Source organism: Caballeronia jiangsuensis, assembly GCF_046030135.1.
GTDB lineage: Bacteria > Pseudomonadota > Gammaproteobacteria > Burkholderiales > Burkholderiaceae > Caballeronia > Caballeronia jiangsuensis.
The window spans coordinates 1-113,042 of sequence record NZ_JAQQDB010000007.1; the positions used below are offsets into that span (position 1 = coordinate 1).

105 protein-coding genes (1 of these 105 running past the window's edge) are annotated in these 113,042 nt (G+C 64.0%); 51 read left to right on the top strand and 54 right to left on the bottom strand.

Going from position 1 to position 113,042, the window contains the following annotated elements; all coding sequences use genetic code 11:
• Positions 1-31: 31 nt before the first annotated feature.
• On the bottom strand, positions 32-1,456 hold the full coding sequence (locus PQR08_RS09105) for an MmgE/PrpD family protein (RefSeq protein ID WP_250487256.1): 1,425 nt from the start codon (positions 1,454-1,456) through the stop codon (positions 32-34).
• A 63-nt stretch (positions 1,457-1,519) separates the two neighbouring features.
• Positions 1,520-2,893 (bottom strand): MmgE/PrpD family protein, encoded by a 1,374-nt coding sequence (locus PQR08_RS09110; RefSeq protein ID WP_250487257.1) that lies wholly within the window; start codon positions 2,891-2,893, stop codon positions 1,520-1,522.
• Between the two features lie 396 nt (positions 2,894-3,289).
• Between PQR08_RS09110 and acnB the strand changes: the two genes are divergently transcribed.
• The gene (gene acnB, locus PQR08_RS09115; protein WP_238211595.1) at positions 3,290-5,875 is read left to right on the top strand and encodes a bifunctional aconitate hydratase 2/2-methylisocitrate dehydratase; all 2,586 of its coding nucleotides are present in this window, start codon (positions 3,290-3,292) and stop codon (positions 5,873-5,875) included.
• 89 nt (positions 5,876-5,964) lie between these two features.
• Here acnB and bfr read toward each other — a convergent pair whose 3' ends face one another.
• The gene (gene bfr, locus PQR08_RS09120) at positions 5,965-6,429 is read right to left on the bottom strand and encodes a bacterioferritin (protein ID WP_238211596.1); all 465 of its coding nucleotides are present in this window, start codon (positions 6,427-6,429) and stop codon (positions 5,965-5,967) included.
• A gap of 152 nt (positions 6,430-6,581) precedes the next feature.
• On the opposite strand from bfr, the gene cobF reads away from it, so the two are divergent.
• A complete protein-coding gene (gene cobF / locus PQR08_RS09125; RefSeq protein ID WP_250487258.1) occupies positions 6,582-7,352 on the top strand; it encodes a precorrin-6A synthase (deacetylating) in 771 nt (256 codons plus the stop codon).
• 53 nt (positions 7,353-7,405) lie between these two features.
• Here cobF and metE read toward each other — a convergent pair whose 3' ends face one another.
• Positions 7,406-9,697: a 5-methyltetrahydropteroyltriglutamate--homocysteine S-methyltransferase gene (gene metE / locus PQR08_RS09130; RefSeq protein ID WP_250487259.1), complete on the bottom strand. Its 2,292-nt coding sequence runs from the start codon at positions 9,695-9,697 to the stop codon at positions 7,406-7,408.
• 111 nt (positions 9,698-9,808) lie between these two features.
• Between metE and PQR08_RS09135 the strand changes: the two genes are divergently transcribed.
• Positions 9,809-10,717: a LysR family transcriptional regulator gene (locus PQR08_RS09135; RefSeq protein ID WP_250487418.1), complete on the top strand. Its 909-nt coding sequence runs from the start codon at positions 9,809-9,811 to the stop codon at positions 10,715-10,717.
• 27 nt (positions 10,718-10,744) lie between these two features.
• Here PQR08_RS09135 and PQR08_RS09140 read toward each other — a convergent pair whose 3' ends face one another.
• Positions 10,745-11,398, bottom strand: a complete 654-nt coding sequence (locus PQR08_RS09140) for a cysteine hydrolase family protein (RefSeq protein WP_238289416.1) — start codon at positions 11,396-11,398, stop codon at positions 10,745-10,747.
• Positions 11,399-11,571: 173 nt separating this feature from the next.
• Here PQR08_RS09140 and PQR08_RS09145 point away from each other — a divergent pair, with 173 nt between their 5' ends.
• A complete protein-coding gene (locus PQR08_RS09145; protein WP_250487260.1) occupies positions 11,572-12,432 on the top strand; it encodes a class I SAM-dependent methyltransferase in 861 nt (286 codons plus the stop codon).
• A gap of 13 nt (positions 12,433-12,445) precedes the next feature.
• Here PQR08_RS09145 and PQR08_RS09150 read toward each other — a convergent pair whose 3' ends face one another.
• The 6 genes from PQR08_RS09150 to PQR08_RS09175 all read right to left on the bottom strand — a co-directional run bounded on the left by PQR08_RS09150 (position 12,446) and on the right by PQR08_RS09175 (position 17,528).
• Positions 12,446-12,757, bottom strand: a complete 312-nt coding sequence (locus tag PQR08_RS09150) for a Rieske (2Fe-2S) protein (RefSeq protein WP_187603637.1) — start codon at positions 12,755-12,757, stop codon at positions 12,446-12,448.
• 21 nt (positions 12,758-12,778) lie between these two features.
• Positions 12,779-12,967: a hypothetical protein gene (locus PQR08_RS09155; protein ID WP_035499036.1), complete on the bottom strand. Its 189-nt coding sequence runs from the start codon at positions 12,965-12,967 to the stop codon at positions 12,779-12,781.
• 92 nt (positions 12,968-13,059) lie between these two features.
• A complete protein-coding gene (locus tag PQR08_RS09160) occupies positions 13,060-14,409 on the bottom strand; it encodes an MFS transporter (RefSeq protein ID WP_284509218.1) in 1,350 nt (449 codons plus the stop codon).
• Positions 14,410-14,571: 162 nt separating this feature from the next.
• A complete protein-coding gene (locus PQR08_RS09165; RefSeq protein ID WP_035499034.1) occupies positions 14,572-15,627 on the bottom strand; it encodes a beta-keto acid cleavage family enzyme in 1,056 nt (351 codons plus the stop codon).
• Between the two features lie 60 nt (positions 15,628-15,687).
• Entirely contained in the window at positions 15,688-16,536 is an 849-nt protein-coding gene (locus tag PQR08_RS09170) for a TauD/TfdA dioxygenase family protein (protein ID WP_035499033.1), read from the bottom strand.
• Between the two features lie 11 nt (positions 16,537-16,547).
• Positions 16,548-17,528: a quinone oxidoreductase family protein gene (locus PQR08_RS09175; RefSeq protein WP_238289409.1), complete on the bottom strand. Its 981-nt coding sequence runs from the start codon at positions 17,526-17,528 to the stop codon at positions 16,548-16,550.
• Between the two features lie 511 nt (positions 17,529-18,039).
• On the opposite strand from PQR08_RS09175, the gene PQR08_RS09180 reads away from it, so the two are divergent.
• The 6 genes from PQR08_RS09180 (at position 18,040) to phaZ (ending at position 24,422) form a co-directional block, all read left to right on the top strand.
• The gene (locus PQR08_RS09180; RefSeq protein ID WP_250487261.1) at positions 18,040-19,185 is read left to right on the top strand and encodes a porin; all 1,146 of its coding nucleotides are present in this window, start codon (positions 18,040-18,042) and stop codon (positions 19,183-19,185) included.
• Positions 19,186-19,235: 50 nt separating this feature from the next.
• Positions 19,236-19,607 (top strand): BON domain-containing protein, encoded by a 372-nt coding sequence (locus PQR08_RS09185; RefSeq protein WP_187603632.1) that lies wholly within the window; start codon positions 19,236-19,238, stop codon positions 19,605-19,607.
• Between the two features lie 49 nt (positions 19,608-19,656).
• Positions 19,657-21,294 carry a fatty acid--CoA ligase gene (locus PQR08_RS09190; protein ID WP_250487262.1) on the top strand — a complete coding sequence of 546 codons (1,638 nt, stop codon included), beginning with the start codon at positions 19,657-19,659 and terminating at the stop codon, positions 21,292-21,294.
• A gap of 22 nt (positions 21,295-21,316) precedes the next feature.
• Entirely contained in the window at positions 21,317-21,781 is a 465-nt protein-coding gene (locus PQR08_RS09195; protein WP_035499029.1) for a MaoC family dehydratase, read from the top strand.
• Positions 21,782-21,814: 33 nt separating this feature from the next.
• Positions 21,815-23,506: an alpha/beta fold hydrolase gene (locus PQR08_RS09200; RefSeq protein WP_250487263.1), complete on the top strand. Its 1,692-nt coding sequence runs from the start codon at positions 21,815-21,817 to the stop codon at positions 23,504-23,506.
• Between the two features lie 100 nt (positions 23,507-23,606).
• Positions 23,607-24,422, top strand: coding sequence for a poly(3-hydroxyalkanoate) depolymerase (gene phaZ, locus PQR08_RS09205; RefSeq protein WP_035499028.1), 816 nt, complete (start codon positions 23,607-23,609; stop codon positions 24,420-24,422).
• 55 nt (positions 24,423-24,477) lie between these two features.
• Here the strand turns inward: phaZ and PQR08_RS09210 are convergent, their stop codons facing one another.
• The 3 genes from PQR08_RS09210 to PQR08_RS09220 form a co-directional block, all read right to left on the bottom strand.
• Positions 24,478-26,268, bottom strand: coding sequence for an acyl-CoA dehydrogenase (locus tag PQR08_RS09210; RefSeq protein WP_250487264.1), 1,791 nt, complete (start codon positions 26,266-26,268; stop codon positions 24,478-24,480).
• A gap of 200 nt (positions 26,269-26,468) precedes the next feature.
• Entirely contained in the window at positions 26,469-26,834 is a 366-nt protein-coding gene (locus PQR08_RS09215; protein ID WP_187603627.1) for an NUDIX hydrolase, read from the bottom strand.
• Positions 26,835-27,074: 240 nt separating this feature from the next.
• Positions 27,075-27,905, bottom strand: a complete 831-nt coding sequence (locus PQR08_RS09220; RefSeq protein WP_408161263.1) for a CHAD domain-containing protein — start codon at positions 27,903-27,905, stop codon at positions 27,075-27,077.
• Between the two features lie 198 nt (positions 27,906-28,103).
• Between PQR08_RS09220 and PQR08_RS09225 the strand changes: the two genes are divergently transcribed.
• Genes PQR08_RS09225 through PQR08_RS09235 form a run of 3 tightly spaced genes read left to right on the top strand, consistent with a single transcriptional unit; the run spans position 28,104 to position 32,019 of the window.
• Positions 28,104-28,466, top strand: coding sequence for a HigA family addiction module antitoxin (locus PQR08_RS09225; RefSeq protein ID WP_238289395.1), 363 nt, complete (start codon positions 28,104-28,106; stop codon positions 28,464-28,466).
• Positions 28,456-29,955 (top strand): ATPase domain-containing protein, encoded by a 1,500-nt coding sequence (locus PQR08_RS09230; protein ID WP_250487266.1) that lies wholly within the window; start codon positions 28,456-28,458, stop codon positions 29,953-29,955. Before PQR08_RS09225 ends, PQR08_RS09230 begins: the two co-directional genes overlap by 11 nt.
• A gap of 6 nt (positions 29,956-29,961) precedes the next feature.
• Positions 29,962-32,019 carry an ATP-binding protein gene (locus tag PQR08_RS09235; protein WP_250487267.1) on the top strand — a complete coding sequence of 686 codons (2,058 nt, stop codon included), beginning with the start codon at positions 29,962-29,964 and terminating at the stop codon, positions 32,017-32,019.
• Positions 32,020-32,060: 41 nt separating this feature from the next.
• On the opposite strand, the gene PQR08_RS09240 is transcribed toward PQR08_RS09235, so the two are convergent.
• Positions 32,061-32,585 carry a phasin family protein gene (locus PQR08_RS09240; protein ID WP_250487268.1) on the bottom strand — a complete coding sequence of 175 codons (525 nt, stop codon included), beginning with the start codon at positions 32,583-32,585 and terminating at the stop codon, positions 32,061-32,063.
• A 371-nt stretch (positions 32,586-32,956) separates the two neighbouring features.
• Between PQR08_RS09240 and PQR08_RS09245 the strand changes: the two genes are divergently transcribed.
• Positions 32,957-33,460 carry a GNAT family N-acetyltransferase gene (locus PQR08_RS09245; RefSeq protein ID WP_250487269.1) on the top strand — a complete coding sequence of 168 codons (504 nt, stop codon included), beginning with the start codon at positions 32,957-32,959 and terminating at the stop codon, positions 33,458-33,460.
• A 17-nt stretch (positions 33,461-33,477) separates the two neighbouring features.
• On the opposite strand, the gene PQR08_RS09250 is transcribed toward PQR08_RS09245, so the two are convergent.
• From PQR08_RS09250 to PQR08_RS09260, 3 genes are read right to left on the bottom strand one after another with little or no spacing between them, the layout of a single operon-like run.
• Positions 33,478-34,221 carry a hypothetical protein gene (locus PQR08_RS09250; protein ID WP_250487270.1) on the bottom strand — a complete coding sequence of 248 codons (744 nt, stop codon included), beginning with the start codon at positions 34,219-34,221 and terminating at the stop codon, positions 33,478-33,480.
• A gap of 39 nt (positions 34,222-34,260) precedes the next feature.
• Positions 34,261-35,757: a GMC family oxidoreductase gene (locus tag PQR08_RS09255; protein ID WP_250487271.1), complete on the bottom strand. Its 1,497-nt coding sequence runs from the start codon at positions 35,755-35,757 to the stop codon at positions 34,261-34,263.
• Entirely contained in the window at positions 35,754-36,347 is a 594-nt protein-coding gene (locus tag PQR08_RS09260) for an isochorismatase family protein (protein ID WP_250487272.1), read from the bottom strand. The genes PQR08_RS09255 and PQR08_RS09260 overlap by 4 nt, the downstream gene beginning before the upstream one ends.
• A 238-nt stretch (positions 36,348-36,585) precedes the next feature.
• Here PQR08_RS09260 and PQR08_RS09265 point away from each other — a divergent pair, with 238 nt between their 5' ends.
• Positions 36,586-37,494, top strand: a complete 909-nt coding sequence (locus PQR08_RS09265; RefSeq protein WP_250487273.1) for a LysR substrate-binding domain-containing protein — start codon at positions 36,586-36,588, stop codon at positions 37,492-37,494.
• A 43-nt stretch (positions 37,495-37,537) separates the two neighbouring features.
• Here PQR08_RS09265 and PQR08_RS09270 read toward each other — a convergent pair whose 3' ends face one another.
• The gene (locus PQR08_RS09270; RefSeq protein WP_250487274.1) at positions 37,538-38,638 is read right to left on the bottom strand and encodes an NAD(P)-dependent alcohol dehydrogenase; all 1,101 of its coding nucleotides are present in this window, start codon (positions 38,636-38,638) and stop codon (positions 37,538-37,540) included.
• A gap of 284 nt (positions 38,639-38,922) precedes the next feature.
• Between PQR08_RS09270 and PQR08_RS09275 the strand changes: the two genes are divergently transcribed.
• The 5 genes from PQR08_RS09275 (at position 38,923) to PQR08_RS09295 (ending at position 44,225) form a co-directional block, all read left to right on the top strand.
• Entirely contained in the window at positions 38,923-40,395 is a 1,473-nt protein-coding gene (locus tag PQR08_RS09275; RefSeq protein WP_238289605.1) for a mechanosensitive ion channel family protein, read from the top strand.
• A gap of 89 nt (positions 40,396-40,484) precedes the next feature.
• Positions 40,485-40,994 (top strand): NUDIX domain-containing protein, encoded by a 510-nt coding sequence (locus PQR08_RS09280; protein ID WP_408161264.1) that lies wholly within the window; start codon positions 40,485-40,487, stop codon positions 40,992-40,994.
• 64 nt (positions 40,995-41,058) lie between these two features.
• On the top strand, positions 41,059-42,480 hold the full coding sequence (locus PQR08_RS09285) for an MFS transporter (RefSeq protein ID WP_250487276.1): 1,422 nt from the start codon (positions 41,059-41,061) through the stop codon (positions 42,478-42,480).
• A 105-nt stretch (positions 42,481-42,585) separates the two neighbouring features.
• On the top strand, positions 42,586-42,957 hold the full coding sequence (locus PQR08_RS09290; protein ID WP_250487277.1) for a YciI family protein: 372 nt from the start codon (positions 42,586-42,588) through the stop codon (positions 42,955-42,957).
• The gene (locus PQR08_RS09295; protein WP_250487278.1) at positions 42,954-44,225 is read left to right on the top strand and encodes an RNA polymerase sigma factor; all 1,272 of its coding nucleotides are present in this window, start codon (positions 42,954-42,956) and stop codon (positions 44,223-44,225) included. The genes PQR08_RS09290 and PQR08_RS09295 overlap by 4 nt, the downstream gene beginning before the upstream one ends.
• A 19-nt stretch (positions 44,226-44,244) precedes the next feature.
• Here the strand turns inward: PQR08_RS09295 and PQR08_RS09300 are convergent, their stop codons facing one another.
• Positions 44,245-44,418 (bottom strand): hypothetical protein, encoded by a 174-nt coding sequence (locus PQR08_RS09300; protein WP_250487279.1) that lies wholly within the window; start codon positions 44,416-44,418, stop codon positions 44,245-44,247.
• Here PQR08_RS09300 and PQR08_RS09305 point away from each other — a divergent pair.
• A complete protein-coding gene (locus tag PQR08_RS09305; RefSeq protein WP_250487280.1) occupies positions 44,418-45,548 on the top strand; it encodes an FAD-dependent monooxygenase in 1,131 nt (376 codons plus the stop codon). The genes PQR08_RS09300 and PQR08_RS09305 overlap by 1 nt on opposite strands.
• 4 nt (positions 45,549-45,552) lie before the next feature.
• On the opposite strand, the gene PQR08_RS09310 is transcribed toward PQR08_RS09305, so the two are convergent.
• The 8 genes from PQR08_RS09310 to PQR08_RS09345 form a co-directional block, all read right to left on the bottom strand.
• The gene (locus tag PQR08_RS09310) at positions 45,553-46,293 is read right to left on the bottom strand and encodes a hypothetical protein (protein WP_250487420.1); all 741 of its coding nucleotides are present in this window, start codon (positions 46,291-46,293) and stop codon (positions 45,553-45,555) included.
• Between the two features lie 8 nt (positions 46,294-46,301).
• Positions 46,302-46,505 carry a hypothetical protein gene (locus PQR08_RS09315; RefSeq protein ID WP_250487281.1) on the bottom strand — a complete coding sequence of 68 codons (204 nt, stop codon included), beginning with the start codon at positions 46,503-46,505 and terminating at the stop codon, positions 46,302-46,304.
• Between the two features lie 125 nt (positions 46,506-46,630).
• Positions 46,631-47,368 (bottom strand): SDR family NAD(P)-dependent oxidoreductase, encoded by a 738-nt coding sequence (locus PQR08_RS09320; protein WP_250487282.1) that lies wholly within the window; start codon positions 47,366-47,368, stop codon positions 46,631-46,633.
• Positions 47,369-47,419: 51 nt separating this feature from the next.
• On the bottom strand, positions 47,420-48,217 hold the full coding sequence (locus tag PQR08_RS09325) for an isocitrate lyase/PEP mutase family protein (RefSeq protein WP_250487283.1): 798 nt from the start codon (positions 48,215-48,217) through the stop codon (positions 47,420-47,422).
• A gap of 50 nt (positions 48,218-48,267) precedes the next feature.
• Positions 48,268-49,440, bottom strand: coding sequence for an MFS transporter (locus tag PQR08_RS09330; RefSeq protein ID WP_250487284.1), 1,173 nt, complete (start codon positions 49,438-49,440; stop codon positions 48,268-48,270).
• A gap of 158 nt (positions 49,441-49,598) precedes the next feature.
• Positions 49,599-51,077, bottom strand: coding sequence for an efflux transporter outer membrane subunit (locus PQR08_RS09335; protein ID WP_250487285.1), 1,479 nt, complete (start codon positions 51,075-51,077; stop codon positions 49,599-49,601).
• Complete coding sequence (locus PQR08_RS09340; RefSeq protein WP_250487286.1) at positions 51,074-54,265, bottom strand: efflux RND transporter permease subunit; 3,192 nt, start codon at positions 54,263-54,265, stop codon at positions 51,074-51,076. The genes PQR08_RS09335 and PQR08_RS09340 overlap by 4 nt, the downstream gene beginning before the upstream one ends.
• Complete coding sequence (locus PQR08_RS09345) at positions 54,262-55,512, bottom strand: efflux RND transporter periplasmic adaptor subunit (RefSeq protein ID WP_250487287.1); 1,251 nt, start codon at positions 55,510-55,512, stop codon at positions 54,262-54,264. Before PQR08_RS09345 ends, PQR08_RS09340 begins: the two co-directional genes overlap by 4 nt.
• 237 nt (positions 55,513-55,749) lie before the next feature.
• On the opposite strand from PQR08_RS09345, the gene PQR08_RS09350 reads away from it, so the two are divergent.
• The gene (locus PQR08_RS09350) at positions 55,750-56,268 is read left to right on the top strand and encodes a winged helix-turn-helix transcriptional regulator (protein ID WP_250487288.1); all 519 of its coding nucleotides are present in this window, start codon (positions 55,750-55,752) and stop codon (positions 56,266-56,268) included.
• Between the two features lie 17 nt (positions 56,269-56,285).
• On the opposite strand, the gene PQR08_RS09355 is transcribed toward PQR08_RS09350, so the two are convergent.
• Positions 56,286-57,188, bottom strand: coding sequence for a LysR family transcriptional regulator (locus PQR08_RS09355; RefSeq protein WP_250487289.1), 903 nt, complete (start codon positions 57,186-57,188; stop codon positions 56,286-56,288).
• A gap of 111 nt (positions 57,189-57,299) precedes the next feature.
• Here PQR08_RS09355 and PQR08_RS09360 point away from each other — a divergent pair, with 111 nt between their 5' ends.
• Positions 57,300-57,803, top strand: a complete 504-nt coding sequence (locus tag PQR08_RS09360; protein ID WP_250487290.1) for a DUF1993 domain-containing protein — start codon at positions 57,300-57,302, stop codon at positions 57,801-57,803.
• Between the two features lie 46 nt (positions 57,804-57,849).
• Here the strand turns inward: PQR08_RS09360 and PQR08_RS09365 are convergent, their stop codons facing one another.
• Positions 57,850-58,749 carry a LysR family transcriptional regulator gene (locus tag PQR08_RS09365; protein ID WP_238211637.1) on the bottom strand — a complete coding sequence of 300 codons (900 nt, stop codon included), beginning with the start codon at positions 58,747-58,749 and terminating at the stop codon, positions 57,850-57,852.
• 103 nt (positions 58,750-58,852) lie between these two features.
• Between PQR08_RS09365 and PQR08_RS09370 the strand changes: the two genes are divergently transcribed.
• The 5 genes from PQR08_RS09370 to PQR08_RS09390 are packed head-to-tail and all read left to right on the top strand — an operon-like array spanning position 58,853 to position 65,334.
• Positions 58,853-60,955 carry an acetate--CoA ligase family protein gene (locus tag PQR08_RS09370; protein WP_250487291.1) on the top strand — a complete coding sequence of 701 codons (2,103 nt, stop codon included), beginning with the start codon at positions 58,853-58,855 and terminating at the stop codon, positions 60,953-60,955.
• A complete protein-coding gene (locus tag PQR08_RS09375; RefSeq protein WP_250487292.1) occupies positions 60,952-61,710 on the top strand; it encodes an enoyl-CoA hydratase/isomerase family protein in 759 nt (252 codons plus the stop codon). The genes PQR08_RS09370 and PQR08_RS09375 overlap by 4 nt, the downstream gene beginning before the upstream one ends.
• Entirely contained in the window at positions 61,707-63,125 is a 1,419-nt protein-coding gene (locus tag PQR08_RS09380; RefSeq protein WP_408161265.1) for an aldehyde dehydrogenase family protein, read from the top strand. Before PQR08_RS09375 ends, PQR08_RS09380 begins: the two co-directional genes overlap by 4 nt.
• A gap of 22 nt (positions 63,126-63,147) precedes the next feature.
• Positions 63,148-63,966 (top strand): enoyl-CoA hydratase, encoded by an 819-nt coding sequence (locus tag PQR08_RS09385; protein ID WP_250487294.1) that lies wholly within the window; start codon positions 63,148-63,150, stop codon positions 63,964-63,966.
• A 54-nt stretch (positions 63,967-64,020) separates the two neighbouring features.
• Positions 64,021-65,334 carry an MFS transporter gene (locus PQR08_RS09390; RefSeq protein ID WP_250487295.1) on the top strand — a complete coding sequence of 438 codons (1,314 nt, stop codon included), beginning with the start codon at positions 64,021-64,023 and terminating at the stop codon, positions 65,332-65,334.
• A 14-nt stretch (positions 65,335-65,348) separates the two neighbouring features.
• On the opposite strand, the gene PQR08_RS09395 is transcribed toward PQR08_RS09390, so the two are convergent.
• The gene (locus tag PQR08_RS09395) at positions 65,349-65,987 is read right to left on the bottom strand and encodes a hypothetical protein (RefSeq protein ID WP_313761218.1); all 639 of its coding nucleotides are present in this window, start codon (positions 65,985-65,987) and stop codon (positions 65,349-65,351) included.
• Positions 65,988-66,010: 23 nt separating this feature from the next.
• On the opposite strand from PQR08_RS09395, the gene PQR08_RS09400 reads away from it, so the two are divergent.
• Positions 66,011-66,553 (top strand): MarR family winged helix-turn-helix transcriptional regulator, encoded by a 543-nt coding sequence (locus PQR08_RS09400; RefSeq protein WP_187603593.1) that lies wholly within the window; start codon positions 66,011-66,013, stop codon positions 66,551-66,553.
• Between the two features lie 20 nt (positions 66,554-66,573).
• On the opposite strand, the gene PQR08_RS09405 is transcribed toward PQR08_RS09400, so the two are convergent.
• Entirely contained in the window at positions 66,574-67,785 is a 1,212-nt protein-coding gene (locus tag PQR08_RS09405; RefSeq protein ID WP_250487296.1) for an IscS subfamily cysteine desulfurase, read from the bottom strand.
• A gap of 241 nt (positions 67,786-68,026) precedes the next feature.
• Between PQR08_RS09405 and PQR08_RS09410 the strand changes: the two genes are divergently transcribed.
• Genes PQR08_RS09410 through PQR08_RS09455 form a run of 10 tightly spaced genes read left to right on the top strand, consistent with a single transcriptional unit; the run spans position 68,027 to position 77,260 of the window.
• Positions 68,027-68,557 carry a flavin reductase family protein gene (locus PQR08_RS09410; protein WP_250487297.1) on the top strand — a complete coding sequence of 177 codons (531 nt, stop codon included), beginning with the start codon at positions 68,027-68,029 and terminating at the stop codon, positions 68,555-68,557.
• 32 nt (positions 68,558-68,589) lie between these two features.
• Positions 68,590-70,071: a 4-hydroxyphenylacetate 3-hydroxylase family protein gene (locus PQR08_RS09415; RefSeq protein WP_035498998.1), complete on the top strand. Its 1,482-nt coding sequence runs from the start codon at positions 68,590-68,592 to the stop codon at positions 70,069-70,071.
• 42 nt (positions 70,072-70,113) lie between these two features.
• Positions 70,114-70,500 carry a hypothetical protein gene (locus PQR08_RS09420; protein WP_035498997.1) on the top strand — a complete coding sequence of 129 codons (387 nt, stop codon included), beginning with the start codon at positions 70,114-70,116 and terminating at the stop codon, positions 70,498-70,500.
• A gap of 2 nt (positions 70,501-70,502) precedes the next feature.
• Entirely contained in the window at positions 70,503-71,846 is a 1,344-nt protein-coding gene (locus tag PQR08_RS09425) for an amidase (protein ID WP_250487298.1), read from the top strand.
• 37 nt (positions 71,847-71,883) lie between these two features.
• A complete protein-coding gene (locus tag PQR08_RS09430) occupies positions 71,884-73,110 on the top strand; it encodes an ABC transporter substrate-binding protein (protein ID WP_250487299.1) in 1,227 nt (408 codons plus the stop codon).
• A 12-nt stretch (positions 73,111-73,122) separates the two neighbouring features.
• Positions 73,123-73,812, top strand: coding sequence for a DUF2848 domain-containing protein (locus PQR08_RS09435; RefSeq protein WP_250487300.1), 690 nt, complete (start codon positions 73,123-73,125; stop codon positions 73,810-73,812).
• A gap of 10 nt (positions 73,813-73,822) precedes the next feature.
• Positions 73,823-74,593, top strand: a complete 771-nt coding sequence (locus PQR08_RS09440) for an ABC transporter ATP-binding protein (protein WP_250487301.1) — start codon at positions 73,823-73,825, stop codon at positions 74,591-74,593.
• Positions 74,574-75,338, top strand: a complete 765-nt coding sequence (locus PQR08_RS09445) for an ABC transporter ATP-binding protein (RefSeq protein ID WP_250487302.1) — start codon at positions 74,574-74,576, stop codon at positions 75,336-75,338. The genes PQR08_RS09440 and PQR08_RS09445 overlap by 20 nt, the downstream gene beginning before the upstream one ends.
• A 15-nt stretch (positions 75,339-75,353) precedes the next feature.
• Positions 75,354-76,238, top strand: a complete 885-nt coding sequence (locus tag PQR08_RS09450) for a branched-chain amino acid ABC transporter permease (protein WP_035498991.1) — start codon at positions 75,354-75,356, stop codon at positions 76,236-76,238.
• 8 nt (positions 76,239-76,246) lie between these two features.
• A complete protein-coding gene (locus tag PQR08_RS09455) occupies positions 76,247-77,260 on the top strand; it encodes a branched-chain amino acid ABC transporter permease (RefSeq protein ID WP_250487303.1) in 1,014 nt (337 codons plus the stop codon).
• 7 nt (positions 77,261-77,267) lie between these two features.
• On the opposite strand, the gene PQR08_RS09460 is transcribed toward PQR08_RS09455, so the two are convergent.
• From PQR08_RS09460 to PQR08_RS09470, 3 genes are all read right to left on the bottom strand, one after another.
• Entirely contained in the window at positions 77,268-77,726 is a 459-nt protein-coding gene (locus PQR08_RS09460) for a DUF4437 domain-containing protein (protein WP_250487304.1), read from the bottom strand.
• Positions 77,727-77,809: 83 nt separating this feature from the next.
• Positions 77,810-78,514: a glutathione binding-like protein gene (locus tag PQR08_RS09465; protein ID WP_250487305.1), complete on the bottom strand. Its 705-nt coding sequence runs from the start codon at positions 78,512-78,514 to the stop codon at positions 77,810-77,812.
• A gap of 145 nt (positions 78,515-78,659) precedes the next feature.
• Positions 78,660-79,565 (bottom strand): LysR family transcriptional regulator, encoded by a 906-nt coding sequence (locus PQR08_RS09470; RefSeq protein WP_187603582.1) that lies wholly within the window; start codon positions 79,563-79,565, stop codon positions 78,660-78,662.
• A gap of 208 nt (positions 79,566-79,773) precedes the next feature.
• On the opposite strand from PQR08_RS09470, the gene PQR08_RS09475 reads away from it, so the two are divergent.
• A complete protein-coding gene (locus PQR08_RS09475; protein WP_035498987.1) occupies positions 79,774-80,688 on the top strand; it encodes a LysR family transcriptional regulator in 915 nt (304 codons plus the stop codon).
• A gap of 4 nt (positions 80,689-80,692) precedes the next feature.
• On the opposite strand, the gene mdcH is transcribed toward PQR08_RS09475, so the two are convergent.
• The 12 genes from mdcH to speB all read right to left on the bottom strand — a co-directional run bounded on the left by mdcH (position 80,693) and on the right by speB (position 93,522).
• Positions 80,693-81,622: a malonate decarboxylase subunit epsilon gene (gene mdcH, locus PQR08_RS09480; protein ID WP_250487306.1), complete on the bottom strand. Its 930-nt coding sequence runs from the start codon at positions 81,620-81,622 to the stop codon at positions 80,693-80,695.
• Between the two features lie 22 nt (positions 81,623-81,644).
• On the bottom strand, positions 81,645-82,412 hold the full coding sequence (gene madM, locus PQR08_RS09485) for a malonate transporter subunit MadM (protein WP_187603580.1): 768 nt from the start codon (positions 82,410-82,412) through the stop codon (positions 81,645-81,647).
• Between the two features lie 14 nt (positions 82,413-82,426).
• Positions 82,427-82,822 (bottom strand): malonate transporter subunit MadL, encoded by a 396-nt coding sequence (madL, locus tag PQR08_RS09490; RefSeq protein ID WP_035498984.1) that lies wholly within the window; start codon positions 82,820-82,822, stop codon positions 82,427-82,429.
• Between the two features lie 58 nt (positions 82,823-82,880).
• Complete coding sequence (gene mdcE / locus PQR08_RS09495; protein WP_250487307.1) at positions 82,881-83,696, bottom strand: biotin-independent malonate decarboxylase subunit gamma; 816 nt, start codon at positions 83,694-83,696, stop codon at positions 82,881-82,883.
• The gene (locus PQR08_RS09500) at positions 83,693-84,544 is read right to left on the bottom strand and encodes a biotin-independent malonate decarboxylase subunit beta (RefSeq protein WP_250487308.1); all 852 of its coding nucleotides are present in this window, start codon (positions 84,542-84,544) and stop codon (positions 83,693-83,695) included. Before PQR08_RS09500 ends, mdcE begins: the two co-directional genes overlap by 4 nt.
• 5 nt (positions 84,545-84,549) lie before the next feature.
• A complete protein-coding gene (locus PQR08_RS09505; protein ID WP_035498982.1) occupies positions 84,550-84,858 on the bottom strand; it encodes a malonate decarboxylase subunit delta in 309 nt (102 codons plus the stop codon).
• Between the two features lie 8 nt (positions 84,859-84,866).
• Complete coding sequence (locus PQR08_RS09510) at positions 84,867-85,757, bottom strand: triphosphoribosyl-dephospho-CoA synthase (protein WP_250487309.1); 891 nt, start codon at positions 85,755-85,757, stop codon at positions 84,867-84,869.
• Positions 85,757-87,418 carry a malonate decarboxylase subunit alpha gene (gene mdcA, locus PQR08_RS09515; protein ID WP_250487310.1) on the bottom strand — a complete coding sequence of 554 codons (1,662 nt, stop codon included), beginning with the start codon at positions 87,416-87,418 and terminating at the stop codon, positions 85,757-85,759. The genes PQR08_RS09510 and mdcA overlap by 1 nt, the downstream gene beginning before the upstream one ends.
• 254 nt (positions 87,419-87,672) lie before the next feature.
• On the bottom strand, positions 87,673-89,364 hold the full coding sequence (betA, locus tag PQR08_RS09520; protein ID WP_408161266.1) for a choline dehydrogenase: 1,692 nt from the start codon (positions 89,362-89,364) through the stop codon (positions 87,673-87,675).
• Between the two features lie 26 nt (positions 89,365-89,390).
• A complete protein-coding gene (locus PQR08_RS09525; protein ID WP_250487312.1) occupies positions 89,391-90,911 on the bottom strand; it encodes a purine-cytosine permease family protein in 1,521 nt (506 codons plus the stop codon).
• 46 nt (positions 90,912-90,957) lie between these two features.
• The gene (locus PQR08_RS09530) at positions 90,958-92,466 is read right to left on the bottom strand and encodes an aldehyde dehydrogenase family protein (protein WP_250487313.1); all 1,509 of its coding nucleotides are present in this window, start codon (positions 92,464-92,466) and stop codon (positions 90,958-90,960) included.
• 81 nt (positions 92,467-92,547) lie between these two features.
• Entirely contained in the window at positions 92,548-93,522 is a 975-nt protein-coding gene (gene speB / locus PQR08_RS09535) for an agmatinase (protein WP_250487314.1), read from the bottom strand.
• 151 nt (positions 93,523-93,673) lie between these two features.
• Between speB and PQR08_RS09540 the strand changes: the two genes are divergently transcribed.
• Positions 93,674-94,609, top strand: coding sequence for a LysR family transcriptional regulator (locus PQR08_RS09540; protein WP_238211700.1), 936 nt, complete (start codon positions 93,674-93,676; stop codon positions 94,607-94,609).
• A gap of 15 nt (positions 94,610-94,624) precedes the next feature.
• Here PQR08_RS09540 and PQR08_RS09545 read toward each other — a convergent pair whose 3' ends face one another.
• The 5 genes from PQR08_RS09545 to PQR08_RS09565 all read right to left on the bottom strand — a co-directional run bounded on the left by PQR08_RS09545 (position 94,625) and on the right by PQR08_RS09565 (position 100,610).
• Positions 94,625-96,031 carry an MFS transporter gene (locus tag PQR08_RS09545; RefSeq protein ID WP_408161267.1) on the bottom strand — a complete coding sequence of 469 codons (1,407 nt, stop codon included), beginning with the start codon at positions 96,029-96,031 and terminating at the stop codon, positions 94,625-94,627.
• Positions 95,934-97,034 (bottom strand): porin, encoded by a 1,101-nt coding sequence (locus tag PQR08_RS09550; protein WP_250487316.1) that lies wholly within the window; start codon positions 97,032-97,034, stop codon positions 95,934-95,936. The genes PQR08_RS09545 and PQR08_RS09550 overlap by 98 nt, the downstream gene beginning before the upstream one ends.
• 24 nt (positions 97,035-97,058) lie before the next feature.
• The gene (gene mhpA / locus PQR08_RS09555; protein WP_250487317.1) at positions 97,059-98,675 is read right to left on the bottom strand and encodes a bifunctional 3-(3-hydroxy-phenyl)propionate/3-hydroxycinnamic acid hydroxylase MhpA; all 1,617 of its coding nucleotides are present in this window, start codon (positions 98,673-98,675) and stop codon (positions 97,059-97,061) included.
• 89 nt (positions 98,676-98,764) lie between these two features.
• The gene (locus PQR08_RS09560) at positions 98,765-99,703 is read right to left on the bottom strand and encodes a VOC family protein (RefSeq protein WP_250487318.1); all 939 of its coding nucleotides are present in this window, start codon (positions 99,701-99,703) and stop codon (positions 98,765-98,767) included.
• A gap of 58 nt (positions 99,704-99,761) precedes the next feature.
• Entirely contained in the window at positions 99,762-100,610 is an 849-nt protein-coding gene (locus PQR08_RS09565; protein WP_250487319.1) for a fumarylacetoacetate hydrolase family protein, read from the bottom strand.
• Between the two features lie 175 nt (positions 100,611-100,785).
• Here PQR08_RS09565 and PQR08_RS09570 point away from each other — a divergent pair, with 175 nt between their 5' ends.
• The gene (locus PQR08_RS09570) at positions 100,786-101,505 is read left to right on the top strand and encodes a TetR/AcrR family transcriptional regulator (RefSeq protein WP_250487320.1); all 720 of its coding nucleotides are present in this window, start codon (positions 100,786-100,788) and stop codon (positions 101,503-101,505) included.
• A 36-nt stretch (positions 101,506-101,541) separates the two neighbouring features.
• Here PQR08_RS09570 and PQR08_RS09575 read toward each other — a convergent pair whose 3' ends face one another.
• Entirely contained in the window at positions 101,542-102,372 is an 831-nt protein-coding gene (locus PQR08_RS09575) for an anti-sigma factor family protein (protein ID WP_250487321.1), read from the bottom strand.
• A complete protein-coding gene (locus tag PQR08_RS09580) occupies positions 102,356-102,901 on the bottom strand; it encodes an RNA polymerase sigma factor (protein ID WP_250487422.1) in 546 nt (181 codons plus the stop codon). The genes PQR08_RS09575 and PQR08_RS09580 overlap by 17 nt, the downstream gene beginning before the upstream one ends.
• A gap of 168 nt (positions 102,902-103,069) precedes the next feature.
• Between PQR08_RS09580 and PQR08_RS09585 the strand changes: the two genes are divergently transcribed.
• The 9 genes from PQR08_RS09585 to tssH all read left to right on the top strand — a co-directional run.
• Complete coding sequence (locus PQR08_RS09585; protein ID WP_250487322.1) at positions 103,070-103,306, top strand: hypothetical protein; 237 nt, start codon at positions 103,070-103,072, stop codon at positions 103,304-103,306.
• A 174-nt stretch (positions 103,307-103,480) separates the two neighbouring features.
• Entirely contained in the window at positions 103,481-103,966 is a 486-nt protein-coding gene (locus PQR08_RS09590) for an Hcp family type VI secretion system effector (RefSeq protein WP_035498968.1), read from the top strand.
• A 44-nt stretch (positions 103,967-104,010) separates the two neighbouring features.
• Positions 104,011-105,060, top strand: coding sequence for a type VI secretion system protein TssA (gene tssA / locus PQR08_RS09595; RefSeq protein ID WP_250487323.1), 1,050 nt, complete (start codon positions 104,011-104,013; stop codon positions 105,058-105,060).
• A gap of 34 nt (positions 105,061-105,094) precedes the next feature.
• Positions 105,095-105,622, top strand: a complete 528-nt coding sequence (tssB, locus tag PQR08_RS09600; protein ID WP_035498966.1) for a type VI secretion system contractile sheath small subunit — start codon at positions 105,095-105,097, stop codon at positions 105,620-105,622.
• 4 nt (positions 105,623-105,626) lie between these two features.
• Positions 105,627-107,126, top strand: a complete 1,500-nt coding sequence (gene tssC / locus PQR08_RS09605; protein WP_408161268.1) for a type VI secretion system contractile sheath large subunit — start codon at positions 105,627-105,629, stop codon at positions 107,124-107,126.
• Between the two features lie 50 nt (positions 107,127-107,176).
• The gene (gene tssE / locus PQR08_RS09610) at positions 107,177-107,734 is read left to right on the top strand and encodes a type VI secretion system baseplate subunit TssE (protein ID WP_250487325.1); all 558 of its coding nucleotides are present in this window, start codon (positions 107,177-107,179) and stop codon (positions 107,732-107,734) included.
• Complete coding sequence (gene tssF / locus PQR08_RS09615; RefSeq protein ID WP_250487326.1) at positions 107,731-109,626, top strand: type VI secretion system baseplate subunit TssF; 1,896 nt, start codon at positions 107,731-107,733, stop codon at positions 109,624-109,626. Before tssE ends, tssF begins: the two co-directional genes overlap by 4 nt.
• The gene (tssG, locus tag PQR08_RS09620) at positions 109,611-110,654 is read left to right on the top strand and encodes a type VI secretion system baseplate subunit TssG (RefSeq protein ID WP_250487327.1); all 1,044 of its coding nucleotides are present in this window, start codon (positions 109,611-109,613) and stop codon (positions 110,652-110,654) included. The genes tssF and tssG overlap by 16 nt, the downstream gene beginning before the upstream one ends.
• On the top strand, positions 110,651-113,042 hold the 5' portion of the coding sequence (gene tssH / locus PQR08_RS09625) for a type VI secretion system ATPase TssH (RefSeq protein WP_250487328.1). Its footprint extends 203 nt past the window's final position; the window shows 2,392 of its 2,595 coding nt (coding positions 1-2,392); it begins with the start codon at positions 110,651-110,653; the stop codon falls past the right edge of the window. Before tssG ends, tssH begins: the two co-directional genes overlap by 4 nt.

Here is a 113,042-nt window from a genome sequence, read left to right on the forward strand (position 1 = left end):
CGCCCCCCCCCAGGCCGCGCGCGGGCCCTTCTCAACGCTCCGTGGCGCACAGGCTCATCAGCTCCGCGGCCTTCATGCGCGGGTCCATCGCACGCAATGCAGCGAGCAGTTTCCCGGCTCGATCCGCACCCAGCACATCGACGGTGAGTTCCATGAACTTCGCGTCCTGCTCCTGCTCGGGCATCGGATTCTTGTCGGTGCCGATCGGGTCTTCCACGAATACATGCTCGGAAGCGCCGTTCCTGAAAGTGACCGTCACATCGGCGACGAACTTGCCCGGATAATCTCGCTCCAGCGCCGGTTCCTGGGTGATGCGGATGCTGCGCGCCATGTCGATCACGGGCGTCATGTCGACCTTCCCGGCGAGGTAGTCGCGATGGACCGGATAGCCATTGCCATTGCCGAGCAGCGTGAAGGCAGCTTGAATCGGCAGGCTGAACTGCACATGCTCGATGTTCCTCGGCTCGTACGCATTGGCGTTGGCCGTGCCGACGACGACATTGAAATGAGGCGAGATCTTCAGATGCACGTCGGCAATCTCGTCACGATGGGCTGAAAACGGACGCAACGCGTCGATGTAGGCATGCGTGCAGTAACACGCACAGTAGGCCTTGAGCCAGACGGTAGCGATCTCGAAAGGCCGATCCGAAGCGAAGCGCACTTCGGAGCCATCGCCCGCCGGACGTTGCAGGAAGGTGCGGAAAAAGCCCTTGTTTCCGCTGAGGAACGCGCGCGGTCCTGTGATGCCGGCCTGGGCCATGTCGGCGGCGACGATGCCGTTGCGCGTGCCGATGCCGGCGTGGATGCGCTTGATGGAGCCGCCGGTGGAGGTGTATTCGGTCGTGCCGGAGACATGGCTCAGCGCGATCGCCAGCGCTTGCAGCGTCGTTTCGGCATCGAAGCCGCGGAGTTTGGCGGCGACCGCCGCGGCGCCGAAGTTCGACAGCGTGCCGTGCGGATGAAAGCCGCGCTGCAGCAGATCCGGCGAAGCCAGCAAGCCGATGCGCGCGTAGACTTCGTAGCCCGCGACCATCGCGGTGATCACTTCCTCCAGCGACGAACCGAGTTCCTCGCCGATGGCCAACGCAGCCGGGATCACGCAACTGCCCGGATGGCTGTAGCTGGGACCGTGGGCGTCGTCGTATTCGAATCCATGTCCGTAGGAACCGTTGACAAAGGCGGCGTCCATGGCGCTCATCGTCAACGTTGAGGCGCTCACGCGGCTCGTGCCCGGTCGCTGCTGGCTCGTCGCGTACTTCAGCAATTGTCCGGACCACGGCATCTTCGAAATGCCGATCTGTACCGCGAGCTGGTCGCGCATCAGCCGGTTGATGCCGGCGTGTGCGTGCGCGTCGATGTGCTCGTATCTCAGGTCCTGGATGAACTGCACCACCGCCTGTTCCAGCGGAGGGCAATTGGATGGCACCGAGGATTGTGCTTGCTGTGTTGCGGTCATGGCAGTGTCTCCTTGGAAGTTATGAAAGCAGGTTCGAGCCGGCCGTGCAGGTGCCGGTCGAAGTCAGGTCTGGTTCGGTGCCAGCGGGTCGAGAAGAACTTTGACCACGTCGTCCACTTCGTCGAATTGCAGAATGTCGCGGATCATGTTGTCCACGGTTCGCCGGGCAAGCGGTATCGCCGAATAAGGCACGCATAGCCTGAATTTGGCGATGAAATCTTCTGCGGTGAAGGGATTTCTGGGATGTCCCTTCACGTAGATGCATTCTTTCATCAGCTCGCGCCCGTCGCGCAGCCTGATGGTCAGACGTGCACCCCAATCGGACACGTCGGGGTTCTCTTCGGCGGTGATGCGCGTCATCAACTCGCGCACCTCGGGCCGGGAACGTGCCTCGTCGCTGTACGACTCGAGGAACACCTTGTCGTCGAATGCGGCTATGGCGACGACATAGGGCAGGCTGAACTGGCACTCGGGCACCGTGACCGGATTCCATTTCTTCTCCTGCGGCTCGCACACGGCGCGCCAGCCCGGCGTGGAAGTCTCGATGTGAATGCTCGCAATATCGCTCGCGCCGAACTCGCTTTCCTTCATCGCCTCGCGGATGGCGTCGATGGACGAATGCGAGAAATAGCACGCGCTATAGCCCTTGGTGATGATGTTTTCCATCTCCCAATGTTCGCCCAGATCCTTGAGGATGAAGTCGGGATCGGTCTCCCAGCGCGCCGTGGAGAGATAGCCCTTGGGACCGAGCAGCACCTCGGCACGCGGCCCGGTGATGCCGCGTCGAGCCAACTGGCAACAGGTAATCGCTGCCTGGCTCACGAGCCCGTGATGCATGCGCACCATCAGCGTGGCGGGCGAGTAGATGCCCATGGTGTTGGGTTGCGTCATGGTGCGTGCGATGCCCTGCGCGTTTTCCAGTTCCTCCTGCGTCAGCCCTATGAGTTTGCCGACCGCGGCCACGGCGCCAAAGATGTAGTGACCGCCGCATTCGTGGTGCCTGATCGCGCGATTGATGACCTTATAGGCCGTGCCCAGCCGCACGAGCGTTTCCTGACCGACGGCCATCGCAGCCAAAAACGCCTTGCCCGACACCGGGCCGCAAAGACCGGTCGCGGCAAGCAGCGTCGGCACCACGTATTCGGTGATGTGGCCGGCCTCTTCGTGCAGATCGCCGCAGTCCATCGCGCGCGGCATCGGGCCCATCGCCAGTGCGGCTTCGCTGGCCGGCACGCGGCCACCGTAGAAGGGCAGCGGCGTTTGCGGATTGCCGCCGCGCTCCTTCACGAGCGACACGACAGCGGGGATGCCCTCCATCGCGGATCCACCGATGGTCACGCCCATCGCATCGAGCAGGGTGTGCTTGACGTGACGGATCACGTCGGCCGGCAGGTCGGCGTACTGCGTCTCCAGCGCCATCCGGCACAGCGTGGCCATCGGGTCCTCGACTCCCTGCGGCGTGAATCTGGTCATATCGAAGTCTCCATTCTTTTGCTTTGTGTGATTTGCGGCTTCGGCGTTGTCTCTATTAACTACGATTAGTTAGGCGAAGGCGTGTGAATTGTCGCGGCGTGATTCCGGATTCGATTTGTCACGATGTATAACGCGTGGACGCGCGACGGGGCAATGCAACTGGCGTGGACGTTCCGTACTCTGACAAGGCATCTACCGACATATCGCAGACCCGTGCGGCTAAGTCTTGTATAAGACATAAGACATAAGACATTTGACGAGGTAATCCGTCTCGATTACAATGGCGATAAAAGCAGCGCCCGGAACAGCCTCGGTGTGGCTGAAAAGCCTTTCCCTGAAACGCAATACCAACGGTCCCCCATGCTTGAAAATTTTCGTGCTCACGTAGCCGCACGCGCCTCGCTCGGCATTCCTCCCCTGCCGCTGACGGCTCAGCAGACCGCCGAACTGGTCGAATTGCTGACGAATCCGCCCGCCGGCGAAGAGCAGATCCTGCTCGACCTGATCACCCATCGCGTGCCCGCCGGCGTGGACGAAGCCGCCCGTGTGAAGGCGGGCTTCCTGGCCGCCGTCGCGAAAGGCGAGACCGCCTGCGCGCTGATCTCGCGCGCCCGCGCCACCGAACTGCTCGGCACGATGCTGGGCGGCTATAACATCGAGCCGCTGATCGAACTGCTGTCCGACGCTGAAGTCGGCACCGTCGCCGCCGATGCGCTGAAGAAAACCCTCCTGATGTTCGATCAGTTCCACGACGTCAAGGAACTGGCCGACAAGGGCAACGCGAACGCGCGCGCCGTGATTCAAAGCTGGGCCGACGCCGAGTGGTTCACGAGCCGCCCGGAAGTGCCGCAAAGCCTGACCATCACCGTGTTCAAGGTGACGGGCGAAACCAATACCGACGACCTCTCGCCTGCTCCGGACGCGACCACCCGCCCGGACATTCCCATGCACGCGCTCGCGATGCTGAAGAACGCGCGTCCCGGCATCACCCCGGAAGAAGACGGCAAGCGTGGGCCGGTCAAGTTCATCGAGTCGCTGAAGGAAAAGGGTCATCTGGTCGCGTATGTGGGCGACGTGGTCGGCACCGGTTCCTCGCGCAAGTCGGCCACCAATTCGGTGCTGTGGTTCACGGGTGAGGACATCCCCTTCGTTCCCAACAAGCGCTTCGGCGGCGTGTGCCTCGGCGGCAAGATCGCGCCGATCTTCTACAACACGATGGAAGACGCCGGCGCGTTGCCGATCGAACTCGACGTGTCGAAGATGGAAATGGGCGACGTGGTCGAACTGCGCCCGTACGAAGGCCGTGCGCTGAAGAACGGCGAAGTGATCGCCGAGTTTCAGGTCAAGTCCGACGTCCTGTTCGATGAAGTGCGCGCCGGCGGCCGCATTCCGCTGATCATCGGTCGCGGACTGACCGCCAAGGCACGCGAAGCGCTGGGCCTGCCCGCATCGACGCTGTTCCGCCTGCCGCAGCAGCCGGCCGACAGCGGCAAGGGCTTCTCGCTGGCCCAGAAGATGGTCGGCCGCGCCTGCGGGCTGCCGGAAGGCCAGGGCGTGCGCCCGGGCACCTACTGCGAACCGAAGATGACCTCGGTCGGCTCGCAGGACACCACGGGCCCCATGACCCGCGACGAACTGAAGGACCTGGCGTGCCTCGGCTTCTCGGCCGATCTCGTGATGCAGTCGTTCTGCCACACGGCGGCGTATCCGAAGCCGGTGGACGTCAAGACGCACCAGACCCTGCCGAACTTCATCAGCACCCGTGGCGGCATCGCGCTGCGCCCCGGCGACGGCGTGATCCACTCGTGGCTGAACCGCATGCTCTTGCCCGACACCGTCGGCACCGGCGGCGACTCGCATACGCGTTTCCCGATCGGCATCAGCTTCCCGGCCGGCTCGGGCCTCGTCGCCTTTGCCGCGGCTACCGGCACGATGCCGCTGGACATGCCGGAATCGGTGCTGGTCCGCTTCAAGGGCAAGATGCAGCCGGGCGTGACCCTGCGCGATCTGGTCAACGCGATCCCGCTCTACGCCATCAAGCAAGGCATGCTGACGGTCGCGAAGCAGGGCAAGAAGAACATTTTCTCGGGACGCATCCTTGAAATCGAAGGTCTGCCCGAGTTGAAGGTCGAGCAGGCGTTCGAGTTGTCGGATGCTTCCGCCGAGCGCTCTGCCGCCGGGTGCACGGTGCACCTGAACAAGGAACCGATCATCGAATACCTCAACAGCAACATCACGCTGCTGAAGTGGATGATCGCCCAGGGCTACCAGGACCCGCGCAGCCTCCAGCGCCGTATCACGGGCATGGAGCAGTGGCTCGCCGACCCGCAATTGCTGTCGCCGGATGCGGACGCCGAGTACGCAGCCGTCATCGAGATCGATCTCGCCGACATCCACGAGCCGATCGTGGCGTGCCCGAACGATCCGGACGACGTGAAGACGCTGTCCGACGTGGCCGGCGCCAAGATCGACGAAGTGTTCATCGGCTCATGCATGACGAACATCGGCCACTTCCGTGCCGCGTCGAAGCTGCTGGAAGGCAAGCGCGACATCCCGGTCAAGCTGTGGGTAGCCCCGCCGACCAAGATGGACCAGAAGCAGCTGACCGAGGAAGGCCATTACGGCGTGTTCGGTACAGCCGGCGCTCGTACCGAAATGCCGGGCTGCTCGCTGTGCATGGGTAATCAGGCACAGGTGCGCGAAGGTGCGACGGTCATGTCGACCTCGACTCGCAACTTCCCGAATCGTCTCGGCAAGAATACGAACGTGTACCTCGGCTCGGCGGAATTGGCCGCGATCTGCTCGCGTCTGGGCAAGATTCCGAGCAAGGCGGAGTACATGGCCGACATGGGCGTGCTGGAAGCTGACGGCGACAAGATCTACAAGTACATGAACTTCGATCAGATCGAAGACTTCAGGGAAGTGGCCGACACAGTGAAGATGTAAGCGCTATTGAGCTACGGCGTGTTGTTCTCGTCGTAGTGAAGGGCAAGGGCGCCGCGGGCATTCAGCCTGCGGCGCCTTTTTTGTTGTGGCTACATTGCCGATTGCTGGTAATTTGCGATTCCGACCTTATCGACGAGGCCGATCTGAATCTCGAGCCAGTCGATATGCTCTTCAGTGTCGTCCAGAATATCGACAAAAATCTCTCGCGACACGAAGTCCTTTACCGATTCGCAATAGACGATCGCCTCCCGGCACTTCGCCTGCGCCGATTGCTCCAGTTTCAGGTCGCATTGAAGCACTTCCAGTACATCTTCGCCAATGAGCAGCTTGTCGAGATCCTGCAAATTCGGCAATCCGTCGAGCATGAAAATTCGCTCGATCAGCTTGTCCGCGTGCTTCATCTCCTCGATCGACTCGTCGTATTCGTGCTTACCGAGTCCTTCGAAACCCCAGTGCTTGTAGAGCCGCGCATGCAGGAAGTATTGATTGATGGCGGTCAATTCGTTCTTCAATTCGGCATTCAGATATTGAATAACCTTCGGGTCGGATTGCATGGCGCCTCCTTCCTCGTTGCACGATTAGATGAAGGATAGACGACGGCTGCGAATACGCCGCGAATGCAAGCCGTTCCGAACGGCTCCTTTTTTTCATCTCATCGCGACGTGAGGATAGTATCTTGCGGATACACGGCAATCTGGAGCAATCAGTGAAGAAAATCCTCATCATCGGGATCGGCGCGGGCAATCCGGAATACGTCACCGTTCAGGCGATCAACGCGATGAACCAGGTCGACGTTTTCTTCGTGATGGACAAGGGCGCATCGAAAGCGAAGCTCGTCGAGTTGCGCAAGGAGATCGTCGAGCGATACGTGAAGGACCGCGATTATCGGATCGTCGAGGCAACGAGTCCGGAGCGTCGTCGAGACGTCGCGAGCTATCTCGATGCAGTCGAAACGCTGAATCACGAGAAGCAGGCCGTGTTCGAGCGTCTGATCGAGGAAGAACTGCGTGACGGCGAATGCGGCGCATTTCTCGTGTGGGGCGATCCGTCGCTCTACGACAGCACGATGCGCATCATCGAAGCCATCGACCAGAGCGGGCGGCACGAGTTCGAGTATGAAGTGATTCCCGGCATCAGCAGCGTTCAGGCGCTCGCGGCGAAACATCGGGTCGCACTCAACACGATCGGGCGCGCCGTCGAGATCACGAACGGCAGAGGCATCGCGGAAGGTTTTCCGAAGAACGTGGACAGCGTCGTCGTGATGCTCGACGCGCAGAATGCGTTTCGGCAGGTCGCGGATGAGGATGTCGATATATTCTGGGGCGCCTATGTGGGCACCGACGACGAAATCCTTATGGCCGGCAAGCTGCGTGAAGTGATGGACGATATCGAGCGGGTACGCGCCGAAGCACGCGAGCGCAACGGCTGGATCATGGACACGTATCTCCTCAAGCGCCGCACGCAGCCGAAAGACTGAAAACGAAAACTGCCACCCGAAGATGGCAGTGAAGCTCGACCCGCGTCCGGCGATCAGGCCAGTTGCCGGAGCGTCCGTGCCGCCGCGACCATGTTCTTCAGCGCCGGGATGACCTCATCCCATTGACGCGTCTTCAGGCCGCAATCAGGATTCACCCAAAGCCGCTCGGCGGGAATGCGCTCCGCCGCTTTCTTCATCAGATTGACGATGTGCTCCTGGCTCGGGATGTTCGGCGAGTGAATGTCGTACACGCCCGGCCCGATCTGGTTCGGATAGTCGAAGTCATCGAATGCGTCGAGCAGTTCCATGTCGGAGCGTGACGTTTCGATGGTGATGACATCGGCATCCATATCCGCGATCGACGCGATGATGTCGTTGAACTCCGAATAGCACATGTGCGTGTGGATCTGCGTTTCGTCACGCACCCCGTTGGCCGTGATGCGGAACGATTCGACCGCCCAGCGCAGATACGCCTTCCACTGCGAGCGGCGCAGCGGCAGGCCTTCGCGCAGCGCCGCTTCGTCGATCTGAATCACGCGCACGCCGGCTTTTTCCAGATCGAGCACTTCCTCGCGGATCGCGAGTGCGAGCTGATGGCACGACACCGAACGCGGTTGATCGTCGCGCACGAACGACCAGTTCAGGATCGTCACCGGACCCGTGAGCATGCCCTTCATGGGCTTGTCCGTTTGCGATGCGGCGTACCTGGTCCACTCGACCGTCATCGCCTCGGGACGGCTGATGTCGCCGAAAAGAATCGGCGGCTTCACGCAGCGCGAACCGTACGACTGCACCCAGCCGAAACGGCTGAACGCATAACCATCGAGTTGTTCGCCGAAATATTCGACCATGTCGTTGCGTTCGGCCTCGCCATGCACGAGCACGTCGAGACCGAGCGCTTCCTGCTCCTTCACGGCGCGCGTGATCTCACGTTCCATCGCGGCCTTGTAGCCGGCGTGATCGAGCGCGCCGGCCTTGAACTGGCTGCGTGCGTGACGGATTTCGCCCGTCTGCGGGAACGAACCGATGGTCGTCGTCGGGAAGGCGGGCAGACCGAGAATCGCGGCCTGCTTCTTCGCGCGTTGCTCGTAGGCGCTCTGACGCTTGCCGAGCGCCGCGTCGATCTTCGCGATGGCGGCCTTGACCGTGGGATTGTTCACGCGCGGCGACCGGCGGCGGCTTTCGATCGCGGCGGCGTTCGCGGCGAGCGCATCGGCGACCACGGCGCGACCTTTGCTCAACGCGCCCGCCAGCACGTTAAGTTCGTCGAGCTTTTGCAGCGCGAACGCGAGCCATGACTTGATTTCGGCATCGAGCTCGGTTTCGCTGTTCAGATCGACCGGAACATGCAGCAGGGAGCAGGACGGCGCGATCCAGAGACGATCTCCGAGTCGCCGATGCAGCGGCTCCAGCCATTCGAGCGTCGCGCCGAGATCGCTCTTCCAGATGTTGCGCCCGTTGATCGCACCCACGGACACGACCGCGGTTTCCGGCAATTGGGCGACGGCATCTTCGATTTCGTCACGCGCGTTGATCGCATCGATATGCAGGCCGTCGACCGGCAGCCCGCATGCGAGCGCGAGGTTGTCCTGCAACGGCCCGAAGTAGGTTGCGAGCAGCAGGCGCACGCGGCGCGCCGACAGCGCATCGTAGGCGGTGACGAATGCATCGCGCCATGCCGGATCGAGTTCGGTGACGAGCGCAGGTTCGTCGATCTGCACCCAGTCCACGCCCAGTGCCGCGAAATGGTCGAGAAGCGCCGCATACACCGGCAGAAGGCGCGGCAGCAGCGCGAGCCTGTCGGAGTCGTCCTTCGCCTTGCCGAGCCATAGATACGTCACCGGACCGATGATGACGGGCTTCGCGTTCACGCCCTGAGCGCGCGCTTCGCCGAGTTGTTCGATGAGACGCGAAGCATCGAGCCTGAACTGCGTGTCCGCTTCGAACTCCGGCACGATGTAGTGGTAGTTCGTATCGAACCACTTCGTCATTTCGCCGGCCGCGACGCCGCCGCAGCACGCGGCGTGATCTTCCGCGCCCTGCGCCGAACGGCCACGCGCGACGCGGAAATAGTTGTCCAGCGCATCGCCGTGAAAACCGCGCACGCGCTCGGGCAGGTTGCCGAGCGTGAAGCTCATGTCGAGCCCCTGGTCATAGAACGCGAAGTCGCCGACGGGCACATAGTCCAGATGCGCCTGCTCTTGCCAGTGGCGCGCGCGAAGCCCGGCGCCGGTCGCCTTCAGCGCGTCGCGTGACGATTCGCCCTTCCAGTATTTTTCGAGCGCGAATTTCAGCTCACGCTTCGCGCCGATGCGCGGGAATCCGAGGTTGTGTGCCGTAGCCATCGTGCGGTGTCGTCCGTAGAGAATAAATCATGGACGATGATAGAATTTTTGATGCATGAATAAAAATGGATTGTTTTCATGCATCGATTAACTTTTTTCATGGAGCGGGCGATGCTGGAACGCAGTCATCTGATGGTCGTGCGGGAAGTCGAAAAGCAGGGCTCGCTGACCGCCGCCGCCGACGTGCTGAATCTCACGCAGTCCGCCCTGAGTCATACGGTCAGGAAGCTGGAGCAGCAACTGGGGACGCCGGTCTGGACGCGCGAGGGACGCAGCATGCGGCTCACGCAGGCCGGGCATTATCTGCTTGGCCTCGCGAACCGCATGTTGCCGCAGTTCGAGCAGGCGGAAGTGCGCATGAAGCAGTACGCGCAGGGCGAGCGCGGCACCTTGCGCATCGGTATGGAGTGCCATCCGTGTTACCAGTGGCTGCTGAAGGTCGTGTCGCCTTATCTCGCACGCTGGCCGGACGTCGATGTGGACGTGAAGCAGCGGTTCCAGTTCGGCGGCATCGGCGCGCTTTTCGGCTTCGACATCGACGTGCTCGTCACGCCCGATCCGCTCAGGAAGGACGGACTGCGATTCGAACCCGTGTTCGATTACGAGCAGGTGCTGGTCGTCGCCGAAAACCATGCGCTGGCTTCCGCGGCCTATGTCACGCCCGAGCAGCTTGCGTCCGAAGTGCTCATCACCTATCCGGTCGAGACGGACCGGCTGGACATCTACACGCGGTTTCTGACGCCGGCGAACGTGGTGCCGAGACGTCACAAGGTGATCGAAACCACGGACATCATGATGCAGATGGTCGCGAGCGGGCGCGGCGTGGCCGCGTTGCCGCGCTGGCTCGCGGAAGAATACGCGGACCGTATGCCCATCACGCCGGTCAAGCTTGGCAAGAAGGGCATCGCGAAGAAGATTTACCTCGGCGTGCGCGAGGCCGACCGGTCGATCGATTACCTTGCGGCGTTCATCGCGCTGGCGCGTGAGGCGGACTGGGCGCAGGCGCGCATCCGGGCGTGACGGCGAAGCAAGCCTCCGCTGTCGCGGCTATCGCTGCGTCATCGCCCCGACTACGTCCTGGGTCTTGACGACGGCATGCGCGAGAAACGCGTAGTTGACCATCGCGGCCTTGTAGCCGTCGCCCCAGGTCGGATGACGCGGCCCCGCCGTGGCATCGGCGACAACGTACACTTCGAAGCCCTGCTCGATCAGGTCGCGCAAGTGCGACTCGACACACATGTTGGCGAGCATGCCGCCCAGCACGACCTTGCGCACATTGCGCTTTCGCAGTTGCAGCGTCAGGTCATTCGTCTGAGGACCGAATACCTTGTGCGGACTTACGACGACGGTATCGCCGTCCTCGATGTACGGCTTGAATTCGTCGAGCCAGTCAGCGCCGGATTTCTCGAATCCGCTCAGATTCAGCGCTCCCGCGCGAGCGAACGTGCCGCTTGCGAACTCGTCCGCTTCGAGCGGGCCATTGAACTTCCATGCACGATCGGTCGGATAAAAATAATGCGGCGAAATGAAAACGGCGAACTGCGCCGCTTTCGCGGCCTTGAAGATTTGCAGCATGTTCTCGACGGTTCGGTTCTCCGTCACGCTGGCGCCAACTGCGCCCCAGTTTTTCCCGAGCGGGCTGAGCACGTCGATTTGCGGATCGATAAACACGACGGCCGTGTCGGCCGGATCATATTTCATGGTTCGAGCTCCTTACGGTGTAGTTCGCGCGATATCGCCCCGGCGAATTCAACACAGTTTAGGCAACGTGCCGAATCATTCAACAGGAAATCGGCGCCGCCTGGCCTCGGCTCACTCCGCAGAAAATGGAAGAAACGCGTATCGTGTCGCGTATCCACGACTTCATTCGTTCCATGAACCCTATCCGCCTCGACCCGTTGCGCGCGATCATGATCGCCGCCACCGTTTTCACACTCACGCTGACCGGGTGCGCGTCCTCGTCGCTGAGCTCGCAATCGCAGGCAGCGAATTCCAGTTCGCTCGACGCCGCCATCGCTGGATCGCAACGCACCGACAAGGCCCGCGCGCGCGACATCTATCGTCACCCAAAGGAGACGTTGCAGTTCTTCGACCTCGGTCCAACCCAGGCGGTGCTGGAGATCGCTCCCGGAGGCGGATGGTACACGGACATTCTCGCGCCCTATCTGCACGACGCAGGCCAGCTTTATGAGGCGCAGTATCTCAGCACGTCCGCCGATCTCGCCGCCGAGGACAGCGATACCGATGCCGCCTATCGGCGCAAGCTCGCGGCCGCTCCGGCGGTGTATGGCAACGTCGTTGTCGGTACGTTGCACGCAGGCCGGTTCATCGGCTTCGACGCGCATGAGCGGTTCGACCGCGTGCTCACGTTTCGCAACATCCACAACTGGATCAAGGACGGACAATTCGATGCCAACCTGCGCGCGTTCCATGACGCGCTGAAGCAGGGCGGTGTGCTGGGTGTGGAAGAGCATCGCGCGCGCCCCGGCACGACCGTGCAGCAAATGATCGACACCGGCTACGTGACCGAGGCGTACGTCATAGAGCACGCACAGGCGGCCGGTTTCCTGCTGGTCGCGCGCAGCGAGATCAATGCGAACCCGAAGGATACGAAGGACTATCCGCACGGCGTGTGGTCGCTGCCGCCCACCTACAGGGGTGGCGACGTCGACCGTTCGCGCTATGCCGCGATCGGAGAGTCGGATCGCATGACGCTCAGATTCGTCAAGCCGTAGCGATGAACGGCGATCAATCGCCGGTTCGCATCATCAGTTCTCCGTCGATCGTTTCGACGGGGAGCTTCGTCAGACACAGACCCTTCGCGCCGACCATGCAGCCCGACCTGATATCGAAGCGCAGGCCGTGCGCGGGGCATTGCAGGACATGACCGTCGAGACGGCCGTTCGCGAGCGAGGCGCCGCTGTGCGGACATGAATTGTCGATTGCGTGAACGACGCCTTCGACGTTGAAGAGCACGACGCTACGTCCTTCGACGAATGCGAGCATGCGCGAGCCGGGCGCGAGGTCGGTGCCGCCGGCAATCGATATGTTGTGCGTCATGTGTGTCGTGCTCAGTCGTGCTCAACGCCACGCGCTCAGATCGTCGCAGGGCGTGTGCGCATCCATCCAGTCGTAGGGTTCGTGCTGTCGTCCCCACGACCAGTTGTGCGCGCAAGCCTGGCGTCGCGCGGGCTTCGCGTCCAGATCCGATTTCGATTCGACGGAAGCGGGGCCATTCATCGGCGAAGCGTTTTGTACATCGACGGACATGCTTGAATCTCCTTCAAAGTAATGCCCGAATGCGGACAAAGGTTCGATCGCACGGTCCTGAACGATCAAGACCGCGAAAGCGAGAGCAGAGGCTATGCAAGCGGCTTCTGCGCAGGTTCGTTGGGCGACGCCTGCTCACGCAGAGCATCGATGCGGCTCAGGTCACGCGCATATCTCGACCGGCCGATGGCGAACGCGATCATCGCCGCGACGCTCACGAGCGGAATCAACTGCAGCGCGCCCAGAAGACCGATGCGGTCGGCGATCGCGCCGGTGACGAGCGGACCCGGCGCGAGACCGATCAGATTGTTCGCGAGCGTCAGCGTCGCGAATGCCGAAGCATGGATCGACGCCGGAGTCAGGTTCGCCACCATCGCGCCCGCCGGGCCGGACGTGCCCGCCACGACGAGAATCCCCACGCCGAGCAGGACGAGTTGCAGCGGGCCGGCATCGAGCCTGAAGCCGATGGACAGGCACACGAGCGAGAGCAGGCAGTAGACGACCGCGGTGATCCATTTGCGCGAGGGCGCATTCCTGCAGATTCGGTCCGTGACGACGCCGCACGTGACCATACCGACGCCGCCCAGCAGCACGAATACCGCTGCGCCTGCTGCTGCCTTGTCGGCGGGCAGCGCATAGTAGCGATTCAGGAAGCTGGGCATCCACGCGATCACGGCGCCCATGATGAAGAGCTGCAAGCCGCTGCCGATATACGCGCAGACCACCGAAACCGTCGAGAAAAGGCCCGCCAGAAGGGTGCGCAGGCTCGTGCGCACACCGTCTTTCTGCCGTTTCGCAGCCGGGACATCGGGATACCGCGCGGCGATGCGCTTGTCCGATACGACCAGCCGGTAGGCGATCACGAGCAGCAGGCCGAAGCCGGCCATCGCGCCGAAAGACGCCCGCCAGCCGAAGTGCACGGCGACGAATCCGCCCAGCGCCATGCCGAGCACCGAGCCGAACGCGCCGCCGGCCATGAAGGCGCCGGTGAGCGTGGAGCGCAGGTGCGACGGGAAAATGCTGAGGATGAGCGCAATCCCCACGCTGCCGTACGCCGCTTCGCCGAGACCGACGAAGGCGCGGGCGATCAGCATCTCGCCGTAGTTCGTGGCGACGGCGCAGCCGAGCGTCGCGACGCTCCAGAGCGCTGCCATCAGCACGAGGCTGCGCACGCGGCCCCAGCGGTCCGCGAGGACGGAAAGGGGGAAGGTCAGAAGGCCGACCATCAGCGCGACGACGCCGCTGAGCGAGCCCAGTTGCGTGTCGGAGAGGCCCCAGGTCTGCTTCAGCAGAGGGAATACCGCGTTGAGGACCTGTCGGGACATGTAGTCCGACAACAGTAGTCCGAATGTGAGCGCGAATACGATCCACGCGTATTTGCGCGATACGGCCTTGCCGGCGTTGATGTCGCGCGCGGCGGGCTCGATGCAGTCGATGTCCAAGATTGTCTCCTCCGATGTACGGCGTGGGCCTCGTCGTGCGCGTGTTCGCGCAGCGTGCCGTCGATTTTTCTGACCGGGAAGTCGGGCTTCCCGGCCTGCGCCGTGGAGTTTCAGGTTAGAAGTATGGGCGCGGCGACCATCGCCGCGCCTTCATGCCGTGCTTCAGGCTGCGCGCAGCGGAACGTTGACCTGGCCCGGCTTGCGGTTCGGCGCCATGCCGTTCGCTGCAAGCGTCTCGTCCGCGGTCTCGTACTGCACGCCGATACGGTAGATCTCGCGCGCTTCCTTGCCGCTCGCGATCTCGCGTCCCAGTTCGCGGGCCACGCGCACGCACTGCTCGATCTGCTGTACCGACGTGAAGCGGTTGCCGTGCTGATCGATGATCGTATCTTCGATGCCGCAGCGCGGATGCAGACCCATCGACATCGCCATCATGTTGAACGGCAGGACGTTCTTCAGCAGCGACTCGGCCGTGAGCGTGCAGCCATCCGGCGCGCGGTGGACGAAGTTGAAGAAGTTGAACGGGTTCGGGCCGTCGAAGCCGCCGCCGATACCGATCCACGTCAGATTCAGCGGACCCTTGTAGACGCCCTTGCGCACGAGGCGTTCGAGCGTTTCGAGCGCATGGATGCCGGTGAGCTGGAAGTGCGGCTGAATGCCCGAAGCCTGCAGGCGGCGCAGATGCTCCTCGACCCATGCGGGGCCGGCGGGCACGGTCATTTCGCTATAGGCGGCCATGAACGCGGGATTCGACAGCGACGTGCCTTCCAGATACTCCGGATACAGCAGCTCCATGATGTTCATCTGCGTCGTGTTGATCGCGACGGTCACCTGATCGGGCTTCGGATCGAGTTCGGCGAGCATGTGGCGCGTGTCGTCGGAGAGCCACTTGGCTGCCTGGCCGTCGTCTTCCGGCGCGAACGAGATCGAGCCGCCGACCTGGATGATCATGTCGGGAACGGCGGCGCGCACGCCCGCGATCAGCTCGTTGAACTTCGACAGGCGCTTGGAGCCCTTGCCGTCCAGCTCGCGCACGTGCAGATGCAGAACGGTGGCGCCGGCGTTATAGCAGTCGACCGCCTTCTGGACCTGTTCGTCCATCGTCACCGGAATATCTTCCGGGAAGTCGGCGGGGGCCCATTCCGGACCGTACGGCGCGACCGTGATGACAACCTTGTCCTGGTTTTCGGGGTGAAGCGAATCGTCGAGGAATTGCATGTCTGGCTCCTGCTGAAAATGAATTCGATGTGAGGTGTACTGCGCTGCGCCGCGCAAATATCAATAAGGCACGTCGCCGATGATTCCGGCACGCTCCATCTTTCGATGGCAAGGCGGATAGTCCATGACCGCGTAGTGCTGCGTGCTGCGGTTGTCCCAGATCGCGATGCTGTTCTTTTTCCAGCGCCAGCGGACCTGGTATTCGGGGATATACGCCTGGCTGATCAGATAGCTCAGCAATTGACCCGCGCCCGGATTGGCGTCCTGGCCGAAGCGCACACGCGCGGGCGTGTGATAGTTCGTGAAGTGCGTAGTGAAGGCGTTGACGAAGAGGGTCGCTTCCTTCGTCTCCGGATGCGTGCGCACGACGGGGTGTTCCGCGTCCGGAAACTGGGCTTTCAGCGCGAGCCGCTTTTCGATCGGCATCGCGGCCCCGAAGCTGGCTTCGATGCTGTGGCGGGCCCGCAGGTCGGCGATTTGCGCCTTGACGTGCTCGGGCAGGTTCTCGTAGGCGAGAACCATATTGGCCCAGATCGTGTCGCCGCCGACGGGCGGCGTTTCGACGCAGCGAAGCACGCAGCCGAACGGCGGCGCGGCGCGCCAGGTGGCGTCCGTGTGCCAGGCGTTCTCGTAGCGATCGTTGGGCTGGTCGGGATTCTTGTAGATTCGCACCAGACCCGGATGCTCCGGATCGCTGCCGGCGACCGGATGATCTTCCAGCTCGCCGAAACGGCGGGCGAACGCGACGTGCTCGGCGCGGGTGATGTCCTGATCGCGCAGGAACACCACGCGATGCTTGAGCAGCGTTGCGCGGATTTCCGCGAACAGGCCGTCATCGTGCACCGCATCGGCGATGCTGACGCCGGTCAGTTCCGCTCCGATTGCGCAGGTAATTTGTTCGACGCGCATTATGTGTCTCCTCACACGACGAAAATGGATGAACCGGTGGTCTTGCGCGATTCGAGATCGCGATGCGCCTGTGCCGCATCCTGCAGCGCATAGCGCTGGTTGATCTCGATGCGAATGCGCCCGCTCGCGACGTGCCCGAAGAGTTCGCTTGCGAGCTCGCTCTTTTCGGCCGGATCGGCGATGTAGTCGGCGAGCGCGGGGCGCGTCAGATAGAGCGAGCCTTTCATCGCCAGCAACTGCGGATTGAACGGCGGAATCGGACCGGACGCGGTGCCGACGCAGACCATCAGACCACGGCGGCGCAGCGAGTCGAGCGACGATTCGAACGTGTCCTTTCCGACGCTATCGAACACGACATTCACGCCCACGCCGTCCGTCAGTTCCCGCACGCGCTTCGCGACATCCTCGTGGCTGTAGTTGATGACGTGCGTGCAACCGTGGGCACGGGCGATTTCCGCCTTTTCGTCGCTCGACACCGTGCCGATGACCGTCACGCCCAAAAGGCGCGCCCACTGCGACACGATCAGCCCGACACCGCCCGCCGCGGCGTGCAGCAGGATCGAATCGCCCGGCTTGAACGCATGGATGCGGCGCATCAGATACGAGGCGGTCAGGCCGCGCATGGTCATCGCGGCGGCGGTCGCGCATTCGATGCCCTCCGGCAGGCGGATGAGCGCTGCCGCGGGCGCGAGGCGCTCGGTGCTGTATGCGCCGAGCGTGTTGATGAAACCGGTGTAGGTCACCCGGTCGCCCTCGCGCACCTGATCGACGCCCGCACCGACGGCTTCCACGACGCCCGCCGCTTCCACGCCCATGCCAGCAGGCAGGGGAACCGGATACAGGCCGCTGCGGAAGTAGGTATCGGCGAAATTCAGGCCGACGGCCTCGTGACGCAGCCTGACCTGCCCGGGGCCGGGCATGCCGACCGGAACCTCTTCCCAGCGCAGGACTTCGGGGCCGCCCGTCTCGTGAAAGCGAATCGCATGTGCCATTAGTTTCTCCATTCATGCGCCCGAGCGGTCAGGCTCGCAGCGTGTACAGTGGTTTTTCGCAGCCGGGAACCCGGTCGCAGCGCCGGCCGCTTCGATGCGGGCCGGCAGATGCTGTTTCCTGGCGCTTTTACGCCGGATCGGCTGGTGTGTGAACTCATACGCATCGTAGTCCCGGATGGGCTTGCGCGACCCTCTCGCGTAGGGAGGGGTCCGCCTCCCGCCCGTCGCCCCCCTCCCGGCGCGGTGCGGGGACTTTTACAAGCGGTTTTCACGCGCGCCCGGTCTCATTGCTTCGCCCCTCCCACCGGGAGAGGGGCTGGAATCCCGTTCCTTTCGTATTCTTGCTACAAGCCTTCACACGCTGTCGCGATGCCGCCGGGTTGCGCCCGGTTCGCCGCCTCGGCGGCCATTCGACCGACGGGCCTGTGAAGCGCCCACCCACCGATTGCCCGGCCCTGACCACATACTTGTGCATCGGGATGCGTGCAAACCAACAAGATACGGAGACCTTATGAAGCGAAGCCTAACCAGCGCGGCGGTACTGCTGGCCTTTTCCGGAGCCGCACACGCGCAAAGCTCGATAACGCTGTACGGCGTAGTCGATTCCGGGCTGTTCTATCAGAGCACGGCAGCGGCGTCGTTCGCTCCGAACGCGCCCAATCTCGGCAAGGTCTATCGCTTCAAGGACGGCGGCATCTATTCGAGCGGCTGGGGTCTCAAGGGCACGGAGGACATCGGTGGCGGTTATCACATCAACTTCAAGCTGCAAAGCTCGTTCGACAGCGGCACGGGCAGAGCCGGCCTGAGCGACACGCCGGGCGTCACCGCCCAGTTCAACCAGTATGCGACGCTCGGCGTTTCGGGGCCGTTCGGCAAGTTGGACGCGGGCCGCCAGATCGTCCCGATGATCTGGGCGATGTACGACACCGACGTGCGCGGCGCGCAGTACTTCGGCAGCATCCTGACCGCGTGGCTCGGCATGAACCAGGCTGCGGGCTGGCCGGGCACGAACACGAACGGCGCGATCGGCGCGCTGTACGACAGCAACGCGCTCGTGTACGAATCGCCGAAGTTCTACGGCGCATCGTTCGCGCTGGAGTACGCGCCCGGCGGCGTCCCCGGACATTTTCAGGGCGGCACGCGCGAGTCGGCCGTGCTCAAGTATTCGAACTACGGCCTGAACCTCGCCGCAGCGTACTACAACGGGCATGACGCCAATCCGTTTCCCGCGACCTATCCCGCCACCCCGGCGATTCCGGCGACAGGGCAAGCCAACAACCGATTTTTCTACGCTGGCGCCCAGTACACGTTTTACGGTTTCTCGGTGTCCGGTTCATACGGCCATGGCAAGAACCCGGCAAACAGCAATCGTGCCGATATCGATATGTATTCAGCTGGTCTCGGCTATCGATTCACCCCCGCTTTGAAGGTGACGTCCGGTTTCTATTACCTGAAGGACAACAACAACTCGACGAATCATTCGAGCGAGTTCGCGGTGGGCGCGGAGTACAGCCTGTCCAAGCGCACGCTCGCCTATGCGCAGGTCGGCTATGTCGATAACCACGGAACGATGAACCAGACGATCGTGTACGGGCAGCCTGTCGCGCCCGGAACGTCGACGACGGCTGCGATGGTCGGCGTCCGCCACAACTTCTGACGCGCGGCCGCGCGACACGAAAATCCCGTGAACAATAAATGGAACAGTCCATGAAGAGCATCAAGCCATTCGGATCAGGTTTTGCGGCGTTGATCGTCCTGGCGTCGATCGGAGCCGCTTCTTATGCCGGCGACACCATCGCGGCCGCGAGCGCGCCTTCGGTTGCGTCGAGCGCGAGCGCGCCGGTCGCCACGCGCAAGGAAAATCGCGCGCTGCGCAAGCTCGTCTACGCCGAGTTCGCGAAGGACAAGAGCATCGACGCCGGCGATATCGGCGTCGGCGTGAAGAGCGGCGCGGTGACGCTGACCGGCACGGTGATCGACGCCGCGCAGATCGAGAAGGTCGGCGCCCTGGCGAAAGGCGTCCCCGGCGTCGTGTCGGTGACGAACAAACTGGCTATCAGGCGCAATTTCGCGCAGTAGTCCACGCGGCGCGCGGCCCTGCATCAAGGAAAATCAAGTGAATCACGACATGTTCGAACCCACCCAGTCGGCGTATGCGTACCCGCTGCTCATCAAGCATCTTTTGCACACACCGCTCGCGCACGCGCCCGATCAGGAGATCGTGTATCGCGGCGAGACGCGCCTCACTTACCGCGCGATGCGCGAGCGCATAGGGCGCCTCGCCAACGGTCTCGAGCGGCACGGCGCGATCATGGGCAGCACCGTCGCGGTGATGGACTGGGACAGCCATCGCTACCTCGAATGCTACTTCGCCATTCCGATGATGGGCGCCGTGCTGCAGACGGTCAACGTGCGGCTCTCGCCGGCGGAGATCGCCTACACGATCAACCACGCGGGCGCGCAGATCCTGCTCGTCCACGCGGACTTCCTGCCGGTCATCGAATCGATCCGCGATCAGCTCGAATCGGTGCGCACCTTCATCCTGATCGAAGACGAAGGCAGCGCCGCCGACGCGCACGCGATCCCGTTCGCGGACGAATACGAGAGCATGCTCGCCGCGAGCGAGGCCGCCTACGACTTCCCGGACTTCGACGAGAACACGCGCGCCACCACGTTCTATACGACGGGCACGACCGGTCTGCCCAAGGGCGTCTACTTTTCGCACCGCCAGCTCGTGCTGCACACCATCACGGGGATGGCCGCGCTCGCGAGCCCGGTATCGGGACAGCGCTTTCATCGCGGCGACGTGTACATGCCGATCACGCCGATGTTCCACGTCCACGCATGGGGCATGCCGTACATCGCGACCGTGCTGGGCGTGAAGCAGGTCTATCCCGGCCGCTACGTGCCCGAGCGGCTCGTCGCCCTGGTGCGCGATGAAGGCGTCACGTTCTCGCATTGCGTCGGCACCATCATGCACATGCTGCTCAATTGCGGCGAAGCGAAGAGCGTCGATCTCAGCGGATGGAAAGTGGTCATCGGCGGGGGCGCGCTGCCGCAGGGCCTCGCGCGCGCGGCGCTCGATCGCGGCATCGATATCTTCGCGGGCTATGGCATGTCCGAGAGCTGTCCCCTGATGAGTCTCGCGCAGCTAAAGCCCGGCAGCGAGACGCTCGGCCTCGACGAGCAGGTGCCCTTGCGCTGCAAGACGGGTCTGCCGCTGCCGCTCGTCGATCTGCGCATCGTGAACGAGGAAGGCGCCGACGTCGCACACGACGGTCGTGCGAGCGGCGAGGTCGTCGTGCGCGCGCCGTGGCTCACGCAAGGCTATCTGAAGGATGCCGACGCGTCGGAAAAGCTCTGGGAAGGCGGCTATCTGCATACGCAGGACATCGCGAACATCGATACGAACGGGTATCTGCAGATCACCGACCGCATCAAGGACGTGATCAAGTCCGGCGGCGAGTGGGTTTCGTCGCTGGAGATCGAGAACCTGATCTCGCTGCATCCGGGCGTCTCCGAAGTGGCCGTGATCGGCGTGAAGGACGAGAAGTGGGGCGAACGGCCCGTGGCGCTGATCGTGCGCAAGCCGCAGTTCACGCCGCCCGTGTCGGAAGAGGACATCCGGAATCACGTGCTCGGGTTCAGCGAATCCGGACGAATTTCGAAGTACGCCGTGCCGCAGGTCGTGAGGATCGTCGATCAGCTCGAAAAGACGAGCGTCGGCAAATTGAACAAGAAGCGGTTGCGCGAACAGTTCGCGTGATCGCTCGAAGGAAAGTTAAAGCATGAGCAAGACTGGATACAGCATGGCGACGATCGATGAGTTCGTCGGCCGTGAACTGGGTGTGTCGGAATGGGTCGTCGTCGACCAGGCACGCATCGACGCATTCGCGCATTGCACCGGCGATACGCAGTGGATACACATGAACGAGGAGCGCGCGAAGCGCGAGGGTCCGTTCGGCGGCACGATCGCGCACGGCTACCTGACGCTTTCGCTGCTGGCGACGCTCGCGATCGAAGTGGGCATCATCCCGGCGGATGCGTCGGCGGCCCTGAACTACGGGCTCGACAAGGTGCGCTTCATGGCGCCGGTCCGATCCGGCTCCCGCGTCAGAAGCCGCGTGATGCTGACGGATGTCGAAAGGAAGGGCGGCGGGCGGATCATCGTCAGGGCGGACAACGCGTTGCAGGTGGAAGGCGAGGAAAAGCCCGCGCTGATCGCCCAGACGCTCGTGATGATTCTGGCGTGACGGGTGAGCAAGGATGAAAGTTCGGAGATCGAGATGGCAGCAAACATGAACAGCGGCAACGACGACATCACGGCTGGCGCAACCGACGGCATGCTCGGGCCCAACCCGTTCGTCGGGCTGCGCGCCATCGACATGCTCGCCGCCGCCCGGCAGATCGGCACGCAGGCGATGCTGCATCCCGCGCTGCTGCTGGACCAGACCGCGGCGCTCGCGCGCGATCTGACGTCGGCGGTGAGCGGCAAGGAAACGTCCACGCCGGAACGGAGCGACAAACGTTTCGCCGATCCGGCATGGCGCGATCAGCCGCTGTATCGCACGACATTGCAGGGCTATCTCGCCTGGCGCGATGCGCTCGCCGGATTCGTCGAGCGCTCGGCGCTGGACGACCGGAACAAGGAGCGCGCGCAATTCGTGATGTCGCTCGTGACGGACGCGCTCGCGCCGACCAACACGCTGGCGGGCAATCCCGTGGCGCTTCGCAAGGCCGTGGAGTCGGGCGGCGCGAGCGTCGTCGCCGGCATGAGAAACATGCTCGCCGATACGCTCGGCAACAAGGGCATGCCGTCCCAGGTCGACAAGCGCGCGTTTCGGGTCGGCGGCAATCTCGCCACGACCCCGGGTGCGGTCGTGTTTCGCAACGAAGTGCTCGAACTCATTCAGTACACGCCGGCGACGCCGAACGTCTACGCGCGTGCGCAACTGATCGTGCCGCCGCAGATCAACAAGTACTACGTTTTCGATCTGTCGGCGAACAAGAGCATCGTCGAGTATCTGGTGAAGAGCGAGTTTCAGGTATTCGCCGTGAGCTGGCGCAATCCGGGCGAGGAACATCGCGACTGGGACATCGACACGTATGTCGCCGCGCTCATCGAAGCGATTCAGGCCGTGCGCGACATCACCGGCAACCCGGACGTGAACCTGCACGGCGCGTGCTCCGGCGCGATGACGATCTCGGCGCTGCTCGGCCATCTGGCCAGCCGCGGCGACAAGTCCGTCAATGCGGCCACGCTGATGGTGGCGGTGCTGGACAGCACCTCGCCGTCGCAGCTCGGGCTTTTCACCACGCCCGAGACCGTCGAGATCGCCAAGCGCAACAGCCAGGCCAAGGGCGTGCTGGCCGGCGAGGAAATGGGCCGCGTGTTCGCGTGGATGCGACCCAACGATCTGGTGTGGAACTTCTGGATCAACAACTATCTGCTCGGCGAAGCGCCGCCCGCCTTCGACGTCCTTTACTGGAACAACGACGCGACGCGTCTGCCGGCGAAGCTGCACGGCCAGTTGCTCGACATCTTCACGGGCAATCTGCTGAGCACGCCGCGGGGGCTGAAGGTCCTCGGCACGCCGGTCGATCTGTCCGCGGTCACTTGCGACACCTACGTCATGGCGGGCATGACCGATCACATCACGCCGTGGAAAGGCGTCTACAACACCGCGCGCGCATTCGGCGGAAAAACGCGCTACGTGCTGAGTTCGAGCGGCCATATCCAGAGCCTGATCAATCCGCCGGGCAATCCGAAGGCGAAGTTCTTCCGCAACGACGAATTGCCTGAAGACGCCGACGCTTGGCTCGCCGGCGCGAAGCCCGAAGCGGGATCGTGGTGGAGCGACTGGCGCGAGTGGCTCGCCGCTCGTTCCGGCGAACTGCGCGCGGCGCCGAAGTCGCTCGGCAACAGACGGCACAAGCGGCTCGCCGACGCACCCGGAACCTATGTTCTGGAGGCTTGATTAGCGGTTTCAGGCCCGCAGTCGACAGCCGACAAGCGCATCGAAAAAAAACGCCGCGCGCCCGCGCGGCGTTCCGTTTATATCCACATGGAAAAGAACGATGAAAACTGTGCGCACGATGGACATTCAGACCGTCACGATGGACGGTCAACTGCTTCGCGTCGGCATCTGGCGAGGCAGCGATGCTTCGCCGCCGCTTGTGATCTTCAATGGCATCGGCGCCAATCTCGAACTGGTACAGCCGTTTGTCGATGCACTCGGCGACGTGGAAGTCGTGATTTTCGATATTCCGGGCGTGGGAGGCTCTCCCGCGCCGCTCGTGCCGTATCGCTTTTCCACGCTGGCGGTGCTCACCGACAAGCTGCTCTCGCATCTCGGCTATGACGGGCAAGTGGATGTGCTCGGGGTATCGTGGGGCGGCGCGCTCGCGCAGCAGTTCGCGTATCTGTATCCGTACCGCTGCCGGCGGCTGGTGCTGGCCGCCACGTCGCCGGGCGTCATCATGGTGCCCGGACGGTTGTCCGTGCTCTCCCGTCTGATCGGCGCGCGGCGTTATCGCGATCCCGATTATTTGCGCGAAGTCGGCGCGGAGATCTATGGCGGCGCATACCGGCGCGATCCCGAGCTTCTGGAGGAACACGGCCGCCACATTCAGGCGCCGGGCGGACGCGGGTACGTGTATCAGCTACTCGCCACATGTGGATGGAGCAGCCTGCTCTGGCTCGGCTCCCTGCGTCAGCGGACCCTCGTCATGCATGGCGACGACGATCCGATCGTCCCGCTCGTCAACGCGAAGATCATCGCCAGCCGCATTCGTCAGGCGACGCTGCACGTCATCGAGGACGGCCATCTCTTTCTCATCACGCAGACGAGTGTGGTGGGGCCTTTGGTGCGCGACTTTCTGCTGGCGGGGTAGTTAGCAAGGGCGAGGATCGGGCGGCAAAACGCGCCGCCCGATCCTCGCCGCTCGCTCAGAACTGGTCTTCGGCGAGCGCGAACATGCCCTGATCACCCTTGGCGCTCACGATCGACGCTTCCAGCGCGACGGCCTGCGGCAGCACGTGATCGGCGAAGAAATGCGCCGTCGCGATCTTTGCGCCGTAGAACGCGGGATCGTCGGCGCGCCGGGTATTCGCCACGATCAGCGCGCGCGCCATCTGCCAGCCCGACAGCACGATGCCCGCGAGCTTCAGATAAGCCACGCCGCCCGCAAACACGGCATTGGGATCGTCTTTCGCTTTGCGCAGCACGAAATCGACGGTGCTCGCAAGCGCGGCGCGTCCGGCCGAGAGCCGCCGATGCATCGCGTCGAACGCAGCGCCGTCGTGCTGTTCGAGCGCGGCGAGCGTCTCGTCGATCTGCGCGAGGATCGCGCGAGCCGCCGCGCCGCCGTCGCGGACCGTCTTGCGGCCGATCAGGTCGTTGGCCTGAATCGCGGTGGTGCCTTCGTAGATCGTCAGGATGCGCGCGTCGCGAAGATGCTGCGCCGCGCCGGTCTCCTCGATGAAACCCATGCCGCCATGCACCTGCACGCCGAGGCTCGTGACGTCGATCGACATCTCCGTGCTCCAGCCCTTCACGATCGGCACGAGGTATTCGTAGATCGCGGAATGAAACGCGCGCGTGTCGGCGTCGGCCGCGTGATGCGCGAAGTCGGAGTGCGCCGCCGCGACATAGGCCAGCGCGCGGGCGCCTTCGGTCAGGGCGCGCATCGTCGAGAGCATGCGGCGCACGTCGGGGTGCCGGATGATGGCGACGGACTGTTTCGCGGAACCATCGACGGGACGGCTTTGCACACGATCCTTCGCATATGCGGCGGCCTGCTGGTAGGCGCGATCGGACACCGCGATGCCCTGCACGCCCACCGCGAAGCGCGCCGCGTTCATCATGATGAACATGTATTCGACGCCGCGATTTTCCTCGCCGATCAGATAGCCGGTCGCGCCGCCATGATCGCCGTATTGCAGCACGGCCGTCGGGCTTGCCTTGATGCCCAGCTTGTGTTCGATCGACACGCAATGCACGTCGTTGCGCTCGCCTAGCGAGCCGTCTTCGTCGACGAGGAATTTCGGCACGAGAAAGAGCGAGATGCCCTTGACGCCCTCGGGCGCGCCCGGCGTGCGCGCAAGCACGAGATGGACGATGTTCTCCGCCATGTCGTGCTCGCCGTAGGTGATGAAGATCTTCGTGCCGAAGACCTGGTACGTGCCGTCGCCTTGCGGCTCGGCGCGTGTGCGCACCAGCGCGAGATCGGAGCCCGCCTGCGGCTCCGTGAGGTTCATCGTGCCGGTCCATTCGCCCGAGATGAGCTTCGGCAGATAGCGCTGCTTCAGTTCGTCGGAGCCTGCGGTGAGCAGCGCTTCGATCGCGCCGTCGGTCAGGAGCGGGCAGAGCGCAAACGACATGTTCGCGGCGTTCAGCATTTCGATGCACGGCGTCGCGATGAGCTTCGGCAGCCCCTGTCCGCCGAAGTCGGCCGGATGCACGACGCCCTGCCAGCCGCCTTCCCCGTACTGCCGAAATGCTTCCTTGAAACCGGGCGTCGTCATGACCTTGCCGTCATGCCACTCGCTCGGATGTTTGTCGCCTTCGGCGTTGAGCGGCGCAAGCACCTCGCCGTTGAACTTCGCGGCTTCGTCGAGCACGGCCTGCGCGATTTCGAGCGTGGCGTCTTCGAAGCCCGGCAGCGCGGAAACGCTCGCCACGTCGGCGAGCTCCTCGATCACGAACAACATGTCCTTCAATGGGGCGGTATAGCTCAAAGTGTTTCTCCGGTGGCATCGATTCGACGGCTGCGGCAAGGCCTCGTCGTCAGAATGAGCCGAGGCAGATGCGCGGAAACGACTCGAGATCGGCGTGAGCGCCGCGAGCGATCGCTGGTCGATGCCTGATGTGTTGGGAAGTGCGCTGGGCTGATCTTAGAACGGGGATGTTCCGGCGCGCACCTCTCGCGGAGGGAGGGTTACTTCTTTCTCTTTTGACTGGCCAGCTTCACGATATCGCCCGTCGGCGCGCTGGTCATGAGCCGTCGAAGTTCTTCGAGCTCCACCCAGCGGCATTTGGAGATTTCATTGTTCGGACGCGGCTTCGCCCGGCTCGGGATATCGCAATAGAAGACGTGATGATGTTTCTGCTTGCTCTTGAAGTCGAAAAGGTATTTCGCCGATTTGCCGGAGAGCTGCGTTTCTTCCTTGAGTTCCCGAAGCGCCGCGTCGGGCAGATGCTCGCCCCGTTTGAGCATGCCACCCGGCAGAGCCCATTTGGACTCTCTTGCGACGAGCAAAATTCGTTTGCCTTTTCGACAGATGACGGTGGCGCGTTTCTTCAAGACTTGAACTCCGCGTTTTATTCTGATGTCGATTGCTGGAAGTCTCCGGCTGCGCGCAGCCCGGCGTCGATCGAGATAACCGACGCCTGAACCTTGACACGCGCAGCGTGCGCCAATGCTATTACAAAAGCAGGCCAATTCGCCAACGATAAATTAACCAGCGACGAATTTGAATTTGACTGTGTGACATAAAAGCGTCATCGAAATCCTGCCGTCGATCTTGTCGGGGCGATACCCGTCCTACAGCAGCCTTGACGCCGCCTTCAGACGGCGCTTCTGTTCCTTCTTGAGCAACCGGAGCGCTGCGTCGGTGCTCGTTCCTTCAGGCAATGATCCTCGATGCGCCGTCAGTAGCGCGCGGCTGGCGACGACGTCGTTCAATCCGCCGAAGCGCTTTTGTATCCGCTTCAGCTCCTTCAGACCCTTGCGCTGGTTTTTCTGCAAGAGCGGTTCGAAGAATTCGATGAGGTAACGGACCTTTTTCCCGGCCTTGCGGACATCGTGATACGAGTCGTATTCTGAGCGGCCCGCTTTCGACGCGTGTCGCATACGTTTCTTGAGCTGCTTCTGCGCCGTGGATACGCGCTTACGCGCGAATTTGGTCAAGGGCGTACGCGCCGGGGAGGTGTTCAACTCACGGTTAGCTTCGCTGATTGCTGCGCGCAACAGTTTCGTCAGATCCGAGTTCAGGAGCGTCTCGCGACTTTGATCCGCGGTTTGCGCTCTGTTTTGTCTGAACGCGCCCAGCAGTTCTTCGTCACTCTTTTTTCCGACGAGGCTGATCAGGATGTCCCAGTCGCGCGTGTTCCCCGCTGCGCTCGCGAGAAATTTCAAAACGGCGCGCTGCTCGTTGTCGAACTGCTCGTCGAGGATGGGGCGGTAAGCCCACAGCAGCGTGCGCAGCCGGCGCAACGCGACGCGCAACTTGTGCAGCTTCTCGGCGTCGGCGGTGTCTTTGAGGGCCGACGCTTCCTCGATGGCCTCGTGCACCAGCGGCTCGGCGTACGTCGCGAAGTTCGCTTCGGCTACTGATTCGCGCTCCACGGCGCGGTGGGTATCGTCCGTCGTCATGGCAGTGTCTCCGCATTTTCAGTGATCCTGTCCCTGAGGCAAAATGCGTGCCCCCGACGCGGCGCAGTTCTTTGTGGAGCGGCTGCATCGAATCACGATAGGTCCAGGCCGGAACCGCACGGAAAAGCACGCTCGCGCTATCGGCCCCGAGCCTCGTGATATGCTCCGCAGGGTGTCACGCAGGAGGTTACACCCGACATGACCGTTGCGGCCATTTCCCATATTGCTGATCAACCCCGCGAGGTTCGCCACCCGGGCGTTCTTCTCAAGGACTTCGTGCTGCCGCGTCTTGGTCTTTCCGTGAGCCAGGCGGCGCGGGATCTGGGCGTGTCTCGTCAGACGCTGCACCGAATCTTCGACGCCAGCGCGAGTCTCACCCCCGAGATGGCGGTGCGGCTGGAAGCGCTCTGCGGAATCTCGGCCCTGTTCTGGCTTCAACTGCAATGCGCCCATGATCTGCGCGACGCTCGCGCATCGTTGGCGGATGCACTGCCGCAAATCCCAAGATATCGGCTTTCTCGCACGGCGATGAAGCAGCTCGGAGCAACCGATGGACGCTAATATCGCAACGCCACAATATGCCCGAACGGGCGTCTCAGGACTCGACGACATTCTTGTCGGCGGTCTGAGCAAAGGGAACGTGTTCTTGTTGGAGGGCAGTCCCGGCACCGGCAAGACAACCATCGCACTCAGCTTTCTGATGGCCGGCGCGGAAGCGGGCGAGCCATGCCTATACATCACGCTTTCGGAAACGGCATCGGAGTTGCGCAACGGCGCTTTGTCGCACGGCTGGAGCCTCGGCGACGAGATCAGCATCTTCGAAGTGAGTCCCTCTGAAAACCTGCTCGATCCGGATCAGCAGCAAACGCTGCTCTATTCCTCGGATCTCGAACTGGGTGAGACGACGCGGCTGATACTCGGGGAATTCGAGCGCGTCAGGCCGAAGCGCGTCGTGATCGACAGCCTCTCCGAAATCCGCTTGCTTGCGCAAAGCTCCTTGCGTTACCGCCGGCAGATTCTCGCGTTCAAACATTACTTCGCAGGGCGCGACGCTACCGTGCTGCTGCTCGACGATCTGACTTCCGAAGCTGCGGACAAGACGGTTCATAGCGTGGCGCATGGCGTCATCAAGCTGGAGGAACTGTCGCCGCAGTACGGCGCGGAGCGGCGTCGTCTGAGGGTGCTCAAATATCGCGGTCAGCAGTTTCGCGGCGGCTATCACGACTTCGCAATCAGGCGGGGCGGCGTGTCGGTGTTTCCGCGGCTCGTCGCCGGCGAACATCGCACGAGCTTCGCGCGTACCCAGATGACGAGCGATGTGACCGAACTGGATGCATTGCTTGGCGGCGGCGTCGAGCAAGGATCGAGCACCCTGATTCTCGGACCGGCAGGCACCGGCAAGAGCCTCTTCGCGCTGCAGTTCATCGCCGCAGCCGTGAGGCGAGGCGAGAAGGCCGCGCTCTTCGTGTTCGACGAAGAACTCGGGCTGCTGTTCGACCGGGTTCGGGTCATGGGCATCGACCTCGAAGCGATGAGAGACGCCGGCAGTCTCCATATCGAACAGGTCGATGCCGCGGAGCTGTCGCCGGGCGAGTTCGCGCATCGCGTGCGCGCGAGCGTCGATACCGCGCGCGCAAAGACGGTCGTCGTCGATAGCCTCAACGGCTATCAGGCCGCGATGCCCGAAGAGAATGCGCTCGTGCTCCATGTGCACGAGTTGCTGCAGTATCTGAACCGGCAGGGCGCGAACACGTTTCTGACGGTCGCGCAGCACGGCCTCGTCGGCGACATGAAAGCGCCGGTCGACGTGACCTATCTCGCGGATACGGTCATTCTGCTGCGCTACTTCGAAGCGCTCGGCCGGGTACGGCGCGCCGTTTCGGTCATCAAGAAGCGCACGGGCGCGCACGAAGAATCGATACGCGAGTTTCGCATCGGCAAGAAAGGGCTGGTCCTGGGAGCGCCTCTGGAGGACTTTCAGGGCGTGCTGCGCGGTGTGCCCACGTTCGTCGGGAACTCGGCACCATTGCTTACTCCGAAGGAAGGCTAGGGCCGCATGTTCGAATTCGATCGATGTCCGGTGCTCCTGCTCACGCCTTCGGGGCGCGACTTCGCCGTCGCGCAGACACTCCTGGCGGCGGCCGGAATCGACTCGGCGGCGTGCGCGGACGTGCCGCAACTGGGTTCGAAGCTGGCGGACGATGTCTGTTGCGCGATCGTCGCGGATGAAGCCCTGAATGGCGTCGATCTTGTCGCGCTCTCCAGATGGGTATCGTCCCAGCCGCCCTGGTCGGACTTTCCGTTCGTCGTCCTGACGCGGCGCAGCGGCGGCGCCGACCGCAGGCCGATGGCCGAACGGCTGACGCAAGCGCTCGGCAATGTCACGTTCATCGAACGGCCTTTTCATCCGACGACGTTTGTGAGCGTGGTCGAGACAGCGGTGCGCGGGCGGCATCGCCAGTTCGACGCACGGGCGCGGATTCGCGAACTGCACGAAGGCGAAGCACGTTTGCGTACCGCGCTGACCGCCGGGCAACTCGGTTCCTGGACCCTGGACCTCGCTACGCCGACACTCACGGCATCCGCGACCTGCAAGGCGATCTTCGGGCGCGGAGAGAACGACAGTTTCACGTACGAGGAACTGCGCGCGAGCGTTCATCCGGAAGATCGGGAGCGCATGCAGGCGGCGGTCATGCGCAGCATCGAAACGGGCTGCGACTATGCCATCGAATATCGCAATGTCTGGCCGAACGGCACCGTGCATTGGGTCGATATCCGGGCGCGTGTCGTGCGCGACGACCTCGGCCGGATCACGCAACTCGTCGGTGTGTCGTCGGATATCACGCCGCGAAAGTCCGCCGAGGATCAGTTGCGGCGCTTGAACGAGTCGCTCGAAGGAAAGGTGCTGGAGCGCACGGCGCAACTGGAACACGCGCATCAGGCCGTCCTCGATGAAATCCGGCAACGCGAGCACACGGAAGATCTGCTTCGGCAAATTCAGAAGCTCGAAATGATCGGCCAGTTGACGGGCGGCATCGCTCACGACTTCAACAATCTCCTGATGGCGATCATGGCGAACCTGGAGCTCGTGCGAAAGGAGGTGCCGCCTGGAGAGAAGGCGGGACGTCTGGTGGAAGGTGCGCTCAAGGGCGCGCAACGCGGCGCGGCGCTCACCCAGCGATTGCTCGCGTTCGCACGACAGCAGGTTCTCAAGGTCGAACCCGTCAGGATGCCGGCGCTGGTGCACGGCATGTCCGATCTGCTCGAACGCTCGATCAGTTCGATGATCGAATTGACGATCAATACCGCGGACGAAATTCCGTTCACGCTGGTCGATGTCAATCAGGTCGAACTTGCAATTCTGAACCTCGTCGTCAATGCGCGCGACGCGATGCCCGACGGCGGCGTGATCGTCATCAGCGTGGCGCTCGCCCATTCATCGGGCGATGGTGAACTGACCGAGGGCGATTATGTCCGGGTCACGGTGAGCGACACGGGCACAGGCATGGACGCCGCGACGCTCGCGAAAGCCACGGAACCGTTCTTCACGACCAAGGAAGTGGGCAAGGGCACGGGGCTGGGCCTCTCGATGATTCACGGTCTCGCGCGCCAGTTACAAGGGGCGCTGCGTCTCGAAAGCATGGTGGGACAAGGCACGTGTGCATCGCTTTGGCTTCCGGTTTCCGAGAGCGGCGTGGCCGAAGCGGAGATGCCGATCAGACCAGCGGACAACATTTCCACCGAAACGCCGCCGGTACGCGCAACCATTCTGGTGGTCGATGACGACCCGCTCATCGCATCCAGCACTTCGTATCTTTTGCAGGATCTCGGGCAAGAGGTCATCGAAGCGAACTCCGGCGAAGCCGCGCTCGAGATTTTGCGAAGCGGCCGCGAAGTCGATGTCCTGCTCACTGATTTTTCGATGCCGAGAATGACCGGCGTCGAACTGGCGACCGCGGCGCGCACGCTCAGGCCCATGCTGCCCGTCATTCTGGCGACAGGGTATGCCGAACTGCCGGAAGGCGCGGAAGCGAATCTGCCGAGACTGCGCAAGCCGTATCAGCAGAGTCAGCTTCTGATGGAGATCGCCAAGGCGGTCGCGCCCAGGCATTGACAGCCTGAGACCGCGCGTGCGGCCTCAGGCGTCAACTCGTATCAGACCGAACGTTTGGCGGACGCGCGCGTGGTCTTCGCGATTTCGCCGCTCGCATCCAGAACGGTTGCGCTCGTGTCGCGCGCGGCGTCGCTGGCGGTGTCGGCCAGATTCGTGATGAGTTCGCCCGACGATTCCGCAACCGTTCTGACATCGTCGGTTGCGGCGTTCGCCATGTCGCCGAGCTTGATGCCGTTGCGCTCGTATTGATTGCGCACCTCGCCGATCATGTCGTCTTGCGTCGACGTGATGATCGACAGCGCATGCTGGCTGTATGAAGCGGCCTTCTGGGGAAGCTGCGCGAACATGACCGACTGCCAGCCGAGCACGTCGCCGGCGCCTGCTTCATCGCCCGCGCGCAAGAGCGCGTTGCTTTCCTCGACCACTTTACGAACCGTCTGCACGTTCAATTCCGTGAGCGCCTGCAGACCGCTCGCGAAGCGCCCGGTGACGTTGAGAAGCACTTGCAGGTTCGCACGCGCGATCGACGGAATCTGATAAGCGAATTGACCGGGATACTGGAACATTGACCACTCCTTTAAAGAGTCGAATGAATTTCGGTAAAAACGATGCGCAGACGAAAAGCCGCCTGCCGATCGCTCTTTAGTCTTCGTGTGGAGTCCGATTACCTCATCGCGATATGACAGCCGCGTGCACGCGCGACGAAAAACACGCACGCGACGGCGGACCATGACGTATCTCACGTCTGAGACGAAGCGAGTACGCGGCGGTTCCCATGTCGCGATGAAAATCTCGAGCACGCTCGGTCTAAATCCGTCGTGCGCACTCGTCGAGTAATGATGGCGGTACGATAGCTCCACATCCCCGCCGGCGGAATGCGCTTTGCTATGCAAGTCGAGGAAGAATCATCTTTCTGTTCCCTAAAACAGAGGCACGCATGGACGACTTCGAGACCATCTATATCGGCAGCGAAGACCCGGATGCGCTCGACGCTCGCATGCTATGCGACGAACGGCAGATTTACCTTGCGGCCATGACGGGCCAGAACGCGCAGCACGGCATCGCTTCAGGCGATCTGCGCGGCATGCGCGCCCGCTTCGTCGTAGCGAGAAACGCGATGGGCGAAGCAATGGGATGCGGCGCGATACGACGGCATAGCTACCACGTCGCCGAGGTGCGGCTGTTCTATGTTCGTCCGCGGTATCGCGGCCTCGAAGCGAGCTTGCTGTCCTATCTCGAAGAGCAGGCGCGCTTGCTTGGTTATCACACGCTGCGGCTTTCCGCGATGCGGGCAGAACGGGGTGCGTCGCGGGCCTGCGAAGCGAGCGGGTATCGTCGCGTACCGGCCGATCCGGACAGTCTTCAACCGGGCGAAACCGTGTGCTTCGAGAAACCGCTCGGTGTCGCGGATACGTGGACTGTGACGCCCGCAACGAAGTGACGGGTTTGTCGTCGATGTCAGCGAGCGTCGACCGCGTACCATCGACCCGTTTCCGGCGACACGGCGGCTGGTGCGCCGTTTAACCAGACTTGCTCTTCATCCGGTTGCGGTTCGGTCGAACAGGCGACGTCGAAGGCCATCTCAAGCGCCCGCGCAACGTTGCTGTCTTCGATGGGAAGTTCCCAGGTCAAAAATATTTGAACGAAATCCCGCTCCGGCGCAAAGTCGGACGCACTGAACCTGTCGCTGTGGCGCTGAATGACACCATGAGGCTGGGCCGTATCGAATAACACGGCGGTTCCGCGGACGAGTGGAATGCGGCGGCCAGTAGAAGGAAAATGCACGTCCAGACCTTTGTCCTCGCTCAGGAAGAGATTGCAAAAGGCCGCGCCGCCGTATTGCGCACCGTCATGGTGATATCTCGCCCCGCGACAGGCCATCAGCGCCACGTCACTCGAGGCAAGCACGCCGGGCATTCCGAGCGCGGCTGTCCAGTCGGACACTGCCTTCACGCACTGCCTGTAGTCCGGCCAGCGCGCGCGAGCGCGCGCCAGCGGCATTTCCTCGACATCCCCGCGTTCCAGAACGAGTCGCGACGATGTCTCCCTTTGCCAATCCGCAAGCAGGCTTGCAGAAGGCATAGGCACATCGAGCACGTCCGATAAAACGATGTCGCTTACGCGCCGGCTGCGGATGGCGTCGCCGCTCCAGAAGAAAGAAGTCAGCGTGTCTCGCGTCGATGCCGTCGAAGAGGAATTCATCCGCGAATTGTACCGATCCGGCGCTGTCCTCATCGTTCCTCACGCGGCGGCGAACACGCGTACCGCGATGTGTTCGGCGATCATCATCGTCGTCAGATTGGTCGGCGCGCTCGGGATGCCGGGCATGATGGACGCATCGACAACCATCAGGCCTTCGATGCCGTGAACGCGGCCGTTGCTATCGACCACGCCATCGTCGCCCATCGGCGCGGTGGATGTCGGATGCGCGTATGCGTCGAGATTGCCGAGGATCACGGATTCGAGATCCGCGTCGGACACGGATGCACCGGGCGTCATCTCTTGCGCGACCATCGCCGAAAACGCCTTCGAGCGGCCGATACTGCGCGCGATCTTCACGCACTCGATCATGCGGCGGCGGTCGCGTCCGGTCGTCAGAAAGTTGTAGACGATCTTCGGCGCGCTGCGCGGATCGCGATCGTTCAGGCGCACATAGCCGACGGATTCGGGCTGCGTCACCGATGCCGCGAGCACGAGCGCGCCGCCCGTCGGCGATTGCGCCGGATCGAACAGATGCGTCGCGGAGACATGCAGATCGAGATCGCCGGGCGTCGCCTCGGACGAAGCCGCCCACAGAATCGCGCCCGCCGCGGGAAACATGCCGTTCGCGCCGGGCTTCAGCGCATAGATGTTGTAGTAGAACGGATGCTCCTGAAGGCGCTCGCCAACGGGCAAATTCGCGACGAGCGGAATGCCGAGCGCGTTCAGATGCGCCGCCGGTCCGATGCCCGAACGCATCAGGATGGCGGGGCTGCCGAACGCCCCCGCGCAGAGGACCACGGTGCGCGCGCGATAGTGCTTGCCGTTCACGTCGATGAGGCCGGTCGCGCGCCTGCCCTCCATCGATACGCGATCGATCTCGACGCCGCCCTCGATCGTGAGATTGGAACGCGCACGCACGCCGTCATCGAGGAACGCGATGCCCGTATTGATGCGACGGCCGGAAATCACGTTCAGCGGATACGGCGACACGCCTGCCTGTTCCTCGCCGTTGAAATCCTCGACATACGCGAAGCCGCATTCGAGCGCGCCATCGACGAAACCGTTGACGGCCGGCGTCAGTTCGTGACGGCGTCGCTGGCGCACGGGCAGCGGGCCGTGACGTCCGCGATAACGATCGTCGCCGTCGGGCGTGTTCTCGATCGCCTTGAAGCAGTCGAGCACGTCGTCGAAGCGCCAGCCTTCGAGACCGCGCGCCGTCCACTTGGCGAAGTCCTCGGGGCGCGCGCGCATCGCGACGGCTGCGTTGATGGACGAACAGCCGCCGAGCGTCTTCGCGCGCCACGCCGGAATGTTCTGGCCGCCTTCGAACGTGTCGGCGCGATAGCCCCAGTCGTGCGCCGCATCGCCGCCGGCGTGATCGGCGTTCCATAGCACGGCGGGAAACCCATTGGGCCGATACGCATTGCCCGCTTCGAGCAGCAGCACGCGGCGCGACGGCTCGCTGCTGAGCCGGTTCGCGAGCACCGCGCCCGCCGAACCGCCGCCGACGATGACGATGTCGTATTCGCCGTTCATCGCGCGAACCCCTCGGCGACCTGGCCCATCAGCGTGGCGAACGGCATGTCGAGCGCGGCGTAGACTTCCAGTGCTTTCGGATCGGCGTTGTCGGCCATGATTTCGACCATCAGCGTCGCGTAGTCCGAGACCTCGATGCCGAGCGCCGTCAGACGCGCGAGTCCCGCTTCGTGCTTGTACGCGCTGAAGGTGCCGCAGGCATCGAGCGCGACGACCGGTTGATAGCCTTCCTCGCGTGCCGAGATCGCCGGCAGCGACGCACAGACTTCGAAGCTCAGCCCCGCGATGATCAGATGGTCGCGTTGCGCCGCCTTCACCTTATCGACGAAACGCGGCTCGTCCCATGCGTTGACGGTCGAGCGGTCGAGAATCTGTGCATCGCCGAGCGCGGCGCGCAGTTCGGGGATCGTCGGCCCCCACATGGTGTCGCGCGCCGTCGTCACCGCGATGACGGGCAGGCCGAGCGCCTTCGCGGCCTTCGCCAGGCCGACCACGTTGTGCTTCAGTTCACCGACCCCGATATCGCGCACGCCGGTGAAGAGTCCGACCTGATGATCGATCAGGAGCACGGCGGTGTTGTCGCGGGTCATGCGGGTTCTCGTCTGGGGCTTCATCATCGTCTCCGTGGATGGGTCAGAACGGAGCTTAGACGTCTGGCTGGCCGAGACAAGACGTCGCGCGTGGACGCTGCGTGCAACGCATTGGACGACGGATAGCCGGCCAATGACCAAGACTTGAACGCAGCGTCCGAGGCACTGGATGACGCCCCGTGTAACATCCCTGACGCTTGCCACGCCAATCACGTCACACGTATTCGGAAACGCGCACATGCTGGATCTCAACGACATGTACTACTTCGTGCAGGTGGTCGATCACAAAAGCATCACGGCTGCGGCGCGCTCGCTTGCGCTGCCGAAATCGACGATCAGCTATCGTGTGAATCAGCTCGAAGCGCAACTCGGCGTGCGGCTCATCAATCGCACCTCACGCCAGTTCGCGGTGACGGAGATCGGCGCGGAGTTCTATGCTCACGCGCGCTCGATGCTTCAGGAAGCGCTCGCGGCGGAGTCGGTCGTGCGTCAGCGCATGTTGTCGCCGAGCGGACTGGTGCGGATATCGACGGCCGTCGCGACCGCGCAGTTCGCATTGCGCCACGTGTTGCCGCGCTTCTGCGATCGCTTTCCGAAGGTACGTCTGATGCAGCGTCTGTCCGATGTCGAAGTCGATGTCGTCGCGGAAGGCTTCGACATCGCGATTCGCGCGCACAGCCAGCCCTTGCAGGATTCGACGCTGATTCAGCGTCCGCTCGCGCCGACGCCGTGGATGCTCTTCAGCAGCCCGGACTTCTTCGACGGTGCGACCTTGCCCGAAGAACCCGCGGACATCGCGGAGCGACGCTCGCTCTTCATGATGCGCGACGGCGTGCCCCACGAATGGACCATGCGCCGCGGCGAGACGGTGCGCACCGTGCGCGTGTCGCCCGTGTTGATGACGAGCTGCATGCTCACGCTCAAGGACGCGGCCGTGGCCGGACTGGGCATCGTCGCGTTGCCCGGCTATGTGTGCAGGGAGGAGCTCGCCCAGGGACGCCTCATGCGTGTGCTGCCCGAATGGACCTGCGGCGATGCGCAACTCACCGCGCTCGTGCCGTATGGGCAGAACCAGTTGCCTTCAGTGCGCGCGTTGCTGGATTTTCTCGTGCAGGAGATTCCGCCGTTGCTGTCGATGGAGGCGTAACGCGTGCACGCCGGCAGGCGTGCGTTCCATAGGAAACCGTCGCTCAGAACGGCTTGATCGCCACCTTGAGCACGCCGTCCCGCTGATTCGCAAAGAGGTCGTACGCGGCGACGATATCGTCCAGCTTGTAATGATGCGTCACCAGCGCGCCAAGCTCGACGCGCCCGGACTGGATCACGTTCATCAGACGCCTCATTCGCTCCTTGCCGCCGGGGCACAGCGCCGTGTTGATCTTGTGGTCCCCGAGTCCTGCCGCGAAAGCGCCGAGCGGAATCGTCAGATCGGACGAGTACACGCCGAGACTCGACAGCGTGCCGCCCGGCTTGAGAATGCGCAGCGCCGATTCGAACGTGCCCTGCGTGCCGAGCGCCTCGATCGACGAATCCACGCCGCGTCCGCCGGTGAGTTTGAGGATCTCGTCCACGACATCGCAATTCTTGAAGTTGAGCGTGACATCCGCGCCCATTCTGCGCGCCATGTCGAGCCGATGATCGTTGCCGTCCACCGCGATGATCGTCGTGGCGCCGAGCAGGCGGGCTCCCGCCGTCGCGCACAGCCCGATCGGACCTTGCGCGAACACGGCCACCGTGTCGCCTATCCGGATGTTGGCGTTCTCCGCGCCCTTGAAGCCCGTGGACATGATGTCGGGGCACATGAGGACCTGCTCGTCGGTCAGGCCGTCGGGGATCGGCGCGAGGTTCGCCTGCGCGTCGGGCACGAGCACGTATTCGGCCTGCGTGCCGTCGATCATGTTGCCGAAACGCCAGCCGGCCGTCGCCTTGTAGCCGTGACAGCCGCACTGGCCGCGCGCGATGAGGTAGCTGCCGTCCTGCGAGGCGACGCCGTCCTGCGCGGCGTAGGAGTTGAAGTTGGGACAGATGGCGCCGGCGATGACGCGCTGGCCTTCCTCGTAGCCCACCACCGCGCTGCCGAGCTTTTCGATCACGCCAACCGGCTCGTGGCCGACGGTCAAGCCCTTCGCGACCGGGTATTCGCCTTTCAGGATGTGCACGTCGGTGCCGCAGATGGTGGTGGTGGTGATGCGCACGAGCGCGTCGTTGGCGCCCACGTCGGGGATGGGCTTTTCGGCGAGTTCGATACGGCCCGGCTCGATGAAGACAGCGGCTTTCATCACGGCGGTCATGAATTCCTCCTTCCGTTCAGGTAGTTTCGGCACATCGTTAGTGATCCGTACTGCGTTCGAAAGATACGGGCTGCGCGACGTGGCTACCGGAACATCCTACGCTTCAACGCATCGCCGCTCCTTGATCTAACGCATGCTCCACGCTGCGCGAGCCGTCATCGAATCGTCATGGTGCGTCGCACAATTGCGACAACGCGCGACGGCACCCGCCGCTCTGCCGCAACTACACAAGTCCGCCCGCGGATGTGTATTCTTTCGAGGTCATGGATTTGGGGGTGGTGCCTGTGAAATACCCGCTGATTCTGGGCTTCGCTATCGTCGCGGTGGACCTCGTCGTCTGGCGCGGCCGCCTGCCTGCGCATGATCTCGCGCGGCTGTTCATCAGACTCGCGCTTTTCTTCGCGCTGAGCTGGATTCTTTTCACCTCGGGCCTCAGTCCTTTCACTCAGGCTCCTGACTACGGCGCGGTCGAGCTTCACTGGCTGGGACAGATTCTGGAAATCATCTGGTGGCTGATGGGCGCGCGTCTGCTCTCTCTTTCACTCGATACGCTGCTGCTGCCCAGGGCATGGCGCAAGCAGCGCCTGTTCTCGGACGTGTTCGGCGCAGTGGTCTTCCTCGCCGCGGCGGTCGCTGCCCTCGGCTTCGTGCTGGAACTGCCGGTGCGCGGACTCGTCGCGACCTCGGGGGCGCTCGCCATCGTGCTGGGCCTCGCGATTCAGAGCACGCTGAGCGATGTCTTCGCGGGCATCGTCATCAATACGACGGAGCCGTACGCGGTAGGCGACTGGGTGGTGATCGACGATGTCGAGGGCAAGGTCGTCGAGATGAACTGGCGCGCGACGCATCTGCTGACCGGTCAGGGAAACACGCTCATCGTGCCGAACGCTGTCGCGGCGAAGGCGAAAATCACCAATAACAGCAAACCGGGAGACGTCCACGGGCTATCGCTCATCCTCGAGATCGAACCCGAGGCGCGCCCGAAGACCGTCCTCGATGCCCTGGAACGCGCACTCACCGGCTGCAACGTCATCCTCGCGTCGCCGGCTCCGTTCGCCCGGATGAAGCGCACCACCACGAACTCCGTGCAGTACGAGGTGGTGGCCTTCGTCGACGACATGAACAAGAAGCTTGCGGTATCCAACGAACTCTTCGACCTCTGCTATCGGCACCTTGCGGCCGCGTGCGTCGTGTTGCGCGTTCTCGGCGTGCCGGCGGCGACCACCGCTTCTTACGACGAAAGAGAGGCGCTGCTGAAGCGCGTGAGTCTGTTCGACAGCTTGTCCGGCGACGATGTTTCGCGCTTGGCCAAACGCCTCTCCCGCCACGAATACCAGGCGAATCATCAGGTCCTGGCACCCGATACGGTGCCCGACAGCCTCTCGATCGTGCACTCGGGCGTACTCTCCGTCTCCATCATGGACGGGACGAGCAGTCGCGAAATCTCTCGCATCGGGCCGGGAGAGGCGTTCGGCGAAGCAGGCCTGCTCGCCGGGCTTGCGATGCAGGTCGCCATCACGACGCTTACGCCGTCGGTGCTCTTCAAGCTCGGCAAGGACGACATGACGTCCTTTCTCAAGGACCACGGCGAGGTCGCGAAGCAGATGTGCGAGCTGCTGGCGTATCGGCAGGACAAGCTCGGCAAGCTCACGACGCCGATGCCCGCCGAGCAGGAGAAGGGCCACTCGTTATTCCAGTGGCTCGTCGGAAAGGTCTGGAACCTGCATTCGCTGCACGACGACTCGAAGAGCAACTGAGGCATGAAGTCCTGTCTGAACTTTGCATCGGTATGATTCGTGATCGGGATATCCACACGGAAACACGATGAAAGTGAAGGAGAGCGCTCATGCCTAGCGTCGAGCAAGCACGACCGGCCACGCTCGTCGATTCTGTCTGGCGCGTGATGCTGCGGGTCGCATTCCCCCTCGCGCGCGCGTGGTGGAGCCTTCGACGGCCTCATCACGAAGGCGCGCTCGTCGCGATCTACGTCGGGCGGGCGCTTTTGCTCGTGAAGCCGTCGTATCGCCCGGAGTGGAATTTGCCGGGCGGCAGTGTCGATCCCGGTGAAACGCCCTATGCGGCGGCGCTGCGTGAAATCGACGAGGAGATCGGGCTCGCGTCCCATGCTCTGGTCCCTGCGGGCAGCGCCACCGGTATCTGGGACGGGCGCAGAGATACCGTGCATTTCTTCGAACTGAGACTCGACGCCTTGCCCGAGTTGCGGCTCGATAACCGCGAGATCGTCGCCGCGCATCTGGCATCGCCGGAGGAATTGCGCGGCATCGCGCTGACAGGGGCCGCCGCTGCGTACTGTTTCGCCGAAGCCGACGACTCCCGCAAAGTCACGACGCCCTAGCGCGGAGACGGCCGGACCGGCGCTTCTGTCATCATGTAGGGGCTTCAGCGAACCCAAGGGTGTCATGTCACATCTCGAACAAGAGAAAGCGAACGCCAGTGCGAACCATCTTGCGCGCGAGGGCGAAACCGGCGCGGACGGGCCGCACGGAAGCGAGGCGGGCGAGGAGTACGACGCGTCGGCGGTCGGCCGCACCGGGCCGCTGAACGAAGCGGCACTGCTTGGGCGCAAAACACCGCCGTGGCCGGATTCGGCGGCGGCCAATCCCGGCCACCACGCGCGCGCCGGCGCGCAAGGCACGGTGCGCGCGCTGGCCGGTTTGTTGTTCGGCCTCGCGTTGCTCGTCGCGGGCAATGGCCTGTTTCAGACGCTGATTCCCTTGCGTATTCTCCAGTCGGGCTATTCGACGTTCGTCACCGGTCTGATTCAGTCGAGCTATTACGCGGGCTTCATTCTGGGCGCCATGGTCAATCGGCGTCTTATCGATCGCATCGGTCAGCACCGGACATTCGTTGCGTTCTCGGCGGCTGCATCCATTCTCGCGCTCGCTTTCGGCGCGGCGCAGTCGCCCTGGATGCTGGGCGGCGTGCGCCTGCTCACGGGCGTCGCGTTCATGGGGCTTTATACCTCCGTCGAAAGCTGGCTCAACGGCACGGTCGAGAACGAGAAGCGCGGCCAGGTATTCGGTCTGTACGCGGGCATCAACTACCTCGCGGTAGGCAGCGGCCAGTTTCTGCTGAATGTCGGAGCGGGGACGGGGGCGCAGCAGTTCTCGATCAGCGCGGCGCTTTTTGCGGCGGCGGTGCTGCCGGTCACGCTGATGGAAGGCTGGCCCGCCAAGGTCGACGACGCGAATCTCGACCGTGTGCCTGCCCGAACCTGGGGCGAAAGCCTTCGCGAAATGATGGCGCTCGCACCGCTCGGCGTTCCGGGCTGCATTCTCGCCGGGTTCATCTACAGCAACTTCTATGCGCTGATGCCCGTCTATCTTCAGCGCTCCGGCTTCACGACGGAAGAACTCGCGACATTCATGGGCGTCGCGCTGATCGGCGCATTGCTGCCTCAGTATCCGATGGGGCGGCTCTCGGACCGCATCGACCGGCGGCGTCTCGTGCTATGGACGTCCTCGGTCTCGGCGATACTCAGCGTCGTCCTGTTCTGCTTCGATTTCCGCATCGTCACATGGTGCGCGACACTGGCTTATGTCGCTGTGACGTTCACGCAGTACGGGCTTATCGTGTCGCACGTGCAGGACCGCACGGAGTCGCACCTGCGTGTCGGCGTGTCCGCGATGTTGCTGGTGCTTTTTTCACTCGGAGGCATGACGGGGCCCACGCTGGCTTCCGCGCTGATGACGCTCATCGGGCCGAGAGGGCTGTTCCTGTTCAACGCGCTGTCGTGCATATTGCTCGCGCTCAGCGCGCGGCACGCGCTTCGGGTGTTCGCGCGGACGTCGACGGCCGGTACGGAGGCGGGCGAGAAATAGTTCCTCTTTTTTTGCGGCCGCGTGTCCATCGATACGCGGTTCGCGCGTCATCGTGATGGCAGCGCAAATTCGATGCGCCCGCCTCAACCCGTGACGGAGGCTCAAATGCAATACCTGTTGATGATCTATTCGCAAGAAGACCGCTGGAATCAGATGACCGACGCCGAGCGGCAGCAGGGCGTCGCCGCGTATCAGGCGTACACCGAATCGTTGAAGAAGGCGGAAGTGCTGGCGGGCGCCAACCGTTTGCAGCACACGAGCACGGCCACGACGGTGCGGCTCAGCGACGGCAAGCCGCAGGTGCTCGACGGACCGTATTCCGATTCCAAGGAACAGCTCGCCGGCTACTACCTGATCGACGTGCCCAATCTCGATGCGGCGATTGCGTGGGCGTCGCGCTGTCCCGGCGCGGCGCACGGCCTGATGGAAGTGCGCCCGGTGTGGACGGCCCCTTACGATGCGCCATCCGCCGCATGAGCCAGCCGTTGGGTGGCGCTGACGCTGGCGCTTCCACACGCGCGATTGCCGAGGCCGTCGCGCGCCGCAGTTACGGCAAGCTCGTCGCACTGCTGGCGATGCGCACACGCGATGTCGCCGCAGCCGAGGACGCGCTTGCCGACGCGTTCGCGGCCGCGCTCGCCGACTGGCCCGAGCGCGGTTGCCCCGCGAATCCCGAAGCGTGGCTGATGACGGTCGCGCGCCGGCGGGCGATCGACGGGGCGCGCCATCGCCGTGTCGGCGACGAAGTGACGAACCAGCTCGCCATCCTCGCCGACGAGATCGACGAGCGCGAAAAAGGCGCGCTCCCCGACCGGCGGCTCGCGCTGCTGTTCGCGTGCACGCATCCGGCGCTCGAAGCCGCGATTCGCACGCCGCTGATGTTGCAGATGGTGCTGGGCCTCGAAGCGAAGACGATCGCCTCGGCGTTCCTGATGTCGCCCGCTGCGATGAGCAAGCGCCTCGTGCGGGCGAAGCACAAGATCCGCGAGGCGGGCATTCCGTTCAGCGTGCCCGAGCGCGAGGAGTTGCCCGGCCGGCTCGCCGCGGTGCTGGAGGCCGTCTATGCGGCGTATGCGGAAGGCTGGACCGACCCGGCCGGCTGCGACAGCGGGCGGCGCGATCTCACCGGCGAGGCGCTTTTTCTTGCGCATCTGCTCGTCGAACTGTTGCCCGATGAACCGGAGACGCTCGGTCTGCTCGCGCTGATGCTGTATGCGCAGTCGCGTTGCGACGCGCGACGTGATGCGGCCGGCGACTATGTGCCGCTATCGGCGCAGGATCCGTCGACATGGAACGCGCCGATGATCGATGCCGCCGACGCGCTGCTGCGGCGCGCGAACACATTCGACGCAATCGGACGTTTTCAGCTCGAAGCCGCGCTGCAATCGGCGCATGTGCATCGCTGCCGGACGCATCGCCCGAACTGGGACGAGATCGTGCAACTCTACGATGCGCTGTTCGCGATCGCGGCGTCGCCGGTGGTCGCGGTGAACCGCGCGCTCGCGGTGGCGGAACGCGACGGTCCGCAGGCGGCGCTCGATGCGCTCGCGCCCTATGCCGGCGATCCGCGACTCGCCGACTATCAGCCGTACTGGGCCGCACGCGCCGATCTGCTCGCGCGTGCCGGCGCGTGGGCCGAAGCGCTCGCCGCTTACGATCTCGCGATCGGACTCGAGCGCGATCCGGCCGTGCGCCGGTTCCTGCAACGCAGGCGGGGCGAAGTGTCGTCGGATCGAAAGGCATGATCGGGCAATGAGGAAATGATCATTGCGGCCGCAAGTCTTTCACCCGCTCGAACGTCAGGATACCTACGCCTTCGCGGCCGTCCGTCCATGTTGACAGCACCCGGAAAAAGCACTCATAGTCCTTGCGGTGGAAACGAAGTGTGACGAGATCGCCGGCCGCATTGATCGGATAGCAACCCATCGAGGCATTCAATGAACGAAAAGGTCCTGATTTCCGGCGCCGGCGTGGCCGGTCTTGCGCTTGCTTACTGGCTCGATGCCGCCGGATTCGACGTCACGCTCGTCGAACGCTCGTCCGCGTTCCGGCGCGGTGGTCAGGCGGTCGACATCCGCGGCGTCGCGCTCGACGTGACCCGCGCGATGCATCTGCTCGATCGTGCCCAGGCGTTGCGAACGCGTCTGAAAGGCATGTCGATGCTCGACGCCGATGGCAACGAAATCGACCGCACCGAAGAACGCACCTACAGCGCGGGACGTCTCGACAGCGACGACATCGAAATTTTTCGGGACGATTTGTGCGAGCTGATCATGGGCTCGCTGAACGAACGCGTCGAGTTTCGGTACGGCGACAGCGTACGGACCATCGACGAAACGAGCGGCGGCGTCGATGTGTCGTTTGCCAATGGCGAGCAGCGCCGCTTCGATCTGCTGGTCGGCGCCGACGGCATTTATTCGAACATACGCAAGCTGCATTTCGATTGCGAAGAAGCGGTCGTGTTTCCGCTCGGGGTGATTCTCGCGCTCTTCTCGACGCCGAATCTCATCGATCTGCGCGACTGGCAGATCGGGCATCGCGTGGATGAATTCGGCTACGTGATCTACCCGAGCCTCGATCAGACGGAACTGCGCATCGGCGTTGGATTCGGCGCGCCGGAAGCGCCGGTCGCGCGCAACGACGTAAGCGCGCAGAAGCAGCTCGTCGCCGATCGATGCGCACATCTGGGCGGCGATTTCCCGCGCTTCATCGAAGCGATGCGCGGCACCGACGATTTCTATTTCAACGAACTCGCGCAAATCCACATGCCGTCGTGGTCGAAGGGGCGCGTCGTGCTGATCGGCGATGCGGCGCACTGCGCATCGCCGTTTTCGGGGCAGGGCACGAGCCTCGCGCTCGTCGGCGCATTCGTGCTCGCGCATGAATTGAAGCGCAATCGCGCGGATTTTGCTCGGGCGTTCGCCGCGTACGAAGAACGCATGCGGCCCTACGTGAAGCTGAATCAGGCGCTCGTCGATCTCGACAGAAAAGGACCGGTGCCGGATGAACAGCTAACCGAAGCAAAGAACGGCATCGATCTGAGCGATTTGCTTGAAACGACGCGTTGACGCTTCAATGCTGCTTCTGTAATCCCCGACGTTCGATTCGATTGCGCAACTGACCCGCGACGAACGCGCTGGTGGTCAAAGTCAGGTAAAGGGCGACGAGATCGTGACGCCATGCGTCCAGCGCAAGTTGATGGACGAGCAACGTCGGATCGGGGGCCGGGCGAAGCGCGTTCTTCGTTTCCGCGATGAGCGTCATCCGGATAAAGCCTCCCGCCGATAGCAACGGCAACAGCGCCGCGAACGCAAACAGCGCGAGCTTCATGCGCGATGCCAGCGGATGATGGCGCAAGCGAAACCATAATCCGAGGCATCCGTGTAACCAGCCGGGGGCGAGCAGCGCGAGTTGCAGACCTTGCGTGCCGCTCGTGAGCAGCATGACGACCACCCGCTCGTAGTTCGGCTCGAAGCCATAGAGCGCCGACGCGAGCCGCGTGGTTACCGCATGACGGATAAGCAACAGCGGCAAGCTGAGGCCTGCAAGAAGCCGGATCCATTCCGCGGCGGGCAGCGCCCAGTTGCGGCGGCCGTATATCGTGTGCAGTGCCAACGCGAAATGCGCGAAGGCGGCACCGTACAGTGCGATCGTTCCGGGTGCGCTGCGCCAGAGCCGCAGCGCGACTTCGAGCCCCCGTCCGGCGAGCTCCATTGACCAGAGCCCGAGCGCGTGATTGACGAGGTGCATCGAGAGATAAGTCAGCAGCACCATGCCCGTCCCGAATTGCAGGCGACGCAGAACAGCTTGCATCTGAAGCATCAACGCGCGCGTATGAATGACGTATCGCCGGAGCTTCGATGCGCAGCGCCGCAATACTGATTCGTCGCGCACTGTTGCAGCGTTTCGGCGAATCGCTCCAGCGCCGATACCGACCCGCATACGCTCCGATATTCCTCGTGGCCGATTCTGCCATCGAGAATGATCGTCAGCCCCGATGCGCGCGCCATGTCGATGATGTCCATTTCGATTCACCTTTCCGTGTGGCTTCATCTACAAGATCGTGCGCACGCGCCGGTTATTCCCCGGCGGGACGGATTCGGATGAAATAGCACGGTGGGGCGGCGTTCAAAACGCCCGGACATCGAGCCTACGCGTTGGCGCCGCCATCGACGGTCAATGTTGCGCCGGTGATGTAGCTCGCATTGGCGCTCGCAAGGAAAACCACGGCTTGCGCGATGTCCTCGCCTTTTCCGTAATCACCGGTGGCCGTCAGCGATTTCAGTGTCGGCCCGAACGGACCATCGACGGGATTCATGTCCGTATTGATGGAGCCAGGCTGCACCAGGTTCGCCGTGATCCCTTGCGGGCCGAGTTCTCTCGCGAGGCCCTGCGTGAACGCAACGAGCGCGGACTTGGACGCTGAGTAGACGCCGAGCATCGAGGCGGGCACGCGGTCGGCAAAATAGCTGCCGATAGAGACGATGCGTCCACCGGCCCCGAGATGAGGAATCGCGGCTTTAGCGGCGAGAATCGGTCCACGTACGTTCACGTCGAGCGTTGCGTCGATGTCTTCGATGGAAATGTCTTTGACATCGCCCATCCGAAGTATGCCGGCGTTGTTGATGAGAATATCGAGGCCACCGAGCGCTTCGACCGTCTTCTGCACGGACGCCTCAATCGCGGATGCATCGGCGCTATCGGCCTGAATCGCGATACCGCGGCGGCCCTCCGCTTCGATCGCCTTCACGACATGCGCCGCCTGCTCCGACGACTTTTCATACGTGATCGCGACATCCGCGCCGGCAAGCGCCAGAGCCTTCGCGATCGAAGCGCCGATACCGCGGCTTGCTCCGGTGACCAGAGCGCGTTTTCCTTGAAGCATCATGACAACCTCCATTACGTGTCGATGGATAGAGCGTTCAAACGGTTTGGTGAGTCAGGCGAAAAGCTGCTGAATTTCGGCGTACGGCAAGGGTTTGTCGTCGAGGGCTTCGGAACGGCCGTGCGCCAGAAAGTCGGCTGCCATCGCCTTCGTTCTGCCGAGCACGACTTGCGCGATGCCGCTGCCCGCGCTCAGCCGACGCACCCCGAGTTGTCCGAGCGTGGCCGCATCGGGCAGGCCGGGAAGCGCCATCACGTTCAGAGGCAACCGGATCGCGCCGACGATCGTCTCGATGTCCGACGGCCGCACGAGCGCCGGAAGGAAGAGACCATCCGCGCCGGCCGATGCGTAGAGATTGCCGCGAGCAATCGCCTCCTGCGGCTGTTTCGCTTGCTCGACGAGACTGGCAAGAAAGACGTCACTGCGCGCGTTGACGAAGAGGTCCACGCCGGCCTTCGCGACGGCACGCTTGATCGCCTCGATCTTCGCGGCCAGAAGCGGCGCAGCGTCCGGACCGTCTTCGATGTTGATGCCGGCAATGCCGAGATCGGCCAGTCGCATCACATGGTCCGCGACGGCTTCAGGCGTGTCGGCGTAGCCGTTTTCGACATCGACCGACAAGGGCACCTTCACAACACGCACGATGCGCCGCACCGAGGCGACGACTTCATCGAACGGAAGCGTGCGTCCATCGGGATAACCCAGCGACCACGCTAAGCCCGCGCTCGTCGTGGCGATGGCGGAAGCGCCCTGCGCCTCGATGAGACGGGCGCTGCCGGCATCCCACGCGTTCGGCAGACGAAGCGGTATCGACTGCTCGTGTAACTGCCGGAATGTGTTTGTGTTGGACATGACTGTTTCCTTGAGTCTCGAATGAATGGGAAGTATGGCGTTCGCCGGGCTCAGGCCGCTACCGCGGCTTTGCCTCCCGCGAACGATGCGATGCGGCGCGTCGCAACCTCGGAGACGAGAATCGCGATCACGACGGGAACGGCGGACAGATAGCCCAGGTTGTGACCGCCGACGATCGGAATCGCGGCAGCGCCCAGCGTGCCCGCGATGGATACGCCCACATAAGTCGCCGACGTATTGAGACCGACCAGCACCGCGGTCATCGGCGGGTTCAGGCTCGCGAGGCGGAACTGTTGCGGCACCAGGACGCCCCATGCACATGCACCCCAGATCGTCACCGCGATGGCCGCGCTCCAGAGGTGTGCGCTCGTGATCGGCATGGTGAAGATGACGAGTGCGACGATGGCCAGCTTGATCCGCACGACCTTGTGCGAACCGATCCGGTCGAGGATGCGTCCCGTCAGCAGGTTCGAGAACGTCCCGGCCAGTCCCCACAGCACCAGCAGTGCGCCGAGCACCGTGACGTTGTGGCCGGTCGCACGGTCGAACACGACGGAGAAGTAGCTGAAGATGATGAAGGTGCCGATCTGGGCCAGCACGGTCGTCGCGAGCGTCAGTCCTACGCGCGAATCGGTCAGCGGAGACAGACGTGCGCGAAGCGAGACGGCTGGCGGCAGCGGCACGTCGGGCAAAAACGCGAGGATGCCGGCGAAGGCCGCCGCACCGAGCGCGGCGACGAGAACCAGCGTCCAGTGCCAGCCCGCGAACCCGCCGATGACCGCGCCGATAGGCGAGCCGAGCGCGGTCGCGGTGGTCAGACCCGCCACGATGATCGACAACGCATATCCGCGGCGCTCAGGCGGCACGAGCGCCGCGCCGGTTCCGCTGGCCGCCGGCGAGAACATCGCCGCGCCAAGGCCCGCAAAGGCACGCGTAGCCAGTGCGATGCCGAGGTTCGGCGCCACGATGGTGCCGAGATTGGCCAGCACGAAAAGGCCGATGCCGGTGAGCAGCAGACGCTTGCGTCCGACGTTCGCGGCAAGCGCCGCGATGGTCGGGCCCAGCAGCGCGTAGCTGATTGCATAGACGCTGATCAACTGCCCCGCCGCACCGATGCTCACATCGAACGACTTGGCGATTTCGGGCAGGATGCCCGCGAAAACGAAGCTGTCGGTGCCCAGCGCGAACATGCCGAGCGAAAGTGTCAATAGGCGACGATCCATGTCAACCTCTCCTGAAGGATTGCGAATTGCGTTGCGTGACGAAACTATAGGGAAGCCAGCGGGATCGCACTACCGATCGGAAGTGGGAAGCTGTTCACCGTAAAGTGGCGAAGTGCTCGGTTGCTTTCCGACGACGTGCGAACGCGCGATAAGCCGGGCTAGTTCTTCGCGGCCATCTGTTGCTGCGGCGCATCCCATCCGCCGCCGAGCGCGCGGAAGGTTCTCACCGCGGCGCGTGCAACGTCCGCCTTCGTCGCGTCGAGATCGTCGCGCGATGCGAGCAGTTGCCGGTCGGCGTCGAGCACATCGGTGAGCGTGATCGAACCCGCGCGATACGCTTTCTCCGATAAGTCTCGCGTTCGCGTCAAGGCATCGACTTCCTGCTGAATCTCCTGTGCGCGAATCTCCGTTTGCGAGAGCGTCATGAACGCATCCTCGACGTCTTCGGTCGCCTTGAGCGCCGCCTCGCGATACTGCGCCAGCGCCTCCGCATAGGCGCCGCGCGCGCTTTTCACTTCGGCGTCCACCTTGCCGAAATCGAACAGACGCCAGCGCAGCGCGCCCGTGCCGATCGGCTGGAACGCCTTCGCGCTCAGTAGATGACTGGCCGAAGTGCTGTCGAATCCCAGCGCGCCGGCGAGCGAAATCTTCGGGTAGTACTCGGCAAGCGCCACGCCGATCCCTTCATTCGATGCCGCCAGATGCCGCTCCGCCGCGATGATGTCGGGGCGGCGCCGCAGGACATCGAGCGGGGTATCGGCGCTGCCGATCGCCGGTGCGTCGGGAATGGCGCCGGCGTGCGCGCCGAGTTCCGCCGCATAGGTGCCGGGCTGCGCGCCCAACAGCACATCGAGCCGATTCAACTGCGCTTCGAGCGATATCCGCAGGCTCGGCACGGTCGCGCGCGCCTGACGCAGCAGCGCTTCGGCCTGAGCCACCTCGCGTTCATCGGACGCGCCGGCCTGCTTGCGCGCTTTCACGAGCGCCAGCAGACGCGCGTCCGTGTCCACCTGATCCTGCGTGACGGCGAGGCGCGCCTGCAGACCCCGGATTTGCAGATAGGCGTCGGCGGCGTCGGCCGCGACCGACACACGCGTGCCGAGTTGAGCGGCTTCGGCGGCTTGTTCTTCTTCCGTGGCTGCCGCGTGCGCGCGTCGCAGGCCGCCCGCCAGATCGATTTCCCAGCTTGCCGTCGCGCCCGCGACATACTCTTTCTGATCGCGGCTGTAGTTCGGAAACGCACTCGCAAGCGTGCCGAGCGGACTCTGCACGCTCTGGTGCTGCGCCGAAAACGACGCGTTGGCATCGACGGTCGGAAGCAACTGCGCACCGGCCGCCTGCGCCGCCGCACGCGACTGCGCGACGCGCGCTATCGCAGCCTGAATGCTCAGGTTCTGAGCGAGCGCGCGTTGCACGACCTCGACCAGTTCCGGATCGTTGAAGCCGGTCCACCAGTTGTCGAGGCTCGGCGGGGGCAGCGTAGTTGGCCGCTCGGCGACGACCTGCGCGTTATGAAACGGCACCATATGCGTTTCGGGTTCGACGTAGTTCGGTCCGACTGCGCACGCCGCGAGAAACGCGCTGACGAACAGACTGCCCGCGATCGCTTTCGAAGTCCTGGCCAGGAGCGAGTTCATTTCACTTCTCCGCTATTGAGTTTGCGCGGCAAGGCACGCGTGCCGCGAATGCCGAGCTTGCGCACGAACGCATAGAACGCCGGTGTGAAGGCGAGGCCGAAGAGGGTCACGCCGAGCATGCCGAAGAAGACCGTCGTTCCGAGCGACTGCCGCATCTCCGAGCCCGCGCCATCGGCGATGGCAAGCGGCGCCACGCCGGCGATAAAGGCGAACGACGTCATCAGGATCGGCCGCAACCGGACATGAGCCGCGTGCGTGGCGGCGTCCTCCGCGCCGACGCCGTCTTCTTCCTGACGTTGCTTGGCGAACTCCACGATCAGAATCGCGTTCTTGGCCGCCAGTCCCACGAGCACCACGAAACCGATCTGCGCAAGAATGTCGATCGGCATGCCGCGCACATTCAGCCCGATCGATGCCGCGAGCAGACACATCGGCACGATCAGCACGATCGCGAGCGGCGTCTTCCAGCTTTCGTACTGCGCGGCCAGCACGAGGAACACGAACAGCGCGGAAGCGGCGAAGATCACGAGCGGCGACATGGTCTGCTCTTTCTGTTGATGAGCCAGGTCGGTCCATTCGTATGTGATGCCGTTCGGCAGCACCTGCTGCGCGAGCTGTTCCATGCGTTCGATCGCATCGCCCGACGAGAAGCCCGGGCCTGCCGCGCCCATGATTTCCGCCGCGGGATAGAGGTTGTAGCGCGGCACGCGATACGGCTGCGTGTCGTTGCGGAACGTCGCCACGCTGCTGATCGGCACCATGTCGCCCGACGCGTTGCGCACCTTGAGCCGTCCGATGTCTTCCGGCGTGCGGCGGAAGGCTTCATCGCCCTGAACGCGCACTTGATACGTGCGCCCCATGAAGTTGAAGTCGTTCACGTACTGCGAGCCGAGGTACAGCTCCATCGTCGAAAACACGTCCGTTGGCGTGAGTCCGATCTTTTCCGCCTTGAGGCGGTCGACGTCCGCATAGACCGACGGCGCGCCGGCGTTATAGAGCGTGAACACACCGCCGAAGGTCTTGTCCTTGTTGGCCGCCGCCACGAGCGCGTGCGCTGCGTCGGCGAGCGCTTGCGGGCCGAGTCCGCCGCGATCTTCGAGCATCAGCTTGAAGCCGCCCGCCGCGCCGAGCCCTTGCACCGGCGGCGGATTCACCACCACGACGACCGCGTCCTTGACCCCGGCGACGCGCTTGCGGAGTTCGACCAGCATCGAGGCCGCGCTGACGCCGGGCACATGCTTGCCGTACAGCGAAGGCAAGCCGTAGAAGAGCGTTCCGACATTCGGCGCGATGGTGCCGGTCGTAACGTCGAAGCCGGACACGGGCGACGTGTGCGTGACGCCCTTGAGCCCGGGTGCGTCGAGCACGATATCGTTGATCTCGCGAATCACCTTGTCGGTGCGCTCCAGACTGGAGCCGGGCGGAAGGAACGCGATCACCGCCTGATAGCCGATGTCCTGTTCCGGAATGAACCCCGTGGGCATTCTCGACATTTGCAGGCCGGTCGCCGCGATCAGGCCGGCATAGACGATCAGCATCACGGTCGTTGCGCGCACCGCGCGGCCCGTGATCTTTCCGTATCGGGACGACAGCCATTCGAACGACGCGTTGAAGCGGCCGAATACGGCATGATGCAGGCGGCCCAGCGCGGTCGAACCGCCGTGCGACTTCTCCATTTCGTGCGGCTTGAGCAGCACGGCGCAAAGAGCCGGGCTCAGCGTAAGCGACACGAAGCACGAGATGACGGTGGACGCCGCGATGGTGATCGCGAACTGCTTGAAGAACAGCCCCGAAATGCCGGACATCAGCGCGGTCGGCCCGAACACCGCGCACAAGGTCAGCGCGATGGCGATGATGGCGGTCGAGACTTCATTCATCGTCCGATGCGCGGCTTCGCGTGGCGTCATGCCGAGCGCCATGTTGCGCTCCACGTTCTCGACCACGACGATCGCATCGTCGACGACGATCCCGACGGCCAGCACCAGTCCGAACAAGGAGAGATTGTTGATCGACGCGCCGAACAGCGACAGGATGGCGAACGTCCCGACCAGCGACACCGGGATCGCCACCACGGGAATGATCGTCGCGCGCCAGTTCTGCAGGAACAGATAGACCACGCCGACCACCAGCAGAATCGCGATGCCGATCGTCTTGGCGACTTCGTGGATCGATTGCGAGACGAACGTGGTCGGATCGTAGATCCTGATGTAGTCGACGCCGGGAGGAAAGCTCTTTTTCAGCTCGGCCATCTTGGCCCAGACGTCGTGCTCGACCTGCACGACGTTCGCGTCCGGCGTCGCGATCACGAACCACGGCGTGGCCGCATAGCGGTCGGCATACGCCTTCGAGCCGTAGTCCACCGAGCCGAGTTCGACGCGGCCGATATCGCGAATGCGCGTGACGCGTCCTTGCGCATCCGACTTCACGATTACGTCGCCGAACTGCTCGGCGGTGCTGAGACGGCCCAGCGCCTCGATGTTGATCTGATAGGCGCCCGTGCCGCTGTTCGATACCGGCGGCTGATTCAGCACGCCCGCCGATACGGCCGCGTTCTGCGCGCGAAGTGCGGCGAGGATCTCGCCCGCGCTGATGTGATATGAAGCGGCCTTGTCGGGATCGATCCAGATTCGCATCGCGTACTGCCGCTCGCCGAATAACTGGAAGTCCGACACGCCGGGCAAGCGCGCAATCTGGTCGCGAACCTTGAGCATATAGTTCGACAGATACTCGGGACTTCGCGAACCATCCGGCGAATAGACATGAACGCCGAGCAGCAGCGCCTGAATCGTTTTCTTCACCTGCACGCCCTGCAATTGCACGTCGGCGGGCAGGCGCGAGAGCGTGTCTTCCACCCGGCTGCGCGTGAGCAGAAGGGCAGTGTCCGGATTCGTGCCGACCTTGAAGATCACCGTGATCGTCAATTGACCATTGCTCGTCGACTGGCTCGAGATGTAATCCATGTTCTCGACGCCGTTGATGGACTGCTCGAGCGGCGTGGCGACCGTGCGCGCGATCGTATCGGCCGATGCGCCGGGATACGACGTCGTGATTTGAATCGTCGTCGGCACGATGTTCGGATACTGAGCCACCGGCAGCTTGATCATGGTCGCGAGACCGATCAGCAAGACGAATATGTTGAGCACCGCGGCAAAGCGCGGATGCTCGATGAAGAAGTGAGTCAGCTTCATGATTTGGCTCCTTCGGCCACTTGCTCCGCCGAGAACTCGATGCTTCCCGCGCGCGGTGAAATCTTCGAACCGGGATGAACGGACGGAATGCCGTCGATCACGACGCGGTCGGTCGGCGCAAGCCCGGAGCGGATCACCCGCAGCCCGCCGCGAAGATCACCGATCTGTACTTTTCTCGGCTTGGCAACGTTCTCCGCATCGACGACATACACGATGTGGTCCGTCTGATCGTCGAGCACGGCGGCATCGGGCACGAGCAGCGCCGGTTGCGGCGCGGTCGTGGCGAGGCGGACGCGAGCGAAGCCGCCGGGCGTCAACGACAGATCGCGATTCGAGATCGTCGCGCGCGCATGGATCGTCCCGCTCGAACGGTCGAGCGTGTTGTCGATGAAATCGAGCGTGCCGACGCGCGTGAATCCGCTGTCGCCGGTGGGCGAGATGTTCACGGCATCGGCCAGCGGTCCTTGCCGGCTGCCGCGCGAACGCTGGAACGCGGCGTAGTCGTTTTCGCTGATGTCGAAATCCAGGTAGATCGGATCGAGCGAAACGATGGTGGCGAGCAATGTCGTCGGCCCGCTGCCGGCGCGGCTGCCGGACACCAGATTGCCCTTCGACACGAGATGCGTGCCGATACGCCCGGTGAAAGGCGCCGTGATCCTGCAGCGATCCAGATCGAAGCGTGCGTCGCGCACCAGCGCGTTCGCGTTGTCCACCGCCGCCTGCGCCGCGCGCTGCTCGGCCACGCGCTGATCGACGTTCTCGACGGTTCCCGCTTCCGCGCGTTGCAGTTCCTGCGCGCGGGCGAGCTGACGCGTCGCGAGCGCGAGCCGGGCGTTGGCGGATTCGAGCTCGGCCGTCGCGCCGCTCAGCTTGATCCGATACGGTTCCGGATCGATCTCGAAGAGCGGATCGCCCTGATGAACGATGTCGCCGTCCTTGAAGTAGATTTGCGTCAGCGTGCCGCCCACCTGCGCACGCAGTTCCACGCGATTCACGGCTGAAAACTGGCCGAGAAACCCGAGCCGGCCTTCTATATCGCGCTGCAACGGCGCGCTAATCGTCACCGACGGCGGCGGTGGCGCGGCAGCCGGCGCGGCACCGGAGCCGTGCAGATGGAACGCCGTCGCGGCCACGGCGACGATCATCAGGCCGGCCACACCTTTGCCGATCCATCGAACCGGACCGGGGTTCGCCGCGATGTCCGGAGCGTCGACTCCCATCTCGGCCTGATCAATTTGATTATCCATGGCAATCCTAAGTGTGTTTGATGGCTAGGCGATGTCGAGGCGTATCCAGAGCGACAGCGATAGCGATCTGAAGGAGGCAGCGGCATCGGGCAACTTCCCGTCGATGACTGCCGGATAAGTTTCGTGACGCAACTATAGGCAAGACCGTTGCGGCACGGTACTGGCCGAAACCGGGAAGCTGTTCCCCGTGGAATGGTTAAGTTGCGTCATGAAACTTGGGTTAGGATGGGCGCCATCATGTATAGAAAACGCTTCGACGAAATGGATTGCTCGATCGCCCGCGCCCTCGACGAGGTCGGCGAGTGGTGGACGCTGCTGATCGTGCGCGAGTGCACGCAGGGCAGCAGCCGCTTCGACGAGTTCCAGAGCGGGCTCGGCATCGCGCGAAATGTTCTGACGGCTCGGCTCGAACGCTTGACCGAGCTGGGGATTCTCGAACGCTTCCCGATCGCGGAACGCGCGAATACGTTCGGCTACCGGCTGACGTCGAAAGGATCGGACTTATATCCGGTGCTGGTCGCGCTCATGCAATGGGGCGATAAATGGCTCAGGCCGAACGGCAAGCCGCCTATCGAGCTGGTGGAACATGCGAGCGGAAAGCGCGTCGAGCCCGTGGAGGTTCGCGGACCGGGCAGAGAGGCGCTGAGCTATCGGGACGTTCGCTTCGCCGCCGGTCCCGGCGCGACGAAGAAGACCCGAGATGTCATCGAGAACCGTAATGATCGGGTGCTTGGCGAGCGGGGCGAGGAATCGTGAAGGTTCGCGCCTGAAACTCAGCGCCGCTTCTGCTTGCCGAATCGCGACAGCGATTCCCTGAGCCGGGGCACGGCGAAGTCGATGAAATGCCGCAGTTTGATCGCCATGAGGTTCCTGGACACGTGAACCAGATGGACGGGCACGGGCTCGATTTCGAACTGCGATAGCAGTATTTCGATCTGTCCGCTGCGGAGCGCTTCATCGGCGTCGTGTTCGAACACGTAGGTGATGCCCGTGTCGGCCGCTGCGGCGCTGACGGCGGCGTCGGGCGACGTGACTTCGAGCCGGGGCTTCACTTCCAGCACGTAGACCTTATGCGTTGCGGGCAGCCGGAAGCGCCACGGCGACAGGTACGGGCTATTGAAGACGATGCACGAATATTTCACGAGTTCGTCGGGCTCGCGCGGCGGCGTGTGCGTTGCGAGAAAGGCAGGACTCGCGCATACGACCGGCCGCAATGCGCCGACGCGCGTGGCGATCATGTTGCTGTCCGGCAATTCGCCGATACGCACGGCGAGATCGGCGTGAGAATCGATGAGATCGATGTTCCGGTCGGAGAGAAGAAGTCGAACGGTGATGTCCGGATACTGCGCGAGGAACTGGTTGATGACCGGTAGCACATGCAGGCGGCCGAGCTGCACGGGCGCGGTGACGACCAGTTCGCCTCTTGCGGTCGCAAACTCGCCCGTGGCTTCGTGTTCCTGTTCGCGCACGAGTTCGAGGATGCGCCGTGCCGCCGCGACGTATGCCATGCCTGCATCGGTCAACGTGAGCTTGCGCGTGGTGCGGATGAGCAGCCGGCTTCCGAGCATCTCTTCGAGATCGGCGACCTTGCGGGTGAGCGTGCTGACAGGAATCTTCAGTTCGCGAGCCGCCGCCGACAGGCTTCCCCCGTCCACCGCGGTCACCAGCATTTCCATGGCTTCTAGTCGGTCCACCGCGTTCACTCACGTGGAATAAGGTCGCAGTATTGTATGGGAAGTGGCTAGCGAAGGCTCGAAGCCGAAAGCATGTTTCTGTGGAGATCGACAATGTACGCACAGGCTATCGCGCAATGCGTGGAAGCAGTCAGAACGATGGAAACGTATCTCGACAAGGCGGAGCGCTTCGCGAGCGCGAAGAAGTTCGATGCCGCCATTCTGCTGTCGACGCGGCTCGCTCCCGACATGGCCCCGTTGCTCTATCAGATACAAAGCGCCTGCGATTATCTCAAGGGTGGAGCAGCGTGGCTGTCGGGACAACAGCCTCCGCGACATGAAGATGACGAGCGAACGCTCGAAGAAGCGCGTGCGCGAATCCGCAAGACGATCGGCTTCGTCGAAAGCGTGGCGATCGAGCGTTACGCGGACGCGGCGAATCAGGTCGTGAAAGTATCGTGGGTGCCCGGCAAGCTGACCGGAGAAAACTATCTGCTGCAGATCGTGATTCCGAACGTCTACTTCCACGTTTCAATGGCTTACGCGATTCTGCGTGCAAATGGCGTCGATCTCGTGAAGATGGACTTCATCGGCCCGGTCGATGCGTTCGATGCCTGAATGGCGGGACGGCGCGGGAACCGGGACCTTCCCCGGCTTGAACGCATCACCCCGCCAGTAGCCCGGTCGCCAGTTCGCGCAGGCGCGCGCCGACGAAGCGCGCTGCTTTCGAAAGCGGGCGCTGCCGGGTGAAGCCGAGCGCGATCGTCCGCTTGATGGCCGGGCGCTCGATGCGCGCCGCAGCGAGACGGCCGGTTCTCTGCTCTTCACGCACCGCCAGTTCGGGAAGAATGGTGAATGCGCCGCCGCTGGCCGCGACCTCTTTCATTGCGATGAGCGTATCGACTTCCATCACGATGTTCAGCGACGTGCCGCTCTCGCGCGCGACGTGATCGAGCATCGCGCGCAAACCGTTCGGCGCGGCAGGAAGCACGAGCCGCAAGCCGGCGAGCTTCCTGAAGGCGATCGTCTGATTTCGAAAAACGTCGTGCCGCGGATCGCCGACAAGAAATGTATCGACGATGCCGAGCACGTCCTCGTGCCGCCCTTGCGCCGGGCCATACCGGTTGACGACGATCATGTCGAGCCGGCCATTGCCGAGTTGCTCGTCGAGCGTGCCGCTGAATCCTTCCGCGACATGCAGTTTCACGGCGGGCGCTTTCTCGCTGATGTCCGCGAACAGGAGCGGCAGCAATTGCGGCGCGAGCGACGGCAACAGGCCGATATGCACCGTGCCCGACAGCGCGCCCGCCGATTCCTTGACCGCCACCTCCAGACGCTCCGCCTGATTCAGCAGCAACGCGACTTCCGGCTGCACGCGCCGGCCGAACTCCGTGAGCATCACACCGCGGCCCGTGCGCTCGAACAGCCGGTCGCCCCATTCTTCTTCCAGTTGCGTGAGATTGCGGCTGACGAGCGATTGCGCGACGCCCAGCGCCTGCGCCGCCCGCGAGATCGAGCCGAGTTCGGCCACGACCAGGAAAGTCTCGAGCTGCTTGAGATTCATGGTTTCACAAAAGTCGATATCTGATATAGCCAATCTAACACTTCCTGATGGCGTCCGGCGCACGTAGCCTGTCGATCATGCAATCCTGATCGACGAAAACGACATGCTTACGAGACGAAACGACATCCTTCACGCGCCGGCGGCGGCGTTGTGGAATCCGGCATCGGTGGCGGTCATCGGTGCGTCGGACAATCCGAACAAGGTCGGCGGACGCCCGATTCATTACATGCGCCGCTACGGGTTCGGCGGGCGCATCCTGCCGGTCAATCCGCAGCGCGCCGAGGTGCAGGGTCTGCCGTGCTTCGCGAGCCTCGCCGATCTGCCGGAAGTGCCCGAGGCGGCGATCGTCGCGGTGTCGGGCGACGCCGCCAGCGCCGCGATCCGTGCGTGCGCGGACATGGGCGTGCGCGTCGCGATCGTCATGGCGTCGGGATTCGCGGAAACGGGCGAGGACGGCCGGGCGCTGCAGGACGAGCTCGTGCGCTACGCCCGCGCGGCCGGCATGCGCATCGTCGGGCCGAACGCACAGGGCATCGCGAATTTCGCGAGCGGCGCGGTGCTCAACTTCAGCACGATGTTCATGGAAGTCGAACCGCGGGACGGGCCGATCGCCATCGTGAGCCAGAGCGGCGCGGCGAGCGTGATGCCTTACGTGCTGTTGCGCGAGCGCGGCCTCGGCGTGCGCTATCTCGCGGCCACGGGCAACGACGCCGATCTCGGCGTATCCGATCTGGCGATGAGCGTGGCATCGGATGAATCGATCCGGCTGATTCTCGTGTACGTCGAATCGCTGTCGCAGCCCGCGATGCTTGCCGAAGCCGCGCGCATCGCACGGCAGCGGGGCGCGCACGTCGTGCTGCTCAAGGGCGGCAGCAGCACGCTGGGCGCGGCTGCTGCGGCGTCGCATACGGGCGCGCTCGCGGGTCTCGACGCCGCGCTCGATGCGTTTCTCGACAGACACGGCATCGTGCGCGCCCGCGATGTCCACGAACTCGTGAACGCGGCCTCGTTGTTCGTGCGCGGCTTTCCGGTGCGCGAAGGCCGCACGGTCGTGATGAGCCACAGCGGCGCGGTCGGCGTGCTGTGCGCGGATGCGGCCGAGCGCGTGGGCTTGCCGCTCGCGGGCTTGTCGGCGGCGACGATCGACGCGCTCACGCGGATCCTTCCCGGCTTCGCGACGGCGGGCAATCCGCTCGATCTGACCGCCTCGCTGCTCGGCAACGGCGCGCTGTTCTCGCAAGTCCTCGACGTGCTCGGCAACGATCCGCAAGCCGACATGTTCGCGATCGGCGTGCCTGTCGCCGGTCCGGGCTACGACGTGCCCGAACTCGCGCGCACGGCGGCGCGTTTCATGGCGAAGCATCGCAAGCCGATCGTCATAACCGCGCCGCAGCGCTCGGTCCGCGCCGAGTTCGACGCGTGCGGCGTGCCGACTTACATCGGCGAAACCGATGCGATTAACGCGCTCTGGCAGTACGCGCGCAGCGAGCGCATGCGCGGTGCGCCGCCGGCGTTTGCGCTGCCGCCCGCCGAAGCGGACGTTCCGCACGGTCTGCTCGACGAAGCCGCGAGCCTGAGCCTGCTGCAACGCTACGGCGTGCCGGTCGTCGATCACGCGGTCTGCGCGGACGCGGACGAAGCCGCTGCGCTCGCGAACACGTTCGGCGAAAGAGTCGTCGTGAAAGGCTGCGCTGCCGAGATTCCGCACAAGAGCGAGCACGGCCTCGTGCACATCGGCGTCGGCGCGGGCGATGCGCGTGCGGCCGCCGTTGCGTGCCTCGCACGCCTGAAGTCACTCGATGTCGGCGCGCCGCGCATCGTCGTTGCACGCATGGCGCGCGGGCTGCACGAATTCATGCTCGGCGTGACAGTCGATCCGGTGCTCGGTCCGGTCGTCGTGATCGGCGAGGGCGGCACGCTCGTGGAAGTGCGCGGCGATGTCGTGTCGCTGCTCGCGCCGTTCACGGCGGATGACGCGCTCGCGGCCATGCGCCGTCTGCGTATCGCGCCGCTGATCGATGGCTATCGCGGACAGCCCGCGCTCGATGCCGACGCGCTCGCGCATGCCGCCGTCGCCCTCGGCGATTTCGCGAGCGCCTACCGCACGTCGCTCGTGTCCGTCGACATGAATCCCGTCATGGTGATGGCGCGCGGCGAAGGTGTCGTCGTCGTGGATGCGGTCGTTCAATTCGGAGAGCGCGCATGAGCGAAGTCCTTTGCGATATTCACGACGGCGTCGCGCTCGTCACGCTGAGCCGCCCTGCGAAACTCAATGCGGTGAATCAGGCGCTGCGCGCATCGCTGATCGACACGCTCGCGCATCTGAACGGCGACGCAGCCGTGCGAGCGATCGTGCTGACCGGCGCGGGCGAGCGCGCGTTCTGCGCGGGTCAGGATCTCGAAGAAGCCGCCGGCGTCGATATCGCGCGCATTCCTGCGTGGCTCGCCAGCCAGCGCGCGATGTATCAGGCGGTGCGCGATCTCGACAAGCCGTGCATCGCCGCTTTGAACGGCGTCGCGGCCGGCGCGGGATTTCAGATCGCGTTGTGCGCGGACTGGCGCATCGCGGCGATGAACGCGCGTATCGGACAACCCGAGGTGAAGGCGGGGCTGGCGAGCATCGTCGGGTCGTATTTGATGACGCTGCATGTCGGCATGACGCACAACGTGCAGATGTCGCTGTCCGGCGATCTGATCGATGCGCGGCGCGCGTATGAAATCGGCCTCGTGACGGAGCTCGCGGAGCAATCGAGCGTGCTCGGCGTATCGCTCGAACGCGCAACGAAGCTTGCAAGACTCCCTCCTCACGCGATCAGGCTTTCCAAACAACGTATGCGCGCGATGACGCAGCCCGGCTTCGATGCTGCCTGCGCCGCGGGCATCGAAGCGCAAACCGAATGCTATGCGCACGGCGAGCCGCAGGCGGCCATGCGCGCGTTTCTCAGGAGTTCGACGACATGATCCACTACAACCAGCATTTGATCGATGGCGACATGCGCACCGCAACGAGCGCGGCCACGACGACCATCCACGATTCCACGACGGAAGCGCCGATTGCGAGCGTGGCGCATGGCAGCGCGTCGGAAGTCGATGCCGCAGTCGTTGCGGCGCGCAGGGCTTTTCCACACTGGGCGAATACGTCCGTCGATGAACGCGCGAGCTATTTGCGCGCCATCGCCGATGCGCTCGAAGCCCGTTCCGATCGCATGGCCGATGCGGTCGTCGCCGAAGTCGGCACGCCGCTCAAGCTCGCGCGGCGCATCCAGGTGCAGGCGCCGATCGCGGCGTGGCGCGCGGCGGCGTCGCTCGCTGCGGATGCGCTCGCGGAAATGCGCGTCGCGCATTCGGTGATCACGAAGGAACCGGTCGGTGTCGTCGCCGCGATCACGCCGTGGAACTATCCGCTGCATCAGATCACGGCGAAGCTGGCGGCCGCGCTCGCCGCTGGTTGCTGCGTGGTGCTGAAGCCGTCGGAACTGGCGCCGGGCGTCGTCGGCGCATTGTGCGAAGCCGTGCTCGAAGCGCGCCTGCCGCGCGGCGTGCTGAACATCGTCCACGGCGATCGCGCGACCGGAGCAGCGCTCGTCGCGCATCCGGGCATCGACATGGTCTCGTTCACGGGATCGACGGCGGCCGGCAAACAGATCGCGGCGACCGCCGGTGCGGAACTCAAGCGCGTGGCGCTCGAACTCGGCGGCAAGTCGGCGAGTATCGCGCTGCCCGACGCGGATCAGGCGATGGTCGTGAAGCACGCGCTGTCCTCGTGCATGCTCAACTCGGGCCAGACATGCAGCGCGATCACGCGGCTCATCGTGCCCGAAGCGCAGTATGCGGCGTATCGCGAGCAGCTTCGGGAAGGTGTCGCGAAGCTGCGTGTCGGCGATCCGCGCGATGCCGATTCGCGCATCGGGCCGCTCGTCTCGGCGGAACATCGGCGGAGGGTGCAGGCGTATATCGCGCGCGCCGAACAGGCAGGCCATGACGATATCGCCATCGACGTGAAACCGGATGTACCGCCGCGAGGCTATTTCGTCGCGCCGGCGATCTTCGGCCGCGTGCCGATCGGCGCGGAACTCGCGCAGGAAGAAGTCTTCGGTCCGGTGCTCGCGGTGCAGACGTATTCGACCGAAGACGAAGCCGTCGCGCTCGCCAACGGCACGGCGTACGGACTCGCGGGCGCGGTATGGAGCGCATCGGCGGAACATGCGCAACGCGTCGCGCGACGCATGCGGGCAGGCCAGATCGATATCAACGGCGCGCCGTTCAACGCGCTCGCGCCGTTCGGCGGCTTCGGGGCGTCGGGCATCGGACGCGAGGGCGGCGCGTTCGGCATCGAGGAATTCGTCGAGCTTCGCGCCATTCAGCTCGCGCAATGACATGATTCAGGAGAATACGAAGATGGATCAGCAAATCGAAATCACCCGCGCGGGCGCGCGTGAGCAGGTCGCGGTCGTATCGTTCAATCGTCCGGACAAGATGAATGCATTGACCAAGGTGATGGAAGCGCAATTGCGCGACGCCTTCGATACGCTCGACCGGAACGACGCCGTGCGCGCCATTGTGTTGACGGGCAACGGGCGCGCGTTCTGCGCGGGCATGGATATCGCCGAACTCGAAGTCCTGCCGCCCGAAGACATTCGCGCGGCCGAATGGATGCGCCCCTACGACATGAACCGCCGCGCCGATTTTCAGAGCCGCTATTCGTATTTCATGGGCGTGAAGAAGCCGGTCATCAGTGCGATAAACGGCGCGGCCGCCGGGCTCGGCCTCGTGTTCGCGCTCTACAGCGATATCCGTTTCGCCAGCGACAAGGCCATTTTCTCGACGGCGTTCGCGAAGCGCGGATTGATCGCCGAGCATGGCATCGCGTGGATACTGCCGCGCGTCGTCGGGCCGGGCCATGCGGCCGATATGCTGTACTCCGCGCGCAAGGTGAGCGCGGACGAAGCGCTCGCGATGCGTCTTGTCGAGCGCATCGTCCCGCACGACGATCTGCTTGCCGAAGCGATCGCCTACGCCGACGATCTCGCGACGAATGTCTCGCCGCGCTCGATCCGCATCATGAAGCAGCAGCTTGGCGAGGCGCCGTTTCAGACGCTCGGTGAAGCCATCAAGCTGGCGAATCGCGAGATGTTCTACAGCATCCAGAGCGAGGATTTCACAGAAGGCGTGGCGCATTTCATCGAACGTCGTCCGGCGCGATTTACCGGCGCCTGAACGCGAACATCCGACACGATCATGGCCGACAGAGCCAACCAAGGAGACACGAAAATGGATCTGGACCTGAACGCGGGCACGCTGCCCGCTGAAAACGCGCGCTCGGGCGATGCCGTCTTTCGCAAGATCGCGTGGCGCTTCATGCCGTTGCTGTTCATCTGCTACGTCGTGGCGTATCTCGATCGCGTGAACGTCGGCTTCGCCAAGCTGACGATGCTGAACGATCTCGGTTTCAGCGATGCCGCGTACGGCATCGGCGCGGGCATTTTCTTCATCGGCTATTTCATGGCGGAGGTGCCGAGCAATCTGATCCTGCATCGCGTGGGTGCGCGGCGCTGGATCGGACGCATCATGGTGACGTGGGCGATCATGTCCGCAGCGATGGCGTGGACGCACTCGACCACGCAGTTCTACGTGTTGCGCTTTCTGCTGGGTGTCGCCGAAGCCGGCTTTCTGCCGGGCATTCTGCTCTATCTGAGCCAGTGGTTTCCGGCGCATCGGCGCGGCAGGATGGTCGCGATCCTGATGGCGGGCAATCCTGTGTCGGGCATCATCGGAGGCGCGGTTTCCGGCTACATTCTTCACGCGATGAACGGCTGGCACGGCATGGCCGCGTGGCAATGGTTGTTTCTCCTGGAAGCCGCGCCCGCCGCGTTGCTCGGGCTCGTGGTGTACTTCTTTCTGACCGATAAGGTCGCCGATGCGCGCTGGCTCGATGCCGGCGAACGCGCCGTCGCGAGCGCCGAGATCGCAGCCGATGCGGCCGCGCGCACGCATACCTCGATCCGCTACGGCCTCACGGGTGGCCGCGTCTGGTTGCTGTGCGCGATCCTCTTTTTCATCGTGATGGGCACCAGCACGATCGGCTTCTTTCAGCCGACGATCATCCGTAACTCAGGCGTGAAGGACCCACTGATGATCGGCCTGCTCGCGACGATTCCCTATCTTGCCGCGCTCATCGGCATGATTTACGCGGGACGCAGTTCGGACCGCATGCGCGAGCGCCGCTGGCATGCGGTCGTGCCCGTGTTGCTCTCGGTTCCCGGCTTCCTGCTGTGCGCGTTCGGCGGCCACGAACCGCTGATCGCGATGATCGGCCTCACCATCGCAACCGCGAGCATCATCACATCGCTGCCGATGTTCTGGGCGCTGCCTTCGTCGTTTCTCGGCGGCGCGGGTGCGGCGGCGGGCATCGCGCTGATCAATTCGACGGGCAATCTCGCGAGCTTCGTCGGGCCGGCTTTGCTTGGCTGGCTGCATGGAACGACGCATTCGCTTGCCGTCGGACTGATGGTCGTATCGGGCTGCCTGCTGATCGCGTCGATGATGATTCTGCGTTGGGTTCCGGCGGATGTGGTGAACCGTTGAGGGCTGCCTGTCGTTCATTGCCGGACATGATGCTGCAAAGCTTCAGCAAGGGCAGTATCCGGATACATCGACATTAGCGATGCCGCGCGCTGCGCCAACGTGGCTTCGGCCAGCCACGGATATGTCAGCGCGTCCTGTAACTCTTGCAGCTTCATCGAGCCCGGATCGTCGATCACGTCCATGCGCTCGATGGCGATATGCAGCCCGGCGATTCGCTCGGACCCATCGGCCATGCGCGCAATGCGCCACCTGTACGTGCCCTTGCCGAGCCGCAGCGCTTCATTGTCCTTCTGCCGCATCGCGACGAGCCACGGCATCGTGCAGATGCCGTCGCCATCCGGTTCGGGCGCGGTACAGACGTAATAGGTACGGCACCGGTCGAACCGTTCGCCGAAGTCGGCGACAAGCGTCTTCGCAATCCCGGATGCGCCGCTCACGCTGCGGGGAAAATCGATTGCATTGGTTGCGATCGAAAACGTCAGCTCGGCATCGCCGGCGAAGCAATCGAAGATCAACGCAGGCTGGTTCTCGTCCTTTGCACGGATATAGCATTCCAGAAGCGAGCGCGCGGAAGACGTCGAAATTGCAGGGTTCATGGCTAAATCTCGTTTGTTAAGCTTTGCCGTATAATTACCTTTAAAAGGTAACTGCATTAGCATCCGGGAGTTTGAGTGTCATGCCGAAACAGATCGACGAATCCGCTCTGACGATTACCAATCCAGCGTGCCTCGTCGACGGGACAGACACGGAATTCCGCCATCTGATCAATGGCCTTTTGCCGTTCGCGGCGCGGCTTTTGTCCGTGCGCGACGGCTTCGGGACGATCATCGGCCTGACCGGCATCCAGTATTCGCTGCTCGTCTCCGTGTCGCATCTCTCGCATGGAGAGTCGGTCACGGTGAACCGGCTCGCGGACCATCTGCATCTGAGCGGGGCGTTCGTCACCATCGAAACCGGCAAGCTCAAGAAGCTCGGCTATATCGACAAGCGTTCGGATCCGCACGACAAGCGCAAGATGCGCCTGACCGTCACATCGAATGGCGTGAAGCTGCTTCGCGAACTGGCCGCGACGCAGCAGCACATCAACAACGTGCTGTTCGAAGGCGTGACGAAGACCGAATTCAGGGCGCTGTGCTCGGTCGTCGACAGGCTCGTCGCCAATGGCGACCGCGCGACGCTCGATCTGTCGCATCTGATTGCGCGACAGGAAAAGTCGTGACCGCGCGGCGCACGGCATGACTAGTGCGCGGCCCATTGAATCGAGTTCGGATCGACGCCTTCGAGATGCATGTCCCACAGCGGGCTTAGCGCGCGCAGCCTGATGACGGTCTCCTGAACCTGCCGGATCACCTGGTCCACTTCCGCTTCGGTCGTGAAGCGGCCGAGCGTGAAGCGAATCGAGCTGTGCGCCAGTTCATCGCTGCGTCCGAGCGCGCGCAACACGTATGACGGTTCCAGCGACGCCGACGTGCACGCCGATCCCGACGACACCGCGACACCCTTGATGCCCATGATGAGCGACTCGCCTTCGACAAACGCGAAGCTGACGTTCAGATTGTGCGCGATACGCTGTGTCAGATCGCCGTTGACATAGACTTCATCCAGTTGCAGAAGCCCGGCAAGCAGCCTGTCGCGCAATGCGCCGACGCGCCGGCTCTCCGCTTCCATCTCTTCCTTCGCGAGCCGAAACGCCTCGCCCATGCCGACGATCTGATGCGTCGGCAGCGTGCCCGAGCGCATGCCGCGTTCGTGTCCGCCGCCGTGCATCTGCGCCTCGATGCGCACGCGCGGTCTGCGCCGCACATACAGCGCGCCGATGCCTTTCGGGCCATAGACCTTGTGCGCGGTCACCGTCAGCAGATCGACGTTGAGCGCAGCGACGTCGATGTCGATCTTGCCCGCCGCCTGCACCGCGTCGCAATGAAACACGATGCCTTTCTCCCGGCATATCGCGCCGATTTCAGCGACCGGCTGTATCACGCCGGTCTCGTTGTTGACCATCATGACCGAGACGAGGACCGTATCGGCGCGCAAAGCCGCGCGTAACACGGCGATGTCGAGCAGTCCGTCGTGCCCGACGTCCAGATACGTGACGTCGAACCCGTGCCGCTCCAGTTCGCGGCACGTATCGAGCACGGCCTTGTGCTCGGTTTTCACCGTCACGATGTGGCGGCCGCGTCCCTTGTAGAAGTTCGCCGCGCCCTTGATCGCGAGATTGTTTCCTTCGGTCGCGCCCGAAGTCCAGACGATTTCCCGCGGGTCCGCGCGCAGCAGACCGGCCACATGCCGGCGCGCATTCTCCACTGCTTCTTCCGCTTCCCAGCCGTAGCCGTGGCTGCGCGAAGCGGGATTTCCGAAGCGCTCGTAAAGGTACGGAATCATTTTCTCGACCACGCGCGGATCGACCGGCGTCGTCGCGCTGTAGTCCATGTAGACGGGACGTGCAGTCATTGATCGTGTTCCCTCGTAATGGAAGTTGGCCGCAGTGTAGCCCGGACGCTCGCTTCTTCGGGCCAACACCCATTCATCGAGTAGGGTTGTCTTTTATACAAAGCTTTTTAGCCGAGGGTAAACGATAGCTTGAACAGCTCGTTCTGTTGGCATGTAATAAAAGCTATCAAACAAAGCTAAAAACAAACGCTTTGTTGAGTCCGATGAAGGCGTCGCAAACAGCGGCGCGAAGGAGAACGAGATGAAAGACAGCATCGTACGGCCGGGCAGCGATCCGGAAACGCAGCGTCAGTTCCGGTCCGCATTGTCCATGTTCGCCACGGGCGTCGCGGTCATCACGGCGCCGAGAGATGAGGGCGCGCCGATCGGCGTGACGGTCGCGTCGTTCAATTCGGTGTCGCTCGATCCGCCGCTGATTCTGTTTTCGGTGGACCGCCGCAGTCTGAGCCTCGCCGATCTGTGCGTGGCGAACAGCTACGCGGTCAACGTGCTCGAAGAATCGCAGCAGGACATGTCGAATCGCTTCGCGAAAGCCAACGGCGACAAGTGGGGCTGGCGCGATGCCGCCACGAACCCGTGCCGCGAACCGGTCCTGCTTCCCGACACGCTCGCGACCTTCGAATGCGAGCCCTATGCGCAATACGACGGCGGCGATCACGTGATCTTCGTCGGCCGCGTGATTCGTCATCGAACACGCTCGCAAGGACGTCCGCTCATTTTCTTCGGCGGCCGCTATCACACGCTCAACGGCGTTCACGCAGCGTCGGCCTGAAACGGCGGACGAACTCATTTCTGGAGAACATCATGATCAAGAACGGCACTCAACACATTGCGTCATTGCGCGACGGACGTCAGGTCTATCTCGACGGCAAGGCGGTCGGCGACGTCACCACGCATCCCGCGTTCCGCAACTCGATTCGCAGTTACGCGAATCTGTACGACTACCAGGCGCGTCCGGAAAACGTCGAGAAGATGACGTTCGTTTCGCCCGATTCGGGCAATCGCGTGAGCCGCATCTGGGAGCTGCCGACCTCCTATGAGCAACTCGTCGAACGGCGCATCGCACTCGAAGCGTGGACGGAACTGCATTTCGGCTTCATGGGCCGCTCGCCGGATCACGTCGCGTCGTGCATCTCGGGCATGGTCATGGGCATCGATCTGTTCGAGCAATACGACCCGGCACGCGCCGGCGCGCTGCGCGACTACTACAAGTATGCCCGCGACAACGATCTCTTCCTGACCTACGTGATCGTCAATCCGCAGGCGAATCAGTCGAAGTCGGCGCATGAGCAGGAGGACAAGTATCTGGCGGTCGGCATCGTCGATCAGGACGCGGAAGGCATCACGGTACGTGGCGCGAAGATGCTGGCGACGAGCGGCATTATGGCGAACGAAGTTTTCTGTAGCTGCATTCAGCCGCTGCGTGAAGGCGACGAGATGTACGCGCTGTCGTTCGCGATTCCGATGAACGCGAAGGGCATGAAGGTGATGTCGCGCAAGTCGTACGAGGAGCACGCGCAATCCGTGTTCGACAACCCGCTGTCGAGCCGCTACGACGAGAACGACGCGGTGCTGTACTTCGACGACGTCAAGGTGCCGTGGGAACGTATCTTCGTCGCCGGCGATGTGGCGATGTGCGCGAAGCAGTTTCATGTGACGCCCGCGCACGTCTACCAGAACTATCAATGTCAGGTGCGCCTGATGACGAAGCTGCGCTTTCTCGTCGGCCTCGGTCTGCGCATTTCGGAAATCAACGGCACGAATGCGTTTCCGCAAGTGCGCGAGACGCTGGGACAGCTCGCATCGGAAGCATCGATGGTCGAAGCGTATGTGTACGGCATGGAAGCGAAAGGCAGCGTGGTCAACGGCTACTACGTGCCCGACCGCAACATGCTGTACAGCTCGCAGGTGCTCACGCAACAGCTCTATTCGAAGATTCTCACCACGCTGCGCGAGCTCGCGGGCGGCGGAATGATCATGCTGCCGTCGAGCGTGCACGACTTCGAGAACCCGGACCTCGCACGCATCATCGAGAAGACGCAGAAGTCGCCCATCTGCAGCGCGGAGGAACGCGTGAAGTTCTTCAAGCTCGCGTGGGACGCTGTCGGCTCGGAGTTCGCCTCGCGTCACAACCAGTATGAGCTGTTCTATGCAGGCGCGTCCTTCGTGACGAAGGGCCATGCGTATCGCAGCTACGACTGGCGCCGTGCGACGGGTCTCGTCGACACCATGTTGTCGAGCTATTCGCTCGATTCGGAACTGGCGAAGACGCGCCAGGCCGCCTGAGACCGACTCGACGCAATCAACGCTTCCCCAAAGGAGAAACACATGGCTATCAACAAACTTCACGACGAGTTTCACGGACTCGACATGGCCGACGGCTGGCAGTTGCCGGAAGGTTACGCGCCCGGTTCCGGCGCACAGGAGCTGATCCTTTCCGGCGCGCTCGATACCGGCAACAAGCGCGGCAGCCGCACGCGATTGCTGCGCCTTCCCGCCGGCATGTACACGACGAAGCCGTTCGTCCACGACTATTGGGAAGAAGTTTTTCTCGTCGAAGGCGATCTGACCGTCGGCAATGACGAGCAAGGCGAGGGCGGCAAGCCCTTCGAGGGCTACACCTACGCGGTGCGCCCGCCGGGCGCGTGGCATGGCCCGTTCAAGTCGAACGGCGGTTGCGTGCTGCTCGAAGTGCATTACTACGATCCGGCCTGATCATGCTGCCCGCTCTCGATTCTTTGCGTGCCCAACTCGCCGATGGCCGTATCGATGCCGCGTCGCTTCTCGCGTCATGCATCGAACGTATCGGCGATGACTCGGGCGAAGGAAAGCGCGTCTTTCCGCACGGCGTGAGCGCCGCGGCAAAAACGCAGGCGACGGCGAGCGATGCGCTGCGCCGTCATGGCGTCGCGGGTCCGCTCTCGGGCATTCCGATTTCGGTGAAGGATCTGTTCGACGTGCAGGGCGAAATCACGCGCGCCGGCAGCCGGGTCCTTCCTGAGCAGGCCGCCACGCGCGACGCCGTCGCGATCGGCAGATTGCGTGCGGCGGGCGCGGTGTTCGTCGGGCGCACCAACATGACCGAGTTTGCGTACTCGGGCCTCGGCATCAATCCGCACTACGGCACGCCCGCGAATCCTTTCGACCGGGATGGCGCGCGAATTCCCGGCGGATCGTCGTCGGGCGCGGCCGTGTCGGTGACCGATGGCATGGCCGCTGCCGCGATCGGCTCGGATACAGGCGGCTCGTGCCGGATTCCCGCAGCGTTGTGCGGTCTCGCGGGCTTCAAGCCGACGGCCGCGCGCATCCCGCTCGAAGGCGCGTTGCCATTGTCGTCGAGTTATGACTCGATCGGTTCCATCGCGCAAAGCGTCGCTTGCTGCGCCGCGCTCGATTCGATCATGGCCGGCGATACCGAACCAGCGGCGATCCTGCCGCTGCCGTTGAGCGGACTGCGGCTCGCCATACCGAAGACCATCGTGCTCGACGACATGGACGCGCACGTCGCCGCCACGTTCGAGCGCGCGATTGCACGTCTGACGGCAGCGGGCGCGATCGTGCGCGAAGTCTCGTTCGAGAGCTGGCAGCAGCTTGCGACGATCGGTCAGCACGGCGGCCTCGTCGCGGCTGAAGCGTGGGCGTGGCATGTCGGACTCATCAAGCGTCATGCCGACGATTACGACCCGCGTGTGATCGCCCGCATCCGGCTCGGCAGCGAGCACAGCACCGCGGAGTACCTGCGCAATCGGGCGCTGCGTGCGCAGCGATGCCGTCAGGCCGACGAGGAGTTGCGTCCCTTCGACGCCATCGTGTGCCCGACGGTGCCGATCGTCGCGCCGCGCATCGCGGACCTCGACGAAGAGCCGGCGTACACATCGACGAATCGCTTGCTGCTGCGCAATCCGTCGATTGCCAACATGCTCGATCTGTGTTCGCTGTCGATTCCGTGTCATGCGAGCGGAGACGCGCCCGTGGGACTGATGTTGATGGGCAGGCACATGAGCGATCGCCAGTTGCTCGCGATGGGTATCGGTGTCGAGTCGGTCGTGCGTCCGCAATGATGCGGTTTGCTTAACAAATACATATCAGGAGACTTCCATGTACAGACAACTCGCGTGCACCGCGGTGTACGCCGCGGTCGCGATGACGGCGAACGCGGCCGGCGTCAGCGACGGCGTGGTGAAGATCGGCGTGCTCACGGACATGTCATCGATCTTTTCCGATATTGGCGGAAAAGGCTCGGTCGTGGCGGCGCAGATGGCCGTCGATGATTTCGGCGGCAAGGTGCTCGGCGCGCCGGTCAAGGTGATCAGCGCGGATCACCAGAACAAGACCGATGTCGCCGCGACCGTTGCACGTGAATGGTTCGACAATCAACAGGTCGACATGGTGCAGGACCTCCTGCCGTCATCCGTTGCGCTTGCCGTGTCGAACGTGGCGAAAGAGAAGCACAAGATCGCGATCGCGAGCGGCGCAGGCACGACGAAGCTCAGCAACGAGGCGTGTTCGCCATACACGATCCAGTATTCGTACGACACCTATGCGCTGACCACGAGCCTCGTCAAGGCGATGGCGCGCGCCGGCGACGACTCGTGGTACTTCCTGACCGTCGACTATGCGCTCGGCGCGTCGCTGAAGAGCGATTCGGCGGCGGCGTTGAACGCGACGGGCGGCAAGGTGCTTGGCGAATCGAAGCATCCGATGCACGCGGCGGACCTCTCCTCGAATCTGCTGCAGGCGCAGGCTTCGCACGCGAAGGTGATCGGTCTCGCCAACGCGGGCGCGGATACCGTCAACGCGATCAAGACCGCGCGCGAATTCGGTATCAACGCGCCGGGCAAGCAGAAGATCGCGGGTCTGCAGATGTTCATCAGCGACGTTCACAGCCTCGGTCTCAAGTCCGCGCAAGGGATGATGCTGACCACGCCTTTCTACTGGGACCGCGACGAAGCGAGCCGCGCATGGTCGCAGCGCTTCTACGCGAAGACGGGCCGCATGCCGACGTTCATCCAGGCGGGCGTCTATTCATCGACGCTGCATTACCTGAAGGCCGTGCAGGCGAGCGGCACCGATGCATCCGACGCGGTGCTCGCGCAGATGCGCAAGACGCCCGTCAACGACTTCTTCGCGACCAACGGCGTGATCCGCGCGGACGGGCTGATGGTGCACGACATGTACATCGCCGAGGTCAAGAGCCCGGAGCAGTCGAAGAAGCCCTGGGATTACTACGCGATCAAGCAGACCATTTCAGCGCAGGACGCCTACGCGCCGCTCGGCGCGAGCCGTTGCCCGCTGGTCGGCGGCAAAGTCGCTGCATCGAAATAAACGGAGACACTGATGAAGGCCATCACATTCAACATCGAAACGCGCGACGGCAGTGTCGAGCGCGCCATTTCAATCGACACGCTCGTCATCGCGGGCTGGACCGGACGCGACACCGAAGCGATGGAGAAGCACATCCGCGAGCTCGAAGAACTGGGCATCAAAAGGCCTGCCTATACCCCGGTGTTCTATCGCGTGGCGGCCGATCGCTTCGGGCCTGCATCGACGATGCAGGTCTCGGGCGAGGAGAGCAGCGGCGAAGCGGAATTCGTGCTGGTGAAGGACGGCGGCGAAGTGTTCGTCGGCGTGGCTTCCGATCACACGGATCGGCAGGTCGAGGCCTATGGCATCACCGTGTCGAAGCAGATGTGCGACAAGCCGTGCTCGAACACGCTGTGGCGGCTAAGCGACGTGGCGGATCACTGGGATGCGTTGCTGCTGCGTTCGTACGCGACGATCGACGGCGAACGCGTGCTCTATCAGGACGGCAAGGTAACCGCGATGCGCTCGCCGCAGGACTTGCTCGACCAGTTCGCGCAACGCGGCGGCGAGTTCGTCGATGGAACCGCGATGCTCTGCGGCACGCTGGCGGCCATCGGCGGAATTCGCCCGGCGCAGCGCTTCGAGACCGTGCTCGAAGACCCGGTGCTCGGCCGCGCGCTGCGGCACGCTTATGAGATCGAGACGCTGCCGGTGATGGGCTGAGGAGAGCGCGATGACGCATGCAGACATGATTCTGGAGACAAAGGGTTTAACCAGGCAGTTCAACGGCTTCACGGCCGTCAAGGGCATCGATCTTCGTGTGCGGCGAGGCACGATCCACGCGCTGATCGGACCGAACGGCGCGGGCAAGACCACGTGCTTCAACCTGCTGACGAAGTTCCTGACGCCGACTTCGGGACAGATCTTTTTCGATGGCCGCGAGATCACGCGCGCCGCGCCCGCGGCGATCGCGCGCAAGGGCGTGATCCGCTCGTTCCAGATATCGGCGGTGTTCCCGCATCTGACGCCGGTCGAGAACGTGACCATCGCCTTGCAGCGTCCGCTCGGCGTGTCGTTTTGCTTCTGGAAAAGCAGCGCGATGCTGACGCGATTGCGGGAGCGCGCACTCGATTTGCTCGGCGAGGTCGGCCTCGCCGCATACGCCGATGTGAAGACCGTCGAGCTGTCATACGGCCACAAGCGCGCGCTCGAAATCGCCACGACACTCGCGATGGATCCTGTGCTGATGCTGCTCGATGAACCGACGCAGGGCATGGGACACGAGGACGTCGATCGCGTGACGGCGCTCATCAAAAAGGTATCGAGCGGAAGGACGATCCTGATGGTCGAGCACAACATGAAGATGGTGTCGAGCATCGCGGACACGATCACGGTGCTTCAGCGTGGCGAGATTCTGGCGGAAGGCGATTACGCTTCCGTCTCCGCGAACCCGCAAGTGAAGGAAGCGTACATGGGGACCGAAAATGAATCGCTCGCACATTGAAGCGCCGGATGATGCCGGCATCGACACGGCGACATGCGAAGACGCGCTGCGTGTCGTGGGCCTCGAAGCGTGGTACGGCGAATCGCATATTCTGCATGGCGTGGACCTGCGTGCGGCGCGCGGCGAGGTGGTCACGCTGCTCGGGCGCAACGGCTCGGGCCGCAGCACGACGCTGAAGGCGATCATGGGCTTGACCGATCGGCGCAGCGGCTCGATCCGCATCGATGGACGCGAGACGATCGGCCACGAGCCGCAGCGCGTGGCGCGCCTCGGCGTCGGCTATTGCCCGGAGGAGCGCGGCATCTTCGCGGGGCTGTCGTGCGAAGAGAATCTGTTGCTGCCGCCGCGTCTGCCGGACGCGAAGGGCACGCCGATGCCGCTCGAAGAAATCTACGCGATGTTCCCGAACCTGGCCGAGCGTCGCGCGAGTCAGGGCACGCGTCTGTCGGGAGGCGAGCAGCAGATGCTCGCGATCGCGCGCATTCTGCGCACCGGCGCCGACATTCTTCTGCTCGATGAAATCTCCGAAGGGCTCGCGCCGGTGATCGTGCAGACGCTCGCGCGCGTCATCAGGCTGCTGAAGTCGCGGGGCTTCACGATTCTGCTCGTCGAGCAGAACTTTCGCTTCGCCGCGCCGCTCGCCGATCGCTTCTATGTGATGGAGCACGGACGCATCGTCGATGCCTTCGAGTCGGCTCGTCTTCCCGAGAAAACGGCCACGCTGCAAGCGCTGCTCAACATCTGACCGGAGCGAAACGTCATGGAATTCTTTGGTATGCCGCTACAGGCGGTATCGGGCCAGCTCGTCCTCGGTCTGATGAACGGCTGCTTCTATGCCGTGCTGAGCCTCGGCCTGTCTCTCATCTTCGGCCTGTTGAACGTGATCAATTTCACGCACGGCGCGTTCTTCATGCTCGGCGCGCTGTTCGCGTGGATGGGCACGAATTACTTCGGCTTCGACTACTGGCTGATGCTCGTTATCGCGCCGCTGGCGGTGGGCGCGGTCGGCGTGCTGGTCGAACGTTCGATGCTGCGCCGTCTCTACAAGCTCGATCATCTGTACGGCCTCTTGCTCACGCTCGGCGTCACGCTGATCTTCGAGGGGCTGTCGCGTTCCGTGTACGGCGTCTCGGGGATGTCGTACGCCGCGCCCGATAGCCTCGCGCGCGCCGTCGATCTCGGCTTCATGATGCTGCCCGCGTATCGCGCATGGGTCGTCGTCGCATCGCTCGCCGTGTGCGGGGCGGCGTGGTGGGCGATCGAGCGCACGCAACTCGGCGCGCTGTTGCGCGCGGCGACCGAGAACCCGCGCCTCGTCGCGGCGTTCGGGGTCGATGTGCCGCGCATGGTGTCGCTGAGCTATGGCTTCGGCGTTGCGATCGCCGCGTTCGCGGGCGTGCTCGCCGCGCCGGTCATGCAGGTGTCGCCGCTGATGGGGCAGAGCGTGATCATCACCGTGTTCGCGATCGTCGTGATCGGCGGGATGGGTTCGATCGCCGGATCGGTGCTGACGAGTCTCGCGCTCGGCATCCTCGAAAGCCTGACGAAGCTGTTCTATCCGGAGGCTTCGGCGACGGTGGTGTTCGCCGTCATGGCGCTGGTTCTGCTCGTGCGTCCCGCCGGGCTGTTCGGTCAATCGAAATGAGGTGTCTCATGCATAACCGCTTCGCATTCGTCGTCGCATTGGCCGTCCTCGCCGCCGCGCCGTGGCTCGGCGCCTATCCGGTCTTCATGATGAAGCTCATGTGCTTCGCGTTGTTCGCCACGTCGCTGAACCTGCTGCTCGGCTATGTCGGTCTGCTGTCGTTCGGTCATGCGGCGTTCTTCGGCGTCGCGGCCTACGTCGCGGGCAGCGCGTTGCGCGATCACGGTTTGCCGCCCGAAGCCGCGTTGCTGCTCGGCGCGGGCACTGGGGCCGCGCTCGGCCTCGTGATGGGCTTGCTCGCGATTCGCCGCAAGGGCATCTACCTCGCGATGGTCACGCTCGCGCTCGCCCAGATGATCTATTTCTTCTGCGTGCAGGCGCCGTTCACGGGCGGCGAGGACGGCATGCAGGGCGTGCCGCGCGGGCGGCTGTTCGGCGTGCTCCCGCTCGACGACCTGACGCTCTACTACGTCGTGCTGGCCATCGGTGCGATGGCGTTCGCGTTCATCGGCCGCGTGATCGATTCGCCGTTCGGCCGGATTCTCGGCGCGCTGAAGGAGAACGAGGCGCGCACGGTTTCGCTCGGCTACGACGTCGATCGCTTCAAGCTGCTGGCGTTCGTCATATCGGCTGCATGTGCGGGCCTTGCCGGCGCGATGAAGACGCTCGTGCTCGGCTTCGCCACGCTGTACGACGTGCACTGGACGATGTCGGGCACCGTGATTCTCATGACCCTGCTGGGCGGTCTCGGCACGCGGTTCGGCCCGGCGGTCGGCGCGGTGATCGTCGTCGGGCTCGAAACGAAGCTGGCCGCGTTCGGCACGTGGCTCGCGGAGCTTACGCATATCGCGTGGTTTCAGGGGCTGGGCGAATCGGTCAGCATCGTGACCGGGATCATGTTTGTCGCCTGCGTGCTGCTGTTCCGGCGCGGCATCGTGGGGGAGCTGGCTCAGTGGTACGGTCGTCGTGACCGTGAAGGCGGACGCTTGCCCGCGCATCTGGTCAGCCACGACGGTACCTGAGTTGTCGTTACTTGGCAGGCAGATAATCGAACGGACCTTTGGACGTGACGAAGAAGATGCACTCGGTCTGCGAGATGCACTTCGTCACGTGCTGTTCGCCGCCTTTCTGATACCAGTACGAGCCGGCCGCAAGCGGATGATCCTGCCTCGAGCCGGGCGCTTCGTTGGCGACGACGCCAGCAATGACGACGCCGTAATACGAGTAGGTGTGCGTGTGCACGCCGCTGGCAGTGCCGCCAGCCATCTTGATGTAGTTGCTATGAACACTGGACGCCGGGTCGCCCCAGCCGTTCGCGATGGTCAGACCTTCCTTGTTCTGGTAGAACTTCAACTCGGTTACTGGAACGACCTTCGATGTATCGGCGTAAAGATCGGCTTTGTCGCCGGCCGCTGCTGCAAGTACGGGGAGTGCCGCGAGAAATGCTGCTGCTGCTGCGAGTCGTTTGGCTTTGGTTGAGAAAGACATTTCGGATTCCTTTAGGATGTTGTCGAATCTATTGTTTGCTGCGAAGAATTTCGGCCCGGAGATAAAACCCCGGCACCGTGTGTTCAGGCTTTTTGCGTTTGCTGACCGTACAGTTGTTTGCGATGCTCATCCGTCAATTGCGAAGGACGGATCTCTTCACCCAGCGCGTATGCGCGTTTCACGGCAGGTCGATTGCCGACGCGATCCAGCCAGCGGGCGACATGTGGAAACTCATCCAGGGCAATCCCCTGCGCGGCGTACTGCAAAGCCCACGGGAAAGCGGCCATATCGGCAATGGAATACTCGTTCGCAATGTATTCCCGATCGGCCAGGCGCTTGTTCAGAACTGCGTAGAGGCGCTTTGCTTCTTTACTGAACCGGTCGATCGCGAGCGGCTGCGCTTCCGGCGCATAGTTTCGAAAGAAGACTGTCTGGCCCAGGATCGGCCCGAGGCCGGCCACCTGCCAGAACAGCCATTGCAAGACTTCGACGCGACCCTGCGGGTTCGTCGGAATGAACCGGCGCGTTTTCTCGGCGAGGTGCAGAAGAATCGCGCCGGACTCAAAGATCGACACGTCGAGTTCACGGTCGACAATGGCAGGCATTCGATTGTTTGGGGAAAGCTTCTCGAATTCAGGCGTGAACTGAACACCCTTCCCGATATCGACGGGGTGAACCCGGTAATTCACCAGCGCTTCTTCGAGGAAAATGGCGACCTTCTGACCGTTGGGCGTCGGCCAGTAATAGAAGTCGACGCCGGCGGCAGTCGCGTTCGCTGCTGTGTTCATGATGGATTTCTCACTAGTCATACGGGGGATCACACGGTTCGTGCGATTGATGACGCCCAGTATGTGCCGTGGCCGGAAGGTGAGAAACAGGGCTAGCCCGAAAGGATCTTTCGCGAAACGCGAAAGCTGAGGCTGCGCGCGTCGGCTATGCGTACCACAGTGCGGTGTCGGCCCTCAACGTTTCCACCGCCAGATCGACGAATACGCGCACCTTTTGATTGACGTGTCTGCCTTCGCGATGCACGACGTTGATGGGAAGCGTGGCCAGCTCGTGCTCCGGCAGCACGACTTGCAGCTTTCCTGCCGCCAGCGCGGGTGCGATCTGACAGGACAGCAGGCACACGATTCCCAGTCCGGATATCGCAGCCGACATCGCCGAGTCGTTTGTCGTCGTGATCAGGCGTGGCTGGATGGGCACGACGATCGGCTTGCCGTCCACGCGAAAGCGCCATTCGGGCGATGGCGTCGAGGGAAGCGACTGGATCGTCACATGTGACGTGAGATCCTCGGGCTTTTGCGGCTCGCCGCGTGCCTGGAGATAGGCCGGCGACGCGCAAAGAAGGCTGCGCACCTTGCCCACCGAGATTGCCTGAAGAGAAGAATTGGGCAGATCGCCGATACGGATCGCAACGTCGACGCCCTCGTCGACCAGATTCACGGTTCGGTCCAGAAACCAGCAGCTCGCGATGACATCCGGATATCGCGCGAGATATTCCTGGACGATCGGCGTCACATGGGTATTGCCGAGAACGATGGGCGCGGTCACCGTCAGCTGGCCTCGCGGCGACGTGCGCGCGCCGGCCGCGGCGAGTTCCGCCGCCTCCACGGTCGCGAGAACGCGGCGGCATTCATCGAAGAATGCGGCGCCGGCATCCGTCGTTCGGACGATGCGCGTTGTGCGGTTCAGAAGGCGCACACCGAGATGCTCCTCGAGATCGTTGACCAGACGGCTGATAACGGATGTCGAGACCTGGAGCTTGCGTGCCGCCGAAGAAAAACCTTCTGTTTCGACGACCGTCACGTAAGTCGCCATAGCCTGAAGTTTGTCCATATTTCGACGCGACCCGAAAGAAGAATCGAGGCAGTTGCCGTGCGCTATCGAGTCCCGGCGGATGGGCGGAGACTCGATGAACGATAGGCAATGATATGGGAAGCGGGCGTACCGCGAGGCTAACAACAACGCGTTGAGGGATAAACGCTATTCGTCCAACGCGATTGCGAGGCGATAATCAGGACATTCGACCACTCGATGAACCAAGATGCGCGACCGAATCGACGATGAGATCACCTTCCGCAAGCTCGAAGTCCTGCTCGCATTCATGGAGACGGGCAATCTGGCGAAGGCGGCCGAAGCGCTGAACGTGAGCACGGTCAGCGTGCACCGCGCGCTGCACTCGCTCGAGCAAGGCGTGCGATGCGCGCTGTTCCGTCACGAGGGCCGCAATCTCAAGTCGACCGAAGCGGCGCAGATGCTCGCCGACGTGGCGCAAGAGGTGATGACGCTGATGTCCGACGGCATTCGCGCGACACGCGAGGCGGCGGGTTATTCGTCAGACCGGCTCAGGATCGGTTCGCTGTATTCGCTGACCATTAAAACGGTGCCCGGCATCGTCGTCGATATCAAGGTGCGCAGGCCGACACTGCACGTCGAACTGGTGCTCGGTCCGAACGTAGAACTGGTCGACAAACTGAAGCGGGGCGAAATCGATGCGGCGCTGATGGCGGTGCCGGATGCCGAACCCGAGATCGAATCCATCCCCCTTTTCGAAGACGATATTTTCTTCGCCGCACCGGCGGGTTCCGCCTACGCAAATCAGGAAGCAGTCGATCTGCGCGACTGCCGCGACGAAGCATTCGTTTCGCTCGGCGAGGGCTTTGCGACCTATCACGGTTTCGTCGAGGCATTTCGCGTCGCCGACTTCACGCCGAACGTGACGATGCGCACCGGCGATATCTTCTCGCTGATGAACCTCGTGAGCGGCGGCGTCGGCTACACGCTTCTGCCCGGGCGCGTGCGCGGCGTCTTCGGCGACAAGGTGCAATTCATTCCGCTCAAGCCGCAGTACCTGATGCGCCAGACTATCGGCGTGAGCTTCCTGCGCGCGCGCGAGCGCGACCCGAACCTGCTCGCGCTGATGGCCGTCTGCCGTCTGCGCACGAGAAGCGCCGGCTGACGCTTCAGCGTTCGTCGCGTGTCCGTTCGCGCTCGACGAGCGCGCCGAGGTCCGTCAGCGAGGTCTCGCTGCAACTCACCGCGACGCCCTCCGCGAAAATCGGGCCGGCCATCCGCGTCAGGACGTTTGCGGGCGGCATCTCGATAGCGAGGCGCGCGCCGCGCTCCCACGCGAGTCTCATCGTGTCGTGCCAGCGCACCGGCCGCGCCATATTGCCGGCAAGATCGGCGGCGATGCGCGCGCCGTCGAAAAGCGGCCGCGCGGCGCTGCTGCTCAGATACACGATACCTGGCGCGCGGACGTCGACGTGTGCGAATGCTTCGGCGAGGGAGGCCGCGGGCGCGTCGAGCAGGGCGCAATGCGATGGCACCGCGACATCGAGACGCTCGCAACGTTGCGCGCCCTGCTCGATGGCAAGCTTGGACAGACGTTGCATCGCGGCATCGCTGCCCGCGACGACCATCTGCGTTTCCGTGTTGATGTTCGCGAGGAAGACATCGCCGTGCACTTGCGCGATCAGCCGTTCGAGCGCTCGTTGCGTCATGCCGACGATCGCAGTCATGCCGTAGCCGCCCGGATAGGCGCGCTCCATCGACTGGCCGCGCAACGCGACGAGCCTGATGGCGTCGGAGTAGGCGAGGGCGCTGGCGATCACGGCGGCGGGATACGCGCCGATCGACAGTCCCGACACCATGTCGGGCTCGTGGCCGCACGCCCGAATGACGCGCGCCTGAGCGACGCCCGCGATCAACAGACAAAGCTGCACGGCGACGGTCGAGCGAAGCGCTGCCGCGTCGTCGATGGACTTCACGTCGTAGCCGAGCACGTCGCTGGCTTCTTCGAGCGTGCGGGCGGCTTCCGCGTGCGCCGGCAGCGCGTGCAGCATGCCGGCGCGCTGCGAGCCCTGGCCCGGAAACGTGAATAGCACGCTCATGATGCTGCATCTCCTTGGCGGATCACGCGCCCATCAGCGCCTTGGTCGCGAAGAACAACAGCGACGGTCCGAGCAGGCAGCCGACGCCCGTATGGAAGGTCGCGATCAGCGCGCCGTAGGGAACGAGCCGGCGGTCGGTTGCGGCCAGTCCCGCGCTGACGCCGCTCACCGTGCCGGCCAGCCCGCCGAAGATCATCGCGGAACGTGGCGTCTTCAGCCCCATGAAGCCCGCCGCGATCGGCGTGCCGATCATCACGATGATCGCCTTGATGAGACCCGTCGCGATGCTGAGCGCGATCACATCCGAGCTCGCGCCGATCGCCGCGCCCGTCACCGGACCCACGATATACGTGACCGCGCCCGCACCGATGGTCGTCATGCTGACGGCATCGGTGTAGCCGAACGCATGGGCGATGCTCGCGCCGACGATGAACGGCAGCACCGTCCCGAGCAGCAGCGACACCACGCCGATCAGCCCCGCCTTGCGCGCTTCGGTCGCCTGCACTTCGAACGCGGTCGCGACGATGGCGAAGTCGCGCAGCATCGCACCGCCCATCAGGCCGACGCCGGTGAAGAGCGGCAGGTCCGCGAGACCTTTCTGTCCTCCGGTGAACGCGCCGCCGATGTAGGCGAGCACGAGGCCGATGACGATCGCGATCGCAGAGCCGTGCACGCGCCCGAAGGTCAGCTTGCGCGAAATCAGCGACGACACCCACATGATGAGGCCCACGAGGAAGAACGACGTGACGAGGCCGTTCTGGATCAAAATCTTGTCGAGCATATGCAGCATGGCTGTCTCCTGCTTCAGATTTCTTCGAGGTGCGGGGCGCTCACGAACGACGTGCTGTCGTGACCGGTGCGGGAAAGAACGGCGATGCAGCCCGCGCAGACGGCGGCAGCGCCCAGCGCCGACAGCAGCGCGACGGGGCCGCCCTTGAGCGCGGCGACAACGTTCTGGTTCGCCGCCATCGCGACGACGACGGGGATATACATCGCGCCCCAGAAGCCCACGCCCGCTTCGGTCTCCTTCGGCAGCCAGCCCTTCTTGTGCAGATAGAGGCGCAGGAAAATCAGCAGCAACATGGCGATGCCGACGCCGCCGACGTTCGTCTTCACGCCGATGGCAACGCCGAGCAAATCGCCGAGAAAGAGTCCTGCGAGGTGGCAGAACGCCAGGAGGGCGGTTCCGTAGATGATCATGTCGTGTCTCCGTTAATGAATTTATTGGTTTCCAGCGAGCCGCTGCGCAAGGCGGGTTCTAGCGCCACTGCTCCCGCAACTTGCGCCGCACCGTCGCGGAAGCAGCACGATGCTCGCTGCCGAGCCGGCTTTCCAAACCGCGTGAAGGGTCGCGGCGAATGTCGTCGAAGGCGGCTTGCAGGGACTTCTCGACGGCGGTCTGATCGGCGCGGCTGGGCGCATCGGCGTCGCTTACGCTCAGGAGCTTCCACAGCAGTCCGAGGGACGCATAGTTGTCGATGTCGTAGGCCATCGGCGGCACGCGCGCCGTGAACGCTTCGAGATCCGCGACCGAGCGCAGCGTGACCCGCGCGGCCGATTCCTTGCCCATCGCATGAACCATGACCTGCGAATCGGCGAGCGCGATCAGCCGGTTGGCCTGATAGCCGTGCGCGAGAAACGCCCCCGACATCGCGCGCCCGACGATCAGCCCGATCACCGGATGACCCGCGAGCCGCGCGCTGGCGTAAGCATCCGCGGCACCGGCGAGCGCCTGGTGAATGCCATACGCTTCTTCGCGCCGTCCATACGCCTGACTCGCGACATCGATGACCGCGACGATCGCGCGCTTCTCGTCGTGCGCCTTGTCGGCCGCGATGACATCGCGCACCGCCCGCGCGAGTTCCCACGCCTCGACAAGCCCGACCTCGCCGCTGCGCGCGCGCGGAAACGGGTTATCCGGATCGGGCACCACGGCGATGTAGCGCGCGCGATGCTCGCCCAGCCGCGCATCGGCGACACGCACGGACGGCGGATAGCCGGGCTGCAACGGCGCGCTGTACGTGAGCGCGTCGAGCCAGACCGCGCCGCGCTTCGAAAGCTCTTGTGTGCTCATGACTGAAACCCCTTGCCATAGATGGCGGCTGCCTGTTCGGGCGTGGCCTGCACGCCCGGATCGACCTCGGACAAGCGCGCGAGGAATCCCGCGACGCGTTCGCTGCGGCATGCGTCGGGCCGCCCCGCGCGAAACAGGTCGATGACGGCCGCGCGAATCGCATCGGCGTCGTCGGCGACGTAGTCATCGACGAGGCCCGCGCGATGCCGTTGCTCGCAACCGGTGAAGCTCCAGATCATCGGACGGTCGCGCGAATCGAATTCGGCGATGCCCGCTTCCTGCTCGATGACCGCCGGGCCGTTGAGACCGAGGCGCGCCTCGCGCGTGCCGATCAGATAGCTGCACAGCCCCGCCGCGATCGACATGCCGCCATAGCAGCCGATCGGCCCGGCCGTGATGCCGATCACCGGCTGGTAGCGCCGCAAGTCGACGATGCCCGCGTGAATCTCGGCGATCGCCGCGAGCCCGAGATTGGCTTCCTGCAGGCGCACGCCGCCCGTTTCGAAGAGGATCACCGCGCGCGTCGGAATGCCGTTGCGATTGTCCTCGGCCGCGAGTTCGAGGCTGCCCGCGATCTTCGCCGCCGACACCTCGCCCATGCTGCCGCCCTGGAATCCGCCGTCGATGCCGAGCACGACGGCGGGCTGCCCGTCGATAGCGCCCTTCGCGACCACCATGCCGTCGTCGGCCTGCGTGACGATGCCCTGGCGCATGAGCCACGGCGACGTGACGCGCTGGAACGGATCGAGCAGTTCGCTGAACGTGCCTTGGTCGAGGAGCCTTTTTGCGCGGCTGCGCGCATCCAGTTCGATGAAGCTCTGGCGTTCGAGCAGTTGCTGTGTATCCATGATCTTCACGCTCCGCCGGTTGATTGCAGTTGTTCGAAGACTTGCCCGATGCGCATCTGCACGACGCCCGGCGTCGCGCCCGAATCGTTGATTTCGAGCTTCGCGGCAGGCAGCGAGCCGTCGCCGAAAATGCGTTCGAGCACGGCCTGCCAGAGGCGGCCTTTTCCGTCGACGGACGTCGTGATGTTCACGACCGTGCGATTCGCCGCGTTCGCTTCGAGCAGCACTTCGAGGTCGCCCGAAGCGACGACGCCCACGAGCGCGCGGCCTTGCGCGGGCTGCCCCGCCGGGAATTCGAGGACGATGGTTTCCATGTGTGTTCCTATGCGTTCGACGGCCGATCGGCTTCGCCCTGAAGCCGGTCGAGAAAGAGGGCTGCGGCGAGCAGATCGGCGGCGCCGCCGGGCGATACGTGCAGTTCGACGAGACGCCGGTCGAGCGTCTTCAGTTCGCGGCGGCCCGCGAGCGCGGCGGCGCCGCCTCGTTCGAGCACGCAGCGCGCGCCGTGCTGCATCTCGGCGAGCGCGTCGCGGCCGCCGCGCGCGAGCACGCAGGTGTCGTCGAGCGTCGCCATCACGGCGAGCAATGCGTTGAGGCGCGCAGCCGTTTCGCTGTCGCCACGCGCGCGCGAGCGCATGAGTTCCGGCAGCGCGATGTCCACGACATGCGGAAAGCCGGCTCGCGCCTGTCCGCGCGCGCCGCCGACGTTGTAGTCGAGGCACGCCTGGTCGCCCTTGTTGCCGGTGATCGCCGGGGCGTGGCGATCCTGCACGCGAGCGATGGAGCCGGCACGCGACGCGACGACTCGCGGATCGAGTTCGGAAGGTTCGCGCGCCGCTGCGGTCACGAGCAGCCCGAGCGCCCAGATCGCGCCGCGATGTGTGTTCACGCCGCCGGTCGCGTCGAGCATGCGCGCTTCGCCGTCGCGTCCGATTGCGCCGATACGCTCGCGCAGCGCACGCATCGGTTCGATATCGATGCCGGCGTGCGCCAGCTCGACGAACGTCGGCTGCAATGCAAGCGCCGATACGCACATCAGGCTCCAGTCGAGATCGCGATGCGCGCCACGGCTGCGGATATCGACGAGGCCGGGTTTCGGCGCAAGCGTGACTTCATCGATCAGCGCTTGCACTACATGCGCGCCGAAACGCCCGGCCAGATCCGGCGCGCGGCGCAGCGGCTGCGCCGCGTGCATAGCGAGGTTCTCGCGCATTACCAGCTCCGAAAGCGCGCGGGCGGTTCGTACAGCCCGTCCGACCAGTCGACGATATCGGCCATGCTCTTCGCGGCGAGCAGCGACCGGCTCGCCTCGCTGCGATGGACGCCGAGGTCCTCGGGCAGCGCGACGAAGCCATCGCGGCGCAGCGCGGCAAGCTTGCCTGCGTCGCTCTTGAGGCCGACAGGCGTGACGCCCGCGACGGCCGCGATCATCTCCTTGCGATGTTCAAGCGAGCGCGCCTTGTAGAGATACGCGATGCCTTCCTCGGTCAGCACGTGCGTGACGTCGTCGCCATAGATCATGACCGGTGCGAGCGGCATGCCGGACTCGCGGCCGACCTCGACGGCATCGATCGATTCAACGATGGTCGGCTGGCCGCCCGCCTGGAACGTCTCGACCATTTGCACGACGAGCTTGCGGCCGCGTTCGAGCGGGCTGTCCGTTTGCAGCAGATCGAGCCATGCGGGCGTGGCGTGGCGCCGGCCGTGCGGATCGTGGCCCATGTTCGGGGCGCCGCCGAAGCCGGTGAGCCGCCCGTGCGTGACCGTCGATGAATTGCCTGCGCCATCCATCTGCAACGTCGAGCCGATGAACATGTCCACCGCGTATTGCCCGGCGAGCTGGCACATCGTGCGATTGGAGCGCATGGAGCCGTCGCGGCCGGTGAAGAAGATGTCGGGCCGTTGCGCGACATACGCTTCCATCCCGAGCTCGCCGCCGAAGCAGTGCACGCTCTCGACCCAGCCGGTTTCGATCGCGGGGATCAGCGTCGGATGCGGATTGAGCGTCCAGTGACGGCAGATCTTGCCCTTGAGGCCGAGCCTTTCGCCGTAGGTCGGCAGGATCAGTTCGATCGCGGCGGTGTTGAAGCCGATGCCGTGATTGAGCGACTGCACCTGATGCCGCTCGTAGATGCCGCGAATGGCCATCATCGCCATCAGGACCTGGATCGGCGTGATGAGACGTGGATCGCGCGTGAAGAGCGGCTCGATGAAGAAGGGCTTGTCGGCCTGCACGACGAAATCGATCCACGAGCCGGGGATATCGACGCGCGGCAGGTCTTTCGGATCGTCGACGATCTCGTTGACTTGCGCGATCACGATGCCGTCGCGAAAGGCGGCGGCTTCGACGAGCGAGGGCGTGTCCTCGGTGCTCGGACCGGTATAGAGATTGCCTGCGCGATCCGCCTTGTAGCCCGCGCACAGCACGACGTTCGGCGTCAGGTCCACATAGAGCCGCGCATACAGCTCGATGTAGGTATGAATTGCGCCGATCTCCAGGATGCCGTCCTGAAGGAACTGCGAGATGCGCAGGCTTTGCGCGCCGGCATACGCGAAGTCGAGCTTTCTTGCGATGCCGCGCTCGAAGAGATCGAGATGTTCGGCGCGGCTCACGCTCGGAATGATGAGATGCAGATCGTGGACGACTTCCGGATCGACCTTCGCAAGCGAACGCGACAGAAAATCCGCCTGCTTCTGGTTGTTTCCCTCGACGACCACGCGGTCGCCCGGGGCGACGAGCGCTTGCAGGACATCGACGATGCGTTCGGTAGGCAGCACCATGCCGTCCGCTATCGATGCAACCCGCGCAAGCCGACGATGTTTGTCCGCGCGGCGCGTGGCCCAGCGGGACTGGCTCTGACTTTGACTGGACATGTGGACTCTCGCTCAAGACTTGAAGCGAGTCTAGGGAGCGGGAGAGGCGCGTTCAATCAGCTTCGGAATGCGTTCGTTATCGTCAGGGTAACGATCGATTGGGGCACATCCTCTGTGCCGCGCGGGGCGGGGCTGTGGGGCCGAAGTTCGATGATGAGGGTTTTCCCTCGCGGCGGCTTGGCCGAAGTGCACGGGCGGACATTTCCGGCCGAACGGCCGTTTCGCCGCCCGTGCATCGACAACGCGCCCGTCGTTCAAGCGTGATGCAACTTGCGCTTAGGCTGATGCGTTCGTTGCCGCGTTTCCCAACCTTCCGCGAGCCCCACATCAGCGTGCGAAGGTTCGAGCATGGGACCGCCTTTCACCAGATCGGCGGCACGTTCGGCCAGCATGATCGTGGGCGCGTTCAGGTTGCCGTTCGGCTCGGTCGGGAAAACGGACGAGTCGATCACGCGCAGCCCCTCCATTCCCCGCACCCGCAGTTCCGAATCGACCACGGCCATCGCGTCTTCGCCCATGCGGCATGATCCGCAAGGATGCATCGTGCTTTCCAGGTTCGCACGGACAAAGGCGTCGATCTCGTCGTCTGTCTGGACGCCCGGGCCGGGTGCAAGCTCGACATCCCGAAACGGGTCCATCGCCGGTTGCGTGATGATCTCGCGCGTGAGGCGCACGCATCGCCGGAATCCTTCGCGATCTTCCTCGCGTTCGAGGTAGTTGAAGCGGATCTCGGGATGCGCATAGGGATCGGCTTCGTTCAGGCGCACATAACCCCGGCTTTTCGGCTTGTTGGGGCCGGTGAGCACCATGAAGCCGTGTCCCTTGAGCGGCTTGTCGCCGTCATAGCGCATGGCGGCGGGCAGGAAGTGGAACTGAATGTCCGGCCAGCGCAGGCCCGCTTCCGAGCGGATGAAGCCGCCCGCTTCGAAGTGATTGCTGGCCCCGAGGCCATCCTTGAACAGCAGCCAGCGCAGCCCGATCATGAACTTGCTGAACGGGTCCATCCTGCTGTTGAGCGTGACGGGCTGCTTGCATGCGTACTGGATATAAATCTCGGCGTGATCCTGCAGATTCTCTCCGACGCCCGGCAGATCGTGCATGACCTCCACGCCCGCGCGCCGCAGCACCTCCGCCGGCCCGATGCCCGAGCGCTGAAGCAGATGAGGCGAACCGATCGGCCCCGATGAAATCAGCACTTCGGCGCGGCAGCGCGCGGTATGCGTCACGCCGCCCTGATCGTAGACGACGCCCACCGCGCGCTTGCCTTCGATCAGCACGCGACGTGTCATCGCGTGGGTCACGACATGCAGGTTGGGCCGCGTCATCGCCGGGCGCAGATAGGCATTCGCGGTGGACCAGCGCACGCCGTCCTTGACGGTCATGTGCATCGCGCCGAAGCCCTCCTGCATATAGCCGTTGCAGTCGTCGGTCTTGATGTAGCCCGCTTGCGCGCCTGCCTCGACCCATGCGCCGTACAGCGGATTGCGCATGTTGTTGCCGTTGTTCGTCGACAATGGCCCGCTCTCGCCACGATACTGATCGCCGCCGAACTTGTAGCTCTCGGCGCGCCGGAAATACGGCAGGCAGTTCGCGTATTCCCAGCCTCGCGCACCGAGCGATTCCCATTCGTCGAAATCGCAGGCATGGCCGCGAATGTAGACGAGACCATTGATCGACGAAGACCCGCCCAGCACCTTGCCGCGCGGACAATGCAACTGGCGTCCTTCGAGATGGGGTTCCGGCGCGGTCTGATACTTCCAGTTGTACTTCTTCGTGTTCATCGGCATCGAAAACGCGCTCGGCATCTGGATGATGATGCTGCGATCGCTGCCGCCATACTCCAGCACCAGCACGCGCACATTCGGGTTTTCGGTGAGGCGGTTGGCCAGCACGCATCCGGCCGAACCCGCCCCGACGATGATGTAATCGTATTGATCGGTTGACATGTCTTTTCCTTGAGTGACGGCTCGGCCTAGAAGCGCTTGTCGCCGGTCGTGTACTGGGGCTGGGTGCTTTCGATGTGCGCGATGACCGCCTCTTCCTTTCTCATGTCGAGCGAGCGTGCGAGCAGGAAGTACGCGATCGCCGACACCAACAGGCCGACCAGCCATGCCAGATCGACACTGCCGATCGCCCGTGCGAGCGGACCGACATAGACTTCGTCCTGGCCATCGAAGATGCAGAAGAAGGGGACCATCGCCGCGAAGCCGATGACATACGAGATCAGTCCACGCGCGCCCCACGCGCCATACACGCTGCCGTGCGGCATGAAAAAATGCGGGATCGCATAGCGGCCCTTGCGGACGAAGAAATAGTCGGTGAGGTTGACCGCCGTCCACGGCACGAGGAAGTACAGCATCACAACGAGATAGATGTTCAGCACCGACAATCCCTTGCCCGACGTGTAGATGCTCAACGCCACGCCGAGTTGCAGGCACACGACGAACAGCACCGCGACGATGCGCGTTCTGGCCGTCGGCCGGATCTTCCTGAACGAATCGACGCCGGTGATGGCCGTGAGCTTCGCGCTGTAGATGTTCATCGCGATGACGGGCAGGAACGCGAGTATCGTGACGGCGACGACCACACTGCCGAGCCCCGGTGCGAGATCGCTGCCGACCTGATTCAGCGCGACGAGCACATCGCTCGCATGCAGATGATCGGCGAGCCAGCCACCGACGGCGATCATCCACGCACCCGACAGCGACGCGCCCACGAAAACCGCCGCGATCAGCCTGCCGCCCGGCGTGTTCTTCGGCAGATAGCGCGAGTAGTCGGACACATAGGGCGCATAGGCGATGTTGTAGCTCGCGGCCGCCGCGAACTGGGCGATGAAGCCTGTCCAGTTGAAGCCGAGCGGCGCCGGTGGCGTCGCGCCTGCCGCCGCTGCCGGCAGCGGGATGTCATGGACCCAGTGCATCAGCACCGCAAAGGTGACGAGCCCATACAGCGGAAGCGACAGATACAGCGCCCATTTGAAGCTGCGATGCATCCAGTCGTGGCCGAGCACGGCGAGGATCGACGCCGGCACGGTGACCGCGAGCGCTATCCTGAACGGGTCCCAGCCGAACAGCGTCTTCAGGCCTTGCATCATCAACACGAGATTGACGATGTTGAAGCCCGCGAAGACGAACAGCGTCGCGAACAGCACGAGAATCACGCCGCGATAGCCGAACTGCGCGCGCGACTGGATCATCTGCGGCAAGCCGAGATGCGGGCCTTGCGAGCCATGAAACGCCATGAACAGCGTCCCGAACATGATGCCGAGCGTGCCGGCGATCGTCGTCCACCACGACGTGAGACCGACGCTCGGCCCGACGAAGCCGATCGTCATCGTAAAGAAGGTGAAGTTGCCGAGGAACCAGAAAGGCCCCTGTCGCGAGAGCCGGTCGGTTCGCTCGTGCTCGGGAATGAAGTCGATCGAATGACCTTCGATCGCGCCGTGCTCGCTCGCCGCCGCGCTCGTGCTCGCCGCGCTTTCGTATGATTTCATCGCGTACCTCGATCAGTAAGCTGATGCCGTAAGAGGGGAGAGACGCTCAGTGCAACGTGATCCAAACGGCCTTCGTCTCCGTCAGATGGTCGAGCTGCTCCATCCCGAGGTCTTTGCCGAAGCCCGATTCCTTGAATCCCCCGAACGGCATCGACGGGTCGATGGTGCTGTGCGCGTTCACGTAGACGCTGCCCGCGCGCAGCCGCGGCACCAGGTTGTGAATGCGGTTCACGTCGTTCGAATAGATGGCTGCGGCGAGACCATACGGCGAGTCGTTCGCGAGCTGGACGGCATCGTCGATGTCATCGAAGGGCGATGTCACCAGCACGGGCCCGAAGATCTCTTCGCGAACGATCTTCATCGAGTTGCGGCAATGCGCGAAGATCGCGGGCTCGACGAAGTACCCGGCTTCATCGCGCCTGCGTCCGCCGTAGACGAGCTCGGCCCCTTCGCGGCGTCCCGTGTCGATATACGCGCTTACGCGTTCCTTCTGCGCCGCCGATACGAGCGGCCCGATGAAGCAATCGGGATCGAGGCCGGGCGCGATCTTCAACGTGCGCGTGTAGTCGACGAGCGCGGCGAGAAAGCGCTCGTGGATCCTGCGCTGGACATACACGCGCGTGCCCGCATCGCACACCTGGCCCGAGTTGAAAAACATGCCGTTGGCGACGGCGCGCGCGGCGGCATCGACGTCCGCATCGTCGAGCACGAGCACCGGCGACTTGCCGCCGAGCTCCAGCGTCACGCGGCGGATATCGCTCACGGCCGCCTGGCCCACGTTGCGCCCGACGTCCGTCGAGCCGGTGAACGTGAGCTTGTCGATGCCGGGATGACGCGCGAGCGCCGCGCCGATCACGTTGCCGCGCCCCGTCACGACGTTGACGACGCCCGCCGGAATGCCGGCTTCCTGCACGAGCTCCGCGAAGCGCAGCGTCGATAGCGAAGTGAGCTCGGCCGGCTTGATGACCGCCGTGCAGCCCACGGCGAGGGCGGCCGCGAGCTTCCACGCCATCGTCTGGAGCGGAAAATTCCACGGCACGATGATGCCGACCACGCCGACCGGCTCCTTGCGTGTATAGGCGACATAGTCACCCGGAAGCGACGGCTCGACAGTGCGCCCATGCAGCTTCGAGGCCCAGCCGGCGAAGTAGCGGAATGTATCGATGGTGCCCTGCACGTCGACGTCGCGCGCCTGCGCGGCGGACTTGCCCATGTCGATCGATTCGATTTCCGCGAGCTCGGTCGCGTTGGCTTCGATCAGATCGGCGAGCCGATGCAGCAGGCGCTCGCGTTCCAGCGGCTTGAGCTTGCGCCACGGGCCATCGTCGAACTGCTTGCGCGCCGCCTGAACCGCGCGATCGAGATCCCCGACTGTTGCGAGCGGAATCTGCGTGATGCAACCCGTGGTCGAAGGCTCGATGACATCGAGCGTCTCTCCTGCGCCGCCCGTCACCCACTCGCCACCGATGAACATCGTCTGCGGCTTGTTCAAAAAGCGCGTGGTGGCTTCCTGAACGCCGAAACGCTCCAGATAATTGCGGACAATGGTATCCAACGTCGTCTCCTGTTTTTCCGGGACTTCGTGATGTCGAGTCCCGTGAATGTCGATGTGAACCGTGCGCCTGCGGGCGCGCCTTCAACGATTCGCTTTGCTGCGCTCGTGAAAGATGAAGCCGATCGAGTTCATCAGCAATTGGGCGGCGAGAATCGGCGTGACGCCGGCGGGGTCGTAGGCGGGCGCGACTTCCACGAGGTCCATTCCTACGATGTTTCCGCGACTGCGCCGGGCGAGCGCCTGGATGATTTCGAGCACCTCGTAGTACAGGAAACCGCCGTGGCTCGGCGTGCCTGTACCGGGCGCGATGGATGGATCGAAGCCGTCGATGTCGATGGTTATATAGTAGGCCGCGCCTTCGGGAACCCGCGCGAGCACGCCTTCCGTGCCGAGCTTGCGCACGTCGCGCACCGACAGGATCTCCGACCCGGCACGGCGCGCCGCGTCGTAGTCGTCGCGGTTCGACGACGACACGTTGCGAATGCCGAGCTGCGTCATGCCGACGATATGCGCCATCTCGGAGGCGCGCCGCAGCGGATTGCCGTGCCCGTAGCGCACGCCGTGCCGCTCGTCGACGAAGTCCAGATGCGCATCGAAATGAATGATGTGAATCGGCCCCTTGCCTTCGAACGCCTTGATCACCGGTGCGTGAATCGAGTGATCGCCGCCCAGCGTGACGGGCATCGCGCCGCACGCCAGGATCTTGCGCACCGCGAGCTCGATGTTCGCGTTGCTGCTCGCCATGTCGGTGTGCACGATGTCGGCATCGCCGACGTCGACCATGCGCACCTGATCGCGGCTCAGATACAGCACGTCGTCTTCGTGATCGTAGGCGCCGGCGTGACCGAACGAAAACAGGGTCGACGCCTCGCGGATGCTGCGCGGCCCGAAGCGTGCGCCGGAGCGCCATTGCGTGCCCATGTCGTTCGGCGCACCGAGGATCGCCACGTCGGCGTCGATGCGGTTCCAGTCGAGGCACACCGGCGATTTCGCGAACGTGCAATGACCGACGAACGGCAGATTGAGCCGTCCGGATTCGTAGTTGTTTTCCTTCATCTGCATCTCCTGTTCTGTCAAGATGGGCCGCAGGTTGAGCCTGCGCGTTGTTTTGAGAGACTATGAACAGGAATGGCGGGCACGAGAATCATGAGTATCGGATGTTCATATCGGAATTTCCGAAGCAACGACGCGTGGAGGCGCGAACCCGATGACCCAGTTGCAGGACGTAGATCTCAAGCTGTTGCGGGTGTTCATGGCCGTGGTGCGATGCGGCGGCTTTTCGGCGGCGCAGGCGAGCCTGAACGTCAGCCAGTCGACGATCAGCGAACAGATGACGACGCTCGAGACCCGTCTCGGCCTGAAGTTATGCGAACGGGGCCGGGGCGGTTTCCGTCTGACCGAGCATGGCATCGCGACCTACGAAGCGGCGCAGCGGCTGCAGATTGCGGTGGAAGCGTTTTGCATGGATACGGATGCGCTGAAGAAGCACATCTCGGGAAGGCTTTATCTCGGGACGATCGACAACACCGTTTCCGACAAGACATCGCCGCTGCCGCATGTGCTGCAGAAGTTCGTCTCGCGCGGGCACGATGTGCATGTGGATGTCTATGTCGGCTCACCTGCCGAACTCGAGGAACGCGTGCTGGACGGGCGGCTGCATGTGGCCATCGGCCACTTTCCGATTCACGTGCCGGGCCTGAGCTACGCCGAGCTTTATGCGGAACCGGATGGCCTCTATTGCGGGAAGGGGAATCCGCTTTATGCGCGCGCGTTCGATGCGGACGTATCGTCCGAAACGATCGCCGAGAGCCGGATCGTCGCGCGCGGCTATTTCCAGCAGCATGATCTGCGCATGTTGAGCGCGAGCAAGGCAGCGGCGACCGTCGACAATGTCGAGGCGCAGGCCATCCTGATTCTGTCGGGGGCGTACGTGGGGTTCCTGCCCAATCACTACGCGGCACGTTGGGTCGAGACCGGCGACATGCGCCGGATCAGCGCGGAGCGGCTGGGCGGGCAGTGGCCGTTTTGCGCGATCACGCGGCGGGGTGTTTCCATGCCTTCCATTCTGAAGGCGTTCATGGCCGATCTGCAGGGTTGCCAGGAGGCGCTGAGATCGGCCTTGCCCGGCAACCCATCCCGATAGCCACGGGAAATCACATCAATCCAGCGCGACCGCACCCGCCTGCACACGCGCTCGCGACGGTGCCGTTTCCTTCAGACTGAGCGCCACGACAAACCCGATCGCGAGCGCAGCCAGTCCGAGATGCATGATGTACTGAATGCCGAAATGCTTTGCGATGTAACCCGCAATCGCCGGGGCGAATCCACCACCGAACACTTCGCCGATGCCGACCACCAGACCCGAAGCCGTCGACATCAGCTTCGCCGGCACCGATTCCGCGCTCAACGGTCCCACTGTCAGCGTGATCATGCTGAAGACGAACAGAAGCGTGAGCGTGAGGTACGTGAACAGCAAGGTCGGGTTCGCACCGGTCCGCATGAGAAGGAAGAGGAAGACGGCCGCGCCGATCACCGAGAAGATCATGACCGGCTTCCTGCCGAGCTTGTCGGAAAGTGCCGGCATCACGAGCGTGCCGAGCGTGCCGCCGAAACCGATCGCGGACAGCACGTAACCCATCTGCTGCATGCTCAGATGCAGGTAGTCGATCAGGTAACTGGGAAAGAGTGCGCTCAGCACGACGAGACACGTCAGCCAGCACAACATTCCGACGATGTTCAACGCTATGTTGCGGTAGCGAAAGACATCGGTCCATCTGTGGGTGGCGGCATCGCGCGTCGCCGTGTGCTGTGCAGCGGCCGAAGCCTTCGTATTGCGCAGCACCCTGAACATCAGGTAAGCCACCAGCAAACCCGGAATCGACACCACCGCGAATATCCAGTGCCACGGCAGCACTTTCAGCAACTGCGTGACGAGGATCGGCGCGATGCCCAGACCGAAGAGCGGCAGCGCCATCTGCTGAATGCCGATATTGCGGCCGTGACGCGTCGGCTTCGATGCATCGAGTGTCGCGATGATGCTGGCAGGCGTATAAGCGCCTTCGGCAAAGCCCATCACGGCGCGAATCAGGATCAACGAGCCGACGCCCGTTGCAAGACCGCTCAAGCCCGCCAGCAACGAAAACACGATGATCGCCGGAATGATGACCTTGCGATGGCCGACGCGATCGGAGAGATTGCCCATGAACATCGCCGAGATGCCCCACGCGACGGCGAGCGCGCCGGTGATGTGCCCGAGGTCCTGATAGTCGAGATGCAGATCCGTCATCATGACGGGAAAGAGCGGCATGATCATGAACCGGTCGATACCGACCAGTCCGAAGCCCAGCGACAGCAAGGCCACGGCTTTCCACTCATAGGCGATATCCCACCCTGAAACCCTGTTGTGTTCCATGTTTGCGATCTCCAGATCGTAGAGCGATGTCGTCGCACGCGACGAGCGATTGATGTCAGAAAGAAGTCTGCAGGCCGAGGCGGCCGATGACCTGATGCGTGGTGCTCGATTGACCCGCACCGTTGATCCAGGCGTTGTGTCCGCCTTCGACATCGCCGCCGGTCCACTGAAAGACCGCTTCGGCGTACAACGTGGTGCGCTTGGAAAGAAGATACTGAGCGACGCTCGTGACTTGCTGCGCCCTGTTGTGGCTCAACTGCGCGTTGCCCTTCATGTACTGATAGTTCGCGCCGAAGCGGATATCCGGCATGAACGTGTACAAGGCGCCGGCCTGAACCGCCTGCACGACGCCGCCCGTCAGCGTGTTGCGCGTGTTGGTATAGAGCGCGTTGAGATACACATCGCCGATGGTCTGACTGAGCCCGCCGCCGAAATTGCGGATGCCGTCGTGGCCGTCGTTCAGCGCCGCGTACCGGGTTTCGTTGTACGCGGCCGCAATACCGAAGTTGCCGATCGCATAGTTCACGCCGAAGCCGATCGTGTTGTTCGCGGAGAACGAGCCGGGCGTGTTGCCGAAGCCGTACAGTGCGCCGAGCCTCAGGCCTGAGAAGGTGGCCGAGACGATCTTGACCGAGTTCGACACGCGCGACGTTCCGCCGGTCTGGTCGAAATCGAACGAGCCGGTCGGATTCTGGGGAATGCCGAGCGCGGCGAACGGCCCCTGACGCATGTTGTAGAGGCCGCCATACGTGAAGCCGCCGTCCAGTTTCGCAGGCGGAAAGAAGAGGAAGTCGGCCATCAGGTTGTATTGCTGGCCGAACGTGATGCGCCCGACGCCGTCCTTCGACAGACCGACGAAAGCCTGCCGGTTGAAGTCGGCGCCCGGTCCCGGAATCCCCGCGCCGCTGTTCACCGAGAACTGCGACGCAAGCTCGAAGAGGGTCTTGTAGCCGCCGCCGAGATCCTCGATGCCACGGACGCCCCAGATGCTCGGCGTCCAGATCGAGTCGTCGGCCTTGAAGTTATGGCTGCCGTTTTCGTTGCTCACATAGCTCACGCCGACATCGAGAATGCCGAACAGCGTCACGCTGCTTTGCGCTCTGGCTTGCGGAGCGAGCGCGCATGCCGCGACCAGCGCGCATAGTGTCTTCCTCATGTTCTTTTCCTTTTTTGTTTTGAGTCAGAGGACGACCGCTTCCGTGCGCTCGTCGACCGAAAGACGCGACACTAGATCGCTCAGCAACATCGGCAGTTCTTCGAGCGTCTTCACGCCGCCGAAGATGTAGTAGTCGGGCCGCACGATGATGGCTTCGACGCCGTGCTCATCGAAGAACTGCCTGTACTTGCCGGTGACGTCGAGCAGCACGCGATCCTTGACGGCTTTGTCTGCGTCGCTCGTAATGCCGATCGAACGCCCGCCGATGGCAGCGAGAGCGGCCTTGCCTTGCGCGTCGAGATAGCGGTTCGGGTGCGCGTCGAGCGCGATGACGTGAAAGCCGTTGGGCACTGCTTCGTCGTAACGGGATGCTTCGTCCACGTTCATTACCTTGCCGTGAACGCTCAGCAGTCCGGCCACGCTTTCGCAGGCGAACGCGGGGTCCTTGCAGATCAGGCCATCGGTGAGACCGGGGAAGGGCGGCAGCGCAGGCACGTCGCCCGCGAGATACGCCGCGTCGCGGCGAGCCGCTTCTTCCTTGTCGGAGATGCAGACGACCTGTCCCATCGCGATGGATGCATCGATCACCGCACGCACTTGCGGGCGGCGCTCGGGCGTGTAGTCCTCCAGCACGCGGTCCGATGCAGTGCCCTTGAGGATCAGGTCGAAGCGCCAGGCGAGATTCCATGCGTCGCGAATGCCCGAGCACATGCCCTGTCCCATGAACGGCGGCATCTGATGCGCAGCGTCGCCCGCGAGCACGACGCGCCCGCTATGCCAGTTTCGTGCGATCAGCGAGCGGAACTTGTAGACGGCATGGCGCACGAGCGTCGCGTTCTCCGGGGTGACCCAGGGCGACAGCAGTTCCCACACCTTCTCCGGCTTTTGCAATTCTTCGATCGATTCGTGCGGCAGACGCATGAACTCCCAGCGACGCAAGCCCGGGCCGCCCGGCACCATCGTCGTCGGGCGTTCCGGATTGCACCACTGGCCGATATCGGGCACGTCGAGCTTCACGCCGTCGTTCGGCTTGAGATCGATCACGAGCCAGTCTTCCTGGAAGCCGAGATCATCGAACTCGATCTTCTGCGACTTGCGCACGAAGCTGTTCGCGCCGTCCGCGCCGACGACATAGCGTGCGCGCACCGTCTGAGTCTCGCCGGTCGGATCCCACGTCGCGCCGTTCATTACGCCGCGACGCAGCGTCAGTTCGCAGCAGTCGGACAACTGGCGCAAAGCGGTTGCTTCCCAGCCCTGTTGCACGGAGACGTTCGGAAGCGACTTCGCCTTTTTGTCGAGCAGCGCTTCGAGCGACGGCTGATTGAAGAGATAGCCCACCGGTCCATCGCTGATCGATTCCGCCGACCAGTCGATCTCGACGAGCGTCTTCCAGTCCGCGTTGAACCATTGATACTTGGACGACGGTTGCGAGATGCGTTCGACGTCTTCTCCGATGTCCATCGCGTGGAATACGCGACGGATCTCGTGGTCGTGAAATACGGCGCGCGGAAGCGGATACAGCGAAGGCCAGCGATCGAAGACCGCGACGTTATAGCCGCGTTCTCCGAGCAATATCGAAAGAGATTGCCCGACGGGTCCGTATCCGACGATAGCGACGTCGAGAATGGTTTGATCTGTCATTTCGGTTCACCTGCTGAAAATAGAGCGAGTTGTGCCCTGGCGCCGGATGAACCGGCTGCCATCGAATCGATGCAAAGGGTGTGAAGCGATCAGTCTGCTAAGACGACGCCGGCTTCGGTGTTGTGGATGAAGTCGTCGGGGACCGGCGGGCCCCAGAGATAGAGCGAGTCTTCCGGTGCGAAATCGCCGGCAGGCCACGCTTCGCCTGCCGACACGAAGTCGATATCGGCGGAGTACTCGCAGAACGAACCCCACGGGTCCTGCACGTAATGGAAGTAGTTCGAGCCCAGAACGTGCCTGCCGGTACCCCAGCCTTTCGTAAAGCCGGCTGCGGCCATTTGCGACGCGCCCTGACCGACGAGGTTCACGTTATCGACATCCCACGCCGCGTGGTGCCAGCCGCGCGCGCTGCTCTTGGCGAACGCGACGAGATGATGGTCGCTGCCGTGCGGCGCATGCGTGAACGCGATGATGTCGAGCGACTTGTCCGACAGGCGCAGGCCGAGCGCCTTGCCGTAGAAATCGAGCGCGCCGAGGACGTCCGGTGAAAACAGCAGCACATGAGAGAGGCGTCGCGGACGCACGGTCTTCGCTTCCGAGCGCATGTGCGCGCCGCGCTCGTCCGCATGGCTCGATGCGACGACGCACGGTGCCTTGTCGAACGGCGTCGTCTTGGGGCCGATTTTCACCTGGATCAGATTGCCGTCGGGATCGCGGAACCAGAAGCCTTCTTCGGGCGATGCAATCACGTCGGCGCCTGTCGCCTTCACCTGTTCGAGGATCGCTGCGAAATCCGCTTCGAAGCAGTTGAAGCTCAAATACGCGAGCGACTTTCTCGATGCGGGAATGATGCGCGCCCAGCGATGTCCATCGGCTGCGCGCAACTCGAGTTCGTCGGCGGACGCTGTCACATCGAGACCGAACGCGCTGAAGAAACGCTCGGCATCGGCAAGCGAGGGAACGTTGAGCGCAAAGTGATCGATCGAGTGAACACTCGCGCATGCGGATGCTACGGCAGGGTCGCTCATGACCGTGTCTCCATGTTCGATAAGCGCCGGCTCTGCGGCCGGCTTCGCGGATAAGGAATTAGCGCGCGGCTTCGTCGGCGATGACATTGCGCAGCGTGCCGATCTTTTCCACCGACACTTCGCAAACGTCGCCCGCTTTCATCAGGAGGCGCGGCGTGCGCGCCCAGCCGATGCCCGAGGGCGTGCCCGTCACGATCACGTCGCCGGGTTCGAGCGTGATGGCCTCGCTGATCACGCTGATGAGCGTTGCGACATCGAAGACCATGTCGTCGGTGCTGGCCGATTGCACCACCTCGCCGTTCACGCGCGTTTCCAGCAGCAGGCCTTTCGCGCCTTCGGGCAGCTCGTCGGCGGTCACGAGGTCGGGGCCGAACGCGCCCGTGCCGTCGAAGTTCTTGCCGACGGTCCATTGCGGCGTCTTGAACTGATACTCGCGCACCGAGCCGTCGTTGAAGAGCGCGTAGCCCGCGACGTGCGAGAGCGCGGCTTCCTTCGAGATATGGCGGCCGCCCGTGGCCAGCACGACCGCGACTTCGCCTTCGTAATCGAGCCCTTCGGAATCGGTCACGGACGGACGGATCATCGGCTGCTCGTGCGCAATGAGACTCGTATTGACGCGCAGGAACAGCGTCGGGTAGTCGGGTTGCTCGTACTTGCTTTCCTTCGTGTGGTCGGCGTAGTTCAGACCCACGCAAACGATCTTCGGCGGCCTTTGCAGCGGCGGAAGGTACTTGAGGCCGGCGGCAGGGATCTTGTCCTCCGTCGCGTTGCTCTTTGCATATTCATCGAGCCGGACGCCGCGTGCGAGCAGCGATTCCAGCGGCTCGTCGCCGATGACGCGCACGTAATCGCCTTCGCGCACGCCGAGGGTTGCACGGCCATTCTTTTCGAAACTGACGAACCTCATTTCTGCCTCCTGTAGACCCGGAGACGAAGTGCCTCGGGTGTGCTGAATCTCGTATTGACGAATTTGTCAGTTCCAATTCTATGCAAAATGACAAACTCGTCAATATGAATTCGATCAGGACAAACCCGCACAGTGTGGGCGCTGCTAAAATCAAACCGGATCAACGGGATAGCCAATGGAAGCGACAGAATCGAGCGAAAATCACCGGACGCGCGTGGGTGCGTTGCGACGCGAAAAGACGCGCATTCGTTTGATCGAAAGCGCGCTGGCGGTTTTTGCGGAGAAGGGCGCGGACGCTCCGACCATCGACGATTTCATCGCTGCGGCGGGCGTCGCGCGTGGGACGTTCTACAACTACTTCCGCACGACGGCGGAACTGCTGTCGGCGGTGGCCGGCGAAAGCAGCGACGAAGTGCTCGCCGTCATCGATCCGCTCGTGCGCGCGATCGACGATCCGGCGCAGCGCGTGGTGGTGGGTTCGCGCCTCTACATGAGCATGGCGGCGCGTTATCCGCTGTGGGGCGCGTTCATCACGCGAGTGGGCACGAAACGGGGATCGCGAGGCCGTCTGCTCGACGAGTACCTCATGCGGGATCTGCAGATGGCCCTGGATGCCGGCCGGTTCGACGTCGCGGATGTGGTCGTCGCGCGTGATATCGCGCTCGGCTCGATCATGTACGGCATCGAAACGCTTTTATCCGGCGACGCGCCCGTCGACTACGCCGAGCAATCGATGTACGCGCTCATGCGCGCCTTTGGCATCGGAGCGAAGGAAGCCCGAAAACTCGCCTACGCGCCGATCGCCGATCCTTCAGCGCCGCGCGGCGCCATCTTCGAGCGAGTCGATGCATCGGCGGTCGAAGACGGCGGCGCGCGTCGTGACGCGGCTCGTTAAGGCCAGGAGAAGGCACTCCTGGGCGCACGCGTTTGGCTAACTGTCGCGCGCGCCCTCCGCGCGGTCGCTGTATAGCGGAATGGTCTTCCCGCTGGCGATGCTGTTGCCGACGGCCTGAAGGTCGAGCGAAGGCGCTTTCGCGAGCAGCACGTAAGCGAGCCGGTTCGTGCGCCACGTGACCGTCTTCATGTCCCCGACCTGACCGGAGCGCACCGGCGCGTCGCTCTCGTTTTCCTCGATCACGCACAGCGCGACCGGATCGCCGCGCTCCGGCAGATACACCATCTGGATGAGCGGGCGGTCGTGGTAATTCAGGCGCTGCACGCGCTTGAACTTGAGGCCGACCTGACGCAGGTCCGGGACATCGACCGGCATGCCGTCGCGCTGGTGGATATCGGCCAGAACCTGCTCCGTGCTGGCCTTGTCTTCGCGCAGATTGGAAACCGTGTCGCGCCCGTAGAGCACCTGATAGTCCGCCACGCTCTGCACCCACGGATCGGCGCCGCGATTCAACGGGTTGTAGCCGCCGAGATAACCGGTGAGCACGCCCGAGCAGACCGCACCCGCGACGAAGGCCGCGGCCGCCCACTGCATCGAAAAGCGGCGCGTGCCGCGCGGCGCCTTGCGTTCTTGCGGCGCGCTGACGCTCACGAGCTCCTCGATGCGGCGCGTAAGGCTTTCCGGCACGGGCGGCACCGTTTGCCGGTCGTAGGCGGCGCGATACGGCAGGACCGACGCCTGCAGCGCCGCTGCGCGCGCCGCCAGCTCGTCGGAATGCGCGATCGCCGCTTCGATTTCCGCGCGCTGTTCCGGCGAAAGCTCGCCGTCGACGTACGACATCAGCAGCGAATCATCGACATTCATCATAAGGATTCTCCTTTCTGGTTGCCGCCGGAGCCTGCACGCTGAATTTCTGACCGATCGTAAGCCGCGCGCGCGACAGCCGGCTCATGATCGTGCCGATCGGCACGTCGAGCACCTCGGCCGCCTCGCGATAGCTCAGGCCTTCGATCGCCACCAGCACCATCACGACCCGCTGCGCTTCGGGCAGCGTCTCCACCGCGTCGATCACCTGGCGATGCAGCAAATCGAGCTCCGGATTACGCGCCGAAGGATCGGCGAACGATTCGATCTCCTCGTCCTGCCAGTCCATGCTGCCGCGGCTGCGAATCGAACGGGCGCGCAATTCGTTCATCCACGTCGAATGCACGATCGAAAACAGCCAGCTCAGCGTCGACGTCCCCGGCTGCAACTGGCTGCGCCGCTCCAGCGCCCGCACGCAGGCGCGCTGCACCAGATCCTCGGCGTCGTGCTGATTCTGCGTGAGCCGCAGCGCGAACCGCCATAACCGAGGCAACAGCGTCGGCAGGACGGTCGGCAGGTCGTCGTCGTTCATCGGGGCAGCTCCTGTGATGGGCGCGCTCATGATTGACAACACTCCAGAAGCCGATCTATTCCGAAAATTTTTCGATTTTTTTTGCGGAATAAGCGGGTGGGGGCGGCTGTTTTCGGGTCACGGATCGCGCAACGGCGCGCACTCGAACCACCGATTAGGAGACAGATCATGGAGACCCTCCTCGACCGCGCCCGGCAGGCAGGCATGGCGGTCATGCTGGACGCGTGCATCGGACGCGAACGTTTTCATAGCATAGCCGGTTCGACGGCAACCCTCGCGCGATTTGCGCAGCTTTGCGAAGCGGCGGCGGTGAGTCGTAACACGCTTGAAAGCTGGGCTGCGCTGTGCGAACGCGGCGACGCGACAGCCGTGGCGACGGCGATCCGCCGCGCGCTCGGCGAATGAATTTCGATTTGAATTCGGGTTGATGCGCGGCGTTTCGAACGCGCCGCAGCATCGTTATGAATTAGGTATCCGAATCAATGCGGTGCGCTTATAGCCCGCAAACCAAGCTTCGCGATCCAATGGCGACGCGAATTTTGCCTGTGCCGCAAGGCGCATTTTTCTCTGGAGACTGACATGGCTGTGGATATGTTTCTCAAGCTGGGCGATATCAAGGGTGAATCTCTGGCGGTGGGTCACACCGAAGAGATCGAGGTGCTGAGCTGGTCCTGGGGCTGCTCGCAGATGGGCACCACGCACACCGGCACGGGCGGCGGCACCGGAACCGCGTCGGTGCAGGACCTCACGATCAGCAAGTACGTCGATAAAAGCTCGCCCACGATCGTGCAGTCGTGCTGCCAGGGCGTGCACATGCCCGAAGCCGTGCTCACGCTGCGCAAGGCGGGCGGCAACGAGCCGGTCGAGTATCTGAAGATCACGCTCAAGGAAGTGCTCATCAGCAGCCATTCGGTGGGCTCGGGCGGCGGCGATCAGATTGCCGAGAGCGTCACGCTCAATTTCGCGCAATTCAACATGGAGTATCAGCCGCAGGACAACACCGGCGCGAAGAAGGGCGGCGTGGTGACGGGCAAGTGGAACATCCCGAAGAACAAGTCGGAATGAACCGCCGGTTCACACACTAACCCACGCCTCTTACGGACTTCACCATGAATCGCGCAGATATCGCAGCCTGGCTCGCCGACCTCTCGCCGGATGTTCCGTGCGGCGAGGACGAAGAGTACAGCGCCGATTTCCGGTCTCTGGAAGAGGCGCTCGCCGGCAAGCCCGACGCCCAGTACGGCGGCACCGTGATCGCCGCCACGCCGCCCGACTGGACGCTCGCCCACTCGCTCTCGATGACCTTGCTCGAACGCACGCGCGATCTGCGCGTGGCGGTGCATTACACGCGTTCGGGCACGGTCCGCGAGGGTTTCATCGGGCTGGCGCGAGGCCTCGCGCTGATCGAAGGGCTGCTCGATCGGCACTGGGGCGGCGTGCATCCGCAGCTCGATGCCAGCGACGACGACGATCCGACCGCGCGGGTCAACGCGCTCTCGGCGCTCGTCGACGACGCGGGACTCGTGGGCGAGCTGCGCGACGTGCCCTTCGTCGCGCCGCGCGGCCAGCGCGGTTTCGCACTGCGCGAGCTCGATGTGATGGCAGGCGAAGCGCCGCTTTCCGAAGGCGACGAGATGCCGACGCTCGCGGCCATCGATGCGGCGTTCGCGCAGGAAGGCATCGACGCGGCGCGGGCGATGTGCGCGGCGCTCTCGTCGGCGCGGGCGTCGCTCGAAAAGATCGAGAGCACGCTGACCGCTCACGTCGGGCCGGCGCGCGCGCTCGATTTCGGTCCGCTTTCGCGGCCGCTCGGGCGCATCGGGGACTTCGTGGCGGCGCGGGTCGAGGTGCTGGATCCGGATACGGGGGGAAGGGCGATGGAGACCAGCAGCAGTGAAGAGGGCGCGGGTTCCGGTCCGGCGGCGCATCGCGCCGTCGCGGCCGGGCCCGCAGCGCCCCGACGCATCGCGAGCGCGAAAGATGTGAGCGACGCGCTCGACGCGATCTGCGCGTACTACGCGGAGTGCGAGCCGTCGAGTCCGTTGCCGGTGCTGTTGCAACGCGCGCGCAGGCTCGTCGGCAAGAGCTTCATCGAGATCATCGAAGACGTCGCGCCGGACGGCGCGCATCAATTCAGGCATCTGGGCGGCGTCGTCTGACGGGCCCCGGACACAAGCAAAGGAGAGAAACATCGTGGCAAAGGAAAGCAGTCAGAAATTCATCGCGCGCAATCGCGCGCCGCGCGTGCAGATCGAATACGACGTCGAAATCTACGGCTCGGAGAAGAAGGTCAACCTGCCCTTCGTGATGGGCGTGCTCGCGGATCTGGCGGGACAGCCCGCCGAGCCGCTCGCACCCGCCGCCGAACGGAAGTTCCTCGAGATCGACGTGGACAACTTCGACGAACGTCTCAAGTCGATGAAGCCGCGCGTCGCGGTGCAGGTGCCGAACACGCTGACGGGCGACGGCAACGTCGCGGTCGATCTCACCTTCGAGAGCATGGACGACTTCACGCCCGCCGCCATCGCACGCAAGGTCGAGCCGCTGCGGCAATTGCTGGAAGCGCGCACGCAACTCGCGAATCTCCTGACCTACATGGACGGCAAGACCGGCGCCGAAGCGCTGATCGCGCGGCTGCTCGAGGAGCCCGCGTTGATGAAGGCGCTCGCCACCCAGCCTCGTCAGAACGACGACGCCGACCAACCCACGACCGGAGCATGACGCGATGAACGATCTCAGCATCCAACAGGCAAGCCCCGCCGTATTGGACGCGGCGCCCGAACTCGACGACTTCTCCACGCTGCTGCAAAAGGAGTTCAAGCCGAAGTCCGAGCGCGCCCGCGACGCCGTGGAGAACGCGGTGCGCACGCTCGCCGAGCAGGCATTGCGCGACACCGGCGTGATTTCCGGCGATGTCCTCGCGACCATCGAGGCGCTGATCGCGCAGATCGATCAGACGCTCACCGGGCAGATCAACCTGATCCTGCACAGCGAGCCGTTCCAGAAGGTAGAGAGCGCATGGCGCGGCCTGCACTACCTCGTGAACAACACGGAGACCGACGAGTCGCTCAAGATCCGCGTGCTGAACATCTCCAAGGCGGAACTGCACAAGACGCTGAAGAAATATCGGGGCGTCGCGTGGGATCAAAGCCCGCTCTTCAAGAAGCTCTACGAGGAAGAGTACGGCCAGTTCGGCGGCGAGCCCTACGGCGCGCTGGTCGCGGACTACTACTTCGACCACAGCGGCCCGGATGTGGACCTGCTCACGCAGATCGCGAAGATCGCGGCGGCGGCGCATGCGCCGTTCATCGCGGGCGCGGACCCGGCGGCGCTTCTGATGGAGTCGTGGCAGGAACTCGCCAATCCGCGCGATCTGACCAAGATCTTTCAGACGCCCGAGCACGCCGCGTGGCGCTCGCTGCGTGATTCCGAGGACTCGCGCTACATCGGCCTCGCGATGCCGCGCTTTCTCGCGCGCGCGCCCTACGGCGCGAAGTCCGACCCGGTCGAGGCGTTCGACTTCGAGGAAGACACCGCGGGCGCGAACAGCAGCAAGTACGCATGGGCGAACGCATCGTATGCGATGGCGGCGAACATCACGCGCTCGTTCAAGACCTCCGGCTGGTGCTCGCGCATTCGCGGCGTCGAATCGGGCGGCGCGGTCGAGGGTCTGCCGGTGCATGCGTTCCCGACCGACGACGGCGGCGTCGACATGAAGTGCCCGACCGAGATCGCGATCAGCGACCGGCGCGAGGCCGAGCTCGCCAGAAACGGCTTCATGCCGCTCGTGCACAAGAAGAACTCGGACTTCGCGGCATTCATCGGCGCGCAATCGCTGCACAAGCCCGCCGAATACGAAGACCCGGACGCCACCGCCAACGCGAATCTCGCCGCGCGTCTGCCGTATCTGTTCGCGTGCTGCCGCTTCGCGCACTACCTGAAGTGCATCGTGCGCGACAAGCTCGGCTCGTTCAAGGAACGCGACGACATGGAGCGCTGGCTGCAGAACTGGATTCTTCAATACGTCGATGGCGATCCCGCGCATTCCTCCGAAGACACCAAGGCGCGCAAGCCGCTCGCCGACGCGCAGGTCATCGTCGAGGAAGTGGCGGGTAATCCGGGCTACTACACGTCGAAGTTCTTCCTGCGCCCGCACTACCAGCTCGAAGGTCTGACGGTGTCGCTGCGGCTCGTGTCGAAACTGCCGACGGCCAAGGCCGCCTGAGCCGCCTGAGCCGCGTGACGTCCGCCCATTCCGCACAAAAGGAGCCGCCCATGTCCGAACCTTCCGCCCGCGACCGGCTGCAGCCGTCGTTGCTGGACCGCCTGACCGATTTCGAACCGCACGCGCGTCACGAATCCCGCGAGCGTCGCGTGATCTCGGCGCGTGCGCTGCGCGACAGCGTGCAGCGCGATATCGGCTGGCTTCTCAACGCGAGCGGTCTCGGCGAGAGGTCGTATGCGGAGGAAGCGGCGAATCTGCCGCATGTCGCGACGTCGGTGCTCAACTACGGCCTGCCGGACCTCGCGGGCCGCGATGTCGCCGCGCTCGCGGCCGGCGCGCTGGAACGCATCATTCGCGACGCGCTGTGGGCTTTCGAACCGCGGCTCGCGCGCGAATCGGTGCGCGTGACAGCGATCGACGAGGCGAAGGGCGCAGGCGCCGCCAAGAGCGCGCGAGGCACGCGAGGCGGCCACGTGATCCGCTTCGAGATCGAGGCGGACATGTGGTCGCAGCCCTATCCCGAGCGGCTTTTCCTGCGCACGGAACTGGATCTCGAAGCGGGCGAAGTGCGCGTTTGCGATGCATCGGCCGTGGAGCAGCAGACATGAATCCCGCGTTCCTCAGGTACTACAGCCAGGAGCTTCAGCACGTCCGCGAGATGGGCGGGGAATTCGCCGCCGCGTTTCCGAAGATCGCCGGGCGACTCGCGCTCGATGGCGTCGAATGCGCGGACCCGTATGTCGAGCGGCTGCTCGAAGGTTTCAGCTTTCTCGCCGCGCGCGTGCAGATGAAGCTCGACGCCGAGTTCCCGCGCTTCACGCAGCATCTGCTGGAACTGGCGTATCCGCACTATCTCGCGCCGACGCCGTCGATGACGGTCGTCCAGTTGCAGGCCGATCACGCGAACCCGCAACTCGCGGCGAGCGCCGACGGCATCGTCGTGCCGCGCCACACGGCGTTGCGCGGCATGCTCGACAAGTCCGCGTCGACGCGCTGCGAATATCGCACCGCGCATGCGGTCACGCTGTGGCCCGTCGAGATCGCGCAGGCGAAGTTCTTCACGCATGCGGGATCGCTGAACGCGTCGGCGCCGGCGCTGCCCGCGGGCGTTAAGGCGGGCTTGCGCCTGCGCTTGCGCGCGACCGGCTCGCTCGGCTTCGAGCGCCTCTCGCTCGATCGTCTCGCGCTGTATCTGCGCGGCCCGGATGGCCTGCCGGCGAAGCTGCACGAGCGGCTGCTCGCGCATTGCGTCGGCGTCGCGGTGATGCAGCCGGGCAATGGCGCGAGCGCCGCGACCACGCTCGCCGTGCTGCCCCGGACGGCGCTGCAACCGCTCGGTTTCGCCGAAGACGAGGCGCTTCTGCCGGTCGGCCGGCAATCGTTCGACGGCTATCGTCTGCTTCAGGAATATTTCGCGTTCGCGCCGCGCTTCATGTTCGTCGAACTGGCCGGCTTGCGCGACGCGCTGCGTCATTGCCGCGGGCGGGAAGCGGAGATCGTGATCCTTCTCGATCAGGCGGATGCGTCGCTCGAACGCGGCGTCGATGCTGCGAATTTCGCGCTCGACTGCACGCCCGCCATCAACCTGTTTCGCCGCCGCACCGACCGCGTCGCGTTGTCGGACACGGAGTTCGAATATCACGTCGTGGTCGATCGCACGCGTCCGATGGACTACGAAATCCATCAGCTCGACGAAGTCACCGGGTACGGCGCGGGCGCGGATGCGCAGAAGCAGTATCGGCCATTCCACTGCGCGAACGATCTCGACATGCCGGGCGAGGGCGGCGCGTTTTATCAACTGCGGCGCGAGCCACGGCGCGCGTCGGCGCGGCAGCAGCAGAACGGCGCGCGCAGCAGCTACCTCGGCAGCGAAGCCTTCATCGCGCTGGTCGATGCGGCGGGCGCGCCCGACAGCGGCGAAGTGCGCCAGCTCGGCATCGGCGCGTGGTGCACGAATCGCGATCTGCCGCTCTCGATGCCGGTCGGCGCAGGCTCGACCGACTTCACGCTCGACGCCGAAGCGCCCGTCACAGCCGTGCGCTGCGTCGCGGGCCCGAGCCGGCCGCTGCCTTCGTTCGCAGAAGGGCCGGCGGCGTGGCGGCTGCTCGATCATCTTTCGCTCAACTACGCGTCGCTCGTCGATACCAACGAGCAGGAAGGCGCCCGCGCGCTGCGCGAACTGCTCGCGCTCTATTGCCCCGCCGACGATGCCGCCGCGCACCGGCAGGTCGAAGGGCTGCGCTCGGTGTCGTGCGCGCCGGTCGTGCGGCGTCTGCCTTCGCCGGGTCCGATCGTCTACGGGCGCGGCCTCGCGATCACGCTGCACTTCGACGACGCCGCGTTCGAGGGCGCGAGCGCGTTTCTGCTCGGCGCGGTGCTCGCGCAGTTCTTCGCGCAATACGTGTCGATCAATTCGTTCACCGAGACCCAGGTCGCGACGCTTGCGCGTGGCCCCGTCATGCAGTGGCCCGCGAGGATCGGACGATGCGCGACGCTCTGACCATCGACGGCATGCTCGCCCACGACGCCCGCCGCTTCGACTTCTTTCAGGCGCTGCGGCTGATCGAGCAGGCGCATGGGGAGCGTCCGCGTCTCGGCCGCTCGTTGTCCGTGCGCGACGACGCCGTGCGGCTTTCGCAAGACCCGGAACTGATCTTTCATCCGACGACGCTCGGCGACTTCGTGCCGGGCGAGGACGGCAAGCCCGGCCGGCTCGCGGTGAATTTTCTCGGCCTGCTCGGACCGAACGGCCCGCTGCCGACGCACCTCACCGCCTACGTGCGCGAGCGCGCGCGCAACGCGAACGATCCGACGCTCGCGCGCTTTCTCGACGTGTTCCATCACCGGATGCTGTCGCTGTTCTACCGCGCGTGGGCGGATGCGCAGCCGGTCGTGAGCGCCGACCGTCCGCGCGACGATCGCTTCGCGGGCTACGTTGGCAGCCTGTTCGGCCTCGGCGCGCCCGCACTCGCCGATCGCGACGCCGTGCCCGATTCCGCCAAGCGTCACTTCGCGGGCGTGCTCGCCGCGCCGACGCGCCACGCTGGCGGACTGCGGCTGATTCTCGCGCGTTTTTTCGGCGTGAACGTGTCGATCGAGCCGTGGCGCGGCCACTGGATCGCGCTGCCGGAAGACGCGCGCACACGTCTGTCCGGCGCGCGGCTCGGCGTATCGACGGTCGTCGGCACGCGGGTCTGGGACTGCCAGCACAAGTTTCGCATCGTGATCGGACCGCTCGGCTATGTCGATTTCATGCGCTTTCTGCCGGGCGGCGCGAGCCTCGCGAAACTCGCCGACTGGGTCCGCAACTACGTGCGCGAACCGCTCGACTGGGACGTGGCGCTGCATCTGAAGCGCGAGGAAGTGCCGCCGCTGCGTCTGCAAGGCAATTCGACGAAAGGCGCGCGCATCGGCTGGAACACCTGGCTCACGAGCGGCGCGCCGGTCCATGACAACCATCGGGTCGTGATCGCCGGGCAGGCGCAAGCGAACCACAAGCAAGCCCCCACGCAAGGAGACTTCTCATGACTGAAATCAGCCGCATGGCCCTGTTCGGCAAGCTCGATCCGCTTGCCTATCGTGCGATCGAAAACGGCGCGGCGTTCTGCAAGCTGCGCGGCAATCCGTATGTCGAACTGGCGCACTGGGTGCATCAGATTCTGCTCGCGGCGGATTCGGATCTGCGCCGCCTCGTGCGGCATTTCGAGCTGGACGAGGCCGCGCTCGAACGCGATCTGACCGCCGCGCTCGATCGTCTGCCGCGCGGCGCGACAGCCGTTTCCGATATCTCCGCGCAAGTCGATGAAGCCGTCGAGCGCGGCTGGGTCTTCGGCTCGCTGATGTTCAATGCCTCGAAGGTGCGCAGCGGGCATCTCGTGATCGGCATGTTGCGCACGCCGAACCTGCGCAATGCGCTCTACGCGCTGTCGCGCCAGTTCGAGAAGATCAGCTTCGATGCGCTGTCCGCGCGTTTCGACGCGCTGCTCGACGGCTCGCCGGAAGCGCAGGCTGCGCCCGCGGCGGAACCCGTCGCGCCGCTCGCGCAGAACGACGCGCTCGCCCGCTACACCGTCGATCTGACCGCCGAAGCGCGCGAGGGCAAGCTCGATCCGATCGTCGGGCGCGACACGGAGATTCGCCAGGTCATCGACATTCTCATGCGGCGGCGGCAGAACAACCCGATCCTGACCGGCGAGGCGGGCGTCGGCAAGACGGCGGTGGTGGAAGGCTTCGCGCAGCGCGTCGTCGCGGGGGACGTGCCGCCTGCGTTGCGCGACGCCGTCGTGCGCACGCTCGATGTCGGTCTGCTGCAGGCGGGCGCGAGCGTGAAGGGCGAGTTCGAGAGCCGGCTGAAGCAGGTGATCGAAGCGGTGCAGGCGTCGGACAAGCCGGTGATTCTTTTCATCGACGAGGCGCACACGCTCGTCGGCGCGGGCGGCGCGGCGGGCACCGGCGACGCCGCCAACCTGCTCAAGCCCGCGCTCGCGCGCGGCACGCTGCGCACGATCGCGGCGACGACGTGGGTCGAATACAAGAAGCACATCGAGAAGGACCCGGCGCTCACGCGGCGCTTTCAGGTGGTCAAGGTGCCGGAGCCGACGGAAGCCGGCGCGATCGCGATGATGCGCGGCCTCGTGCGCAAGATGGAGCGGCATCACGGCGTGCAGGTGCTCGATGAGGCGCTGGAGGCGGCGGTGAAGCTTTCGCATCGCTTCATTCCCGCGCGCCAGTTGCCCGACAAGGCCGTGAGCCTGCTCGACACCGCCTGCGCGCGCGTCGCGGTGAGCCAGCAGGCGCTGCCGCCCGCCATCGACGATGCGAAGCGGCGCATCGAGACGTGGACGACGGAAAGCGAGATCGTCGCGCGTGAAGCGGCGCTCGGCATCGATACGCGCGAACGCGCCGCCGATGTTGCCGCGCGGCTCGAATCCGAATGTGCGCGCCTCGCCGATCTCACCGCGCGCTGGGAGGCGGAGCGTGCGCTCGTCGGGCGCATTCTCGCGGCGCGGCGGGCGATCGAAGCGGGCGGCGAGTCCGTCGCGCTTCCCGACCTGAAAGCGCTGACCGATGAACTCGCCCAGCGCCAGGGCGAAACGCCGCTGATCCTGCCGGGCGTCGATGCGCACGCGGTCGCATCGGTGGTGCAGGACTGGACCGGCATCCCGGTGGGCCGCATGGTGCGCGACGAAGCCGCCAGCGTGCTCGATCTGGCCGCGACGCTGAACCGCCGCATCGTCGGACAGGATCACGCGATGCACATGATCGCGCGCCGCGTGCAGACCGCGCGCGCCGGTCTCGACGATCCCTGCAAGCCGGTCGGCGTGTTCATGCTGGCGGGCACCTCGGGCGTCGGCAAGACCGAAACCGCGCTCGCGCTCGCCGAGGCGCTGTATGGCGGCGAGGACAACGTCGTCACCGTGAACATGAGCGAGTACCAGGAAGCGCACACCGTGTCGCTCTTGAAGGGCGCGCCGCCGGGATATGTCGGCTATGGCGAGGGCGGCGTGCTCACCGAAGCGGTGCGACGCCGTCCCTATAGCGTCGTGCTGCTCGACGAGTTCGAGAAGGCGCACCCGGACGTCCACAAGCTCTTCTTCCAGGTCTTCGACAAGGGCCGCATGGAAGACGGCGAAGGGCGCGAAATCGATTTCAGCAACACGCTGATTCTGCTCACGACCAATGTCGGCACCGAGCTCATCACGCATCTGTGCGGCGGCGGGCGTGAAGCGCCGCCGCCGGAAGACATCGCGCGCTCGTTGCGCGAGCCGCTGCTCGAAGCATTTCCGCCGGCGCTGCTCGGGCGCGTCGCGGTGATTCCGTACTACCCGCTCGACGAAGCGATGCTCGATGCGGTGATCCGCCTCCAGCTCGCGCGCATCGGGCGGCGTATCGGCGAGCGGCAGCGCGTGAGCTTCG

What these genes read in the sequence shown, in the direction of transcription:
- PQR08_RS09410 (WP_250487297.1), top strand. Translation starts at nt 68,027, where the DNA reads ATGAAAGACAGCATCGTACGGCCGGGCAGCGATCCGGAAACGCAGCGT.
- PQR08_RS09580 (WP_250487422.1), bottom strand. Translation starts at nt 102,901, where the DNA reads ATGAACGACGACGACCTGCCGACCGTCCTGCCGACGCTGTTGCCTCGG.
- PQR08_RS09510 (WP_250487309.1), bottom strand. Translation starts at nt 85,757, where the DNA reads ATGCGCGAGAACCTCGCTATGCACGCGGCGCAGCCGCTGCGCCGCGCG.
- PQR08_RS09455 (WP_250487303.1), top strand. Translation starts at nt 76,247, where the DNA reads ATGCATAACCGCTTCGCATTCGTCGTCGCATTGGCCGTCCTCGCCGCC.
- PQR08_RS09140 (WP_238289416.1), bottom strand. Translation starts at nt 11,398, where the DNA reads ATGAAATATGATCCGGCCGACACGGCCGTCGTGTTTATCGATCCGCAA.
- tssF (WP_250487326.1), top strand. Translation starts at nt 107,731, where the DNA reads ATGAATCCCGCGTTCCTCAGGTACTACAGCCAGGAGCTTCAGCACGTC.
- tssC (WP_408161268.1), top strand. Translation starts at nt 105,627, where the DNA reads ATGAACGATCTCAGCATCCAACAGGCAAGCCCCGCCGTATTGGACGCG.
- PQR08_RS09110 (WP_250487257.1), bottom strand. Translation starts at nt 2,893, where the DNA reads ATGGCCACGCTGTGCCGGATGGCGCTGGAGACGCAGTACGCCGACCTG.
- mhpA (WP_250487317.1), bottom strand. Translation starts at nt 98,675, where the DNA reads ATGACAGATCAAACCATTCTCGACGTCGCTATCGTCGGATACGGACCC.
- tssA (WP_250487323.1), top strand. Translation starts at nt 104,011, where the DNA reads ATGAATCGCGCAGATATCGCAGCCTGGCTCGCCGACCTCTCGCCGGAT.
- PQR08_RS09375 (WP_250487292.1), top strand. Translation starts at nt 60,952, where the DNA reads ATGAGCGAAGTCCTTTGCGATATTCACGACGGCGTCGCGCTCGTCACG.
- PQR08_RS09430 (WP_250487299.1), top strand. Translation starts at nt 71,884, where the DNA reads ATGTACAGACAACTCGCGTGCACCGCGGTGTACGCCGCGGTCGCGATG.
- tssG (WP_250487327.1), top strand. Translation starts at nt 109,611, where the DNA reads ATGCGCGACGCTCTGACCATCGACGGCATGCTCGCCCACGACGCCCGC.
- PQR08_RS09195 (WP_035499029.1), top strand. Translation starts at nt 21,317, where the DNA reads ATGAGCAAGACTGGATACAGCATGGCGACGATCGATGAGTTCGTCGGC.
- PQR08_RS09355 (WP_250487289.1), bottom strand. Translation starts at nt 57,188, where the DNA reads ATGGAAATGCTGGTGACCGCGGTGGACGGGGGAAGCCTGTCGGCGGCG.
- PQR08_RS09505 (WP_035498982.1), bottom strand. Translation starts at nt 84,858, where the DNA reads ATGGAAACCATCGTCCTCGAATTCCCGGCGGGGCAGCCCGCGCAAGGC.
- PQR08_RS09340 (WP_250487286.1), bottom strand. Translation starts at nt 54,265, where the DNA reads ATGAAGCTGACTCACTTCTTCATCGAGCATCCGCGCTTTGCCGCGGTG.
- PQR08_RS09260 (WP_250487272.1), bottom strand. Translation starts at nt 36,347, where the DNA reads ATGACCCGCGACAACACCGCCGTGCTCCTGATCGATCATCAGGTCGGA.
- PQR08_RS09230 (WP_250487266.1), top strand. Translation starts at nt 28,456, where the DNA reads ATGGACGCTAATATCGCAACGCCACAATATGCCCGAACGGGCGTCTCA.
- PQR08_RS09500 (WP_250487308.1), bottom strand. Translation starts at nt 84,544, where the DNA reads ATGGATACACAGCAACTGCTCGAACGCCAGAGCTTCATCGAACTGGAT.
- PQR08_RS09270 (WP_250487274.1), bottom strand. Translation starts at nt 38,638, where the DNA reads ATGACCGCCGTGATGAAAGCCGCTGTCTTCATCGAGCCGGGCCGTATC.
- PQR08_RS09415 (WP_035498998.1), top strand. Translation starts at nt 68,590, where the DNA reads ATGATCAAGAACGGCACTCAACACATTGCGTCATTGCGCGACGGACGT.
- PQR08_RS09290 (WP_250487277.1), top strand. Translation starts at nt 42,586, where the DNA reads ATGCAATACCTGTTGATGATCTATTCGCAAGAAGACCGCTGGAATCAG.
- madL (WP_035498984.1), bottom strand. Translation starts at nt 82,822, where the DNA reads ATGATCATCTACGGAACCGCCCTCCTGGCGTTCTGCCACCTCGCAGGA.
- PQR08_RS09135 (WP_250487418.1), top strand. Translation starts at nt 9,809, where the DNA reads ATGCTGGAACGCAGTCATCTGATGGTCGTGCGGGAAGTCGAAAAGCAG.
- tssE (WP_250487325.1), top strand. Translation starts at nt 107,177, where the DNA reads ATGTCCGAACCTTCCGCCCGCGACCGGCTGCAGCCGTCGTTGCTGGAC.
- phaZ (WP_035499028.1), top strand. Translation starts at nt 23,607, where the DNA reads ATGAAAACTGTGCGCACGATGGACATTCAGACCGTCACGATGGACGGT.
- PQR08_RS09465 (WP_250487305.1), bottom strand. Translation starts at nt 78,514, where the DNA reads ATGAACACAGCAGCGAACGCGACTGCCGCCGGCGTCGACTTCTATTAC.
- PQR08_RS09345 (WP_250487287.1), bottom strand. Translation starts at nt 55,512, where the DNA reads ATGGATAATCAAATTGATCAGGCCGAGATGGGAGTCGACGCTCCGGAC.
- PQR08_RS09470 (WP_187603582.1), bottom strand. Translation starts at nt 79,565, where the DNA reads ATGGACAAACTTCAGGCTATGGCGACTTACGTGACGGTCGTCGAAACA.
- PQR08_RS09165 (WP_035499034.1), bottom strand. Translation starts at nt 15,627, where the DNA reads ATGCAATTCCTCGACGATTCGCTTCACCCCGAAAACCAGGACAAGGTT.
- PQR08_RS09350 (WP_250487288.1), top strand. Translation starts at nt 55,750, where the DNA reads ATGTATAGAAAACGCTTCGACGAAATGGATTGCTCGATCGCCCGCGCC.
- PQR08_RS09285 (WP_250487276.1), top strand. Translation starts at nt 41,059, where the DNA reads ATGTCACATCTCGAACAAGAGAAAGCGAACGCCAGTGCGAACCATCTT.
- PQR08_RS09570 (WP_250487320.1), top strand. Translation starts at nt 100,786, where the DNA reads ATGGAAGCGACAGAATCGAGCGAAAATCACCGGACGCGCGTGGGTGCG.
- PQR08_RS09335 (WP_250487285.1), bottom strand. Translation starts at nt 51,077, where the DNA reads ATGAACTCGCTCCTGGCCAGGACTTCGAAAGCGATCGCGGGCAGTCTG.
- PQR08_RS09540 (WP_238211700.1), top strand. Translation starts at nt 93,674, where the DNA reads ATGACCCAGTTGCAGGACGTAGATCTCAAGCTGTTGCGGGTGTTCATG.
- PQR08_RS09220 (WP_408161263.1), bottom strand. Translation starts at nt 27,905, where the DNA reads ATGACGACGGACGATACCCACCGCGCCGTGGAGCGCGAATCAGTAGCC.
- PQR08_RS09295 (WP_250487278.1), top strand. Translation starts at nt 42,954, where the DNA reads ATGAGCCAGCCGTTGGGTGGCGCTGACGCTGGCGCTTCCACACGCGCG.
- PQR08_RS09450 (WP_035498991.1), top strand. Translation starts at nt 75,354, where the DNA reads ATGGAATTCTTTGGTATGCCGCTACAGGCGGTATCGGGCCAGCTCGTC.
- PQR08_RS09395 (WP_313761218.1), bottom strand. Translation starts at nt 65,987, where the DNA reads ATGCAGTTACCTTTTAAAGGTAATTATACGGCAAAGCTTAACAAACGA.
- PQR08_RS09255 (WP_250487271.1), bottom strand. Translation starts at nt 35,757, where the DNA reads ATGAACGGCGAATACGACATCGTCATCGTCGGCGGCGGTTCGGCGGGC.
- PQR08_RS09150 (WP_187603637.1), bottom strand. Translation starts at nt 12,757, where the DNA reads ATGACGCACAACATATCGATTGCCGGCGGCACCGACCTCGCGCCCGGC.
- PQR08_RS09190 (WP_250487262.1), top strand. Translation starts at nt 19,657, where the DNA reads ATGTTCGAACCCACCCAGTCGGCGTATGCGTACCCGCTGCTCATCAAG.
- PQR08_RS09235 (WP_250487267.1), top strand. Translation starts at nt 29,962, where the DNA reads ATGTTCGAATTCGATCGATGTCCGGTGCTCCTGCTCACGCCTTCGGGG.
- PQR08_RS09145 (WP_250487260.1), top strand. Translation starts at nt 11,572, where the DNA reads ATGAACCCTATCCGCCTCGACCCGTTGCGCGCGATCATGATCGCCGCC.
- PQR08_RS09525 (WP_250487312.1), bottom strand. Translation starts at nt 90,911, where the DNA reads ATGAAATCATACGAAAGCGCGGCGAGCACGAGCGCGGCGGCGAGCGAG.
- PQR08_RS09105 (WP_250487256.1), bottom strand. Translation starts at nt 1,456, where the DNA reads ATGACCGCAACACAGCAAGCACAATCCTCGGTGCCATCCAATTGCCCT.
- PQR08_RS09560 (WP_250487318.1), bottom strand. Translation starts at nt 99,703, where the DNA reads ATGAGCGACCCTGCCGTAGCATCCGCATGCGCGAGTGTTCACTCGATC.
- PQR08_RS09240 (WP_250487268.1), bottom strand. Translation starts at nt 32,585, where the DNA reads ATGTTCCAGTATCCCGGTCAATTCGCTTATCAGATTCCGTCGATCGCG.
- PQR08_RS09370 (WP_250487291.1), top strand. Translation starts at nt 58,853, where the DNA reads ATGCTTACGAGACGAAACGACATCCTTCACGCGCCGGCGGCGGCGTTG.
- madM (WP_187603580.1), bottom strand. Translation starts at nt 82,412, where the DNA reads ATGCTGCATATGCTCGACAAGATTTTGATCCAGAACGGCCTCGTCACG.
- PQR08_RS09250 (WP_250487270.1), bottom strand. Translation starts at nt 34,221, where the DNA reads ATGAATTCCTCTTCGACGGCATCGACGCGAGACACGCTGACTTCTTTC.
- PQR08_RS09245 (WP_250487269.1), top strand. Translation starts at nt 32,957, where the DNA reads ATGGACGACTTCGAGACCATCTATATCGGCAGCGAAGACCCGGATGCG.
- PQR08_RS09445 (WP_250487302.1), top strand. Translation starts at nt 74,574, where the DNA reads ATGAATCGCTCGCACATTGAAGCGCCGGATGATGCCGGCATCGACACG.
- PQR08_RS09225 (WP_238289395.1), top strand. Translation starts at nt 28,104, where the DNA reads ATGACCGTTGCGGCCATTTCCCATATTGCTGATCAACCCCGCGAGGTT.
- PQR08_RS09305 (WP_250487280.1), top strand. Translation starts at nt 44,418, where the DNA reads ATGAACGAAAAGGTCCTGATTTCCGGCGCCGGCGTGGCCGGTCTTGCG.
- PQR08_RS09180 (WP_250487261.1), top strand. Translation starts at nt 18,040, where the DNA reads ATGAAGCGAAGCCTAACCAGCGCGGCGGTACTGCTGGCCTTTTCCGGA.
- PQR08_RS09400 (WP_187603593.1), top strand. Translation starts at nt 66,011, where the DNA reads ATGCCGAAACAGATCGACGAATCCGCTCTGACGATTACCAATCCAGCG.
- PQR08_RS09315 (WP_250487281.1), bottom strand. Translation starts at nt 46,505, where the DNA reads ATGGACATCATCGACATGGCGCGCGCATCGGGGCTGACGATCATTCTC.
- PQR08_RS09440 (WP_250487301.1), top strand. Translation starts at nt 73,823, where the DNA reads ATGACGCATGCAGACATGATTCTGGAGACAAAGGGTTTAACCAGGCAG.
- PQR08_RS09200 (WP_250487263.1), top strand. Translation starts at nt 21,815, where the DNA reads ATGGCAGCAAACATGAACAGCGGCAACGACGACATCACGGCTGGCGCA.
- mdcH (WP_250487306.1), bottom strand. Translation starts at nt 81,622, where the DNA reads ATGAGCGTGCTATTCACGTTTCCGGGCCAGGGCTCGCAGCGCGCCGGC.
- PQR08_RS09170 (WP_035499033.1), bottom strand. Translation starts at nt 16,536, where the DNA reads ATGCGCGTCGAACAAATTACCTGCGCAATCGGAGCGGAACTGACCGGC.
- PQR08_RS09475 (WP_035498987.1), top strand. Translation starts at nt 79,774, where the DNA reads ATGCGCGACCGAATCGACGATGAGATCACCTTCCGCAAGCTCGAAGTC.
- PQR08_RS09585 (WP_250487322.1), top strand. Translation starts at nt 103,070, where the DNA reads ATGGAGACCCTCCTCGACCGCGCCCGGCAGGCAGGCATGGCGGTCATG.
- PQR08_RS09545 (WP_408161267.1), bottom strand. Translation starts at nt 96,031, where the DNA reads ATGTCGAAGGCGGACACAACGCCTGGATCAACGGTGCGGGTCAATCGA.
- PQR08_RS09175 (WP_238289409.1), bottom strand. Translation starts at nt 17,528, where the DNA reads ATGGCACATGCGATTCGCTTTCACGAGACGGGCGGCCCCGAAGTCCTG.
- PQR08_RS09550 (WP_250487316.1), bottom strand. Translation starts at nt 97,034, where the DNA reads ATGAGGAAGACACTATGCGCGCTGGTCGCGGCATGCGCGCTCGCTCCG.
- PQR08_RS09155 (WP_035499036.1), bottom strand. Translation starts at nt 12,967, where the DNA reads ATGTCCGTCGATGTACAAAACGCTTCGCCGATGAATGGCCCCGCTTCC.
- PQR08_RS09325 (WP_250487283.1), bottom strand. Translation starts at nt 48,217, where the DNA reads ATGTCCAACACAAACACATTCCGGCAGTTACACGAGCAGTCGATACCG.
- metE (WP_250487259.1), bottom strand. Translation starts at nt 9,697, where the DNA reads ATGGCTACGGCACACAACCTCGGATTCCCGCGCATCGGCGCGAAGCGT.
- PQR08_RS09330 (WP_250487284.1), bottom strand. Translation starts at nt 49,440, where the DNA reads ATGGATCGTCGCCTATTGACACTTTCGCTCGGCATGTTCGCGCTGGGC.
- acnB (WP_238211595.1), top strand. Translation starts at nt 3,290, where the DNA reads ATGCTTGAAAATTTTCGTGCTCACGTAGCCGCACGCGCCTCGCTCGGC.
- PQR08_RS09365 (WP_238211637.1), bottom strand. Translation starts at nt 58,749, where the DNA reads ATGAATCTCAAGCAGCTCGAGACTTTCCTGGTCGTGGCCGAACTCGGC.
- mdcE (WP_250487307.1), bottom strand. Translation starts at nt 83,696, where the DNA reads ATGAGCACACAAGAGCTTTCGAAGCGCGGCGCGGTCTGGCTCGACGCG.
- mdcA (WP_250487310.1), bottom strand. Translation starts at nt 87,418, where the DNA reads ATGTCCAGTCAAAGTCAGAGCCAGTCCCGCTGGGCCACGCGCCGCGCG.
- PQR08_RS09575 (WP_250487321.1), bottom strand. Translation starts at nt 102,372, where the DNA reads ATGATGAATGTCGATGATTCGCTGCTGATGTCGTACGTCGACGGCGAG.
- PQR08_RS09360 (WP_250487290.1), top strand. Translation starts at nt 57,300, where the DNA reads ATGTACGCACAGGCTATCGCGCAATGCGTGGAAGCAGTCAGAACGATG.
- PQR08_RS09565 (WP_250487319.1), bottom strand. Translation starts at nt 100,610, where the DNA reads ATGAGGTTCGTCAGTTTCGAAAAGAATGGCCGTGCAACCCTCGGCGTG.
- PQR08_RS09420 (WP_035498997.1), top strand. Translation starts at nt 70,114, where the DNA reads ATGGCTATCAACAAACTTCACGACGAGTTTCACGGACTCGACATGGCC.
- PQR08_RS09590 (WP_035498968.1), top strand. Translation starts at nt 103,481, where the DNA reads ATGGCTGTGGATATGTTTCTCAAGCTGGGCGATATCAAGGGTGAATCT.
- PQR08_RS09310 (WP_250487420.1), bottom strand. Translation starts at nt 46,293, where the DNA reads ATGCAAGCTGTTCTGCGTCGCCTGCAATTCGGGACGGGCATGGTGCTG.
- PQR08_RS09265 (WP_250487273.1), top strand. Translation starts at nt 36,586, where the DNA reads ATGCTGGATCTCAACGACATGTACTACTTCGTGCAGGTGGTCGATCAC.
- PQR08_RS09405 (WP_250487296.1), bottom strand. Translation starts at nt 67,785, where the DNA reads ATGACTGCACGTCCCGTCTACATGGACTACAGCGCGACGACGCCGGTC.
- PQR08_RS09435 (WP_250487300.1), top strand. Translation starts at nt 73,123, where the DNA reads ATGAAGGCCATCACATTCAACATCGAAACGCGCGACGGCAGTGTCGAG.
- PQR08_RS09280 (WP_408161264.1), top strand. Translation starts at nt 40,485, where the DNA reads ATGCCTAGCGTCGAGCAAGCACGACCGGCCACGCTCGTCGATTCTGTC.
- bfr (WP_238211596.1), bottom strand. Translation starts at nt 6,429, where the DNA reads ATGCAATCCGACCCGAAGGTTATTCAATATCTGAATGCCGAATTGAAG.
- PQR08_RS09320 (WP_250487282.1), bottom strand. Translation starts at nt 47,368, where the DNA reads ATGATGCTTCAAGGAAAACGCGCTCTGGTCACCGGAGCAAGCCGCGGT.
- PQR08_RS09390 (WP_250487295.1), top strand. Translation starts at nt 64,021, where the DNA reads ATGGATCTGGACCTGAACGCGGGCACGCTGCCCGCTGAAAACGCGCGC.
- PQR08_RS09460 (WP_250487304.1), bottom strand. Translation starts at nt 77,726, where the DNA reads ATGTCTTTCTCAACCAAAGCCAAACGACTCGCAGCAGCAGCAGCATTT.
- PQR08_RS09385 (WP_250487294.1), top strand. Translation starts at nt 63,148, where the DNA reads ATGGATCAGCAAATCGAAATCACCCGCGCGGGCGCGCGTGAGCAGGTC.
- PQR08_RS09425 (WP_250487298.1), top strand. Translation starts at nt 70,503, where the DNA reads ATGCTGCCCGCTCTCGATTCTTTGCGTGCCCAACTCGCCGATGGCCGT.
- betA (WP_408161266.1), bottom strand. Translation starts at nt 89,364, where the DNA reads ATGTCAACCGATCAATACGATTACATCATCGTCGGGGCGGGTTCGGCC.
- PQR08_RS09185 (WP_187603632.1), top strand. Translation starts at nt 19,236, where the DNA reads ATGAAGAGCATCAAGCCATTCGGATCAGGTTTTGCGGCGTTGATCGTC.
- speB (WP_250487314.1), bottom strand. Translation starts at nt 93,522, where the DNA reads ATGAAGGAAAACAACTACGAATCCGGACGGCTCAATCTGCCGTTCGTC.
- PQR08_RS09380 (WP_408161265.1), top strand. Translation starts at nt 61,707, where the DNA reads ATGATCCACTACAACCAGCATTTGATCGATGGCGACATGCGCACCGCA.